This is a genomic window from Nonomuraea sp. NPDC051941 (genome assembly GCF_044593615.1).
This window is the reverse complement of the sequence record NZ_JBIUCF010000017.1, coordinates 56597-171939: the sequence shown is the minus strand read 5'-3', so window position 1 is coordinate 171939 and position 115343 is coordinate 56597. Positions and strand designations below refer to the sequence as shown.

The following is a 115343-nucleotide window of genomic DNA, read 5'->3' as shown; positions in this document are numbered from 1 at the left end:
GCCGACGGGCCGCGGCGGGCCCACGAGCGGTAGGGGATCAGGGCCACGGTGCGGTCCTCGCCGGACCGGTGGTGCCGGGCGGTGGCCACGACGGATCCGTGCTCCGCGGTGACGGTGTCCGGCAGCAGCGTCGCGTCCTCCAGCGCCCACGACGGCGGCAGGTCGATCGACTCCATGGCGAGCACCTCCGGCCCGCGCCGGACGGCCACGCAGCCGCGGATCGCGTCGACGCGGTGGTCCGGGCGGACGACCCGGGGCCGCAGGTCGAGGGTCAGCTCCAGCCGGTCGCCCGGCTGCCAGGTCCTGGTCAGCGTCATGCCGGCGGGCTCCGCGGGTGCGCCGTTGAGGCTGAGGCGGGTGTCCTGGGACCACTCCGGGTCGCGCAGGGTGATCGACGCCGGCCGGGCCGGCGCCCGCCGTACGGTGATCGTCACCACGCCGCCGTGCGGGTAGTCCGTCGTGACGTCCAGCTCGAACGGCTCGCCGGCTACGACGGCGTCGAGGGTGGAGGACACGTACTGGTGGATCTGGATGCCGTCGGACGTGGCCGTGGCGAGATAGCCGCCCAGGCTCGCGAGGGTGCGGGCGAGGTTGGGCGGGCAGCAGGAGACCTCGTACCAGGCCTGGCGCCGGCCGGCTCCGCCGCGGATGCACACGCCGTCGTCGTTGAGCGGGACGTCGCCGCTCGGGTGGCGCTGGTGCAGGGTGTTGGCGTAGAAGAACGAGCGGCCGTCCTCGCCGAGCGAGGTCGCGACGATGTTGTAGAGGGTGCGCTCGATCAGGTCGGCGTGGCGCGGGTCGCCGGTGGCCAGCAGCAGCCGCCAGCTGAACATGATCGACGCGACGCCCGCGCAGGTCTCGCAGTACGAGCGGTCCGGCGGCAGCACGTGGTCCTCGCCGAAGGCCTCGTCCATGTGGTGCGAGCCCATCCCGCCGGTGATGTACGTCCTGCGCTCGACGGTGTTGTCCCACTGGGTCCTCAGCGCGTCCAGCAGCTCCCGGTCGCCGGTCTCCACCGCGACGTCGGCCGCCCCGGCGGCCAGGTAGAGCGCGCGTACGGCGTGCCCGCGCAGCACGTCGGCCTTGCGGACAGGGAGGTCGTCCTGCGCGAAGGCCCGCCCGAACTCGATCAGCGGCAACGTGCCCGTGCCGCGCCGCTCGACGAACAGCGCCGCCTGGTCGAGGTAGCGACGCTCCCCGGTGGTGCGGAACAGCTCCACGAGCGCGACCTCGATCCCGGCGTGCCCGCACACCCGGTTCAGCCCGCCCGGCCCGAACATGACGCACACGTGGTCGGCGAGCCGGACCGCCACGTCGAGCAGCGACCTGGTGCCGTACGCCCGGTGGTGCGCGACCGCCGCCTGGATCAGGTGGCCGGAGCAGTACAGCTCGTGGCCCCAGGTGAAGTCGCTGTAGCGGGGGGCCTGCCAGGGGCGGCCGAAGAGCGTGTGCAGGTAGCCGTCGGGCTCCTGTGCCGCGGCGACCCGCCGGATCAGGTCGTCGGCGATCGTGTCGAGCGCGCTCGGACCCGCGTGCGCGCGCTCCCAGGAGATCGCCTCGATGATCTTGTAGATCTCCGAGTCGGCGAACTCGCGGCCCCGGTGCTCGTACCGGGCGCCGCTCGCGGCCCGGTCGAAGTTGGCCACCCAGCCGAGGCGCTCCATCCACTCGACCGCGTGCGGGATGACCGCCGAGCGGCTCACGCTCTGGAGCCGTCCCCAGAATCCCTCCGCCGGCCGGGCCCGGTCGAGGGGCAGCGGCCGGAGCAGGGCGTGCGAGGGCTGGACGGGTGGCGCTGACATGGCACTCCTGGCTGGTTCTTCAGAGGTGGGGGCGGGCGGAGGACTCGCGGACGACGAGCGCGGGCCTGACGACGAGATCGGGTGGCTGTGACTGCCCGTCGCGCAGGTGCAGCAGCTGCCGGAACGCCAGCCAGCCCAGGCGCTGGAAGTCCTGCTCCACCGTGGTCAGGGCAGGGGAGAGGAACCGGCTGAAGGGCTGGTCGTCGAACCCCGCCACCGACTTGCCGCCGGGGAGCGCCACACCGGCGTCGCGGAAGGCGCGCAGCACGGCGGCGGCGACGACGTCGGTCGCGCAGAAGACGGCGGTGACGTCGTCGCGGTGCGCCAGCTCCAGCCCGAGCTCGTAGCCGCTGCGCGGGTCGAAGGTGGCGGCCCAGGTCGGCGGCGGTTCGATCCCGCGGGCCTCCAGGGCCGCGCGCCAGCCCGCCGTACGGCCGGACGGCCGGCCGAACGGCGGCTCGGTGACGTGGTGCACCGTGCCGTGTCCCAGGTCGAGCAGGTGCTCGGTGACCAGGCGCCCGCCGGAGTGCTCGTCCATCACCGCGTACGGCACGTGCCCCGGGCGGCCGTCGAACCCGGTGACGCCGATCATCGGCACCGAGCTCGGCATCCGGCCGATGACCCGCTCGCCCTGGGTGTCGAAGTCGATCACGATGACCCCCGCGATCTCCTGGCTGAGCGCGCGCCGGATCGACCCCTCCACGTCGCCGTCCACGGAGTCGATCACGCAGACGGTGACCGCGTAGTCGTTGTCCCGCGCCGCCTGCTCGATGCCGGCCAGCACCTCCGCGTACCCGTAGCGGTTGAGGTGCGACGCCATGACGGCGATCATCGACCGCGACCCCGAGATCAGCGTCCTGGCCACGCCCTTGGGGCGGTAGTCCAGCTCCTTGACGGCCCGCATGACGCGTGCCACGGTCTCCGGCCGCACCCCGGAGGAGCCGTTGAGCACCCGCGACACGGTCGGGACGGAGACCTCCGCCAGCCGCGCGACATCCGCGATCCTCGCTCCTCGTGACATGTCGCAAATATATACATGAGCCCTGAAAAAATCATCATAGAGCCGGGGCAGGGCCGACCGATTGGCCCGGCACCAGCGTGCAGGGGATGAGGATGTTCGGAGGGGCGTCCGGCACCCCTTCGAGCTGGTCGATCAGCGCGTTCACACCGAGGCGGCCCAGCTCGGTGGCCGGCGCCGTCATGACGGTCAGGGACGGCTCGATCATCTCGCCGAGCTCGGCGGTGGTGGCCGCGGAGATGATCGACAGGTCGTCCGGCACGCTGCGGCCGAGCGCCCGCGTCTCCTTGACCAGCCCCGCCGAGGCGCCCTCGTTCACCACGACGACGCCCGTCACCTCTGGGAAGTCCTCGCTGAGCCGGCGCGCCGCCTTCCGCCCTCCGGCCGACGTGCCCTCCACGGTGATGACGGTGGGCGGCTCGCCGGCGGCCGCCATCGCGTCGAGGTACGCGGACTTCACCCGCATGATCCAGCCGGGCTCGTTCCCGGTCGAGGCCCTCATCCGCAGGGTGACGAGCGCGATGCGCCGGTGGCCGAAGGAACGGAGATGCCCGACGGCCTGGTCGATCGTGGTGGTGAAGTCCATGTCGACGAACGGCAGGTCTTCGTCCTCGGTCCGGCCGATCAGCGCGAAGGGCAGCCCGGACGCGATCAGCCGGTCCACGCGGGGGTCGCGGAGCTGGACCTCCATGAGCAGCGCGCCGTCCACGAGGCCGCCGGCGAGCAGGTGGGACATCTGCTCGTCGTCGTTCACGGGCCACAGCACGAGGTCGTAGCCGCGCTCGCGGGCGCCGTGGGCGGCGCTCATGAGGAACTGGTTGGCCGTGGCGATCGGCCGCGCTTCGAGGTAGGGGTGCAGCAGCGCGAGGATGCGCGTGCGCGAGCTGGCCAGCGCGCGGGCCACGACGTTACGCCGGTAGCCGAGCTCCCGGATGGCCGCCTCGATGCGGGCCCGGGTCTCCGGAGCGACCCGCTTGGTGCCGTTGATGACGAAGGAGACCGTGGCGATGGAGACGCTGGCTCGCTCGGCGACATCGCGCATCGTGACCATGGATTGTCCCGCCTCCCACCTTGTGAGGACGCGCGAGCAACTCTATCGCGGCGTCGTCGGTAAATCGCTTAACTAGTTATTGACATCACAGTGCGATGAGCGCAACATACTTCACAAGCAAGCGCGGTTAAGCGCTTTACCGACAGATGTCCATGTTTCGAGAGCGAGGCCTCACGCATGAAGTGGGCGGTGTTCACGATCCCCACGCGGCTGGCGTCGCAGACCACGGTCGCGCCGCTCGGCGGTGAGGCCTACACGGTGCCGCGGACCGGTGACAAGGCCAAGATGGGCAAGGCCGGGGAGTTCGTGAAGTGCCTCATCTCGCCGGACAAGCAGCTCGAGTCGGCGAAGATCGAGCAGACCATTCCGTCGACGCTGAGCGTCGCCGCGGAGTTCGGCAAGACCAGCGAGGTGATCGCGCCGTTCGTCACGGCGGTGAAGACCGCACGCGCGCGCACCGCGATTCTCGGGCCGGACTGGCCGAAGGCGGCGACGAAGATCTACACCGCCGTGCAGGCCGCCCTGACGGGCAAGGCCGCTCCCGCGGAAGCGCTGCAGCAGGCGCAGAACCAGCAGTAGGGGTGGCTCGTGAGCTCGGCCAACCTTCGTCTCGCCGCAACCGGAGAGCCCCTCGAAAGGGATCGCCGGAGAACGGCCCGCCTGATCCGGCACGGCGCGCAGTGGTTTTTCTCGCTGCCGGCCGTCGTCTTCGTGGCGGTGTTCTTCGGGTATCCCATCGTGCAGAACGTCGTCATGAGTTTCCAGGAGTACACGACCTCGACCTTCTACACGGGAGAGGCGCCATGGGTCGGCCTGGCCAACTATGCGAAGTCCCTGTCGAGCGGCCTTTTCACGACCACCCTGGTGAACACGGCCCTGTTCACGGTCGGGTCGATCTCCTTCCAATTCGCGATCGGGCTCGCCCTGGCGCTGTTCTTCAAACGCAATTTCCCGCTGAGCGGTTTCCTGCGCTCGTTGTTGCTGCTTCCGTGGCTGCTGCCGCTGATCGCCTCCAGCGCGGTCTGGAAATGGATCCTCGACCAGGAGAGCGGGGCTCTGAACCAGTTTCTCGGCCTGTTCGGCGTCGATCCGATCCCCTGGCTGGTCAGCCCGGGCCTCGCGCTCGTCGGCGTCATCGGCGTGAACATCTGGCTCGGGATCCCGTTCAACGTCGCGATCCTTTACAGCGGCCTGCAGGGAGTCCCCCGGGAGCTCTACGAGGCGGGCTCGCTGGACGGCGCGGTCGGCTGGAAGGCGTTCCGGCACATCACCTGGCCGAGCATCCGTCCGGTGGTCAGCGTCGTCCTCGTGCTCGGCGTCGTCTACACGCTCAAGGTCGTCGACATCATCCTCGGCCTGACCGGCGGCGGCCCGGCCAACTCTACCCAGACGCTGGCCACGAACGCCTACAACAAGTCCTTCGTCGAGTTCGACTTCGGACAGGGCGCCGCGCTCAGCAACATCCTCATCGTGGTGTCGCTCGTCTTCGCCATGGTCTACCTCTACCTCTCACGCCGGGAGCCCGACGAGTGAACACCTCATCGACCGCGCGCCGGCTGCCCATGACCGTGCTGGGCATCGTCTTCCTGGCAGTGATGATCTTCCCGGTCTACTGGATGGTCAACAGGAGCCTCCAGGCCAGCTCCGGAGCCGCGACCACGGACTTCTTCCCGATCCACCTGACGTTCTCCGGCTATGCGACGGCGATCTCCGAGCAGGGCCCGAACTTCGTCACGAGCCTGACCATCGCCCTCGGGGCGGTGGTGCTGACGCTGCTCGTCGCCACCCCCGCCGCCTACGGCCTGTCCCGCTTCCGGAGCCGCGGCGCCAACGCGTTCGTGCTGGTGCTGCTGGTCACGCAGATGATCCCCGCCATGGTCATCGCGAACGCGCTCTATCCCCTGTTCAACTCGCTCAACCTGCTCAACAACGTGTTCGGCCTGATCCTCGCCAACACCGCCGGCGACATCCCGTTCGCGGTGCTGCTCATCCGCGCGTTCTTGGGGTCCATCCCCAGGGCGCTCGTGGAGGCGGCGCTGGTGGACGGCGCGGGCAACTTCCGGGCGTTCGTCTCGATCGTGGTGCCGATCAGCAAGAACGCGATCGTGACCGCCGCGCTCTTCACCTTCCTCAGGGCGTGGAGCGACTTCCTGTTCGCGCTCACCCTGACCAGCACCCCCGAAGTCCGGCCCATCACGCTCGGCATCTACGACTACATCAACGCCAACAGCGAGGACTGGTCGGCCGTCATGGCCACCTCGGTGCTCGCCTCCATCCCGGCGGGCCTGCTGCTGATCTTCGCTCAGCGCTACATCGCATCCGGCGCCATCAACGGCGCGATCAAATGAGAAAGGAACCTGTGTGAAGACCCACGTCACCGTATGGGGCGAGAACCGCCACGAGCAGCTCGAACCCCGGGTCGCCGAGATCTACCCGGACGGCATGCACAACGCCATCCGCCGGGGGATCGAGGGCTGGCTGGGTGACAGCGCGACCGTCGCCACGGCCACGCTGGACGACCCCGAGCACGGCCTGACCGAGGAGGTGCTCGCGAACACCGACGTGCTCATCTGGTGGGGTCACGCCGCCCACGCGGAGGTGGCCGACGAGGTGGTGGAGCGGGTGCACCGGCACGTCCTGTCGGGCATGGGGCTGGTGGTGCTGCACTCCGGCCACTGGTCGAAGATCTTCATCAAGCTCATGGGCACCACGTGCACGCTGCGCTGGCGCAGCGAGAACGACCGCGAGCTGGTCTGGACGGTGAACCCGACCCACCCCATCGCCCGCGGCATCCCGCACCCCATCGAGATCCCCGCCCAGGAGATGTACGGCGAGCAGTTCGACATCCCCACGCCCGACGAGCTGATCTTCATCAGCTCCTTCAGCGGCGGCGAGGTCTTCCGCAGCGGCTGCACCTTCCGGCGCGGCAACGGCAAGATCTTCTACTTCAGCCCCGGCGACCAGGACTACCCCGTCTACCACCACCCGGACGTGCTGCACGTCATCGCCAACGGCGCCGAGTGGGCGGCCGGCGACCGGTCCCGGCGCGAGCTGCCGATCCTGCTCCGCTACGAGACGGGCGACTTCTTCAACGGGCACGGCTACCGCGGCGCCCTGCACAACAAGGAGGACGCCGAGTGAACCGTTCGGGCACGCGCCCGCTCCGTATCGTGCAGGTCGGGGCGGGCGCGATGGGCGTCGCCTGGCTGCGGACCCTGGCGGAGTCCGGCGACGTCGAGCTGGTCGGGGTGGCCGACCTCGACACGGACCGGGCGGCACAGGCCGTACGGGCCGTCGGCGTGGACGCCGAGGTCGGCGCCTCGCTCAGCGAGCTCCTGGCGACCGGGCCGGATGCGGTCGTGAACGTCACGATCCCGGCGGCCCACACCGCGGTGAACGTCGAGGCGCTGTTCGCCGGGCTGCCGGTGCTGTGCGAGAAGCCGGCCGCGCCGACCCTCGCCGAGGCGCTCGTCCAGGCCGCCGCCGCCGAGGCGACCGGGCGGTTGCTGATGATCAGCCAGTCGCGCCGGTACTTCGCCGCCCTGGAGGCGTACCGGAGCCGGATCGCCGGGCTCGGCCCGATCGGGCTGCTCACCACCGGGTTCTTCCGCGCCCCGCGCTTCGGCGGCTTCCGCGACGAGATGGAGCAGCCGCTGCTGGTCGACATGGCCATCCACGCCTTCGACGCCGCCCGCCACCTGCTCGGCGCGGAGCCGGTCTCGGTCGGCTGCGAGAGCTGGAACCCGCCCTGGAGCTGGTACCGGGGCGACGCGGCGGCGACGGCGACCTTCCTGTTCGAGGAGGGCACCCGCTACGTGTTCACCGGCAGCTGGTGCGCAGAGGGAGCGGAGACGTCCTGGAACGGGGAGTGGCTGGCCAGCGGCGCCGAGGGCACCGCCACCTGGGACGGCGAGGACCGCGTCACGTCCAGCGCCGGCGGCGGCGTGGACGTGCCGCGGGGTGACCGGGAGCAGATCGCCGGGGCGCTCGCGGAGTTCGTGGCGGCGCTGCGCGCGGGGGTGGAGCCGCCGGGGGCGATCGCGGGCAACGTCCGCAGCCTCGCGATGGTCGAGGCGGCGGTCCGCTCCGCGGAGACCGGTCAGCGCGTGGAGATCGACGCGCTGCTGGACCGCGCCTACCACGACGCGCTGTCGCACCCCGTACGCGAGGAGATCCGTACGCGGCTCGAGTCCTGGGGAACGGCGACGGCGGCGCTGCCGAGACAGCGGGCCGTCACGACCTGACGCCGACGAGCTCCTCCAGCGCGGCGGCAGCAGCGGCGAGGCCCGCGCGGATCGTCTCCGCGCACGGCATCAGGTCGGGCTGCCGGCCGAGGAGCGCGACGGAGGCGCGGATCCGGCCGCCGCCGTCGCGGACGGGGACGGCGTACTCGGTGACGCCGTGTTCGAACTCGCCGTGGGCGGCGACCATGCCGTCCGGCCGGTCGCGGTCGTTGGCCGCGACCAGCTCCTCGGCGGAGTGGGCGGCGTTCGGGCCGCCCACCCCGATCAGCTCGTAGTCGGCGAGCAGGGTCGCGATCTCGTCGCGCGTGTGGTCGAGGAGCAGGGCGCGCCCGGCGCCGGTGCACCAGCAGGGGGCGACCAGGCTGGTCCGGGCGGGCCACTGCTCCGGCGTCGACTCCGCGCGCAGCAGCCGGACGAGCACGCCGTCGCGCACGGACAGGCGGGCGCTCGCGCCGTGCTCGATCGCCAGCCGGCGCAGGATCGGGCGGCTCCCGCCGAGCAGCCCGTGGTCGAGGGCCCCGGCCAGGGCGAAGAACTCGGCCGCGACGCGCAGCGTGGCGTCCTCGCGGCGTTCGAGCAGGCCCCGGTCGCACAGCTCCTGGGTGACCCGGGAGGCCTTGCTGGGGTCGATGCCGACCTCGTGGGCGAGCCGGGCGACGTTGAACCCGGCCCGGCCGGAGGTCTCCCGCTCCAGGACCGCGTTGACGATCCGCAGAGCCGTGCGCAGCGAGGAGGCCTGCGGCGGGTTCGCTGTCACATCCGCACTATAGCGAGATGATCGCGACCGGAAGCACCGCGCTCAGCCGGTCGGGCACAGGGCGAAGACGCGGGCCGGGAAGCCGGATCCGCCCTGGGGCTTGGGCCAGGTCGCCACGATCAGCGCGCCCGTCTCGGGCACCTGGTCGAGGTTGGCCATCAGCTCGATCTGCCACCGGTCCCGCGCCAGGACGTACAGCTCCAGGCTGAAGTCGCCCGTGGACGTGGCCGACCCGGGATCGGTGTCGGTCTGCTCATGGCCGATCGCGGTGACGCCGGCCTGCTCGAACAGGTAGCGCAGCACGTCGGCCGACCAGCCGGGGGTGTGGCTGACCCCCGCCGCGTCCTTGTTGGCCATCGTGTCCCGGTCCGGCCAGCGCCGGCCCCAACCGGTCCGCAGCGCCACGAACGCCCCGGCGGGGATCCTCCCGTTGCGCCGCTCCCAGGCCGCGACGTCCTCCATCGTCGGGGTGGCGTCCGGATCGGCCTGCACGCGCTGGGTGATGTCGAGCACCACCAGCGGCCGGATCATCTCCTCCACCGGGATCTCGTCGACGGTCCGCGCGCCGGCCACGAAGTGCACGGGCGGGTCCACGTGCGTGCCCCACTGCCCGACGAGCGTGTACAGGTGGACGTTGAAGCCGTCCCCGCGATCCATGTCGAAGACCTTCTCGCGCCGCTCGTCCGGGAACGCGGCGAAGTGCGGCTGCCCCGGGAGGAAGGCGTGGGTGAGGTCCACGCAGGTCGTCTTAGCGGTGAGCTCGCGGTAGGCCGACCACAGAGGGGGTTCCATGAGCTTAGTTCTCCTTCGTCTGGACAAGGGCGGGACGCATACGGCGTCCGTGGCGCAGGTGGTAATACAAGTAGCAGATCGCCACGAACGGGACACTGAAGTACAAGGCGGCGACCTGGGCCGGGTCCAGGGCCACGCCGACCAGGGAGACCACGCACAGCCCGAACGCCAGGACCGGCACGACCGGATAGAAGGGCGTGCGACCCGATGACGAGGAGGTCGAACCCGGCCTCTACTCGGTCGCGGCCCCGGTCCGCGACTTCCGCGGCGAGGTGGCGGCGGCGGTCCAGGTCGTCGGGCCGCGCGTCCGCCTGGCCCCCCGGACGGCCGAACTCGCGGCCACCGCGCTGCGCTGGGCCCGCCGGCTCGAGAACGCCCTGCGGGGAACCTCGGACCAGCCCCGGTAACCGCGTCATGCGCTCGGATGAGCCGCCGGGCCCCCGGGCGGCTCGTGCGCCGTACGGCCCGCGCGTCGTGCAGCCCCTCCGGCCGGACGGGGTCGTGCGGCGCGTACAGTCCTGCGGGTGGAGGTGCGGTGATGCCGGAATGGCTGGAGGCGGGGCTGTGGGGGTCGGTGGCCGGCGGGGCCCTGGTCGTGGGAGCCGCGGTCGCCTGGTCGGTGAAGGTCCCGGCGCGCTGGATCGCCATGATCATGGCCTTCGGGGCCGGTGTGCTGATCTCGGCGCTGTCGTTCGAGCTGATGGACGAGGCCGAGCGCGCCGGCGGGCTCTTACCGGCCGCCGTCGGCTTCCTCGCCGGCGCCTGCGCCTACGTGGCGGCCAACGCGCTGCTGGCCCGGTACGGCGCGCGGCACCGCAAGCGTTCGGGCGATCAGCAGCCGAGCGAGGCCGACGTCCAGGGGAGCGGCGCGGCGATCGCGATCGGCGCGCTGCTCGACGGCGTCCCCGAGTCCGTGGTGCTCGGCCTGTCCCTGGTGGGCGGGGGGAAGATCGGGCTCGCCGTGCTCGCCGCGGTCTTCATCTCGAACGTCCCCGAAGGGCTCTCCAGCGCCGCCGGGATGAAGCGCGCGGGCCGCGGCCCCGGCTACGTCTTCGGCATCTGGGGCGGGATCGCGCTGGCCAGCGGCCTGGCGGCACTGCTCGGCAACCTGACCATGCAGTCCGCCTCGCCCGCGTTCACCGCGGTGATCATGGGGGTGGCGGCGGGCGCGATCCTCGCCATGGTGGCCGACACGATGATCCCCGAAGCCTTCGAGCGCGCGCACACCCTCACGGGGCTCATCACCACGATCGGATTCCTGGCGGCCTTCGCCATCGAGCGGCTGGCCGAGTGAGCCCTCACCGGCTGAGCCACCGCCGGGAGACGCGAATCCGCAGCCGGCCGTAGGGGAGCGTCCCGGTGACCAGGACGTGCGGAGCGCCAGGACGTGGACGGCCCGGCGCCTCGCAGGTCACGCGGCCCCAGTCGGTGCGCACCCCGTCGGTGTTCGCGGTCGCGCCGCGCGGCAGGACGATCGTGGCGGATCCGTAGTCGAGCCGGAGGCCGATCTCGATCTCGGCATGCGGGATGACGGCCCGGGACAGGTCCAGCCGTACCTGGCCGTACTCGGACTCGATCCGCAACCGGCGCGGGACCTGCCAGTCGCCCGCCCGCCTGATGCGGCCGCCGGTGGAGCTCAGCTCCACCGTCTCGTCCGGGAGCTCCGGCAGGTCGGCGGTGACCGCCACCAGGTCGCCGTGGGAGGTGGCGGTGAGCGCCCGTTCGAGCCGTTCCTCCATCTCGGCGGAGCCGAGCCGGCCGTCGGCGAAGGCCTGCTGAAGTCGTTGGACGACCATGTCGCGGTCGCCGTCGGAGACTCGCGTCCGGAGTTCCATGGTTGCCTTCCTGTTCGGTCGTGGCGGCTCGCCCGGTCAGAGGTCGAGGTCCTCGACGACGGGGCGTTCGGCGATCCCGGCGATCCGGTCGTAGAACTCGGCGGGGATCCTGCCGCGCAGCTCCTCGATCGTGCCGACGATCTCCACGACGGCATCGCCCGGCACGAAGCCCCAGCTCGTCTCGCCCAGGCCGAGGTAGCCGAGCCAGTCGTCGGACTCCGACCCGCTCACCCAGTCCGGCGAGCGATCGACGTGCAGGACGAACGTGCCCTTGCCCGAGCGGTACACCCGGAACGTCTCCACCCGCCCGCTGCGGCTGGTGCGGCCCCACTCGCCGAGCAGCACCCCCGAGAAGCGCCGCTCGTCCCCGGCGACCTGGATGACGATCTCGTCGTATCCCTGCCGGCGGCCCTCCTCCGCCTCGACGTAGCGCCGCAGCGCCTCGCTGATCGCCGCCGCCGGCGTGCCGCCCGCCAGGCCCTGCGCCCGCTCCAGCAGCGGAAGGTCCTCGTCCGGGATCTCGATCGTCGTGCCGCGCACCATGGCCGCCCTCCTCGTGTATACGTATAAGCCTACGTATAAGGGAGGGCGATGGCAACAGGATCAGAACAGGCCCGGCTGCTCGCTCGGCCGGTGCGGCGGCCGTTTGGGTGCGAGGCCGCCGATGGCGTCGAGGTCGTACAGGGACCGCCAGCGCGTGCGGCCCCCCTCGGCCAGCAGCCGCCGCAGCAGCCGCGCCGTCACCTCGGCGTCCGGCAGGGCCCGGTGGCGACCGGCCGGGCGGGGGATGCCCAGGTGTGCGAGCAGGGTGTCCAGGCTGTGGGAGGGCAGCCGCGGATACAGGTGGCGGGCCAGCCGTACGGTGTCGAGCAGCGGGACGGCGGCCAGCCGCGGGCACCACGACCGCAGCCCGGCGATCAGGGCCGCCTCGGTCGCGGCGTGATGGGCGACGAGCCGGTACGGCGGCGCCGTCAGGCGGTCGTCGAGGGCGGCCATGACCTGCTCGGCCGGTGGGGCGGTGGCGAGCATGGCCTCGGTGATGCCGGTCTGCCGCACGTCCCACGGGGTGACGGCCACGCCCGCCGGCGGGGCCATCAGCGACTCGAACCGCCACACCTCGGCCAGGTCGCCGCCGCTCGCCTTGACGGCGCACACTCCCACCTCGACCGGCACCAGGGGACGCCCCTGCGGCGTCAGCCCTTCGAAGTCGATGACGACCAGAGTGTGGCGGGTGAAAACGGCGTCGTCGTACAAGGCGATCCATGCTGCGGGCGCGTCCACGCGGTGACGGTACCCCGTCGCCCGTCCGCACACCCGCGATGTGGAAGGTCGACTACCGCGCCTAGGAGGTCGCGCCGGCGCGAGTGACGAGGGTGACGAAGGTGAGGCGGGCCGAGCCCACCCGGCCGGACGAAATCGGCGCCGGCCTCGATGACGCCGTCCGGCTCCAGCCCGCCCACCCAAAGGCTCCCGGCGCCGTGGGAGCTCTCCCTGCCGAAGAACGGCCCGGGCGTGCCGTTCGAGGAGGTCGGGGCGGGGCTGGGCAGCGTCACCGGACAGTCGCCGGGGCCGGCTCCGGACTAGCAGGCCGGGCAGGACAGGACGGCGGCGAGGGTGAGGACGACCGGCAATCTCATGCCCGGCATACACCGGAGAGGGCCGGACGGTTCCGGGGCCGCGGGCTCAGAAGGTGAGGAGGGAATGGCAGTGGTGAGCCACGAACGAGGCGAAGCCGGGCACCAGCGCCACCGCCGCCGGCCCGCTCAGCAGCAGGGCCACGCTCGCCACCCCGGCCAGGCGCTCCACGCGCCTGAGCGGGGAGGCGGGGTTGAGCATGCGGCGTACGCGCAGGAGCGCGGTGTCGCCGCCGGCGCCGAGCGCGAACGCGGGGGCCCGCCCGGTGGCCAGGCCGACGAGCGCGGCGGCGATCTGCACCCGGGGATGGCGCCGCGCCGCGACATCGTCCGCCAGCAGCTCGATCAGCCGGACGATCTCCGCCTCGGCCGCCCCGAACACGGGCACCTTCGGAAACGCCCTGGCGAGAGTGTGTGCCGCGGCGAGCGCCAGGTGATGCCTGCCGCGCAGGTGGGCGCGCTCATGCGCCAGGACGGCGGCGACCTGCTCGGGGGTGAGGCTGCGCAGGGCCCCGGTGGTGATGACGGTCTGGGCGCGCCTGCCGGGCAGGCAGTAGGCCAGCCGCTCGTCGTGGTCGAGCACGATCGCGTCGAGGTCGCGGTCGCGCCGGCCGAGCAGGCCGAGCATGGCCGCGTGCGCACGTCGTTCCATGCTCGTCCTGACCAGGACGGCCGCGCCGCACGAGAGCAGGCGCGCCAGCACCGCGCCCGCGGCCAGGAGCGCGCCCGCGCCGGCCACGGTCAGGCCGTCGCCGTCCGACAACATCGCCGCGCAGATCTCGAACAGCCCGGCCAGCCCGTGCCCCACGACGTCGGCGGGCACGGCGAAGGCGAACGCGGCCAGGACGGCCGAGGCGACCACGGACGCGCCGGCCGCCTGCCACATCGCGATCGCCAGCCGGGGCGCCCGGTCGGCCCAGCGCGCGGTCCGCATCAGCCGCGGCAGCCAGATCGCGGCGACCACCGTGTAGAGCGCCAGGACGGCGGCTGCGATCACGCCTGCCCGCCCTTGGGCGGGAACACCTGCAGGGCCGCCTCCAGGGCGGTCGCCTCCTCGGGGGTGAGCCGTTCGAGGAAGTGCACCAGCGTGGCGGCCTGGTTGCCGCTGCCGGCCAGCGCGGCCCGCATCAGGTCGGCCGTGTAGGCCTCCTTGGAGGCGACCGGCTCGTAGATGTAGGCGCGGCGGACGGGCTCGCGCTTGAGCAGGCCCTTGGTGTGCAGCTTGTCCATCACGGTCATGACCGTCGTGTAGGCGATGGTGCGCTCCTGCCGCAGTTCTTCCAGCACGTCCCGGACGGAGGCAGGCTGCCGCCGGGCCCACATCCGCTCCATGATGGTGGATTCGAGCTCTCCTAGGCCGCGCGTCATGACGCGAATGCTATCCGCGGTCGTAGTTCCGGAACAGCGCTCATACGGAGGAGGGGTATAGTCGACCCGGTAAGCCGTACATGGATGTACGAGTTAGAGGGGTTTTCGGATGCCATCCATACAGGTGCGGTTGTCGGTGAACGGCCGCCGGCACGAGCTGGAGCTCGACACCCGCGTCAGCCTGCTCGACTGTCTGCGCGAACACCTCGCCCTGACCGGGACGAAGAAGGGATGCGACCAGGGCGCCTGCGGCGCCTGCACGGTGCTGGTGGACGGCGAGCGGGTCAACTCCTGCCTCGTGCTCGCCGCCCAGTGCCAGGACGCGGAGATCACGACCATCGAAGGGCTCGGCGAGCCGGGGCGGGCGCTGCGGGAGGCGTTCGTACGTCACGACGGCCTGCAGTGCGGCTACTGCACGCCGGGGCAGATCTGCTCGGCGGTGGCCATGCTCGCCGAGCACGACGCGGGGGTGCCGAGCTCCGTCGGAGCGGCGAGCCTGACGGACGCCGAGATCAGGGAGCGGCTGGCCGGGAACCTGTGCCGGTGCGGCGCGTACAACGGGATCCTCGCGGCCGTGAGAGAGGTCGCCCGATGAACCCGTTCTCCTACGTCACCGCCACCGACCCGGCCGCGGCTCGCGCCCTCGCCGCCGAGGGAGCGAAATACCTGGCGGGCGGCACCAACCTCGTCGACCTGATGCGCGAGGGCATCGAGACACCGGAACGGCTGGTGGACATCGGCCGGCTGCCGCTGGCCGGGATCGAGGACCTGCCCGGCGGCGGGCTGCGGATCGGCGCCCTGGCCCGCAACACGCGCGTGGCCGCCGACCACCGGGTCCGCGACCGCTACCCGCTGCTGTCCCAGGCCATCGTGAACGGCGCCTCGCCCCAGCTGCGCAACCGGGCGACGGTGGGCGGCAACCTCCTGCAGCGCACCCGCTGCGGCTACTTCTACGACCGCCACGCGGCCTGCGGCAAGCGGGAGCCGGGTGTCGGCTGCGACGCCCTCGACGGGTTCAACCGCATGCACGCCGTCCTCGGCGCGGGGGAGAGCTGCATCGCCGTGCACCCGTCGGACATGTGCGTGGCCCTGGCCGCCCTCGACGCCGTGGTCAACATCGCCGGCCGCGACCCCGTGCCGCTGGTGGACTTCCACCTCCTCCCTGGGAACACCCCGCACGTGGAGACCGTGCTCCGGCCGGGCGAGCTGGTCACGTCGATAGACCTGCCACCCGTCCCTCCCGGTCACTCGGTCTATCTGAAGGTCCGCGATCGGGCCAGTTACGCCTTCGCGCTGGTGAGCGTGGCCGTGTTCACCCACCTGGAGGACGGGCGGGCGAGCCGGGTGCGCATCGCGCTGGGCGGGGTCGCGCCCAAGCCGTGGCGCGCGTACGAGGCCGAACGGCTCCTCACCGGCACCTCGCTCGACGACCACCTCATCGACCAGGCCGCCGAGCGGGCCCTGGCGGACGCGCGGCCGCGCGAGCACAACGCGTTCAAGCCCGAGCTGGCCAGGCGGCTGATCCGCCGAGCCCTGAAGGGAGCCCACTCATGACCCTCGCATCGCGCGGCTTCACTCTCGCCGGCAAGGCGATGGCCAGGCTGGCCAGGCTCCTCCCTGACGGCAGGCCCGACCCCCTTGCCCACCAGCGCGCCGAACTGGGCCGCCCCGCCGACCGGCTGGACGGCCCCGCCAAGGCCGCGGGCGCCGTCCGCTACACGGCCGAGCACCGGCTCCCCGGCCTCGTCCACGCCGTCGTGGTGGGCAGCACCATCGCCAGGGGCCGCCTCACCGCCATCCACGTGCCTTCCGCGCCCGGCGTGCTGCTCGTGATGACCCACCACAACGCGCCCGCGATGAAGCGCACCGCCGCCTACGCCACCCTCCGCGGCCCGCTGGGCGCCGCCGCGATGAGCCTGCCCGTGCTCAACACCGACGAGATCTTCTGGTACGGCCAGCCCATCGCGGTGGTCGTCGCCGAGTCCCCGGAACAGGCCAGGCACGCGGCCTCGCTGATCCACGCCGACTACCAGCGGTGGCCCGCCGCGCTGTCGATGACCGGGCAGCGGCCCTTCACGCCCGCGCACGCCGTACTGGAGGAGCCGGTGACCAGGACCGGCGACCCCCGCACCGCCCCGGCGGCGGTCACCGTGGAGGCCGAGTACGCCACGCCGCTCGAATACCACAACGCGATGGAGCCGCACGCCACCGTGGCCCACTGGGAGGGCGACCGGCTCACCGTCCACGACACCTCGCAATACCCCTACGGGGTCAAGGAGATGCTGGCCAGGAAGTTCTCGCTGGCCGAGGAGAACGTCCGCGTGCTCGCGCCGTTCATCGGCGGCGGCTTCGGCGGCAAGACCGTCGCCTGGCCGCACGTCTGGCTCGCCGTGGCCGCGGCCAGGCTCTCCGGCCGGCCGGTCAAGCTCGTCCTGTCGCGCGCCGACCTGTTCGCCATGACCGGCGGGCGGGCCCCGACCCGCAGCCGCGTCTCGCTCGGCGCCGACGCCTCCGGGCGGCTCACCGCGCTGGAGCACCACGCCGTGTCGTCGTGCAGCGCCGACGAGTTCGCCGAGGCCGCGGTCATCGCCTCCCGGCATCTGTACGCCTGCCCCAACCTGCACAGTGCCCAGCAGGTGGTGCGCCTGGACCGCATCCAGAACGCCTTCTTCCGCGGCCCCGGCGTCGCGCCGGGCTCCTTCGCCGTGGAGTCGGCCATGGACGAACTGGCCTGGCGGCTCGGCCTGGACCCGCTCGAACTGCGCCTGCGCAACGAGCCGGACCGCGACCCGGCCGCGGGCAACCGGTTCACCAGCCGCCACCTGCGCGAGGCGTACCTGCTCGGCGCGGACGCGTTCGGCTGGTCCCGGCGTCCGCCCGTGCCCCGCGCGACCCGCGACGGCCGCTGGCTCATCGGGTACGGCATGGCCGCCGCGATCAACCCCGACGCCGTGCTCATCGCCGGGGTCAGGCTCCGCCTGTCCGCCGACGGCACGGTCACCGTCCGCAGCAGCACCAACGAACTGGGCGCCGGCACCTCGACCGCGCAGAGCCAGGCCACCGCCGACCGGCTCGGCCTGCCCCTCGACCGGGTCCGCTTCGAACAGGGCGACTCCGACGTGGCCAGGACCCGCATCCCCGGCGCCTCGGCCGCCACCACGACGCTCGCCTCGGCCATCTGGTCGGCCCGCGACAACCTCGTCCGCGAGCTGCTGAAACTGGCGCGCGGCACCGGTTCGCCGCTGGCCGGACTGTCGCCCGGCGAGGCGGAGACCCGCGACGGCGGCCTGTTCGGCCCCCGGGGTGGAGAGACCTACGAGCGCATCCTGGCCAGGGCCGGGGTGGACGGGGTGGAGGTGGAGGGCAGGTCGGCGCTGCCGTACCAGACGATCAAGCGCGGCACCTACTCCTACGGCGCGCACTTCTGCGAGGTGCGGGTGGACGAGGACACCGGCGAGACGCGCGTCACGCGCTGGGCCGGGGCGTTCGACGGCGGTCGGATCGTCAACCCCAAGCAGGCCGCCGGCCAGATGCGCGGCGGGATCATCATGGGCATCGGCATGGCGCTGACCGAGGAGGCGCTGCTCGACGAGCGCACGGGCCTGATCGTCAACCACAGCCTGGCCGACTATCACGTGCCCACGCACGCCGACGTGCCCGACATCGACGTCCGCTTCGTCGACCGGCCGGACCCGCAGACCCCGCTGGGCGCCAAGGGCATCGGCGAGCTCGGCATCGTGGGCGTGGCGGCCGCCGTCGCCAACGCCGTCCATCACGCGACCGGCAAGCGCGTCCGATCCCTGCCCATCACCCCGGACAAGCTCATGTTTTGAATACGGTAGGGGGGTATGGTACGTTCAAGGTAGTGCAGTCGGTCGCGATCTCCCTGCTGGAGGATCACCTGGCGCACTGTGTCGCCGAGGCCGCCGCTCAGGGCGGGCCGGAGGCTCAGGCGAAGGTCAAAGAGGCTTCCGACGCCATCGCGCGGCTCGTTCGTTCCTGACAGACATCACTGGAGAGGGTTGATCGATATGGCTACCGCTACCTACACCGTCACAGGCATGACCTGCGGGCACTGCGTGAGTTCGGTGAAGGAGGAGGTCGGTGAGGTGTCCGGGGTCACTTCGGTGGAGGTTGACCTGGCGAGCGGCCTGCTGACCGTGGAGAGTGACAGCCCTGTGGACGCGGCGGACATCGTGGCCGCGGTCGAGGAAGCGGGGTATGAGGTGGCGAATCGGTCATGAACGCGGCGAAGAGTGATACCCCCGGGAGGCTCCAAGCGTCCGGGAACGACCACACGTGACCTGAGGAGAGATCACATGCGACGGCTCGCCGCGCTCGACCCCGCCGAAGCCCCGGAGAAGTCCCGGGAGTTGCTGAACGACATCATCGGCCGCACAGGCTCGGCCGGTGAGATGATCTCCACCATGGCGCACTCGCCGGCGATGCTCCAGGGCTACCTTGACCTGTCGCGGGCCATGAAGCGCAGCAAGCTGCCCCGCGCCCTCAGCGAGAAGATCTCGCTCGCCCTGCAGGAGTGGATCGGCTGCGGGCTCTGCCTCGACGCGCACGCGGCGGGCGCCCGGGCGGCGGGGCTGAGCGAGACGGACATCGCCCTCGCCCGCCAGGGCACCTCCACCGACGCCCGGGAGGCGGCGCTCATCGCGGTGGCCACCCGCGTGCTGGCCGAGCCGTCGTCGCTGACGGACGAGGACGTGGCCGAGTTGAGGGCTCATGGCTGGAGCGAGCGGATCATCGCGGAGATCCCCGGCCTGGTCGCCCTCAACCTGCTCACCGGCTCCTTCAACCTGCTGGCCGGCCTGAAGCCGGCCGAGAAGGCTACGTGAGCGGGCAGAAGCGGGTCTCGAAGAGCGTGCTGAAGGTTTTGAGGAAGTCGTTCCAGTCGCCGTTCAGGTTGGCGACCAGCGTGTGGGTGCCCTCGCGGTCGCCCATCGCGTACGTCACCGAGCCCTGGATGAAGCCGCCCCCGCCCCAGAGCGTGACCCCGCACGGGAGCTTCTGGGAGTAGACGCCGAGGCCGTACCTGGTGTTCGGGACCCAGTCCGCGCCCTCCGTCGAGACGGTGGTGAACATCTCCTTCTGCTGCGCGGGCGCGAGCAGGCGGCCGCGCAGCAGGGCCCGCAGGAACCGCTGCAGGTCGGAGGTGGTCGAGACCATCCCGCCGGCGGCCCCGGCCCAGCTCAGGTCCGCGTGGGTCACGTCGTGGACCTCCGTGGGCCGGCCGGCCTCGTCGAACTTCGAGTAGTGCCGGGCGTGCGGGTCGCGGATCGTGTTGTCGGCGCCGGGCAGGTACGTGCCCGTCAGGTGCAGCGGGCGGGCGATGCGGCGGTCGATCTCGTCGGCGATGGTCGAACCCGTCGCCCGCTCGACGATCATCCCCGCGAGGTTGTAGTTGACCTTGGAGTAGATGAAGCGCTTGCCGGGCTCCTCGGGGCGCGGGGTCTCCTGGCCGGGGACGGCGTCGGGGAGCCCGCTGGTGTGGTTGAGCAGCTGCCTGATCGTGATCTTGGTGCCGTCCCCGCCGAGGTGCTCCTCCACCACGCCGGGCAGCCACTTCGCCACCGTGTCGTCCAGGCTCAGCTTGCCGTCGGCCGCCACCTGCAGGACCACCGTGCCCACGAACGCCTTGGTGAAGCTGCCGATGCGGAAGTGCTCGCCCGGCCGGCGGTGGCGTCCGGTCTCGAGGTCGGCCACCCCCGCCGTCCCGAACCACGGTGCCGCGTCGCCGTCCCTGAGCTCGGCGACGATGCCGGGGCCACCGCCGTCGGCCACGGCCTGGTCGAGCGCGCGCTGGAGCTTGGCGTGGCCCCGGTCGGCCGCGGCGGCGGGCATCGTCATCGTGGTGGCCGTCGCGGTCAGGGCGGCGACGAGCAGGCCGGTACGGAGCATGGACATGGAGCCTCCAGGGAGGTCGGAAAGGGCGTGGTCATCCACCGGGCAGAGGTGCCGGCGATGACAAGCAACGCTAGTTGACTAATCCGGTCTTAGTCAACATGGGTTGCTTGGAAGCCCTCTCCGATCCCCGGGCTCACGAAGGGCCGCTGACGTAACGGAGGGTCAGCTCGTCGAGGTTGAGCCAGTTCGCGCTGCCCTTGGACGCGTTGAAGATGACGGAGACGGTGTTGGCCCCTTCCTGGAGCGCGACGTTCGGCACGGTCACCGTGTTCCACGTGCTCCACGAGCCCGTGGAGGGGAACCGGAGGGCGTCCACGGCTCCGGCGCCGTTGACGAAGACGTGGCGGACGGCGTCGCCCGCGGCGGCCGCGTAGCGGAAGGTGAGCTCGTACGTGCCGGCCCGGCTGACGTCGGGCCGCAGGTCCACCCACTGGCCGTCGGCGTTCCAGCCGGCCACGTAGCCGGTGCCGGTGAAGCCCGGGTTGGTGGACTCGGTGCCGACGCCGTGCAGGGTGCCCGACTCGGCCTGGAGCTGGGCGGAGACGTCGAGCCGGTCGAGGTTGAGGTAGTTTCCCGAGCCCAGCTCGACCCGGATGGTGTTGTGACCCCGGGCCAGCGTGACGCCGTTGAGCACGGCGGTGTTCCAGGTGCCCCAGCCGCCGGTGGACGGGAACGACTGGTCGGACTGGGCGCCGTTCACGATGATCCGGCGGGAGGCGTCCCCGGCGCCGGCGGCGTACCGGAAGCGCAGTTCGTGCGCCCCGGCGGAGGGCACGTTGACGTGGAAGGTCAGGGTCTGGCCGGAGGTGTTCCAGCCGGCGAGGTAGCCCCGGCCGCTGAAGCCGGGCTGGGTGCTCTCGGCGCCGATGCCCGACGACAGCGCGTTCTCGGCCTCGTACCGGCCGTTCTCCGGCTGGAGCCCGGTGTTGCCGTCGTGCTGGACGATTTGGAGCGCGCTGACGGCGGCGGCTGCGGTGATGCTCTGGAGGTACGTGGCGGGGGCGGGCGCGGACCAGTCGGGGCCGGCGAGGCCGTCGCCGGTGCGGCGGTGGCGCCAGGCCTGGGTGGCGTTGCGCTGGAGGAAGGGCAGGTACTGGGTCTGGCCGTGCTCGGTGACGAGGGTGTTGAGCGAGCGGAACAGCAGCGACTTGAAGCCCCCGGCGTCGTCGGAGCCCTCGTGCATCATGGTGCCGCCGTTGGTGAGGTAGGTCGTGGCCCAGTCCGCCGCCGCGCGGGCGTCGGTCAGGTAGGAGGCGGTGCCGGTCGCGTCGTGGAGCGCGGCGGCGGCACTGATGTAGGTGCCGAAGTTGTAGCTGAAGTCCCATTTCACGAGGGTGCCCGAGCCCTCGATGTGGTCGTATACGTGCCCGGACTGCTGGAGGTTGGCCTTGATCCAGGCGAACAGGCTCTGCGCCCGCGTCAGGTAGGCGGCGTCGCCGGTCGCGGCGTACAGCTTGGTGGCGGTGATCACCGCCGGGGCGTTGGTGGCCACGTTCTTCTGGGTGTGCACGCTCCTGCGCCACCAGATGCCGCCGCCGAACGTGGTGTCCTGCTCGGCCCAGATCTGGTCGAACAGGGCACGCGACCGGTTCAGGTACGTCGCGTCACGCGTGATCTCGTACGCCCGCGCGCACGCCAGCGCCCACCAGCCCAGGTCGTCGTTGAAGTCGTTGGCGAAAGTGGGGTAGTAGGCGACGAAACCGGCGTACACGTCGTCGATCAGCTGCCGGTAGGCGGCGCCGCCGGTGCGCTGGTAGGCGTCCATCACCAGCTCCCACAGCTGGGCCTCCCACCAGAAGTCGGTGTACAGGCCGCCTTCCGGGCCGTGGGCGTGCTCGGCGTGGATCTGGTGGTCGCTGTTGGTGTAGAAGTACTTCTTCGCCGGATCCCAGAAGGCGGCGACGAAGGCCGACATCGCCGCGTCGGCGTCGGCGGGCACGGTGGCGTGCGCGGGAGCGGGGGCGAGGGCGAGGGCCGCGGTCAGCACGAGGCCGGCGGCCGCCGCGCGCGCCCTCATTGGTTGTTCTCCGTCAGCACCCGGTCACCCTGCTCCTGGGCCTTGGCCAGGGCCTGCTGGGCGGTGGTCTTGCCCTCCATGAGGAGCTGGAGGTTGGGGATGAGGGACTCCTCCTCCATCGGCGCGTAGCCCGCGCAGGCGGGGCGGATCTTGGCGTACTGCAGCGTGTCCAGGATCGGCTTCCAGAACGGGTCGCCGGAGAAGAAGGGATCCTGCGCCGCCTGCACGTTGCCGGGGATGTTCAGGCTCGTCCTGGCCCACAGCAGCGCGTTGTCCTTCTCGGCCGTCCACCACTTGACGAACTCCCAGGCCGCGTCCTTGTGCTTGGCCGCCTGCGGGATCACCAGGCCGAAGCCGCCCATGAGGCTGGCGCTGCCGCCCTGCGGCCCGGTCGGCGGCGGCACGATGCCGAAGTCGAGGTCCTTGCCGTACTTCTGGTACGTGGTGATGTTCCAGGGCCCCGTCAGGATCATGGAGACCTTGCCGGTCGCGAATGCGTCGGTGCCCTCGCCGAGCCCTTTCTCGAAGCCGCTCTGGTAGACGCCCGCCTTGATCAGGCGGCTCCACAGGTCGAGGACCTGCAGGCCCTGGGGGCCGTTGAAGGTCGTGCGCGAGCAGTCGTCGCTGACCATCTGGCCGCCGGCCTGGCGCAGGTACATGCTGAACAGGCCGGTGTCGTCCATCGACAGGCCGGCGCGCACGAGCTTGCCGCCCTCGCGCCTGGTCAGCTTGACCGCCGCCTGCTCCAGCTCGGCCCAGGTGCGCGGCGGCTCGACCCCGGCCTCCTTCAGGTGGGCCTTGTTGTAGAACAGGGCCCGCGCGTCGACCGTGAGCGGCAGCCCGTACAGCTTGCCGCCGTGGGTGAGCTCGCGCAGCGCCTCGCCGTAGAAGCGCTCCCGCTCGATGCCGTCCTTCTTCAGCAGGTCGTCGATCGGGGTGAGGACGCCCTTCGGCGCGTAGCTCGCCGTCCGCCAGCGGTCCCAGAACATGACGTCGGGGGCCTGCCCGGAGGTCGAGGCGGTGAGGAACTTGGTGAGCATGTCCTCCTGGACGACATAGTCGACCTGGATCTTGGGGTGCGTCTTGTTGAAGGCGGCGGTCATGGTCTTGAACTGCTGTTCGCCCTCGCCCGACCAGTCGCCCCAGAACTTCAGCCGCACCACCCCTCCCGCAGAGGAGGAGGGGGTGTCGGACGAGGCGCAACCGGTCGTGATCGTCGAGAGTACGGCGAGGGCGGTGGCGGCGAGCCGCTTGACCAGGGTCGAGTGCATCGGCGGCGCGCTCCTTTCTGGGAGGGGGGTGTCACTGGAGGCCGGAGCCGGTGAAGGCCAGGCCGCGAGTCAGGTAGCGCTGCCCGAAGGCGAACAGCAGCAGAGTGGGCAGCATGGCGACGATCGATCCGGCCATGAGCGGCCCGTAGTCGGTCTGCCGGTTGAAGGAGAAGGCGGCCAGGCTCATCTGGATCGTGCTCATGTCCGGGTCGTTGAGCACGATCAGCGGCCAGAGGAAGCCGTTCCAGCCCGCCACGAAGGTGAAGACCGCCAGGGTGGCCAGGGCGGGACGGCACAGCGGCAGATAGATCCGCCAGAAGATGCGGAACTCGGGGCAGCCGTCGACGCGGGCGGCCTCGCCCAGTTCCCTGGGCAGCGCGAGGAAGAACTGCCGCATCATGAACACCGCGAAGGCCCCGACGGCCCCCGGCAGGATGACCGCCCAGTACGTGTTGAGCAGGCCGAAGCCGCCCTGGCCGGCGAGATCGTTGCCCCCGGCCAGCGGGAAGTTCTTGACGATGAGGAACGACGGCACCAGGGTCACCACGGACGGCACCATCATCGACGCGAGCAGCAGCCGGAACAGCACCCGGCTGCCGCGGAACGGCAGCCGCGCGAACGCGTAGCCGGCCAGCGACCCGAGCAGCAGGTTGGTGACGACGCCGGCCACGGCGAGCAGCAGCGAGTTGGCGAAGTGCCGGGCGAAGGGGACGGTGGTGAACGCCGCCGCGTAGTGCTCGAAGGTGATCGTGCCGGGCAGCCACGTGATGGGCAGGGAGATGATCTCGTCGTCCGGCTTGAGCGACGTGCTCAGCGACCACAGGAACGGCAGCAGCATGAACAGCCCGACGACGGTGAGCACGGCGTAGAACAGGGTGATTCTGATCGTCCGGATCATGTCTCGTCGCTCCGGTTGAGCCGCATGTTGAGCACGGTGACCGCCACGATGACGAGGAAGAGCGTGAACGCCTGCGCCGAGGCGTAGCCCATGTGCAGCCGGTTGAAGCCGGTCTCGTAGATCTGGTAGACGGGCGTCAGGGTCGAGTTGCCCGGACCGCCCTTGGTCATCACGTACGCCTGGTCGAAGAGCTGGAACGCGCCGATCAGCGACAGCGTCGTGACGAACATCGTCGTGGTGCGCAGCTGCGGCCACGTGATGTGGGCGAACGCCGCCCAGCGGCCCGCCCCGTCCAGGGCGGCGGCCTCGTACAGGTGGCCGGGGATGTTCTGCAGCCCGGCGAGGTAGATCAGCATGTTGGAGCCGACCCCCTGCCACAGGGTGACCAGCACGATGGAGAGCATGGCGGTGCTGCTGTCGCCCACCCACGGCGGGCCGGGGATGCCCAGGAAGCCGAGGATCTCGTTGACCGGCCCGTAGTGGCTGTTGAGCATCCAGGTCCACACGGTCGCTGCGGCCACGGGGGAGGTGACCACGGGGATGTAGTAGACGGTGCGGAAGACGCCCATCGCCGGGAGCCTGCTGTTGAGCGCCACCGCGAGCAGCAGCGAGACCGCGATCATCGCGGGCACGAACATCGCGCAGTACAGCAGGATGTTCTTCAGCGTGAGGGCGAAGGTGGCGTCCTTCAGCAGCCTGGCGTAGTTCGCGAGGCCGGCCCACGTCGGCGGGGTCAGCACGTCGTACGAGGTGAAGCTGAGGCCGAGGGCGCCGATGACGGGCAGCACGGTGAAGACGAGGAACAGCACCATCGGCGGCGCGGCGAACAGCGCCCCGGCCCGCGCCTGGTGCCGGCTCAGCAGGGAGTCCCCGGGCCGGGCGCGGCCCGGGGATGCGCGGCCGGCCGCGGACCGGCCGGCGAGCGTCTGGGTCATGTCTGTGCCACCTCCATGGCGAACTGCGCGAACAGGCTGTTGGCCCAGCCGAACCAGGGGCGGGTGAAGACGCCGGGATCGTCGGGGTCGAAGCTCTCGTGGACGTATCCGGTGCCGGCCGTCGTCGCCGCGAGCACGGCCAGCAGCTCGTCCCGCTCCGAGGCGTCGGTGGACGTCAGGCCCTGCATGATCAGCGATAACGGCCAGACATGTCCGGACTTGGTGTGCGGGCTGCCCACGCCCCGCGCGTACCTGCCCTCGGCGTAGTGCGGGTTGCCGGGGCCGAGCACGAAGGCGCGCGTGTTGCGGTACGTCGGGTCGGACGCCGGCCGGTATCCCAGGTAGGGGATGGAGAGCAGGCTGGGGATGTTGGCGTCGTCCATCAGCAGGTGGTTGCCGAGGCCGTCGCTCTCGTAGGCGTAGATCTCGCCGTGGACGGGGTGGCGGACGACGGCGTGCCGCCGGATGCCTTCGTCGATCTCCTCACGCAGTCGTACGGCGTCCTCGGCCAGGCTGGAGTCCGCGTAGATCTCCCGCGCGAACTTCGCCAACTGGCCCAGCACGACGACGGCGAACATGTTGGCCGGGACGAGGAAGCCGTACGTGCACGCGTCGTCGCTCGGCCGGAACGCGGAGCGGACCATGCCCGTGTATCCGCAGGCCGGGCCGCTCCCCTCGTTGACCAGCGTGTCGGTGGGCAGCCCCGGATCCGGCCGGACGAAGCGGTACGGCGAGCGCTCGGGCCGCTGCTCGGCTCGCATCGTGCCGACGACGGCGACCAGCATGCGGTATACGGACTCGTCGAACACCGAGACGTCGCCGGTCGCCTTCCAGTAGAGGTGCAGCAGCCGGATCGGATGGCACAGGGAGTCCAGCTCCCACTTGCGCTCCCAGACCCACGGCCCCGCGCGCGGCACGTCGTCGTGGCCCTGGCCGTCGGGGCTCTCGTTGAACGCGTTGGCGTACGGGTCGATCGCGACGTACCTGGCCTGCCGGTGGATCACCCCGCGCACCATGCGGCGGACCTCGTCGTCGGCGGCCGCGTGCCGCACGTACGGCTCGACCTGGGCCGCGGAGTCGCGCAGCCACATCGCCGGGATGTCACCGGTGAGCACGAACGTCGTCCCGTCCGGCAGTGGCCTGACCGTGCTCTCCAGCGTGTTGAGCAGGCACTGCCGGAACATCGCGGCGGCCTCGGGGTGACGCCGCGCGAGCCGGGGCTCGACCTTGTCGGCGAGGTCATGTACGGCTTTCACACGGTTCCCTTCGACGTCGCTTGAGGGAAACGTAAGAATCAAGTTGTCATAAGTCAATATGTTTGAAACATCGAGATATAAGATGATATATATCTGGATGGGTTGACATACCAACTGAATGGGCGAGGGGAAGAGTGGCTGAGAGAGGCCCGCTGCTGTACGAGCGGATCGTCGACTACCTGCTGGACGAGGTCAGGCGAGGCGCCCTGGCCCCGGGCGACCGCGTGCCCTCGGAGATGGAGCTGGCCGAGCGGTTCGAGGTCAGCCGCATCACCTCCAAGAAGGCGCTCGAGCTCCTCCGGGAGGCCGGCGTCGTCCATCGGATCCGCGGCAAGGGCTCGTTCGTGGCCACGGACCTCCCCGACCTCGACCGGCTCACGCCCGCCGCGCGCCCCGCCGAGGGGGAGCGCGTCCCCGGGGCCATCGCGATGATCTATCCGGACGCGTCGGAGGCGTACGGGCTGGAGCTGCTGTGCGCGGTGGAGGAGCGCTGCGCCGAGCGGGGCATCCCCCTGGTGATCAAGCGCACCCGCGGCAGCCAGGAAGAGGAGGAGAAGGCGATCGAGTCGATGGTGGACTCGGGGCTGGCCGACGGCCTGATCGTGTTCCCCGTCCACGGCGAGTACTACAACGCCGGCCTGCTGCGGACCATCCTCGACGGCCACCCGCTGGTCCTCGTCGACCGCTACCTGGCCGGGATCCAGGTGTGCGCCGTGCACACGGACAACGTGGCCGCCGCCCGCGCGCTGACCGAGCGCCTGCTCGACCAGGGGCACCGGCACGTCGCCTTCGCCTCGCCCCCGCCGGAGAACACCTCCAGCATCGAGGAGCGGCTGGAGGGCTTCCGCGCCGCCTGCGCCGCCCGCGGCCTGCCGCTCGACCGGCAGCATCATCTGACCGAGCTGTCCAGCACCCTGCCCGGCGCCTTCACCCCGGAGAACGTGCGGGCCGACATCGAGCGGATCCGCGCCTTCCAGGCCCGCGAACCCCAGGTCACCGCGTTCGTGGTCTGCGAGTACAACCTGGCGCGGGTGCTGGACCGGGCGATCGACGGCCCGGTCATCGCGTGCTTCGACTCGCCGCTCGACCCCGTCGCCGGGCCTGCCTTCCTCCACGTACGGCAGGACCAGCGCGAGATGGGCAGGCGCGCGGTGGACCTGCTGCTCGCCCAGACGCGCGGCGAGCCCGTCCCCGCCCGCTCCATCGTGCCCTTCACCATCGTCGAACCCGTGTGATGAACGGAGAATCCTTGTCCGATGTGTTGAAGTCCGATGTGTCGAAGTCCGACGTGTGGAACCACCGCGCCGACCTGGCCCAGCGCAGCATCGACCACTACTTCGCCGCCCCCGGGGAGCAGCTGTTCAACAACTGGCATCCGCTGGAGCCCGGTGACAACGACGTCTTCAACTACTGGTGGCTCGCCCACGCCGTCGACGTCCGGATCGACGCGTATCTGCGGACCTCGGACCCGGCCCGTCTGGCGCAGGCCAGGCACATCCACGACGGGATCCTGCGGCGCAACGGGGGAGCGCTGTTCAACGACTACTTCGACGACATGCTCTGGCTCGCCCTGGCGACCCTGCGCCTGGCCGAGGCGACCGGGGAGAGTGAGCTGTACGGGGAGGCCGTCGAGCTCTGGGAGCACGTCCTCGACCAGGGCTGGAACGACCACGAGGGCGGCGGCATCGCCTGGCGCGTCTCCCAGCCGTACTACAAGAACACCCCCGCCAACGCCCCGTTCGTCATCCTCTCGGCGCGGCTGCACCGGCACACGGGCGAGCGGCGCTACCTGGAGCAGGCGCGGCTCGTCATGGACTGGCTGGAGCGCACGCTCGTACGGCCGGACGGGTTCGTGCACGACGGCCTCAACCGCCAGGAGGACCACGCGGTCGACGAGGACTGGCGCTTCACGTACAACCAGGGTCTGTACGTCGGCGCGTGCGTCGAGCTCGCCCGAGCCCTTGGCCTCGGCCTCGGCGAGGAGCCTGACCTCTACCTCTCCCGCGCTGCCAGAACCGCGCGGACGGCCATCGCCGAGCTGGGCGTGGACGGCGTGTTCGCCGCCGAGGGGGAGGGCGGCGACGAGGGACTGTTCAAGGGCATCTATTACCGCTACGCCCGCGAGCTCGTCGAGGCCGCCGAGGTGCCCGAGGTCAGGGCCTTCGTGCTGGGCAGCACCGAACACCTGTGGCGGTCGTGCGGCCGTGACGGCCTCGTCCTAGCGAGCGAGCAGTGGGACCGCCCGCCCCGGGCGAAGGTCCCCCTGTCGGCCCAGCTCAGCGCGGCCATGGCCACGGAGGTGTGCGCCGCCCTGACGTCGCCGCGCGTCCATCCGCCCGGGCAGCCTGACCGCATCGCCTAGCATTACCCCGGTTTCGCGTCCGAGTCGGCTCGCCACTGAGGGGAGTGCGCCATGCAGGTCGTGGTCATCGGGGCGGGTCTGGGCGGCCTGTGCCTGGCTCAGGGACTCAAGGCGACGGGGGTCGCCGTGACGGTCCACGAACGCGATCCCTCCGTCGGCCACCGGCCGCAGGGCTACCGCATTCACCTCGATTCCAGGGCCGCCCGCGCGCTGAACGAGTGCCTGCCGCCGCGTCTCTACGAGCTCTTCACCGCCACGTCCGGGCAGCCGAGCAGGCGGGTCACGATCGTCGACGAGCACCTGCGCGAGCTGCATGCCGTCCGCTTCGGCGACGGCGCGTCCGGCGAGGCCCCGGAGACGTTCAACGCCGCGGTGGACCGGATGACGCTGCGCACGATCCTGCTCGCCGGGCTCGACGAGGTTCGCTTCGGTGCCGAGTTCGTCCGCTACGAGCAGGACGGCGGGCGGGTACGCGCCTTCTTCGCCGACGGCTCGACCGCCGCGGGCGATCTGCTGGTCGGCGCCGACGGCATCGGCTCGCGCGTACGCGGCCAGCGCCTGCCCCAGGCCCGGGTCAAGGACCTCGGGGTTCGCTGCCTCTACGGCCGGACGACCCTCGACGACCGGGTGGCGGAGCTGCTGCCGCCCGCGCTGGCGGAGGGCTTCATGTCGGTCAGGTCGTCCCGTGCCGGACTGGCGCTCGGCCTGGTACGGCCCCGCGAGAACCCCGCCGAGGCGGCGGCGCGGCTCTGGCCCGGCCTGCGGCTGGACTGGGCCGGCGACTACGTGATGTGGGCGCTGGCCGTGCCCGCCGCGGCGCTCCCCGGCACCGACCGCGAGCTGGCCGCCGCCGACGGCGCCCACTTGCACGAGCTGGCCGCCGGACACGTCGCCGGCTGGCACCCCGACCTCGTCGAGCTGGTCGCCTCCGCCCGGGCCGACCAGACCTTCTACGTCCCGGTCAGGAGCTCGGTCCCGCTCAAACCGTGGGGGCCGGACAACGTCACCCTGCTCGGCGACGCCGTACACGCGATGAGCCCGGCCCAGGGATCGGGGGCCAACTGCGCGCTCCTGGACGCCGCCCTCCTGTGCCGCGCCGTCGGCGCGGGCGGGCCGCTGGTCGAGGCGGTGGGTGGCTACGAGCGCAAGATGACCGAGCTCGGCTTCGCCGCCGTCCGCGCCTCCGAGCGGGCGGCGGCCGGCGGCGGGCTCCTGGCAAAAGTCCTGGCCCGGCTCGCGAGCCTCCGGCCGAACCAGGAGTAGGCCGTCACGCCGGCTCGACGATCGGACCCTCCGCGTGGTCACCCGAGCCCGTGGTAGGCCAGGTTCACGGCCAGAGCGGCCACCGCCAGCGAGAAGAACACGGCCCACGGGCCGAAGTGATAGTCGCGGGCCCGCAGGTGGGCGGCGAACGCCCCGAGGAAGTACAGCACGAGGCCGGCGGCGGCGAGCGTGCCCAATGCCGGCACGGCGAACCCGGCCGGCAGCCCCAGCGCGCCCGCCCCCAGCAGCAGCCCCAACGGGAGCATCCAGGACCGGGGGACGCGCATGATGTCCGCCTGGCGCTTCGGATAGTCGTGGCCGATGAGGTTGGCGACGGCGGCCAAGCCGATGATCGCCGAGGCGAGGAGGGTGATGACGAGGTAGGCGGCGAACACGAAGGTCTCCTTCTCCATGAGGACGTCGGCAGGTCGATCGCCTCACGGACGGGGCAGCGCCCCAGAGAGTGACAACGTGCTCATGTGACTTAGGTCATGCCGCCACGCCCGCGAGCTTCTCCGGGTTGCTGACCACGTGCACCGTCTTGATCGCCCCGTCCAGCAGGTGCAACGTGATCGCCAGGACCGGCGTGCGTCCCGAGCGGACGACGATGCCCGGGCCGCCGTTGACCTGGAGCACCTGAGCGCGCGAGTCGCCGGGCATGCGCTTGGAGAGGATGACGATCGCGCGGGCCACGTACTCGTGTCCATGGATCGCCTTGCGGGGTGCGCCGGTGAGGCCGCCGCCGTCGCTCACCATCGTCACGTCCGGTGCCAGCACCTCCAGCAGGGCTTCCAGGTCGCCGCCGAGGCAGGCGGCCAGGAACCGCTCGGTGGCCTGCTGCCTGGTCGCCGGGTCGGCGTCGTAGCGGTGGCGCCGTTCCTCGACGGCCTTCCTGGCGCGGTGCGCGATCTGCCGCACCGCCGCGTGGTTGCGCCCGACGAAGTGCGCTATCTCGGCGTGGTTGTAGCCGAAGGCCTCGCTCAGCACGAACACAGCACGCTCCGTCGGCGACAGGACCTCCAGCACGAGCAGCATCGCGGTCGACACCGAGTCGGAGAGCACCACGTCCTCGGCGACATCCGGGAGGGTGAGCATCGGCTCGGGCAGCCACGGCCCGACGTAGGACTCGCGCCGTACGCGTGCGCTGCGCAGCCGGTCGATCGCCAGCCGGGTGGCCACCCGCACCAGATAGCCTTCGGCGTCCGCGACGGTGGCCACGTCGACGCGGCTCCAGCGCAGCCAGGCGTCCTGCACCACGTCCTCGGCCTCGGTGACGCTGCCCAGCACCCGGTACGCCACGGCGTGCAGCAGACCCCGGTGCTCCGTGAACTTCCGCTCGGCCTCAGGCATTCGCGTCATGAGAACGGCTTACCAGGGCCACAAGCGGTCCGCATCACTTGTCAAGGTTCGGTGTCAGGGCTACGATCACACCGACCTTTAGGAAACTTTCCTAAATAAGGAGTGGGGTCCGTGGTCCGTCCCCGTCGTCGCGGGATCCTGTCGTCGCTCGCCATCGCCCTGGCGATCCCCCTGATCACCGCCGTCCTGTCCCCGCCCGCCGCCGTGGCCCGGACGGCGCCGGCCGCCTTCGCGCATCCCGGCGTGCTCGTCAGCAAGGCCCAGCTCGACTTCGTCCGCACCAAGGTCAACGCCGGGGCCCAGCCGTGGAAGGGCGCCTACGACCAGATGATCGCGAGTCCGCTCGCGTCGTTGTCGCGGACCCCGAAGCCGCGGGCCGTCGTGGAGTGCGGCCCGTACTCCAACCCCAACAACGGCTGCACGGACGAGCGCCAGGACGCGCTGGCCGCCTACACCGACGCGCTGGCCTGGTACATCTCCGGGGACAGCCGGTACGCGCAGAAGGCGATCCAGATCATGGACGCCTGGTCGGCCGTGATCACCGACCACACCAACAGCAACGCGCCGCTCCAGACCGGTTGGGCGGGATCGTCCTGGCCCAGGGCGGCCGAGATCATCCGCTACACCTACACCGGGTGGTCCGCCACGGGCGTCAACCGCTTCACGACCATGCTCCGTGACGTCTACCTCCCCGAGATCATCAACGGCAGCGCCCGCACGAACGGCAACTGGGAGCTGACGATGATGGACGCGACGATCGGGATCGCGGTGTTCCTGCAGGACAAGGCCGCCTACGACAAGGCCGTGAGCACGTTCCGGGCCCGCGTGCCCGCCTACATCTACCTCACCACCGACGGCGCCTTCCCCAAGGGCCCGGCGGGCAGCGGCATCGACACCCGGGCCGAGGTCGTCGACTACTGGCAGGGCCAGGACGCCTTCGTCGACGGGCTCTCCCAGGAGACGTGCCGCGACTTCACCCACACCGGGTACGGCCTGGCGTCGATCGCGCACATCGCCGAGACGGCCCGGATCCAGGGTCAGGACCTCTACCCCGAGATCGCCGACCGGCTGCGGCACGCGCTCGGCCTGCACGCCAAGTACCAGCTCGGCACGGCCGTGCCGGCGTGGCTGTGCGGCGGAAGCCTCACCCTGGGCCTCGGGCCGGTCACCGAGGTCGGCTTCAACGCCCTGCACAACCGCATGGGCATCGCGATGAGCAACACGCAGGCCCTCACCGAGCAGCAGCGCCCGGCGGGCACCAACAACCTCTTCGTCGCCTGGGAGACGCTCACCCACGCCGGCAATCCGAACTAGGCCAGACATAAATCCGCTACACACGTCTTTCGCAGCGCCATGAAACTGTGGCAAGTTGAGTACCTGTGAGCGTACGGGGCATGACCGCATCCAGCGCGTCTGAGCCCCGCGCCCAGGAGCTCGCCACAGGAGGACTGCGATGACCCAGACGTTGCCGAAGCGGTGCGGGGTGGTGGGCGGCGGGCGCATGGGCGCCGGCATCGCCCACGCCCTGCTCCTCGCGGGCTGCCACGTCACGCTGGTGGAGCGCGACGGCGAGGCCGCGGCCGCCGCGCGGGACCGGGTGGCGCGGGCGGTCGAGGGCAGCGCGAAGCGCGGCCTGATCGAGGACACCGGCGCGCCGATGGCCCGCCTCACCACGGTGACGGACCCCGCCGGGCTGGCCGCGGCCGGGCTGGTGATCGAGGCGGTGCCCGAGGACGTCGACCTCAAGCTCGTCACGCTGCGCACCGCCGAGGACGCGGTCGGGCCGGAGACCGTGATCGCCTCCAACACCAGCAGCATCTCGCTCGACACGCTCGCCCAGGCGCTCGCCCGCCCCGAGCGCTTCCTCGGGCTGCACTTCTTCAACCCCGTCCCGGCCAGCAGGCTCGTCGAGGTGGTCATCGCGACCGCCACCGACCCTGCCCTGCGGGAGCGGGCCGTGGCGTGGGTCGAGGCCATCGGCAAGACGGCCGTGGTCGTCCGCGACTCGCCCGGCTTCGCCAGCAGCAGGCTCGGCGTCGCCCTCGGGCTGGAGGCGATCCGCATGGTCGAGTCCGGCGTCGCCTCGGCCGAGGACATCGACGCCGCGATGACGCTCGGCTACGGACATCCGACCGGGCCGCTGCGCCTGACCGACCTCGTCGGCCTGGACGTCCGGCTGGGCATCGCCCGCTACCTCGAACGCGAGCTGGGCCCCCGCTTCACCCCGCCCGACCTGCTCGTCCGGCTCGTCGAGCAGGGCCACCTGGGGCGCAAGACCGGTAAGGGCTTCTACGACTGGAGCGAGTCGTGAGCACGCTGGAGAGCTACCTCGAAGGGGCCTGGCGCGCCGGAGGAGGAGAAGGCGTCCCGGTCGCCGACGCCGTGACCGGTGAGATCGTCACCCGGGTCAGCGGCGAAGGGCTCGACCTCGCCGCCGCGGTGGCGTACGCCCGACGCACCGGCCTGGCCGCGCTCGGCGAGCTGACCTTCCCTCAGCGGGCCGCCGCGCTCAAGGCCGCGGCCCTGGCGCTGCAGGAGCGCAGGCAGGAGCTGTACGAGCTGTCCGCGCGGGCCGGGGCCACCCGGCGGGACGCGCAGGTGGACGTGGACGGCGGCATCGGCACGGCCCTCGTGTACGCGAGCCTGGCCCGCAAGGGCCTGCCCGACCACACGCTCATCGTCGAGGACGACCCGATCCCGCTGGGCAAGAACGGCACGTTCGCGGGCCGCCACGTCCTCACCACCCCGCGCGGCCTCTCCCTGCAGATCAACGCGTTCAACTTCCCGGTCTGGGGCATGCTGGAGAAGCTCGCGCCCGCGCTGCTCGCCGGGCTGCCCACGATCGTCAAGCCCGCCACCCCGACCGCCTACATCGCCGCGCACGCCGTGCGGATCGTCGCGGACGCGCTGCCGCCGGGGGCGATCCAGCTCGTGGCGGGGAGCGTGCCCGGGCTCTTCGACCTGCTCGGCGGGCAGGACCACATCGGCTTCACCGGCTCGGCGGCCACGGCCGCCCTGCTGCGGTCCGACCCGGCCGTCACCCGCCGCTCGGCCCGCTTCAACGCCGAGGCCGACTCGCTGAACTGCTCGGTGCTCGGCCCGGACGCGGTGCCGGGGGAGCCGGAGTTCGACCTGTTCGCCGACGCCCTGGTGACCGAGATGACGGTCAAGGCGGGGCAGAAGTGTACGGCGATCCGGCGCGCGTTCGTCCCCGCCCAGCTCATCGACGCGGTGGCGGAGGCGATCGCGGCCAGGCTGGCGAAGGTCGTCGTGGGCGCCCCCGGCGCCGAAGGCGTGACCATGGGTGCCCTGGTCGGGCAGGCCCAGCGCAGGGACGTCCGGGCCGCGGTCGCGCGGCTCGCGTCGGCCGGCACGGTGGTCTTCGGTGATGCGCAGACGGTTGAGGTGGTCGGCGCGGACGCCGAGCGCGGCGCGTTCCTGTCGCCGCTGCTCCTGCGCGTGGACGACACCGTCCATCCGGAGCCGCACGAGATCGAGGCCTTCGGGCCGGTGAGCACGCTCATGCCCTACAGCGGGGTCGCCGAGCTGAACGCGCTGATCGCCCGCGGCGAGGGATCGCTGGCCGGCTCGGTGGTGTCGTACGACGCGGACTTCGTCCGGAAGGTCGTGCTCGGCGCCGCCGCCCACCACGGCCGCCTGCTGGTGCTCGACCGCGACAGCGCGGGCGAGTCCACCGGGCACGGCACGCCCATGCCCCAGCTCGTCCACGGCGGCCCCGGCCGGGCGGGCGGCGGCGAGGAGGAGGGCGGCCTGCGCGCCGTCCACGCCCACCTCCGGCGCACCGCCCTCCAGGGCAGCCCGGCGACACTCGACTCAATCCTGAAGTAACGACAAACAAGCGTAGAGAGAGCAGCGATGAGCACCGACTCCCGTACCGGCGCCGCCCCCCTGCCCAGCGGCCCGCTCAGCCGCGTGGACTACAGCGAGCGCATCCCCAACAACGTCGACCTCGCGGGCGACCGCCGCCTGCAGCGGGCGCTGGAGGGCTGGCAGCCGAAGTTCCTGGACTGGTGGAAGCAGCTCGGCCCGGCCCTGCCGACCAAGGACGTCTACCTGCGCACGGCGGTGGCCGTCGGCCGCGACGGCTGGGCGCACTTCGACCACGTCCCCATGGAGGAGTACCGCTGGGGGATCTTCCTGGCCGAGCGCGACCCCGACCGCAAGGTCAACTTCGGCAAGCACAAGGGCGAGCCCGCCTGGCAGGAGGTGCCCGGCGAGCACCGGGCCGACCTGATGCGGCTCATCGTCGTGCAGGGCGACACCGAGCCCGCCAGCGTCGAGCAGCAGCGCGTCCTCGGCAACACCGCGCCCAGCATCTACGACCTGCGCAACCTCTTCCAGGTCAACGTGGAGGAGGGCCGCCACCTGTGGGCCATGGTCTACCTGCTGCACGCCTACTTCGGCAGGGAGGGCCGCGAGGAGGCCGAGCAGCTGCTCAAGCGCAACTCCGGCGACCTGGACTCGCCGCGCATCCTGGGCGCGTTCAACGAGGAGACCACCGACTGGCTGCAGTTCTTCATGTTCACGTACTTCACCGACCGCGACGGCAAGTACCAGCTCGGCACGCTCAAGGAGTCGGCGTTCGACCCGCTGGCGCGCACGTGTGAGTTCATGCTCAAGGAGGAGGCCCACCACATGTTCGTGGGCACCACGGGTGTGCAGCGGGTCCTGGAGCGCACGGCCGAGCTGATGAAGGAGCACGGCACGGCCGACGTCCTGCCGTACGGCGGCATCCCGCTGGACGTCATCCAGAAGTACCTGAACTTCCAGTTCTCGGTCTCGATGGACCTGTTCGGCTCCGAGCAGTCGACCAACGCCGGCAACTACTTCACCTCCGGGCTGAAGGGCCGCTGGATGGAGACCCGGCGCAAGGACGACCACGTGCTGCTGGAGGACGCCCGCGAGCTGCGCCACGTCGAGGACGGCCAGATCAAGGTCAGGACGGTGCCGATGCTCAGCGCGCTCAACCTCGACCTGCGCGACGAGTACGTGGCCGACTGCGCCAACGGCGTGCGCCGCTGGAACCAGGCCCTGGAGGACGCCGGCCTGGACGAGCGGCTGTACCTGCCGCACGAGGGCTTCAACCGCAAGGTCGGCGTCTACGCCGGCCACCACGTGACCCCGCACGGCGAGGTCCTCGACGAGCCCGCCTGGCAGGCCCGCGCCCACGGGTGGCTGCCCACCCCCGAGGACCGCGAGCAGGTCGCCGCCCTCATGGTCCCCGAGTACGAGTACGGCAAGTTCGCCGGCTGGATCGCCCCGCCGAAGACCGGCATCAACGACCAGCCGGTCGAGTTCGACTACGTGCACCTGGCCGACGAAGGGCTCCTCTAGTGCCGGGCGGCGGCCTCTTCGTCCATGAGGTCCCATTCGGCCTGCGCGCGCCGGTGCCAGCGGTTGTGCAGGTCGTGGAAGACGGCCGCCGCCCGGGGCCCCGGCCAGGCGTGGTCGAGCAGCTCGGCCGGCAGGTCGGGGTCGAGGAACGGGAACCGGCGCCACTCCTGGATGAGCAGCACCTGGTTGACGAACGCCTCCCGGCCGGAGACGACCGCGCGGCCCTCGAACTGCTCGATGAAGCTCACGTAGCGCTTCTCCACGTCGTCGAGGTCCCACGCGGCCGAGATCAGCTTGGCGGTGTCGCCGATGCCCGCCGACGGCCCGGTCCAGGCATAGGCCCGGTCGGTCAGGTCCAGCTCGCGGATGACCTCGCGTACCGCGGCCTCCTTGGAGGCGTCGGGGATCACCCAGAGCGCGGGGGAGGGGGAGCCGAGCCCGAGCCAGGTCAGCTTGGTACGCAGCCGGTGGCGGAGCTGGCGCTGGGTCTCGGGCACGCCCGCGGTGAGCACGAGCCAGCGGCCGTCCCACTGGTGGGGGGCGCGCATGAAGCCGTAGATGCGCTCGGTGCCCTCGCGCAGCAGCCGGTCGCCGGCCTCGGTCAGCCTCCAGCGCACCTTGCGGCCGTGCCGCTCGGACTCCAGCAGCTCCTCGGCCGCGGTGCGGGCCAGGGCCTGGCGCGCGGACTTCTCCTCCACGCCGAGCGCGCCGAGCGCGGCCACCAGCGTGCCCGTCCACACCTCGCCCCCGCGCGGCAGGACGAACTCGCCCAGGACCGTCAGCAGCGTCGACCGCGCGCTGGCGGACGCCTTCTCGCGCGGGCGCTCCGCGGACTCGGCCGGCACGCTTGCCCTCCCGTCGTTCGACACGCTCGTGACGCGCATTCTGCCAGGTCGGGCACCCTCGCGGATGCGCATCCAGGCAGAAGCACTACAAACACTTGACGCTACTCATGATAGACGTCGAATATTAGGACCAAGGTCCCACGCCCTCCCGGAGCACGCATTGACTGTCACCTTCGCGACCTCCCCAGACCGCTACCGCCACTGGACTCTCGCGGTGGACGGGGCGGTGGCCACCGTCACGCTGCGCGTGGACGAGCACGGCGGCCTCGTCCCCGGCTACGAGCTGAAGATGAACTCCTACGACCTCGGCGTCGACATCGAGCTGTACGACGTCGTCCAGCGCCTGCGCTTCGAGCACCCCGAGGTCGGGGCGGTCGTGCTCACCGGCGGCCTGGACCGGATGTTCTGCGCCGGAGCCAACATCCGGATGCTGGCGCAGTCCACGCACGCGTGGAAGGTCAACTTCTGCAAGTTCACCAACGAGACCCGCAACGGCATCGAGGACGCCACCGAGCACTCCGGCCAGACCTGGATCGCCGCGCTCAACGGCACCGCCGCCGGCGGCGGCTACGAGCTCGCGCTGGCCTGCGACCAGATCGTCCTGGTCGACGACGGCTCCTCGGCCGTCTCCCTGCCCGAGGTGCCGCTGCTCGGCGTGCTGCCGGGCACCGGCGGCCTGACCCGCGTGGTGGACAAGCGGCACGTGCGCAAGGACCGGGCCGACCTGTTCGCCACCAGATCCGAGGGCTTCCGGGGCCGCACGGCCATGGAGTGGGGCCTGGTGGACGCCGCCGTGCCGCGCCACTCGTTCGAGGAGGAGGTGACCAGGCGGACGGACGCGGCGGTGGCGGCCTCCGCCCGGCCCTCGGACGCCACGGGCGTGGCCCTGACGCCGCTCGACCGCAAGGACGACGGCGACGCCATCACGTACCCGTACGTGACCGCCCGGATCGACCGGGCCGGCCGCCGGGTCGAGATCACCGTGGACGGCCCGAGCGACACCCCGCCCGCGGAACCCGCGGACCAGGGCGCCGGCTACTGGCCGCTCGCCGTGACCCGCGCGCTGGACGACCTGATCCTGCACCTGCGCACCAACGAGCCCGAGCTCGGCATCTGGGTGCTGCGCGCGGCCGGCGACTCCGACCGGGTGCTGGCCTACGACGCCCAGCTCCGCGAGCGGGCCGGGCACTGGTTCGTCAACGAGGTGCGCCACTACTACAAACGCACGCTCAAACGCCTCGACGTCACCAGCCGCAGCCTCATCGCCGTCATCGAGCCGGGCACGGCCTTCGCGGGCCTGCTCGCCGAGCTGGCCCTGGCCGCCGACCGGCAGTACATGCTGGAGGGCGTCTACGAGGACCGCGACGAGGCCGCCGTCCCCGCCACCCTCATCCTCACCCCGTCCAACGACGGCCTCCTCCCGATGGGCAACGGCCTGTCCCGCCTGCGCTCCCGCTTCTGGGGCCACGACCGGGACCTGGAAGCCGCCCGCGCCCGGTTCGGCGAGCCGCTGGAGGCGGCCGCCGCGATGGAGCTCGGCCTGGTCACCCTCGCTCTGGACGACATCGACTTCGAGGACGAGCTGCGCATCGTGCTGGAGGAACGCGCCTCGCTCTCGCCCGACGCGCTGACCGGCATGGAGGCCAACCACCGCTTCGCCGGCCCGGAGACGCTGGAGACGAAGATCTTCGGCCGCCTCACCGCCTGGCAGAACTGGATCTTCGTCCGGCCCAACGCCTCCGGCCCCGACGGCGCGCTGCGCCGCTACGGCACCGGCCGCAAGGGCGACTACGACCTCAAGAGGGTCTGACATGACCATGTTCAACGCCGGGGACTGGCTCGTCCACCGCCATGTCCGCGAGGGGCGCGGGGACCGGGTGGCGGTCCGCGGCGGCGTCACGCTCACGTACGCGCAGCTGTCGGACCTCGTGGCGACCGCCACCGCCGCCCTGCGGGCACTCGGCCTGCGGCGCGACGACCGCGTGGTCTTCGTCACCAGCGACGGCGTCCCCATGTTCGCGGGGATCCTGGCGGCGTTCTGCGGCGGGTTCGTGGCCGTGCCGGTCTCGACCATGCTGGGCGCCAAGGAGCTCGGCGCGATCATCGCCGACTCCGGCGCCGCCGTCGTCGTCGCCGGAGCCGAGTACGCCCCCCAGGTCCAGGAGGCGCTCGCCGCGGCGCCCGAGGTGCGGCACGTGGTGTGGGAGGGGGACCCGCCGCCCGGGAGCACGTCCCTGACGTGGGAGGAGCTGCTCCGCGCGGGCGGGGGAGAGCGGCGCGAGCCCGCTCCCACGCTGGAGGACTCCTGGGCCCTGTGGCTCTACACCTCCGGCACCACCGGCGTCCCCAAGGGCGCCATGCACCGGCACGCCAACGTCAGGCACGTCTGCCAGACCTACGGCGACCAGGTGCTCGGCATCCGGCCCGACGACGTCTGCTTCTCCGTCGCCAAGCTGTTCTTCGCCTACGGCATCGGCAACTCGATGTTCTTCCCGCTCTCGGCCGGAGCCGCGACCGTGCTGGAGCCGCGCCGCCCCGCCCCCGCCGTGACCGCCGAACGGATGGCCGCCGACCGCCCGACCCTGTTCTTCGCCGTCCCCACCTTCTACGCCGCGCTGCTGGCCGCCGACCTGCCCGCCGGCACGTTCGCCTCCGTACGGCTGGGCGCCTCGGCCGGGGAGGCGCTGCCCGCGCCGCTCCAGGAGCGGTTCACCGGCCGCTTCGGCGTCGAGATCATCGACGGCATCGGCTCCACCGAGGCGCTGCACATCTTCCTGTCCAACCGGCCCGGCGACGTGCGCCCCGGCACCACCGGCCGTCCCGTGCCCGGGTACGACATCGAGCTGCGCGACCCCGACGGCCGGCTCGTCGCCGACGGCGAGCCGGGCGCGCTGCACGTACGCGGCGAGTCCATCGCCCTGGGCTACTGGCGGCGCACCGACGCCAGCCGCGCCGTGTTCGCGGGTCAGTGGCTCAACACCGGCGACACCTACACGCGCTCTGCCGAGGGCTACTACACCTGCCTGGGCCGCAGCAACGACCTGCTCAAGGCGGGCGGCATCTGGGTCTCGCCCGCCGAGGTCGAGAGCCGGCTGCTGGAGCACCCGGCGGTCCTGGAGGCGGCCGTGGTGGGCGTGGCCGACGAGCACGGGCTGGACAAACCGGTCGCCTGCGTCGTCGCCCAGGGGCAGGTCACCGCCGAGGAGCTCGTCCAGTGGTGCCGCGACGGCCTGGCCGCCTTCAAACGGCCCCGACGGGTGGTCTTCCTCGACCGGCTGCCCAAGACCGCGACCGGCAAGATCCAGCGCTTCCGGGTCCGCGAGCTCCTCGCCGAGGAGGCCCGCGCGTGAACGTCGATGTGCTGATCATCGGCGCCGGTCCCGTGGGCCTGTACGGCGCCTACTACGCCGGGGTCCGCGGCCTGAGCACGGCGGTGGTCGACTCGCTCGGCCAGGTCGGCGGCCAGGTGAGCGCCATGTACCCGGAGAAGCAGATCTACGACATCGCCGGGTTCCCGGCCGTCTCCGGCCGCCGCCTCATCGCCAATCTGGTCGAGCAGGCCGCCCCGTACGAACCGGCGTACGTGCTCGGTGAGGAGGCCCAGCGGCTCGAACGCGCCCCGAGCGGCCGGCTCGTGGTCAAGACCGGCGCGGGCACCGAGATCACCGCCGGGGCCGTCATCGTGACCGGCGGCATCGGCACCTTCACGCCCCGCCCGCTCCCGGCCGGGGAGGAGTTCCTCGGCCGGGGCCTGGCGTACTTCGTGCCCGAGTCCGCGGACTACGCGGGCCGGGACGTCGTCATCGTCGGCGGCGGCGACAGCGCCGTGGACTGGGCCCTCATGCTCCACCCCGTCGCGCGCAGCGTCACGCTGGTCCACCGCCGCGCCGCCTTCCGCGCCCACCACGGCTCCGTGGAACGGCTCACCGCGTCGCCGGTCGAGGTCGTCGTCAACGCCCAGGTCACCGCCGCCCTCGGCGGCGACCGGCTGGAACGCGTCGAGCTCAGCACCGGGCGGGCCCTCCCGTGCCAGCGGCTGGTCGCCGCCCTCGGCTTCACCGCCAACCTCGGCCCGCTGCGCGAGTGGGGCCTCGACCTGCACGACAACCGCCACCTGGTCGTCGACTCCGCGATGCGCACCAACGTGCCCGGCATCTTCGCCGCCGGCGACATCGCCGACCACGACGGCAAGGTACGGCTGATCGCGGTCGGCTTCGGCGAGGTGGCCACGGCCGTCAACAACGCCGCCGTGCACCTCGACCCCGCCGCCCAGCTCTTCCCGGGGCACTCCACCGACAACCCCGCCCCGGGTCCGTAACCAGGAGATTCACCATGCCGTACGTCATCGCCGAACCCTGCATCGACGTCATGGACAAGTCGTGCGTCGAGGAGTGCCCGGTCGACTGCATCTACGAGGGGGACCGCAAGCTCTACATCAACCCCAAGGAGTGCATCGACTGCGGCGCCTGCGAACCCGTCTGCCCCGTCGAGGCGATCAGCCAGGACCGGCGGGTGGCCGACGAGCACGCGGAGTTCGTCGAGGACAACCGCCGCTTCTTCATCGAGGTGCTGGACGGGCGCGACGCGCCGCTCGGCGCGCCCGGCGGTTCGGGCAGAACCGGCCGGATCGGGGTGGACACCCCCATGGTCGCGGGCAGGTAAGGAGCATGATCGACGGCATCCCCCTCATCGACGCGCACGTCCACGTGCCGCTGCTCGGCACCCTCAAGCCCGCCTGGCTGCGCTGGGCCCGCGACTTCGGCGAGCACGGCGTGCTGGAGGACGTCTGGGACTCCGCGGGCAGGCCGCGCCCCGACCGCCTGGACGAGCTCTTCGCCGCCCAGGGCGTGGACGTCGCGCTGCTGTTCTGCGAGTACAGCCCCAAGGCCACCGGCACGCAGGCGTTCGAGGACCTGCTGCCGATCGTCGAGCACAACCCGGTGCGCTTCCGGCCGGTCGCCAACGTCAACCCGCACCTGCACTTCCCGCTCGCCGACGAGCTGCGCCGCCAGCTCGCCCTCGGCGCCGCCGCGCTCAAGCTGCACCCCGTGCACGGCGGGTTCCGCTGCGACGACGCCGCCCTCTACCCCGCCTACCACGTGCTGGAGGAGCGCGGCGTCCCGCTCGTCGTCCACTGCGGCACCAGCTCCTTCCCGGGCGCGGCCAACGAGAACGCCGACCCGGGCTTCCTCATCCCGGTCATCCGCGACTTCCCCGGCCTCAACGTGGTGCTCGCGCACGGCGGACGCGGCTGGTGGTACGACGCCGCCGCCTTCCTCGCCCTGTCCCACGACACCGTGTGGCTGGAGCTGTCCGGCCTGCCGCCCAAGCGGCTGCCCGAGTACTACGCCAAGTACGACCTCACGCGGCTCGGCCGCAAATGGATCTTCGGCACCGACTGGCCCGGCGTCCCCGGCACCGCCGCCAACGCCCGGGCCGTCGCGGGCCTCCTGCCCGACGAGGTGGCCAGGGCCGTGCTCGCCGGGAACGCGACGAAGGTGTACGCCGGCCTGCACACGGGGGAGTGACCATGCCTGTCTACGCCCTCGGCGACCAGGTGCCGCGGATCCACCCGGACGCCTACGTCCACCCCGACGCCGTCGTCATCGGCAGCGTCGTCATCGGCGCCGAGTCGTCGGTCTGGCCGTCCGCCGTGCTGCGCGCCGACTTCGGCCGCATCGAGATCGGCGAGCGCACCTCCATCCAGGACGGCACCATCCTGCACACCACCGAGCAGTGGCGCACCGTGATCGGCAGCGACTGCGTCGTCGGGCACAACGCCCACCTCGAAGGCTGCACGGTCGAGGACCGCTGCCTCATCGGCTCCGGCTCGGTGGTGCTCAACCGCGCCGTGGTGCGTACGGGGTCGGTGGTGGGCGCCCAGGCCCTCGTATCCGAAGGGCTGGAGGTGCCGCCCGGCCACATGGCGCTCGGCGTGCCCGCTCGCCCCAGGCCGATGGAAGGGGCCGCGCAGAGCGAGTGGATCGGCTTCGGCGTGGACGAGTATCGTGCCAACGCCAAGCGCTACCGCCACGAGCTGCGCCGGCTCGACCCCTGACCTTCTCCCACGTCAGCGGCGCCGCTCCAGGAACGCGGTCATGCGCTCGTGCTTCTCCTCCGTCTCGAACAGCACGGCCTGCGCCACGTCGTCGAAGCGCGGGTGCGCGCCGGGCGGGGCCGCCAGCGCGAGCTTGGTCAGGCGCAGCGCCAGCGGCGCGTTCTTCGCGATCCGGGCGGCCAGCCGGTCCGCCGCGGCCGGCAGCTCGTCCTGCGGCACCAGCTCGTTGACCAGCCGGACGGCCAGCGCCTCCTCGGCCGAGAGCACCCTCCCGGCGAGCAGGATCTCCTTGGCGAGCGGCTCGCCGACCAGCTCGCGCAGCCGCCAGCAGGCCCCGGCGGCGGCCATGATGCCGAGCCCCGCCTCCGGGTTGCCGAAGCGGGCCCGCGGGGTGGCGAGGCGGAAGTCGCAGGCGTAGGCCAGCTCCGCGCCGCCGCCCAGGGCGGGGCCGTCGACGGCGGCGATCGTGGGCATCGGCAGCCGGGCGATCCGGTCGAACAGGCCGCTGTTGATGCCAGCCAGCGCGTCCTCGCGGCGGCGCTCGCGCAGCTCGCGGATGTCCGCGCCGGCGGCGAAGATCCCGTCGGAGCCGGTGAGCACGAGGATGCGCGGCCGCCGCTCCAGCTCGGCGCAGACCGCGTGCAGGTCCGTCACCATCGCCGCGTCGATCGCGTTGCGCACCTGCGGCCGGTCCAGCCGGACCAGCATCCGGTCGGTCCCGTCCTCGATCTTCACGGTGTCGTTCAGCGGCAGCACCGCGACCTCTTTCCTCGTCGTCATGTCTCAGCGGTGGATCACGGGCAGGATCAGGCGGCTCGGGTGCCCGGGACCGTGGAGCACGCTGTTGGTCGCGACGACGACCTGGCCGGCGGTGTCCTCGGCGATGGTCCCGCCGGTGTTGGTGTTGCGGTCGTAGCGGGGGAAGTCGCTGGAGGAGACCTCGAGGCGGATCCGGTGCCCGGGCAGGAACACGTTGGAGGTCACCGACAGGTCCAGCGTGACCTCGTACACCTGGCCGGAGGTGAGCGGCTCCGGCTCGGCCAGGGAGTCGCGGTAGCGGGCGCGCAGGATGCCGTCGGTGAGGTAGATCGCCCGTCCGTCGGGGAAGACGTCGACGAGCTTGCCCGTGAAGTCGGTGTCGCGGGCCGACGAGGTGACGTGGAGGACGAGCGAGACGTGGCCGGTGACCTCGACCGGCTCCTCCAGCGCGGGGGTGGTGAAGCAGAGCACGTCGTCGCGGGCCTCGACCGGGCGCTGGTCGACCGGGCCGGCCCCGTTGACGGCGGCGGGCATCATGATCCGGCCGCCGCGGGTGGGCACCGGGTCGGCCGGGTCGTAGGTGTAGGTGTCGGTCGCCTCCGCCGTGGGCGGCCGAGGGCTGAGGACGCCGTCGCCGCCGGCGGTGTTGGCCCGGCCGGCGCCGTCGAGGAAGTAGTCGGTGTACGCGGTATCGGGCAGCGGCCAGTCCTGCTCGTCGCGCCACTGGTCGATGCCCATGACGAAGATCCGTACGGGCGCGGTGCCGTCCAGGGCGTCGGTGCGGCCGCGCAGCCAGCGGTCGAAGAAGCGGATGTGCGCCCCGGTCAGGTCGGCCGCCATGCCGCCGGCGCTCATCCCGAACCGCCGGTCGTGGTAGGCCCCGTCCTGGTACAGATGGTCCCAGGGGCCGATGATCAGCCGCTGCCCGTCGCGGGCCTCGGCGCTGCCGCCCTCGGCGCGCATGCGGGTGTAGGTACGGACGGTGCTGTCGACGAACAGGTCGAACCAGCCGCCCACGTTGAGCGCGGGCACGGTCACCTGGTCGAACCGCTCGGCGACGGCGAGGTCCTGCCAGAACCGGTCCCGGGCCGGGTGCCGCAGCCACTCGGCCCACCAGGGCGACCGCTTGTTGAGCAGCGGCTGGTCGCCGATCGGCAGGGTGGCCAGATGCGGCTGCGGATCGGCCGCCATGCCGGCCGCCTCCATGAGAGCGCCGAAGTCGCCCGCGGTCTGCGCCGCCGTCAGCGTCATCATCGTGGTCCACGTCCAGGTCGTGTGCCACGAGAGCGCCCCTCCCGCGGAGTACCAGGGCGCGTGGTAGAAGTCGGTGCTGGTCACCGTCGGGGCGATCGCCTTGAGCCCGGCGGGGGCCTGCGAGGCACCGGCCCACTGCACGAAGCCGAGGTAGGAGGCGCCGTAGCTACCGATGTTGCCGTCGCACCACGGCTGCTCCAGGAGCCAGGCGACGGTGTCGGCGCCGTCGTGCGGGTCGTCCGCGTGGGGGGTGAACTCGCCGTTGGAGCGGAACCTGCCGCGCGTGTCCTGCCAGACGACCGCGTACCCGGCTTCGAGCAGGGCCTGCAGGTTGGGGGTGATGGGAGATCCGCCGAGGCCCGGCAGGGCGTCCTTGCCGTAGGGGACGCGCACCAGCAGCGTGGGCGCGGGTGGTCCTTCGGGGATCCAGAGGTCGGTGGCGAGGGTCACCCCGTCGCGCATCGGCACCATGACGTCCTTCTCGACCGAGAAACGCATCCTAATCTCCTACGCCAGCACGCATCGCCGTCAGGATTTTGTAGCATTTTGCGTCCGCCTCTTTCTAGCGCACATCCTGACCGATCGGAAGGCCCGGCGCGAACGCCCGTGCGTCAGGGGCGCTCGTCGGATCGGGGCCAGCGGGCCTTCAGCTCGAGTTCGGCCTTGGCCATGGCGGCCTGCAGCTGGTCGGGGCTGCCGGCCTCGAGGACGGTGCAGCGGAGGGGGTCGCGGCATTCGAAGGCGGTGTAGGCCTGCCGCCAGGCCCCCCAGGTGATGACCCAGCCCGGCCACCGCGCCTGCAGGGCGTTCAGGTCGCGATCGATGGCGGCCGAGGAGCCGGAGGCGCCGGCGTCCTGCCGCGGGGGCGGTTGGGCGGGTCCACCGCGCGAGCGGCGATGGCGGGGTCGCTGCGATCTCTCCGTGAGGTCTTCCCGGGTGGGCTCTTCCCGGTCGGGCGGCATGGGTGCTGGCATCAAGATCTCCATCGAGGGGGTAGATCGTGGTGCGTGCGGACGCTTATCCTTCCCACTCGGCATTCCCCGATGCAAGTACGTCTGCACATGCATTCCAAGAAAATTGCATATGCACGTGCACCGGCTGCGCATTGAAAGGGGGAAAGGGATAGAGAGTCCCATTTACAAGGGCATGTCGTCTTCTGTGTTGTATGGGGTGAAGTGCGCCGCGCGAATATCGATGCATGGTCAGAAAGAGCATGAAACAGTAGGTAACGTAAGGAGCAATGTGTGCCTCGCCCGGCAAAAGGATCAATGATGATCGTTGCAGAGCCTGACGGAGACGGCGTCCCCACCGGCGTCGTACGTGGTGCCCGGAGCGGGCCGACCGCGTTGCGGATCATGGTGGGTACCCAGCTGCGCCGGCTGCGCGAGGCCAAGGGCATCACCGGCGAGAAAGCCGCGGACACCATCCGCGCCAGCCACTCCAAGATCAGCCGGATGGAGCTGGGCCGCAGCCCCTTCAAGCAGCGTGACGTGGCCGATCTGCTCACCTTGTACGGCATCACCGCCCCCGACGAGCGGGAGAAGGTGCTGGAGCTGGCCCGCCAGGCCAGCGCCCCGGGGTGGTGGCACCAGTACAGCGACGTGCTCCCCGGCTGGCTCGAGCCCTACCTCGGGCTGGAGCAGGCGGCACGCACGATCCGCAACTACGAGGCGCAGTTCGTGCACGGCCTGCTGCAGTGCGAGCCGTACGCGCGGGCCGTCATCGGCATCCGGCACGGCGACGCGGACCCCGACGACCTCGATCGCCGGGTGGCGATGCGGATGCGCCGCCAGGACCTGCTCACCGACAGCGACGCGCCCATCCTGTGGGCGATCATGGACGAGGCGGTGCTGACCCGGCCGATCGGCGGCCGCGACGTCCAGCGGGCCCAGCTCGAGCACCTGCTCGCGGCCTGTGACCTGCCGAACGTCACCCTGCAGATCGTGCCCTTCCACATCGGCGGGCACGCGGCGGTGGGCGGCCCGTTCACGCTCTTACGCTTCGACGCCCCCGACCTGCCCGACGTGGTCTATCTGGAGCATCTCACCAGCGCGATGTACCTGGACAAGCCCACCGACATCGACGACTACAGCAAGGTGATGAACACCTTGACCATCCAGGCCGCTCCGAAGGAGGCGACTCCGTCGCTGCTCAAGGGCATGCTCGAAGAGCTCTGAGCGGCTAGCGTGCCACGTCCCGGGCGGCCGTGTGCCAGCTCGTCGCCCTGCGCGCCAGAGCGCCGAAGCCGAGGAAGACGGCCAGCCCGAGCAGGGACGCCAGCGCGACCGCCGCGAACAGCTGCTCGGACTGCAGCCGGGACCGGTACAGGTCGATGAGCGTGCCGATGCCCGGCTCGCCCTGCCGGAAGAAGAAGTCCCCGACCACCGCGCCGATGACCGACAGACCGGCGGAGACGCGCAGGCCGGTGAGGATGTGGGGCAGCGCCGCCGGCAGCTGGAGCTTCCACAGCCGGGCCGCCCACCCGGCCCGCGCCAGCGTGAACAGGTCGTGGTGGGTCTCCTCCACCGACCGCAGCCCGAACAGCGTGTTGGTCACGATCGGGAACAGCGCGATCAGCGCGCAGACCAGGACGCGGGTGAAGAACCCGAACCCGAACCAGAACCCGAACAGCGGCACCAGCGCCAGGATCGGGATCGTCTGCAGGATCACGAGGTACGGATGCAGCGACCGCTCCAGCCAGCTCGCCTGCGCCATGGCGATCGCGCACACGACGCCGATCACGGCCGCGATCGTCAGGCCCAGCAGCGCGACCTGGCCGGACAGCAGCAGGCCGGCGAACAGCTCGGCGCGGTTGACGGGGTCGAAAAGCCCCACCCGCACCACGGCGTCCGGCGGGGGCAGCAGGAACCGCCGGTCCGGGGTCAGCAGCACGTACGTGACCGCGTACCACAGGGCGATCACCAGGGCGAAGACGATCAGCGGCGGAACCCACCGCAGCCACCTCATGCGGCCGCCCCCCGCAGCCAGGCCGACACCTGGCCCGCGATCCGCGCGAAGTCGGGGCTGAAGCGCAGCTCGGGCGGGCGCGGGTAGGGGAACGGCACGTCGCAGGCGCCGACGATCCGCCCCGGCCGTTCCGACAGCACGATGATCCTCGTGGCCAGGAAGACGGCCTCGCCGACGGAGTGGGTGACGAACACCGCGGCGAAGCGGCGTAAGCCGAACAGCCGCAGCAGCTCCGACTGCAGCCGCTCGCGCGTGATCTCGTCCAGCGTGCCGAACGGCTCGTCGAGCAGGAGCAGGTCGGGCTCGACGGTGAGCGCGCGGGCCAGCGACACCCTCATCCGCATCCCGCCCGACAGGGTCCGGGGACGGTGGTGCGCGAAGCCGGCCAGCCCCACCAGGTCGATCGCCTCGTCCGCGCGCCGCCGCCGCTCCGCCCTGGACAGCCCGCGCAGCTCGCCGAGCAGCTCCACGTTGGCGCGGACGGTGCGCCACGGCAGCAGGGCATGGTCCTGGAAGACGTAGCCCACGGACGTGGTGTCCCGGCGCACCGAGCCCTCGGTGGCGTCGGTCAGCCCCGCGGCCAGGCGCAGGAGAGTGCTCTTGCCGCACCCGGAAGGGCCGACCACCGCGACGAACTGGCCGGGGGCGACGGTCAGATCGACCTGGTCCAGCGCCTGCGTGCCGTCGTCGTAGCGCTTGCCCGCGCCGGAGAAGGACAGCGCGGAGGGGGCGGCCTCACCGAGCACCGGGCCACTAGACCACATCGGACAGGACACGGGCAACACGCCGATCGGTCAGCCGGCGCCGTAGCCGATCTTCGGGTCGACGAAGTCGTTGGTGACCACGTCGGAGGGCTGCAGACCGTCCTTCACCGGCTTGTTCTGCTTGGCGAAGATCGGCCTGGTGATGTCGATCAGCCGCTGCACGCGGGCGGTGTCGAAGTTGCCGACGGTGTCGTCGGGGCCGTTGCCGGCCAGCTTGAGGGCCTTCATCTGCTGGACCGAGAACTCCGAGCTCGGCTTGGTGTACTGGGTGGCGACCTTGTACGCCTGGTTGAGCCGCAGGGTGAGATCGATCGTGGGGCCGGGCTCGGCCAGCACGTCGACCTGCGCCTGCTGGAAGATGGGAATGAGCTTGCGCAGGCACGGCGCGAGCTTCTGTTTGTCGGCCGGGCGGATCACCAGCGGCGGGCCGTAGTTGGGGTAGCCGGCGTCGTACACCAGCTGATACTTCACCGGCTTGCGCCACTGCGGCACGTCTTTTTCGTAGATGTACGGCTCGGCGTTGGCATAGCCGGCCACCGCCGCCTTGCCCCCGGCGGCCACGAAATGGGACGGGGACCCGTCGTAGGATCCGTCCACCTGGCTGCGCTTCAGCAGCCCCGCCCCCACCAGATACTCCATGTAGGTGTTGCCGCCGAAGTAGAGCACCTTCGTGTCCGTCCGGCCGATGTCCTTGATGGTGTTGAAGGTGGGGTACGTGGCCGGGTCCCACAGGATGATCTGCGGGTGGATCTCCAGCAACGCCATGACCGCGAGGGTCGGCTGGGTGGCCGACATCTGGATGCCCTCGTCCATGCCGCCCAGCACGCCGAGGGTGATGCCGGGGTCGGTGTACATCTGCGCCGACGACTGGGTGAAGCCGATCGCCGGCCCGCCCGCCCGAAGCTCCAGCGTGACCCCGGTGTCCTTGCCCCGGACGACCAGCGGCGCGCTCACCCGCTTTCTGCCGGCGTCAATGGCCGGATTGGCGCCCAGGAGGTGGTACATCCCGCCCTCGACGGTGATGTGCGGCGTCCATTGGGTCTGCACCACGATGGTGGCCGGGCAGACGCCGCGCAGGTCGGTGGGGTCGTTGGCATTCCCCGACGCCGCCGGTTTGGGCTGGGGCGCCTGTTGCGTGCCGGTGCACGCCGCGAGCAGGAGGAACAGCCCGAGAATCGCTGTGGTCCTCGCCGTGTTACGTCCCGCATGCCGTGGCCGGCGCACGCGCATGGTGCCATCCTTCCGATGTGCGGCGATTGAATATTCGCGGCAGAAACCATGTCAAGCGCTGATCCGATATTGCTGGTCCTGCGCGCGCGGAAGACAATTCCCGGAACTTACCATGCTTTGTCGAGCGCCCGGCATTTCGGGTGAGCGCCTTTGGATGAAAGGCCCTTCGTGGGTGTTTTGTCCAGTCGTGTGAGATTCAGATTCGGGAGAAGTGCACTAACCGCCTCTTCGTTGCAAATGGGTATGATCACCTCGCGGGTGGGACCTTATGCTCAAGCCTGGAGACCTCTGAATGACAGCAGACAACTCGACCACGGACCGGTGGCCGCCGGAGATCGACACGACCGTGGCACACTCGGCGCGGGTCTGGAACTACTGGCTGGGCGGCAAGGACCACTACGCGGTGGACCGGGAAGTCGGCGACCGGTTGAGCCGGATAAATCCGGACATCGCCTTCACGGCCCGTGCCGACCGCGCCTTCCTCCACCGCTCCGTGCGCCATCTGGTGGCCGAGGCGGGGGTACGGCAGTTCCTGGACATCGGCACCGGGCTGCCCACGGCCGGCAACACGCACGAGATCGCCCAGAGCCTGGCTCCGGAGACGCGCGTGGTCTACGTCGACAACGACCCCGTCGTCCTCGCCCACGCCAAGGCCCTGCTCGTGGGCACGCCGGAAGGCAGGACCAACTACATCCAGGCCGACCTCCACGACCCGGACACCATCCTGAGAGCGGCCGCCGAGACGCTCGACTTCACCCAGCCGATCGCGATCATGCTGCTGGGGATCGTGCACTTCATCAACGACGACGACGAGGCGTACGCGATCATCAACCGCCTGCTGGACGCCGTCCCCTCCGGCAGCCACCTGGCGCTCGTCCACATCACCGCGTTCTTCAACCCGGAGGCGAAGCGCGAGGAAGTGCGCCACTGGAACGAGCACGGCACGCCCAAGCTGACCATCCGCTCGCCCGAGCAGATCGGGCGCTTCTTCGACGGTCTGGAGATCCTGCCCCCCGGCATCGTCTCCACCACGCGCTGGCGGCCCGACATCGACGACGTCCCGGAAGTGGATGGATTCTGCGGGGTCGGCAGGAAATAGGGGGTCGGTGCCGCTCGCCCACACGTCATCCTTGCCGAACGCGGTCAAGTGGTGCAGGGAACCCTTCCACGGCGCAGGCGGCCAGCAAACTCAGGCGGGCCGTCGCCGCCGCGAGACCTCGCATGATCTTCATCGTGCGCACTATGCCGTTGAAACTTTCACGAACAGGAATCTGCGCCCCGGGCCCCGCGGCCACCCCAAAACCGCCGGTGAAGGGAGAGACCGGCCCCCTTATCAGCCGGGCGTTCGGCCAGGTTAGCGCGCGCCCGATTCCGGCCCGACGAATCCTCTAGTGGACGGCTCGACGGCCTCCAGCGCAGGGTGATGCCGACGCCACGTCAGACAGAAGGGGGCGGGAATTGTTACCCGACATCCTGCGACGCCGCACGACCAGGCTCCTGACCGTCGTTCTCACGCTGCTGGCCGCGGTCGCCGTGCCGGTCGTGCCGGCCCACTCGGCCACCGCCCAGGTCCCGATCTTCCTGGAAGTACGCGGGGACAACAGCCGGAAGCTGGCCGGCATCTACGGCTGGATCGAGTTCAACGACAGCACGACGTACACCTACCAGTTCTACCTGTGCCGCGAGTCGAGCTACAGCGCCGCCGGCGGGTACGTCCTGATCAACGACCGCGCCACCCTCCGCGCCTCGTACAGCTTGAACTGGGGGGACACGACCATACCCGAGTGCCTGTATCCGGCCCAGCTGTACGGCACGACGGATTCCGTCGGCGGCACCGTCAGGAACGTCACGGTCGAGGTGGAGGGCGTCAACTTCAACGGCCAGAACCAGGCCACCTGGAAGAGGAAGTCGTTCACCTACGACAACCCCTTCAACTGACGATCCTCTCGCCCACCGATCCGCGCACCACGATGTGCGTGCCCAGGATGACGTGCTGCGGCTGGCCGGGGTCCAAGGCCAGCCGTACGGCGGTGCGGCCCAGCTCCTCGGTGGGAATGTGCACCGTGGTGAGCCCGGGGACGAGGTCGGCGGCGAGCGGGATGTCGTCGTAGCCGGCGACCGACACGTCCTCGGGCACGCGCAGGCCCGCCTCGCGCAGCGCGGCCAGCACGCCGGCGGCGACCATATCGGTGCCCGCGAAGATCGCGGTGAACTCCGTCCCCGCCGCCAGCAGCCGCCTGGTCCCCTCGTAACCGGCGCCGCGGGAGAAGTCGCCGGGCAGCACGAGGTCCGGATCGCACTGGACTCCGTAGTCCTCGTGCGCGCGGCGGAAGCCGGCCACGCGGTCGATCTTGGTGGTGCTCTGGTCGTCGGCGGTGGCGGCGCCGAGGTAGACGATCCGGCGGTGGCCGCGCGAGAGCAGGTGGCCGGTCATGGCGTATGCGCCGGCCTCGTTGTCGTACTCGACGACGGTGGTCGGCACGTCGTCGCCGAGCGGCGGGCGCCCGCACAGCACGAGCCGGGAGCCCGCCTTGTCCAGAGCGTGCGCGAAATGCGACATCCGAGCGCGGTAGGCGTCGTCGGCCGAGCCGCCGCCGACCAGGATCACCGCGTCGGCGCGCTGCTCGCGCATGGCCTCGACGACCGCGAGCTCGCGCGCCGGGTCGCCGTGCGTGGCGCACACCAGGCACAGCCGGCCCTCCTCCGTGGCCTGCTGTTCGACGCCCTTGGCGACGTAGGCGAAGGAGGGCCCGGTGACGTCGTCGAGCACGAAGGCGACCATCTTGGTGCCGGCTCCGGACAGGGCGCGGGCGTGCACGTTGAGGACGTAGTCCAGCTCGCGCATGGCCCGCAGCACGCGGGCGCGGGTGGCCTGCGCGACCGGATAGTCCCCTTTGAGCACCCGGGAGACCGTGGACGCGGAGACCCCGGCGCGGGCGGCGACGTCCCGGATGGTGGCCCGCTCCAGATCATCCACGGGAGCGGCCCTCCGCGCCGCCGCCTCCCGCGCGTCGGCGGCCTCCTGTGCGGGCTTCGGCTGTGCGGCCTTCCGCACGTCGGGCTTTGGCGGTGCTGCCTCCCGCGCGGCGGAGTCCGGCTTCGGTGGTGTCAGCTTTCGTGGCAAGGCGCACCTTTCGTCAGGCGGAGCAGCGCCGCGGAGTACGGCTCGGGCAGCACGACGCCGATCGTGCCCGCCTGCCAGCCGGCCTCGGTCGCCGACGGGAAGAGCGGGGTCACCTCACAACCGGAGGGCCAGGGCAGCTCGATCGTCGCGGACGGCGCGCCCCTGCGCCACACGGCGAGGTAGGCGGTGTCCCCGCAGTCCACGGCCAGGGCGAGGCGGTCGTCCTGCCAGCCGGGCAGCCCGAGCGGCCAGCGCGGCAGGCCGTGCGCCAGCTCGCCGCGGTAGGACTTGTAGACGCCGATCGCCTCGGCGACCTCGGCCAGCTGGTCCGGGGCCAGCAGGTCGAGCCGGCCGCTGAGGTGGATGCGGCCGAGCATCGCGGTGACCATGGACCAGGCGACCCGCTCGGCGGGGTAGGCCCACATCGCGCCCTGTTCCGGCGGCACCGCGGCGGGCGCGGCGGCGGCGATGGCGGGCAGCAGCAGCTCGTCCTGCTGGTCGGTGAGCGAGGCGATGGAGTGCCTGGCCAGGGTGGCGCCGTCCAGCCGCATGCCGCCGGCCGCGCAGGACTCGACCACCAGGCCGGGGTGGCGCTCCAGCAGGCGTTCGACCCAGGCCAGGTAGGCGCGGTTGTGTTCGAGCAGCCGATCGGCCGGGCCGATGTCGATGTTGTAGTCGAACTTGAAGTAGCCGATGCCGTGCTCCCGGACCAGCCGGTCGATCACGGCGTCGAGGTGGGCGACGGCGGCGGGGTGGCTGAGGTCGAGCTGGTGGCGGCCCCACTCGGTCAGTCTGGTTCCGGCCCGTCGCAGGAACGCCTCCTCGGGGAGGGCGACCCCGCTGCGTACGCCGATGACCTCGGGCTCCAGCCACAGCCCCGGGACCATGCCGTGGCCCTTGATCGCGTCGATGACCTCGCCGATTCCCCCGGGGAAGCGCACGGTGGACGGCTCCCACGCGCCGACCGTGTCCCACCAGCCCGGCACGCCGCCGTCGCCGGGCCCGGCCAGCGAGTCGTCGTACCAGCCGGCGTCGACGCAGAAGTACTCCGCGCCGACCCGGGCGGCGGCCTCGACCAGCGGCAGCAGGCGCTCGGTCGAGGGGTCGCCCATCAGGCAGTTCATGAAGTCGTTGAACACCACCGGCAGCTCGGCGTTGTCGCGGTGCGGCCGGCGCACGGCCCGGCGGTAGGCGGTCAGGGCGGCGACGGGGTCGCCGGCCACGGTGAACGCGGCGGTCGCGGTGGTGAAGCTCTCGCCCGGCGCCAGCCGCGCCGACCAGCCGTGCTCGCGCTGGGACGGTCCCGACAGCGCCAGGTAGACGTCGTCGAAGCGGTCGGCCAGCTCGGCGTGCCAGGGGCCGTTGTGCTCGATCTGCCAGGCGAGCGTGCCGCCGGCGCACTCCAGCCACCCTGTCGGCAGGTGTTCGGAGGACGGCCACGAGCCGGTGCTGGTGAGCGCGACACGGTTCTTGGTCCCGGTCTGGCCGAAACGCGTCATGCCGACGTCGTGCAGCTCCAGCGGCCGGCCCGACCAGCGGAACTCGCCGCTCCACGGGTTGCGCGCGCTCCACACCGTCAGATCCCAGGGCAGCCCGGCGAACGCGAAGCTCGACACGTGCTCCAGGACCAGCTCGTCCGTCGCGGTCACCGTCGACCAGCAGCGGACGACCTGTCCAATCACCTGTCCAATCACCTGTCCAATCACTGGGCCGACCGCCTGGAAGACGGTCGTCACGGAGACGCCGTCGCCGCCGGAGCGGATCGTCAGGCGCTCGTCCTCGGCGCGGTGGCTCTCGTAGCGCAGCTTCAGCCCGTCCAGGTGCCGCTTGCCCGACGTGCCGCTCCTGCCCCGGCCGGTCACCTCGATCTGCACCACCGGCAGCGCCGAGCGGCCGTTGCCCCGGAACGGGCCGATCGCCAGCAGCCGGGGAGGAGCGCCGGCGGTCAGGTCGAGGACGAGGTCGCGCCAGGTCACCTCCATCAGGCCACCCGGTCCAGGTCCTCGTGCGTCACCTGGTGCGCCAGCGGCAGCCCGGCGATGAGCCGTTCCAGCTCGTCCAGGGCGACGGCGCCCATCCGGGCCAGCTCGTTGCCGTGCGAGCCGGCGATGTGCGGGGTGAGGAAGGCGTTGGGCAGGTCGAACAGGGGAGAGTCGGGCTGCAGCGGTTCGGGCTCGGTGACGTCGAGGATCGCCGACAGCCGCCCGCACTTCAGCTCGCCGATCAGCGCGTCGGTGTCGACCAGCGACCCGCGGGCGGTGTTGATCAGGACCGCGCCGTCCGGCATCAGCGCCAGCCGCGCCCGGTCGAGCATGTGCTCGGTCTCGGGGGTGGCGGGGGCGTGCAGGCTGACGATGTCGCTGCGGCGCAGCAGCTCCTCCAGCGACTCCTGCCGTACGCCGGGAACCCGGGTGTAGGGGTCGTACAGGCACAGGTCCAGGTCGTACGGCGCCAGCAGTTCGAGCACCTTGCGGCCGATGCGGGAGGCGCCCACGATGCCGACCGTGCGGCCGTTGTTGCCGATGCCGGGCTCGATCTTGGCCAGGGTGAAGGAGCGGTCGCGCCGGTAGCGCTGGTTGAGGGCGAAGACCCCCTTCCCGGCCAGCAGGATCGCGCCGACGGTGTACTCGGCCACCGGGACGGCGTTGGCCTCGGCGGCCGAGGAGACCAGCAGGCCGCGTTCCCACCAGGCGGGGCTGATCATGCCCTTCACCGAGCCGGCCGCGTGCAGGACGGCGCGCAGGCGGGGGGCGGCGGCCAGCAGCGCCTCGTCGATCGGCGGGCAGCCCCAGCCGGTGATGAGGATCTCGACGTCGGCCAGGGCCACGCGCGGGTCGTCGAACCGCTCGGCGACCACGGCGACGTCGATGTCGGCCAGCGTGTCCAGCCGCCGCAGCAAGGGCGCGGGGAAGAGCAGAGCGAGATGTTCCTCGCGCATGGCGAACAGCGCCTTCGGGCGTGGGGACACGGGGGAAGCCCTCCATTCGATAGAGACCGGTTTCTAAACTAGGAGCGCAGCCCCCTGTGGTCAACGGGCAATCCCCGATTAACTCGAAGGCGCGTCTTACCAGGATCTCCCGGCTGGCCTGCGCTGATCTGTAACGTCTCTGTAACGCAGCCTTGAACGTGCTGGCCGGTCGGACGTAGCGTTCGCAGCGACCGGTTTCTATCAACCTAGAGAACCACCTGCTGCCGCCTCAGACGGGACTTCGGTGATGAGCACGCTACAGACGAGGCCAGAGCCTCAGACGAGACCGCCTTCCGGGCCGCCGGACAGGCGCCGCGTCCGACGCAAGGCGGTCCGTACGAACTGGACGATCGGGCTGCTCGCCCTGCCGGCGGTCGCCTTCTTCCTTGTCTTCAGCTACCTGCCGATGTCCGGCCTGGTGGTGGCGTTCAAGGAGTTCGACGTCAGCCTGGGGATCTTCGGCAGCCCGTGGAACGGGCTGGAGAACTTCAGCTACTTCCTGGAGTCCGGGGACGCGGCGAGGATCCTGTTCAACACCCTCTTCCTCAACATCCTGTTCCTGGTCGCGACGCTGGCCGCCGGGATGGTTCTGGCGATCATGCTGAACGAGATCCGCAGCACCTTCTTCAAGCGGGTCTCCCAGTCCGTCGTCTTCTTCCCCTACTTCGTCTCCCCGGTCGTGATCAGCATCATCCTGCAGGTGCTGCTGGCCGGTGCCTCCGGCGGGGGCGGGGCGGTCAATGACGCCCTCGGGGGCCTCGGGTTCCCCTCGGTCGACTGGTACACGGAGCCGGGGCCGTGGCCGTGGATCCTCACCGTGGTGAAGATCTGGCAGCTCGGGGGCTACCTGAGCGTCATCTTCCTGGCCGCGATCACCGGCATCCCCGAGGAGGTCTACGAGGCCGGGATGATCGACGGAGCCTCGCGGGCCCAGATGGCCTGGCGCATCACCCTCCCGCTGCTGAAGCCCACCGCGGCGGTCCTGCTGGTGCTGGGTGTCGGCCGGATCTTCTACGGCGACTTCGGCACCATTTACGCGATCGTCGGGGACAACGGCACCCTGTTCGACAGCACGGACGTCATCGACACCTACGTCTTCCGCGCCCTGCGCCAGCTCGGCGACTTCGGCACCACCGCCGCGATCGGCCTGTTCCAGTCGGTGGTCGGTTTCGTCCTCGTGGTGATCGCGGTGCTGATCCAGCGCAAGTACTCGAAGGAGACCAGCATCCTATGAGCGGCAAGAAGCTGGAACCGTTCACGATCGTCAGCGTCATCGGCGTCTCCTTTGCCATGCTGGCCTGCGCGATCCCGTTCTGGATGATCATCTCGGGGTCTCTGACCAGCGAGTCCGAGCTGGCCACGACGGGCTACAGCCTGTTCCCCGCGGCCTTCGACCTCACCGCGTACAAGATGATCTTCACGGGTCCGGCGGTGCTGAACGCCTACTTCGCCAGCGTCTTCATCACGGTCGTGGGCACGGCCCTGTCCCTGGCGGTGACCTCGGGGCTGAGCTGGGTGATCGCCCGGCGGCTGCCCGGCCTCAGCCGGCCGCTGACCGTCTTCTCCTACCTGCCGATGCTGTTCTCCGGCGGCCTGGTGCCCCTCTACCTGCTGGTCACGCAGTACCTGAAGCTGCAGAACAGCTACTTCTCGGTGATCCTGCCGCTGCTGGTCATGCCGTTCCTGGTCTTCGTCCAGGTCAGCGCCTTCCGCCAGCTGCCGGAGTCGATCTTCGAGTCGGCCAAGATCGACGGCGCGGGGGAGCTGCGCATCTTCTTCACGATCGCGATCCCGCTGTCCAAGCCGATCCTCGCCGTCGTCGGCCTCTTCTACGCCGTGCACTACTGGAACGACTGGTTCATGGCGCTGCTGTTCATCGACGACGTGCACAAGTTCCCGCTGCCCCTCGTGCTGCAGAACCTCATCTCCAACATCTCGTTCACGCAGATGCTGCCGCAGCTGGCCGAGGCGGCCACCCCCGTCTACCAGCTCCGGCTGGCGCTCACCACCGTCGCCATCGGCCCGATCCTGCTCGCCTACCCCTTCGCCCAGCGCTACTTCGTCAAGGGCATCACCCTCGGTGCCACCAAGGGCTGATCCCGCTCCCCCCACCTCAGGAGTTACCGTGTCCCACCACCTCATGTCGCGGCGCCGCCTGCTGGCCACCGGCGGCGGCCTGTCCCTGGCAGCCCTCCTCGCCGCCTGCTCGGACGACTCCCAGAAGCCGCAGGCGACCGGCGGCGCCCAGAGCGCCGGCGCGCTCGCGCTGAGCCTGCTGCTCCCCGGCGACGTCCCGGCCGGCTGGGACGCCGTCCTGGCCGAGGTCAACAAGAAGCTCCAGGCGGACCTGGGCTTCACCATCAAGCCGCAGTTCATCCCGTGGACCAGCTACGGCCAGCAGGCGCTGCTCAAGTTCACCGCGGGGGAGAAGTTCGACACCGCGCTGCAGGCGCGCTGGCTCAACATGACCCAGCTCGCGGCCAGCGGCTCGATCGTCGAGCTGAGCAGCCTGCTGTCCAGCGGCAAGTACCCCAACCTGACCGCCACGATCGACCCGAAGATCATCGAGCTGAACCGGTGGAGCGGCAAGCTCTACGGCCTGCCCCAGATCAACTCGGTCGCCCGCTTCCACCACTTCAGCATCCGCCAGGACCTGGCGGAGAAGCTCGGCATGAGCGACATCACGGACTTCGCCGGGCTGGAGAAGTTCTGGTACGACGTCAAGCAGAAGAACAAGGACATCATCCCGATCGGGGTCAGCTCCCGGATGCCCAAGCTGCTGGTTGCGTGGAACCCGGTCGGCTGGCTCAACCCCTACATGTGGGACAACCCCACCATGAGCATCGCCTCCTTCACCGGTGACTCGCTCAACTTCGTCCTGGCCGCCGACGGCAAGCAGACCGGCTCGTCCAACCCGATCCCGTGGTGGGAGGCCCCGGGCATGGTGGACGCGCTGCGCAAGATCCGCAAGTACTACCAGGACGGGCTGATCAACAAGAACGCGCTCACCCTGGACTCGAAGGCGCTGGACTCCCAGTTCAAGGCCGGCCGCGTCGCCACCGGCTGGGCCATGACCGACGGCCTGTCCTCCACGGGGCTGTCCGAGCTGACCAAGAACGTGCCGGGCGCGATGATCGCGAACGTGATGCCGCTCAAGGGCGGCGAGAGCGCCAAGCCGTACCAGACGTTCCAAAGCGACAACTTCGTCGTGCTCAACGCCAAGGGCGAGAGCAACGAGAAGGCCATGCAGCTGCAGGACTGGGTGTCGATCAAGGAGAACCACGACCTGATCAACTACGGCCTCCCCGGCAAGGACTGGAACCCCGTCGGCGACGACAAGTACGAGCAGCTGTCCACCTACACCTTCCCCGGCTTCGCCCTCGCCTGGCGGGCCAAGCTGGAGCGCCGGGTCAAGGGCATGACGGAGTCCGAGGCCAAGTGGTTCGACTGGGCGCAGGACATCGACAACTTCACCGTCGACCCCTACGCCAGCTTCGTCCCCGACCCGGAGCCGATCAAGCGGGAGAACACCCAGGTCACCGCGGCCATGACGCAGTTCGCGAACCCGCTGTTCATCGGCGCCGTCGACGTCGACCAGGGGCTGGACAAGCTGAAGAAGGCGCTGGAGCGGGCGGGCCTGGCCAAGGTCCAGGCCGAGATGGCCAAGCAGGCCGACGCCTACCTGAAGGGCCAGTGACGATGGCGCTCCCCATCAGCCGGAGGACCGTGCTGGCGTCCTCCGGCGCGCTGGCCGCCGCCACGTGGTTATGGAACGGCGAGGCCGCCGCCGCCACGACGGGCCGTGAGGCCCCGCTGGACGTGGTGGTCTTCGGCGACGAGGCCTCCGAGAGCGCGCACGCCACCACCGCCGACCGGTCGGCGGTGGTGGCCGGGGCGCTCGGCCGCTCCGCGCGCGTGCTCAACCCGCAGGAACCCGCCGGGGTCTGGGGCGGCACGGTCTCCTTCACCGTCAAGTGCGCGCCGCGCGGCACCACGTACGTCACGATCAAGCTGTGGGGCGGCGACCGGGCCGCGAGCGAGGCCGACCAGTCCCGGCTCCAGCTCTTCTGCGCGGGCGCGCAGGTCGGCCACTACCACCTGGGAGCGGTCGACCCGCTGGACATCCTCAGCCAGGACGCCCACTCGCCGGGCCGCTTCCACTTCCACACGCTGCCGCTGCCCGAGGCGATGACCCGCGACCGCGAGCAGGTCACGCTGGAGATCCGGTCGATGGGCCGGATCTGGGGCTACGGGCAGAACGCGGCCGAGTTCTACCGCTCGATGGACAAGCCCAGCCGCCCCTTCTATCGGATCTACACCCATACCGAGCCGTACTTCCCCGGCGACGGCATCCAGGGGCCGGCGCCCGACGCGCCCGTCCGGCCCGCGCCCGGCCCCGAGGTGCTGGCCGACATCAAGGCCAGGGTGCTGCGCGAGCACCGCAACTGGCTCGACGGCAACCCCGCCTCGCTCGACTCCTGGGCCTTCCAGGGGCTGGCCGAGGGCTACTTCTGGCCCGAGAGCCCCGCCCACCGGTCTGCGGACGCGATCGACCAGGTGCTGGCCGCCATCGACGCCCGCTACACCAAGTGGCTCACCGACCCGACCGTGCTGACCGCCTCCGACCAGCAGTGGGAGGGCTTCGCCAAGGTCGGCACGGCGCTCCTGCTGCTCCGCGACGTCCTGGGCGACCGGCTGGAACGCCCGGTCGGCGGGCGGCCGGTGGGCGCGCCCAACCCGGGCTTCGAGCGCGGCGGCACGGCCCCCGCCTCCTGGAACACCGCCCGGTGGGCCGGCACGGCCACCTGGCTCTGGGACGACACGGTCAAGCGCGGCGGCTCGCGTTCGGTCAAGGTCACCGTCGCCGCCGGGGCCGCCGCGGGCTGGAACACCGCCCAGAACCGCACCCTCATCGGCCAGGGCCGGCACCGCTACGGCGTCTGGGTCAGGACCGAGGACGTCGTGGCCCCGGGCGCCTACCTCGACGTGCTCTTCTACGACGCCGCCGGGAAGATCGTCGGCACCGACAACAAGTTCTACGCCCCGGCCGGCACCCGGGACTGGACGCAGATCACCGCCGAGCTGACCACCCCGGCCACCGCGGTCGAGCTCCGGCTGGACGTCCGCGTCGAGGGCGGCGGCACCGCCTGGTTCGACGACGTCGAGGTCACGCCGCTGGACGGGGCCACCCCGCCGGTCCAGGGCGATCTTCCGGTACGGCGGGACGCGTACACCAGGATGCTGGCCGAGTCGATCTCGTACTGGCGTCAGCACATGCCGCACTACAGCAACCAGACGATGATCTGCGCGCTCGGCATCTACCGCTGCAACCGCGCCCTGATGCTGATAAATCCGGAAAAGGCGCCGCTCGCCGAGGAGAAGGCCCGCGACTACATCCACCAGTCCGTCGGCCTGAAGCCCTTCTTGGGCCGCGAGGACGCCTCCGGCACCCCCAGCAAGATCCTCGGCGAGCACTTCCACCAGGTCACCCGCAAGGGCCTGACCAGGGAGCTGGGCTACGTCGGCAACTACGGCGAGGTGACCGACTGGCTGGTCCTGCTCTACGAGGCCGTCACCCGCTTCGACGGCGTCGAGGACGCCGAGCTGAAGGCGCACCTGATCAAGATGATCAACGCGCGGGCCGTCTTCCGCTACCCCGAGGTCGACAACGACGGCTACCGCACCATGCGCATGGAGGCCGCCGTCGGCTGGCGCGACGACCACTATCCCGGCGACGTCGTCTACGCCCAGCGCCTGGCCTGGGACGGCCACCCCGCCATGGCCGCCGCCGTGCTCGGCGACCCCGCGATCGCCGGGCACGCCCAGCGCATGATCGCCGACAACCAGTTCTTCGGCCACCTCGACCTGCTCCTCACCAACACCTGGCCGCGCGTGGGGCTCAACGCCCTGCGCCTCGTGCAGCGCGACTGGCCCGCCTTCCAGGCGCTGCCGGCGAGCGGCACGCGGTTCCCCATGGACTGGGACGCCCCTGCCTTCGTCTTCTCCGACGAGGAGAACGGCGTCGTCGCGATCAAGAACGGCAAGGAGATCCTCTACGCCTCCCTCTACTGGCGCGCCCGGCAGGCCGTCAACGACCTGGCCCGGGTCCACCACATCACCCCGGACACCCACCGGGTCGCCACCGTCCGGCAGCAGTGCCAGGTCACGCCCACCGGCGACACCTGGACGGAGGCCGACTGGGTCTGCTTCTCCTTCGCCATCAACGACCCCGCCGCCTCCCACATCCCGCCCGGCGGCTTCCCGCCCCCCGGTCCGCAGGTCCACCAGGCCTTCGCGGGCGAGGTGCTCAAGGTCGGGCCGCATCCTGCGGACGTCCCGGACCCCGCGCTCGGGGTGGACTTCCCGGGTGTGGAGAAGCTCTTCGTCGGGAAGGCCCAGTTCTACCGCTGTTCCTATGGCCGCTACCTCATCGGCATGAACACCTCCGAGGACCGGCCCCGCCGCCTGCACACCACCGGCCCCGGCCACGCCCGTGACCTCGTGACCGGCCGCCGCGTCCGCCTGGGAACCCCGATCGAGGTCGCGCCCCTCAGCACCGTGGTGCTCTTCCTGGAGGACTGATGCGCTCCTTGCCCGGCCCGTCGCGCCCCCTGGGGCGACGGCGTCCGGGCCGGGATCATCTCGCTGATCGACCAGACCGTTACCGTTGTTCACCGTGCCTCGGGCCTGCGCCGAGAAGTTGAGCTTCCTGCTGGAAAGAGTGTGGAGATCGTATGATCCGCAATCCCGTCCTGCCCGGTTTCGACCCCGACCCCTCGATCGTGCGGGTGGGAGAGGATTACTACCTGGCCACCTCGACCTTCGAGTGGTATCCGGGCGTCCGGGTGCACCACTCCCGTGACCTGGTCAACTGGCGCCCGCTGGGCGGCGTCCTGGCCGGGCGCGAGCTGCTCGACCTGTCCGGCGTGCCCGACTCAGGGGGCGTCTGGGCGCCCGACCTGACCTATCACGACGGGCTGTTCCACCTGGTCTACGGCGTGATGGACAACTACGCCCTCGGCTACAAGGACATCGCCAACCACCTGATCACCGCGCCCTCGATCGAGGGGCCGTGGTCCGACCCGGTCCGGCTGCCGGGCCGCGGCTTCGACGCCTCCCTCTACCACGAGGACGGCCGGAGCTGGCTGCTCAACATGGTCTTCGACTCCCGGCCGGGCCGCGGGTTCGCCGGGATCGAGCTGCAGTCCCTCGGCGGCGGCAAACCCGAGCTGATCCTGCCCAACCGCAAGGTCACCGAGGGCCCGCACCTCTACAAGATCGACGGCTGGTACTACCTGATGGTGGCCGAGGGCGGCACCGGCTACGAGCACGGGGTCACGGTGCTGCGCTCCCGCTCGATGTCGGGGCCGTACGAGGAGGACCCGGCGGGGCCCATGCTCACCTCGCGTCACGACCGGAGCCTGGAGCTGCAGAAGGCCGGGCACGGCTGCCTGGTGGAGACGCAGACGGGGGAGTGGTACCTGTCCCACCTGATGGCCCGGCCGTACCACAACGGCAGGTGCGTGCTCGGGCGCGAGACCGCGCTGCAGCGCGTGACCTGGGAGGACGGCTGGCCGCGCGTGGCGGGCGGCGTGCCCGCCGTCGAGGTGGCCGCCCCCGAACTGCCCGCGCACCCCTGGCCGGCGAACGAGGGCTGGAACGGCGGCTCGCCGTCCCCCGGCGGGCTCGGGCCGGACTGGAGCACGCTGCGGCGGCCCGCCTCGCCCGACTGGCTGACCGCGGACCAGGGCGGGCTCACCGTCCAGGGCGGTCAGTCCCCGTACGGCCTGCGCACCCCGAGCCTGGTCGCCCACCGGGTCACGGACCGGAAGTGCTCCCTGGAAACGGTCATGCGGTTCGAGCCGGACAGCGTCCACCAGTGGGCGGGCATCGTCGCCTACTACAACTCGCGCAACTGGCATTACCTGGCCGTGACCGCCGACGGCCTGGTGCTGACCAGCAGCGACCAGGGGACCCGCACCGAGCGCCTGCTCGGCCCCGTGGGAGGCGAGGTCGAGCTGCGCGTGGAGTTCGACGGGCCGGTCGTGCGCTTCAACCACGGCCCGGACCTGGACGCCACGATCCTGTCGGACGAGCACGCCGACGAGTTCATCGACGGGAAGGTGCGGGCCTTCGGCTTCACCGGCGCGTTCGTGGGGTTCTGGGTGCAGGACCTGGCGGGAGAGGGCTGCTCGGCGCGCTTCGAGCAGATCAGCTACCGCACATGAGCAATACCGGTCTCTTCAACACCTCGGGCACCTCATGAGGGTGCACGTCGAGACCTGGGGCCAGGTCGGCCCGCCGCTGCTCCTGGTGCACGGCTGGGGCGGCGACCACCGGCTGTGGCGCGGCCTGGACTTCGGGGGCCGCCGGGTCATCGCCCCCGACCTGCGCGGCCACGGCCGCTCCCCGGTCCCGGCGACCGGGTACCGGCCCGTCGACCTGGCTCGCGACCTGGTGCCGCTGCTCGACGAGCCGGTGCTGGCCGTCGGGCACTCCATGGGCGCCCAGGTGGTCACCGCGCTGGCGGTCGAGCACCCGGAGCTGGTCAGCGGGCTGGTCGTGGTCGCCCCCGCCTACGGCGCCGACGAGGAGGAGGAACGGCTCATTCCCGGGCGCCTGGCGGGGTTGCGCGCCGACGGCGTGGCCGCGGCGCTGCGGCAGCTCGGGCCGCTGCCCGCGCCGATCACCGGGCAGCTGCTGGCCACGCCCGGTCATGTGCTGGCCGAGTGCTACGCCGGGATGTACACCGTGCCGGGTGCGTTCGGGGTGCGGCGGGAATCCGAGCGATATCTGGCCAGACGGGCCTGTCCGGTGCTCGCCGTGCACAATGTGCCGGAGGCCGCGCGGTGGGAGGCGGGTCTCCCCGGACACCCGCGATCCAGGACCGTGGTGTGGCCGGATGCCGGGCATTTCCTGCACGTGGAGCATCCGGCGACGTTCGTGGAACTGGTGGCCGGCTGGGACCACTGAGTCTCCTGGGGTTCGCGCCGTCGCCGTGATGACGGTCTCACAACTCGGGTTCGGCAAACGTGAAGACCATCACATACACTCTGACCAGCGGTTACGTGGTGGCCGTTCGTGCCGCCGCCCGGCCTCAGCGCAGCGGCCGGGCGGTCACGGGTGCGTGTGGAGCGCGCTCGCCGCCCGCGTCGGTGCCCTTTCGCAGCGGGGCTGAAGCCCAACGAGAAGATATGATCATGCGAAGTCTCGCGTTCGTCATTGCCGGGGTCGCGCTGGGCGCGGCCGCCTGCGGCGTGCCCGCCAACGGCGACGACACGGAGGGGCTCACCATCGGCCTGTCGGTCTCGACGATGAACAATCCGTACTTCGTCCAGTTCCGTGACGGGGCGGAGGCGGCCGCGCAGCGCTTCGGGGCCAAGCTGGCCGTCGCCGACGCCCAGAACAACGCCTCCCGGCAGGCGACGCAGATCCAGGGCTTCACCAGCCGCAAGCTCAAAGCGGTCATCATCAACCCGGTCGACTCCAACGCGCTCGCCACGGAGGTCAGAGCGGCGAACCTGGCCGGCATCCCGGTGATCGCGGCCGATCGCGCCATCAACCACGCCTCGGTGGCGCAGACCCTGACCTCGGACAACCTGGCCGGAGGCAAGCTCGGTGCGCAGGAGCTGGCCAAGCAGATCGGCAGGAAGGGCGAGGTGATCGTGCTCCGCGGCACGGCCGGCACCTCCGCCTCCCGGGACCGCAGCAAGGGCTTCACCGACGGCATCGCCGCGTACCCGAAGATCAAGGTCGTGGCCGCGCAGCGGGCCGACTTCGACCGGGCCAAGGGCCTGAACGTCATGACGGGCCTCATCCGGTCCCACCCTGGCCTCGACGGGGTGTTCGCGGAGAACGACGAGATGGCGCTGGGCGCGATCCAGGCCCTGGGGCCGAAGGCGGGCCACGTCAAGGTCGTCGGCTTCGACGGCACGCCTGACGGGATCAAGGCGGTGCGGGCGGGCAGCATGGCCGCCACGGTCACCCAGCAGCCGCGCCTGATCGGCTGGCAGGCGGTGCAGGACGCCATCAAGGTGGCCAAGGGCCAGACGGTCGCCAAGACGGTGGCGGTCCCGGTCAAGCTGGCGACCAAGGAGAACGCGAACGAGTTCTGGACCTTCTGAGCCAGCGAGCGTAGTTAACGGTACCTATCAGAGTGCGCTCAGCGTAAACGCGGCCCCGTCGGGTCGGCAAGAGGGGAAAGCGCATTCCTGGATTTCCGGCCGTCCATCATGCCCTTGACCTGGTAAAACGTCGGGCTTGAACTGATCGCTTATGTAACGCCTGGGTAACGGGTTCTTGTCGGGCATCTCACTGCGGCCTAATCTCCGGGGAGAACGTTTTCTATCGGGAGATCCGCCATGCTCATACGGCACCGGTTAGGCGGCCCGCTCGCCGCGATCCTGCTGCTGCCCTTCCTCGCCGCGCCCCCCGCGATGGCCGCCCCTCTGCCCGCCGGACACGTGGACGTGGTCACGTTCGGCGACACCGAGTCCGAGAGCGCGCACGCGCTGCAGGCGGCCTCCACCGCGGTGGTCGAAGGGGCGCTGGGGGAGCCCGCCCGCGTCGCCAAGCCGACCTCGCCGCCCACCGTCAAGGGCGGTGAGCTGCGGTTCAGGGTCGCGGTCGATCCGGTCGCGCAGAACTACTTCACGCTGAAGTTCTGGGGGAGCGACGTCTCGCCCTACAAGACGATCGCCTACGTCAACGGCGAGCAGATCGGCTACCGGCGCTCGGGCGACTACGAGGCGATCAACCTCGGGTCGAGCAAGGCGCTGCCGGGCCGGTTCTACTACAACACGATCATGCTGCCGCTCGGCCACACCCTGGGCCGGCGGGTCGTGGAGATGACCGTTCGGACGTACGACGCCGGGTTCGCCCAGCCCGTGACCGCCGACTCGCGCGGCTACTACCGGGCCTACACGCACACCACCGCGTACCTGGACGTCTCCGGCGAGAAGCAGGGGACGGTCACCCCGGACACCACGCCCGCTCCCGGGCCGGCCGACGCCGAGAAGCAGGCGATGGTCGACCGCTACCGGAAGAGCCAGATCGACCTGTTCAACCAGTACAGCGGGCAGCTCGACGCCTCGCCGACGGCGAAGCTGTCGATCGTCCGCTACCAGGACGACCTGCGCTTCTACGCCTCGGCGCTGCTGGAGCCGTGGACGCCGGCGAATACGCCCGAGCTGAAGAAGGCGGCGCTGGGACGGCTGTTCAAGGCGATCGACAACCACGTCAAGGACTACTACGCCGACACCCGGCTGCTGCTGCGGGGCGGCCACCAGGGCGACTGGGGCGGCTACTACGGGGCCCTGGGCGAGGCGCTGTACATCGTGGAGAACCTGATCCCCGAGGTGTACGGCACGAAGGAGTTCGAGGCGTTCCTGGACGAGCCCTTCGTCACCGGCACGCAGGACGGGCCGTCCTCGCTCAAGGGCGTGGACTGGGACGGCGGGGAACTGTCCCGGCGCGAGGCGTACGAGCGGGTGCTGAAGGCCAACTTCGACTTCGCCCGCGCGCGCCTGTCCTACATCTACAACCAGGTGATGTACACCTACGAGGGCGCGTGGGAGGCGCACGAGGGCCTGCGGGTGATCGGGTCGCGCTTCTACGAGGGCAAGGCCAGGAGCCACCGGATCCTGCTGGAGGCGCTCGGCGTCGAGCCCTTCCTCGGCGAAGAGGTGCTGGTGGGGCCCGACGGCAAGGACCTGGACCTCTACCACTCGCTCTTCTACCACGACACCACCGCCCGCTTCACCGACGACTTCGCGCAGATCGTGGGCAAGGGCCTGGCCAGGAGCAAGCTCGGTCCCGACGGGGGCGTGGTGCGCCGCCTGCCGTACGGCGAGCACTACACCGGCATCACCAAGGCCGGCCTGACCAGGGAGAACACCTTCGTCGCCAACTACGGCGAGGCCACCAACTACCTGCCGGAGTACTTCTTCCGCACCTGGGGCCACCAGGGCGACGAGAAGCTCAACGACGAGATCCTCAAGCTGGCGCTGAAGAACCTGCACGCCCGCGGCTTCACCCGCTACACCGGCACGGACGACAACGGCAAGCGGGTGGCCCTGGCGGAGATGGTCGTGGACGAGCGCAACACGAGCTACCCGGGCTGGCCCGCCTACGCCCTGCGCAACACCGAGGGCCGCACGATGGAGTACGTCACGCTGGACAAGCACATGTCCGAGCACGCCGAGCGCTACGCGGGCGCGGAGTGGGAGCCGTACCGGCGCTACGCGAACGAGGCGGCCGGGTTCGTCCAGCAGCAGATCGCCGACAACCAGTACTTCAACACCTTCTCCTCCGTGGAGGCGAAGCGGAAGTACGACATGTGGCTGCCCGAGACCTACGCCTACCTGCGTGCCCGTCCGGCGGCCGGGGCCGTGCTCCCGCAGACGGACTTCGCCGCGTACACGCCCGCGGAGCTCGCCGCCCTGGGCGTCGACCCGGCCCGCTACGAGCGGTTCGCGTTCGCGGACGTGGACGACATGTTCGTCTCCGTACGCGACGGCGACACCCGGATCTTCGGCTCGCTGTTCGAACGGCAGCGCGGCGTCGCCGGCAACGGGCGGCTGCACGTCCTGGACAAGGACCACCACAACGTCGTGCAGATCGCCACGGACACGCAGTTCGCCTACCGCGACTACAACCTGCGGATGGACAACATCGACGTCGACTTCATGGAGGACCAGCAGAAGGGCGACGGCGGCCTGCCGCAGGCGCTGGCCGGTGAGATCCTGCCCGCGGCCTACCAGCCGGGCGTCGGCACCGTGCGGCGGGAGAACTACGAGTTCGACACCCCCTACTCCGGATACGCGGACTTCCTGACCGCCCGCTACGGGAACTACGTGTTCGCCTTCAACACCACCCGGGACGACCACGGCAACAAGCGCTCGTTCTCGCTGGACGTGCCCGGCGACGCGGTGGACCTGGTCTCGGGCAGGAGGGTGGCCGGGGGCGCAGTGAGCGTGCCGCCCGAGACCGCGATGGTGCTGAGGCTGGACGGCGCAGTGGCCGAGCGGCCGAAGCCGCACCACGTGGACTTCGTCCAGGCGCTGCGCGACCGCGACGGCGTCACCCTCACCTGGAAGCCCGCCGCCGGCGCCGAGTCGTACACGATCAGGCGCGACGGCAAGGTGGTCGCCACCGGGGTCCGCGGCACGACGTACGAGGCCGGCAGGCAGTCCGGCGCCTACACCGTGACCGGCGTGAACCGCCACGGCTCCGGCTGGGCCTCGCAGGCCGTCCAGGCGCCCGCCGCGCCGGTGGACCGCGTCGGCGAGGTCGCGGGCCGCGTCAAGGCGGACGGGCACCGCGTCGAGCTCACCGGAGGCGACGGCAAGGGCCTCGGCGACGGCGACGACTACTACGTGGACAAGCGTGACATCAAGGACACCCTGCTGTTCTCGAACGAGGTGCTCACCGGCAGCGGGTCGGTCAGCGCCCGGATCGAGCAGGCGCGGGGCCCGGCCAGTGGCGTGCTGCTCCGGGCCGACGCCCGCTACATCTACTTCGGCGCGGACGCCTCGGGCCGGCTCGTCCTGCGCAATCGCACCCGCGACTCCCGGCATGACTGGCAGGACGACCGGCGCAGCCCGATCGACGCCGGCATCCAGGGATACACCGCGGCCGAGTACCCGTTCGTCAAGCTCGTACGCGATGCCGACGCCCAGATCGTGCGGGCGTGGGCGAGCAAGGACGGCCTGTCGTGGTCGTACGTGGCGGAGCTGTTCACGCCCTTCCCCGAAGGCGTGTACGCCGGGGTCGCGGCGGCCACGGCGGCCACGTTCACCCACGTCACGGTGTCGCCCGACCGCGAGGGGACGCTGTACGCCCGGGTGGAGCGGGCCCGGGACCGGGTGACGCTGCGCTGGAGCAAGCCGGACGCCGCCACCCGGTTCACCGTCTACCGCAAGGACGGCGCGAGCGCCGCCTGGCGCCCGGTGCTGTCCAGCGCGCTGACCTTCGACTTCACCGACGAACCGCTGCGGCACGGCACCCGCTTCTACCGGATCGCGGCGATCGGCGCGGACGGCGCCGAACGGCCGGGCTCGGGCCTGCTGATGGCGACGGCCGAACCGCTCGCCACCGTGATCGTCGAGACGGAGAAGCTGCCCGCCGCCGACTACACCAAGGGCAGCTACTACGTGCTGACCCGGGCGATCGCCGAGGCGCGGGCGGGCGGCGACGAGGACGAGCTGATCGACCGGATCTACGCCGCCGTCGAGCAGCTCGTGCCGGTCGGCACGCTGCTGAAGAAGGTGACCGTCGAGCCGTCCATGGTGGAGGCGTCCACCGAACCGTGGGGAGGCGGCGGCACCAAGGCCCAGAACGGCTGGCGCGCCTTCGACGGCGACCTGGCCACCGCCACCGACACCACCACCTCGGCGGGCTGGATCGACGTGCGCCTGCCGGCGGCGGTGGCGCTGGACGCGGTCCGCTACCACCCGCGCTCCACGCACGTCACGCGGCTGAACGGCGCCGTGTTCAGGGGATCCGCCGACGGCGGCGCCACCTGGACCGACCTGCACACGGTCAGCGGGGTCGACGCGGCGCAGTGGTACTCCGTCCCGCTCCCGCGGACCGCGGCCTACCCGTGGCTGCGCGTCGCCTTCCCGTCGGGCAACGCCAACGTGGCGGAGATCGAGTTCCTGTCCATGAGCGACGACCGTACCCTGCTCGACCTGCTCATCGAGGAGGCCGAGGCCGTCGATCCGAGCCGCCGCACCCCCGAGCTGACCGCCGCGCTGGAGCATGCCCGCTCCGAGCTGACCGGTCAGGAGCAGATCGACGCCGCGGCCGAGCGGCTGCGCGTCGCCCTCGCGAGCCTGTGACCCCGTACCCTCCAACCCCCTAAGGAGAGGTCATGTCCGCACGCGCCCCCCACGTCACCCGTCGCGGAGCCCTCAAGACAGCGCTCAACACCGTGCTCGCCGCCGGCGCCGGGGGGGGGCGGGGGGGGGGGGGCCGCCCCCCCCCCCCCGGCCCCCCCCCCCCCCCGCCCGCCCCCCCCGCCCCCCCCACCGACCAGGCGGGAGGTTGTGAAGCCCGGGGCCGCCCCCCACCCACCCCCCCCAAACCCCGCGGCCCCCCCCGCCCCGGCCCCCCGCCGGGCGGGGCCCCCCCCGAGCCCGCCGCCGCGGCAAGCCACCCCGGCCTGCTGCACACGCAGGCCGACTTCGACCGCATGCGTTCGATGGTCAACGCCGGAGCCCAGCCGTGGAAGGCGGGCTGGGACCGGCTCGTGGCCAACTCCCACTCCCAGAGCACCTGGACGCCCAACCCGCAGGCGACGATCGTCCGCGGCGGCGACGGACAGAACTACGGGATCCTCTACAACGACATCCACGCCGCCTACCAGAACGCGCTGCGCTGGAAGGTCAGCGGCAGCACCGCGCACGGCGACAAGGCGCGCGACATCCTCAACGCCTGGTCGGGCACGCTCACCACGGTCACCGGCAACGCCGACCGGTTCCTGGCCGCGGGCATCTACGGCTACCAGTTCGCCAACGTCGCCGAGATCATGCGCGGTTACGGCGGCTTCGACCTGGCCCGCTTCCAGCGGATGATGCTCAACGTCTTCCACCCGCTCAACGAGAGCTTCCTGACCAACCACAACGACGCCTGCATCACCAACTACTGGGCCAACTGGGATCTGTGCTCCATGAACTCGATCCTGGCCATCGGCGTGCTCTGCGACCGGCAGGACCTCATCGACCGGGCCGTCACGTACTTCAAGACGGGCGCGGGCAACGGCTCCATCGCGCACGCCATCCCGTTCCTGCACAGCGGCGGGCTCGCGCAGTGGCAGGAGAGCGGGCGCGACCAGGGCCACACCATGATGGGCGTCGGTCAGATGGGCGCCTTCTGCGAGATGGCCTGGAACCAGGGCATCGACCTGTACGGCTACGACGGCAACCGGTTCGCCAAGGCGTGCGAGTACATCGCCAAGTACAACCTGGGCGAGGACGTCCCGTTCACCGCCTACACCTGGGGCACCGGCCAGAACTGCGCCCAGCAGACGCACACCGCGATCTCCTCGGCGAGCCGCGGCGAGGTGCGGCCCGTCTGGGAGACCGTCTACCACCACTACGCCGTCAGGCGCGGCCTGGCCATGCCGTACTCGGCCGCGTTCGTCGCCAAGGTGCGGCCGGAGGGCGGCGGCGGCGACTACGGGCCCAACAGCGGCGGCTTCGACCAGCTCGGGTTCGGCACGCTCACGCACGCCAGGGTCCCCGGCGCCGCCACCCTCCCGACGGGGACGACCAGGTCGCTGCGCTCGGTCAACTATCCCGCCCGCTACGCCAGGCACCAGAACGACCTCGGCTACCTGCACGAGGTGAGCGCCTCCAGCGACGCCCAGACCCGCCAGGACGCCACCTTCACGATCGTGACGGGGCTCGCCGCGCCGAACGGCTACTCCCTGCGCGCCGCCGACGGCCGCTACCTGCGCCACTCCGGCTGGCGGGCGCGCCTGGGCGGCGACGACGGCACCGCCGTGTTCAGGGCCGATGCCACCTTCTACGCCGTCCCCGGCGCCGCGAGCGGCTCGGTACGCCTCGAATCGAGCAACTACCCCGGCCGCTTCCTGCGCCACCGCGGCTTCGAGCTCTGGGTGGACGCCTACGACGGCACGACCGGGTTCCGCGACGACAGCTCCTTCACGGCCGTCACGGCCTGGGCCTGACCCCGTCACAGGCGGGCGGCGCCACCGACTGGGTGCCGCCCGCTAGGGGCTACTGAAGGTGATCACGTCCTTCCTTTCTGGTTGTTTCCGGGAGATCGGCGGATCTTCACCGCTACGATCCGGCTTTTCCGGCAGTAAACCCGAGAGAAAGAGAGCGGGCCCCTATGTGGATCGCATTGGGTGTGATCGTCGCCCTGGTCGCGGGCGTGGCTCTGTGGTGGAAGTTCCGGGATCCGCTCAGAGGCGAGGACTTCTACAAGTTCCACGTCGAACGCAAGTGGGCCTGGGAGCTCATCCTCGACGACGAGCAGGAGCGGGCCTTCATGGCCGGGCTCGAGGCGTACGACGAGGAGAGCACGGTCTTCCCGCACCGCGAGGCCGGCGCGCTGCGCGTCTACGACCCATCCATGATGCTCTCGCTGTTCCTGCTCACCGAGCAGTTCGCCGCGATGGGCCCGCAGGCCCTGGCCGACCCGGCGGGCGCCGTACGCCACCTGATCGACCGCGCCGCGCAGAGCGAGACCGGCGGCGTGCTGCACCTCGACGACGACTGGATGGCCCAGCCGGTCGACGGCATGGACAAGTACGACTTCACCAGCGCGATGATGAGCGCCACGCACGCCCAGGGCGTGGACGGCGGCGTCGGCGGCTACGGCGACGAGGACGGCGGCTACGGCATGCTCACCGTGCTCGTGGAGATGCCGCAGCACGTGGCGCGCATGTACGACGACGCCCACAGCCACGCCGCCCCCGGCGAGATCCGCAACCGGCTCGACGTCTACAAGGCCGTGATCGAGGAGCCGGAGCCCGAGTTCGTGGCGGGGCTGGAGAGCGCCGACGCCGAGCGCAGCCGCTTCACGAACACGCTGATGTACGACTACGGCCGGGTGCTCGCCGGATACCGGTCGATGCGCCCGCAGATGCCGCAGGCGCAGCCGTCCGACGTCATGTCCATGGTCATGGCGCGCATGCTGTCGGACAGCCTGCCCGGCATGACCTGGACCCGGCAGCCGTCGACCGAGCAGTACCAGCGCGCCCTGGAGCTGATCTCAACGAGAGGCTGACCCGCCGCGGGCGAACCGGCCCGCGAAGGTCCGCACGTCCGCCGACCTGCCCGCCAGGTCGGCCGCCCACTTGACCGCCGTTCTCAGCGACGGCTCCGGGGCGTGGTAGGACCTGTCGACCGACCACCACCAGGCCCGCTCCCGGGGCGGCTCGGCGGCCAGCTCGGCCGCCGCCAGCCCCGCCGGGTGGCCCGCCCGCTCCCAGAGCTCCTCCCACTGCGCGCGGCGCAGGCGCAGGTAGAGCAGGTTCTTGAGGTCGGCGAGCACGCCGAGGTCGTTGACGGTGGCCTCGGACAGGTCCAGCCCGTACAGGCGCGGGCACGACACGAGCGGCGCCAGGTCCACGGGGTTCGCGGTACGCAGCGTCAGCAGGCGCAGCGTGGCGTGGCCCGCCAGCGGCCACAGGTCGATCGCGTCCATGGCCAGGTCGAGCAGCTCCACCGGCGTGTCGCGGAGCGGGCCCAGGTCCGCTCCGGGCACGTTCTCCACGGTGATCTGCCACAGCGTCGGCGTCCCGCGCAGGGGCCGGAAGTCGGCCCAGGGAGCGTTCAGCACCGTCAGGCGTTCGATCCCCGCGCGCATGCCGCGCATGGAGGCCGCGTCGGCGCCGGCGACGACCAGCGCGCGAGGCTCCTCCTCCGGCTCCTCGGCGTCGATCCACAGCTCGCCCTGCTCGATCCGGTACGCGCCCGCCCGCAGCGCGGCGACGTGCCGATGCAGCAGGCCGGTCACCGAGTCGGCGACGTAGACCGGGCCGTCGTCGTGGTGCACACCCATGCGGATGACCTGGCCGGAGCGCCCGCCGGGCCCCGGCGCGAGATCCACGGCCAGGAAGTCGCCGCCGGTGCTGGTGGCGAACGGGATCCAGCCCGGGTGGTCCGACGCCCGGCGCACCGCCAGCCGTGGGCCGGTGCTCGTGATCAACGGGGTGCGCAGGTGGTCACGCCAGGCGCGGCCCGCGGCCCACCAGCGGTTCTCCGGGCGGCTCTGGCTCACCAGCCTCTCCAGGCCGAACCAGGGGTGCCGGTCCAGCAGTCCCTCGCCGCCGTCGCCGTCGATGTGCGCGTACAGGGCACGGAGGTCGTCGGGGAGCCCCATCGCGAGCTCGGCCCGGCGCGCCTCCGGCAGAGCGGGCGGTGGCGCGTACGTGTCCCGCCCCAGGATCCGGTCCCGCTCCCGTAAATAGGCGCCGAGCAGGGCGACCGCCTCCCGCGGGTCTCCCGCCTGCGTGGACTCCACCGGGCCCTTCTGGAACGCCGCCGGCTCGGCCGGGAGCGCGTGCCGGTCGAGCACGTACAGGAACCCGCCGCCGTGGGCACGCTCCAGCGACTCGCTGACCACCGCCTCGAACCGCCCCTTGGCCTCCACCACCAGCTCGACGGTCAGATGATCGCCGGCCGGCCCGGCCAGCGTGTGCACGGCGCACAGCTCGGCGTGCAGGTCCACGTCACCGCCGCCGGCGCCGGGCTCGTACGTCAGGCCGCTGTACCCGGACCCGCCGCCGCCGGTCGCGAACCCCCGCAATTCGGCCCGGCGCCACTTCGGGGGCGCCGCGGCCGCGATCTTCTCGGCCATGGAACGGAGTACGTCGTCGATCACGCGGCCTTTCCCCACCCGACTCGATCTTGTGAACGGCCGGATCCGCACCCGGTCGCTTTGTCGGTGATGATCTCTAATCTCCCGCCCATGACACAAGTGATCCCGTCACCCGCCTGGCAGGAGCTACGCGGCCTCGTCGCCGACGAACGGGCCGAACCGGTGTCCTCCCCCGTGGGTGTCCCGGATGCGGAAGCTCCTGGCGTCCGGGCATCGGCCCCGGACAGCGAGGGAGCGGCGGGAGTGGTGACATATTTGCCTCCTGACGGCCGTTACTGAACCGGATAAGCTTGGGCGGTGATCCTTGATCAAATCCTGATTTATCCGCTGAAATCGGGTCAGGGTTGGGCGCGGTCCGAGGCGGTCGTTCACCCCTGGGGCCTGGACGGGGACCGGCGGTGGGCGGTCGTCGACGAGAACGGCGACAACCTGTGGCTGGGCGAGTTCCCGCGCCTGGCGTCCGTCGCCGCGCACCCCACCGCCGAGGACGGCCTGCGGCTCGCGGCGCGCGGGATGGAACCCCTGACCGTGCCGCCCGCCACCGGTGCGGCCACTCGGGTCGGTTTCACCGGCCTGGACAAGGCGGTGCTCGCCGACGACGCCGCGCACGCCTGGTTCAGCGAGTTGCTGGGACGCCCGGCCCGGCTGGTGTGGCTGGACGACCCCACGCGGCGGTCGATCGACCCGGCGCACGGCGGGTTGCCGGGTGAGGTGGTGAGCTTCGCGTGGGACGCGCCGCTCCTGCTCATCTCGGAGTCGTCCGCGCTCGCCCTGGACGGGTGGCTGGCCGAGGAGGCCGCCAGGCACGGCGAGGATCCGCCCGGCCGGTTGTCACGGGTACGGTTCCGTCCCAGCGTGATCATCGAGGGCGCGGAGGCCTTCGCGGAGGAAGGCTGGCGCGAGGTGCGGATCGGCGACGTCCCCTTCCGGGTCTCGGAGATCTGCGACCGTTGCGCGGTGACGACGATCGACCCGGAGACCCAGGTGAAGGGCAAGGAGCCGCTGCGGACGCTGGCCCGGTACCACAAGTGGGACGGCAAGACCTGGTTCGGCATCCGCCTCGTCACCCTCGAACCGGGCACGATCCGGGTGGGCGATCCGGTCAGCGCCCGCTGACCGGATCGATCGCGCACCGTGGCCGGCGAGGTGCCGGTCTCAGCAGTCGAGGTTCGGGCAGTTCAGGGCGAGTACGAGGCGGTCGCTGTCGTAGATGGCGTCGTAATCGCCGCGGAACTCGTTGACCAGCCATATCTCTCCGCTGGCCGGCCAGTAGGCGACGTTCTGCGCGTTGCCCGGAGCGGTGGTCATGTAGTGGACGTCGAGCGTGGCGCGGTCGGCGGAGATCGTGACGCGGTGCAGGCAGGACTTGCGGTAATCCCCTGAGATGTTCGCCGTGCCGCCCGGCATGTAGGTGACGGCGGGCGCGCCGTCGGGGCACAGCCCGACGAGGACGCCCTTGTCGCCGGTGAACACGCCGCCCTGCAGCTCCCAGACCGGGCTGGTCCATCCCTCGGTGGGGTGGACGAGCCCGTCGGAGCCGGTCTTGAGCAGGGCGGTGGACGGGTCGAGGGGCCAGCGCAGGATCTTCCCGCCGGAGGCGCCCCTCTTGTACTCGACGGTGGTCAGGTGGTCGGCGCCGCTCCGGTCGAGCGAGACGCCGTTCAGGCAGGGCCTGGTCAGGTCGAGGCTGGCGCACACCGCCGGGGAGTTGAGCCGGTAGTAGCCGATCTGCGGCAGGGCGAAGCCGGAGTACGCCGCCGAGCAGACGCCGCTCACGCAGCCGACGTTCCCCGACGTGGTGGAGTTCATTTTCCAGAAGTGGGTGAGGTCGAAGACGCGGACCAGCCGGTCGCCGCCGGACACGTCCGGGTCGCCGCCGGTGACGAGGAAGAGCTTGTTGCCGTACCACGAGATGCCGTCGGCGTGGGTGGCGATCTCGTGGAAACCTTCGGCGGTGCCGTCGGGTTCGACCAGGACGACGTGGCGGTAGGGGGCTCCCGACATTCCGGCGGTGACGTCGGCGAAGGTGACCCTGGCGAGCCGGTTGGCTCCGTACTCGTGGGAGGCGCCGCTGCGCCAGCTCACCGCGACGATCTTCCGGCCGGCGCAGCCGTCGCAAGGCGGGTAGAGCACCGAGCCGTTCATGCCGTCGCCGCTGCCCGTGATCCCCTGCGGGAACCAGTTCGCGGTCGTGTCGTCGGTGGCGTTCCAGCAGAATCCGCTGACCGGAACGGAGACGTGGAGGTCGGTGGGGTGGCAGATCGCGCGGGTGGTGTAACCGCCGGCGATGACGGTGTCCATCCGCACCTTGGTCACCGGCAGCGTGGAGACCACCGCGTCACGCGCCGACATGGTCGAGGTGAACGCCAGCGGCCTGACCTGAGCCAGTTGCGCGGCCGTCAACGCGTAGCCGGTGGCCGCCTCGGCGGGCAGGGGGACGGCCAGCAGGGCGGTGAGGAGCAGGACCAGTGCGGCTAATCGCGTGACCACAGGTGGCCTCCGTCGTTATGAAGGTTTCCTGCATTACTAACATCAACTTAGGAGGCGGTCAACGACATAGGGGAGAAATCGGGGGGTACTTAGTGAGGGCTCCTCCTAATGTGTTCCTGTAGGTCGGCATCGTGGTTCGGGGCCGGTGGGCCGGCGATGGCGGTGAGGCGGAGCTTGGTCTCGTCCTCGCTGCCGGGCACGGCGGTCATGATGACGATCTTGAGCTCGGAGTCGCCGTCGGTCAGGATGTCGCAATCCACCGTGACGGGGCCCACCGACGGGTGGTAGATCGTCTTGTGGTCCTCGCGGTGCGCGGCCACCTCTCCGGTCACCCATAGCTCGGCGAACCTCCTGTTGCCCGCGTTCAGCTCGCGGATCAGCGTGGCCAGGCGGCCGTCCTGGGGGAAGCGGCCGGTGGCGCGGCGCAGGTCGGAGACCACGGCGGCGTCCGTGGCGTCGCGGTCCGCCTCGGTCACCGGCCACAGGGCGAGGTGCGCTGGGCCGGCGTCCACCGGAAACCTGTCGCGGGCGAAGTTGCGCAGCCGCGGCGGCGCGGCGGAGGGATCGCCCAGCAGGGCGGCCCACCCGCGGTTCCACCACACCAGTTGCCAGTCCGCCGCGAACACGGCGACCGCCACATCCCCGAGGCGGGCGAGCACCCGCTGCACGCCGGGCGGAAGATGGTCGGAGATCGCGCCGCCCGCCGGCGGTACGAGCTGGGCCAACCGGTACAGGTGGTCCCGCTCGGCGGTGGACAGCTGTAGAGCCCGCGCCAGTGACGCCACCACCGACGCCGAGGGTGTCGTGGCCCGCCCCTGCTCCAGGCGCACGACGTAGTCGACCGATACGCCGGCCAGGTCAGCCAGCTCTTCGCGCCGCAGCCCGGCCGCCCGGCGCCCTCGGGACACCGGCAGCCCGGCGGCCGACGGGGGCAGCCGATCCCGCCACGTGCGGATCATCGCGCCCAGTCCGGTCCCGGGTGTCGTCGACATGACCTCCATCCTCATGCATCCCGGTCGTGCGGGTGGGCGCGAGGGTGGTACCGGTCTTCCTACCGTCGAAGCGTCCCTGGTCCGCCTCCTTCGCCAAGACCAGTATCGAACGAATGACGATCACCTTCATCACCGGAGCCAACAAGGGCCTCGGCCGCGAGACCGCCCGCCGCCTGATCGAGTACGGCCACACCGTGCTCGTCGGAGCCCGCGACCGCGAGCAGGGCGAGGAGGCCGCCGCCGCGCTCGGCGCACGCTACGTCCCCATCGACGTGACCGACGACGCGTCCGTGGCCGCCGCGGCCGCGAACGTCGCCGAACACGAAGGCAGGATCGACGTCCTGATCAACAACGCCGGCGTCCACGGCCCCGTCGGCGACCCCGGCGACCTCACCGCCGCCGACGCCCGCGCCGTCCTCGACGTCAACGTCATCGGCGTCGTCCGCACCACCACCGCGTTCCTGCCGCTGCTGCGCCGCTCGGACGCCCCTGCGATCATCAACGTCAGCAGCGGCATGGGCTCCCTCGCTTTCACCCACGACCCCGGCCGGCCCGAGTCGCACGTCATCGCGCCGCTGTACACCTCCTCGAAGGCGGCGCTGACGATGTTGACCACGCAATACGCGAAGGGGCTCAAGGGCATCCGCGTCAACGCCGCCGACCCCGGCTACACCGCGACCGACCTCAACGGTCACAGCGGCCCCCAAACCGTTGCCGAGGGCACGGACGCGATCGTCGCCCTCGCCACCGAAGGGCCCGGCGCCGGCACCGGACGCTTCGTCTCCCGCCATGGCGAGATCGCCTGGTCCTGAAGCCGGGCCGTGCCGGGGTCGCCGCCAGCCGGCACCTGGTGCTCACTTATAGGGGCTCACTCGGGCTTGTTGCCGGCCGAGCCGCCGACCGTGAACCGGGTGGTGACTCCCTCGTACATCAGATGGGCCGTGAGCCCTTCGGAGGCGTGGGGCAGGTTGTGGCAGTGGTCCATCCAGACGCCGGGGTTGTCGGCGACGAACGCGATCTCGTACGTCTGGCCGATCCCGACCTCGAGGGAGTCCACCCACCAGGGGCTGCCGGTGGCGGCCACGCCGTCGCGCGTAAGCACCACCGCGTGGTGGCCGTGCAGGTGCATGGGGTGCGCCTCGCCGCTGTTGTTGGAGATGCGCATCCGCACCACGTCGCCCTCGGTCACGTGGAACATGGGCACGTCGGGGTAGAGGTGGCCGTTGATCGTCCACCACACTCCGGGGACCCCGTCGAGGAAGCCGGGGCGGCGGCCCACGTCGTACTCGAAGCGCCGGTCGGGCTTGGCGGGGTCGAACCCGAGCGGCGCCCGGGTGCCGTACGTGAGCGGGTCGAGCGTCGCCGCCGGCCGTGGGACCGGGGGCGCGTCGTACGACGTCGAGCCGAGCACGACGCCGGCGGGACCGCCGAGGTGGATCCGCACGGGGGAGCCGTCGGCGGGCATGGTGACCTCGAGATCGGCGCGTCCGCCGGCGGCCACCGCGACCGCCTGGTCCCGCACCGGCGCCGGCCCGCTGACCTCGGTGCCGTCCACGGCCACGAGCCGGTACGGCGCGCCGCTCACCCAGGCCGGCATGACGCCGTACTCGGTGTTGATCACCCGTACCCGGGTCCGCGCGCCGGGCGCCGCCCTGACCTGGACGTCGCCCTCGCGCCCGTTGACGGTGCGGATGCCGCCGTACAGGTGCACCAGCGCCACGACGTCTTTCACGCCGGCGGTTCTGGCCGGCGCGACGACCAGCGCGCCGAGCAGGCCGCCGCGGACCTGTTCGTGTGACATCTGGTGCGAGTGGTACCAGAAGGTGCCCGCGCGGTCGGCGACGAACCGGTAGGTGAACTCCTTGCCGATGCCAACCGCGTCCTGGGTGACGCCCGCGACGCCGTCCGCGGCGTTGGGGACGTCGACGCCGTGCCAGTGCAGCGTGATGCCACCAGGCACCGACTCGTTGACCAGCCGGACCTGGACCAGCTGGCCCTGAACGGCCTTGATGACCGGGCCGGGCGACTGCCCGTTGAGCGTGTAGCCGTCGAAGTCGCGGCCGGAGGCCAGCCGGAACCGCTGCTTGCGGGCCACCACGGTCATCGTGACGTCGGCCGGGCGGTCCGCGTCGGCGATCAGTTCCGTCACGTCGCGCCCGCCATGTTGAGCAGGAGCGTGGGTTGCCGCGCCTCCCATCGCATGCGCCCCGTGGTTCTGGGCGCCTCGCGGCCCGCCGCCGTAGTCCGCGTACCCCATGTCCATGACGGAGTACGCGGACGGCAGCAGGCTGGCCTGCCAGAGCCAGATCAGCGGCCCGAGCACGGCCGCCGTCGCGGCGCACGCGACGGCGGTGCGGACCCGGCCGCGACCCGGGCGGTTGCGACGCATGGGACGCGCCGTCAGCCGCGGGCCGCGTGCTGCGACCCCGGCACGGCGGCCGAGGTCACGGCCGCGCCCCGGCGCGCCGCGTAGAGCGCCACGGTGAACAGCAGCAGCGCGTTGAGGCCGTGCACGAGGCCGACCATCGGGATGCTGTGGCCGACGAGGCCGAAGGTGATCTGCAGGACGACCAGCAGCAGCACCAGCCCGGCCGCCTTCACGGCCCCGGGGAGCTTCGCCCAGAACGAGGAGATCAGCAGGAGCAGCGCGAGGACCGGGATGACGAAGATCCCGTTCATGCCGTGGATCATGAGCCCGAGGGCCTCGGCGAACGGCGTCTCGCCGCTCTCCATGAGCGTCTTGTCGACCACGCCGCCCCCTTCGACCCACAGGCCGAGCCCGGCGTCCGCCCAGACCACCATCGACGCCTGCACGGCGACCTCGATCGCCACCAGGTAGGCCAAGACCTTGTAGACGTTTTTCATCGCATCCTCCCTGTCCGGTGTTGTCGCGAGTCACGTTAGGGAGGGTGACTTGGGGCGGAATGGTGGCAGACTTGGGACGGACTGAGAAGAGGTCAGACCGGTCGTGCCAGTCGATACTGGGTCGGCGTGACGCCGTACGAGCGGGTGAACCAGCGGGTGAGATGGGCCTGGTCGGTGAACCCGGCCTCGACGGCCACCCGGGCCGCCGGATGGCCCTGGGCGAGCAGGCGGCGGGCGGCGCGCAGCCGCAGCTGGCGCTGGTAGTCGCTGGGCGCGAGCCCGTAGGCCGTGCGGAAGGCCCGGTAGACGGCGTACCGGCTGGAGCCGGTCCAGGCCGCGAGGTCGTCGGCGCTGATCGCCTCGGCGTGGCGGTCGTGGATCAGCTCGCGCGCCTTGACGGCCAGCCGCGTGACGGCGGGGGCGCTGAGGGCGGCGGGCGGTCCGGGCGGCGTGCGCGCGGCCAGGTGCACGAGGGCGGCGACGGTGGAGGAGAGCAGCTCGTCGCGTTCGAGCGGGCCGGCGCCGTGCTGCAGCGCGGTGTGCAGCCGGCGCAGCCGCTCCGCGAGCACGGGCGAGCCGAGGACCGGCGCGGCGAACAGGGGCCGCCCGGCGGGGCGCCCGGTCAGGTCCCGGAGCACGTCGATGATCAGGTCCTCGCCGATGTGCACGATCCGGTACGTGAAGCCCAGCTCGTGGGCCGCGTGCCCGTCGTGCACCTCGTCGGGGTTGAACGCCATCACCATCCCGGCCGCGCTCGTGTGCCCGGCGCCACGGCAGGTGAAGGTCTGCGCGCCGTGCTCGGTGACGCCGAAGGAGTAGGTCTCGTGGCTGTGCCGGTGGTAGCGGTGGCGCAGGAAGCTCGCGTACATGGCCTCCAGCGGCATCCCGTCCGCGCGCCAGTAGCTGGTCCACTCCCGGGGCCGACGGCGTTCGCCGGTCATGGCGTCACCATCCGGTCATCGCCGCGCACGAGCGTACAAGACCGGCATGGCGCCCCGGGCGCAGGCTGGATCGCTGCCGCCGCGCCCGTCTCCTCTGTCCCCTGGCGCGGACCGGCGTGTCGCGGAGGTGAACCCATGGCAAGCACTGTAACGAGCGGCACCAAACCGTACCTTCTGCTGGTCACGACGATGCTGCTGTGGGGGAGTGGCTTCGGCGCCTCCAAGGTGATCGTCGACCACCTGCCCCACTCGGTGGTCGCGACCCTGCGCTTCGGCGGCGGAGCCCTGGCGCTGCTGGTCGCCCTGCGGCTCTCCCGGCAGCCCGGTGGCCGGCGGCGGCCGCCGGTGCGCGACTGGGCGCGGGCGGCCGGCGCGGGCGTGCTGGGCGTCTTCGTCTACAACGTGCTGTTCTTCTGGGGGCTGTCCCTGGCTCCCGCGATCGACGGGAGCACCATCGTCCCGGTCATGAGTCCGGTGCTGACCACGTCCTTCCTGCTGGTCATGGGCCGGGAGCGGGCGTCGGCGGCGCGGGTGGCGGGGCTGGCGATCGGCGCGGCCGGCGCCGTGGTCTTCTTCGTGGGCTCGGGCGGGGAGGCGGGCGCGGGCCAGGGCCGGCTCGCCGGGGACCTGCTCTTCCTGCTGAGCGCCGGCTGCTGGGCGGCGTTCACGCTGATGGGCCGCCGCGTGCTCGCCGGCATCGACCCGCTCAAGGCGACGACGTACGCGACGGTGAGCGGGGCGGTACTCCTGGCGATCTACAGCGCGCCGTCGGCCGCCGAGGTCGCCTGGCACGACGTGCCCGCCTACGTCTGGCTGAACGTGGCCTTCGTGGCGCTCGGCCCGACCGCGGTGGCGAACCTGCTGTACTACCGGGGCATCCGCGACGTGGGGCCCGCGTCGGCGTCGATCATGATGTTCGTCGTGCCCGTCGTCGGGACCGCGTGCTCCGCCCTGTTCCTGGGAGAGTCGTTCGGCACCGTGCAGGCGGTGGGCGCCGCCGTGCTGCTCATCGGCGCTGTCCTCGCCGTTACCCAGGGTAGGCTCCCGGCAAGGCGGCGCCGGACTTCGGCGAGTACGCCCGGCATGATGGAGAGTGCATGACGATTTACCGGTTGCCCGCCAACACACCGCGCTCGTTCTACCGAGGCGAAGGGCGCATTGGCACGTTCCGCGGCGTCCGTCCCGCCGATGACCCGTACTTTCCGGAGGACTGGATCGCCTCGACCACGAGCCGGCACGGCGCGGCTCCCGCGGGGCTGACCACGCTGCCCGACGGCCGGTCGCTGGCCGAGGCGATCGCCGCCGATCCCGTGTGGTGGCTGGGGGAGCGGCACGTCGCGGAGCACGGCGCCGACCCGGCGATCCTGGTGAAGCTGCTCGACGCGGGCGAGCGCCTGCCGCTGCACGTGCACCCCGACCGTCGTTTCGCCGCCGCCCACCTGGCCTCGCCGTACGGGAAGACCGAGGCGTGGGTGATCGTCTCGGCCGAGCCGGGGGCTGCGGTGCACCTCGGCTTCGCCAGGGACGTCGAGCCGGGCGAGCTGGCCGGCTGGGTCGCGGACCAGCGGATCGACCGGATGCTCGACGCCACCAACCGGGTGCCGGTGCGGGCCGGCGACGCCATCCTCTGCCCCGCGGGCCTGCCGCACGCCATCGGGGCCGGGGTCCTCATGGTCGAGGTGCAGGAGCCGACCGACTTCTCCGTGCTGCTGGAGTGGGCGGGCTTCGACATTGACGGCCCGGCCGCCGGGCACCTGGGGCTCGGCTACGATCAGGCGCTCGCCTGCGTCGACAGGAGCGGCTGGGGTGAGGAAGGGCTCGCCGAGCTGAGCCGCGCCCGCCGCCCGCCGGCCGACGCCAGGCCCGGGGTCCAGCGGCTCTTCACCGAGCTCGCCGACGAGTTCTTCGCGGCCGAGCGGCTGCGGCCCGATCCGGTCAGCGTGCTGGAGCCGGCGTACTCGGTCGTCGTGATCACGGCCGGTGCCGGCTCCGTCGAGTGCGAGCACGGCGCGCCGCTCCAGGTCGTCGCCGGGGACACGCTGCTCGTCCCGTACGCGGCCGGGAAGTGCGCGCTGCGCGGCGACGTCACGGCGGTGCGCTGCAAACCGGTGTGAACCGACGGGAGTCAGGCGATCCGCGGCAGGTCGGCGAGATGGACCTGCCCGTGCAGCGGCCGTCCCGTGACGAGCCGTTCGACCTCGCCCACCGCGTACTCTCCCAGCGCGCGCAGTTCCTTGCCCCGGGCGCCGCTGACGTGCGGGGTCACCCAGACCCCGGGCGCGGACAGCAGGGGATGGCCCGCCGGCAGGGGCTCGGGGTCGGTGACGTCGAGGATCGCGTTGAGCCTGCCGGACACGCACTCGCCGGTGAGCGCTTCGGTGTCGACGAGCGTGCCGCGGGCGGTGTTGATCAGCGTGGCGCCGTCCGGCAGCAGGCCGAGGCGGCGCTTGTCGAGCAGCCGGTACGTCTCGGGCAGGGCGGGCGCGTGCACCGTCACCAGGTCGGCGCGGCGGCACAGGTCGTCGAGCCCGACCGGCTCGCAGCCGAGCTCGCGTGCCTGCCGGTCGTCCAGGTAGGGGTCGTTGAGCAGCGGCGTCACCCCGAACGGTCTGAGCCGCTCGATCACCAGCCGGCCGACGCGTGAGGCGCCGATGACGCCCACGGTGAAGGCGCCGAGCCCCGCGCGCTCGCCGGGAGCCGGGACGCCGCCGGGGTGGGGGCCGTCCGGCCAGCCGCCCGTGGCGTAGGCGTGGACCCGGCGCGGCACCGACTTGGCGGCCAGGACCAGCATCGAGATCGTGTAGTCGGCGACCGGCACCGCGTTCGCCGCGGCGGCCGACGACACCACGATGCCCCGCCGGAACACCTCGGCGGTGACGTGCTCCTTGACGCTGCCGGCGGCGTGCGCGATGGCCCGCAGCCTGGGCGCGCGCTCCAGCACGGCCGCGTCGATGCGGGGGCACCCCCAGCCGGTGATCAGCACCTCCACGTCGGCGAGCGTCCCCCCGAGGTGGGGGAGCACGGCGTCGGGGGCGTCGACCAGCCCGGCCAGCCGTTCGCGCACGTCATCGGGGAAGAGCTCGCCGAACAACGCGCCGTGCATCGCGAAGGCGGCTCTCACCGCACGCTCCGCAGGCGCCCCACCGAGCTCCTGACCACGATGTGCGTGCCGAGCGTGATCGGCGGCTCGGCCAGCGGGTCCTTGCCGGACAGCGCGAGGCGTACGGCCGCCCGGCCCAGCTCGGCGTGCGGCAGGTGGACGGTCGTCAGCCCGATGTCCTCGGCCGGGGGCACGTCGTCGTAGCCGACGATGGAGACGTCCTCGGGGACGCGCAGGCCGTGCTCGTGGATCGCCTGTACGGCCCCGGCGGCGATCACGTCGGTGGCGGCGAAGACCGCGGTGAAGTCGTCGTGCCCGGCGGCGAGCCGCCGCTTCATGGCCGCGTACCCGCTGGCCCGGTCGAAGTCGCAGGGCACCTCGAGCACCGGGTCGTGGTCGAGCCGGTGGTCGGCGAGGGCCGCCCGGTAACCCGCCACGCGGCTGTCGGACGTGGTGTGGCCGGGGCGCAGCCCCAGGTAGAGGATGCGCCGGTGCCCGGCAGACAGCAGGTGGGCGGTGACCGCGTGGGCTCCTCCCGTGTTGTCGAACCCGACGGTGAGCGCCGGGACCCCCTCGCCGAGCGGCGGCCGGCCGCACAGCACCAGGCGCGAGCCCGAGGAGGCCAGCCCGTGGGCGTAGTGCGTCATGCGTTCGCGGTAGTCGTCGTCCAGGATCACGCTGCCCACCAGGATCACCGCCTCGGCGCGCTGCTCGCGCATCATCCGGACGATGCTGAGCTCGCGCTCCATGTCGCCGCCGGTGGTGCAGATGAGCGACAGGCGACCCTCGGCGGCGGCCTGCTCCTCCACGCCCTGGGCGATGTAGGCGTAGTAGGGCACGGACACCGAGTTGACGACGATCGCCACGGCTCCGGGCGAGGCCACGGACAGGGCCCTGGCCTGGGCGTTCGGCACGTAGTCCAGCTCGCGCACCGCGCGCAGCACCTTGTGCCTGGTGCTCGGCTGCACCGGGTAGTCGCCCGCCAGGGTGCGCGAGACGGTCGCCACCGAGACCCCGGCCTGCTTGGCGACGTCGCGGATGGTGACGCGTTTAGCCGGTCCAGACAACGCGCTCCCCCACGGGTCCGTTGCGGGTGTAGCCGGGCTCGCGGCCGAGCGCGACCGTGACCCTTGATCCAGCGGCATCATTCCACGAGACCTCGTCGCCCTTCACCCGGATATCCGGCGCCTGCGCGGGGGAGTCGCGGCCCAGCCGCACCGCCGAGACGTAGACCGCGGCGCCACCCGGGTGGGCGCCGACCAGGTACGGCGTGGCGGAGTGCGGGCCGATCGCGTTCTCGTCCTGGCGCAGCGCCGCCTGGGCGGTGCGCCAGCCGTGCAGCCCGGCGATCTCGCTCACCAGGCCGCTCACGGGCCCGCTTACAGGGCCGCTCCCTGGGCCACCCGCTGGGCCGCTCACTGGGCCGGTCGCCACTGACGCGGTGAGCCCGGCCAGGGTGACCGCGCACGGCTCGCCGGAGGCGAGGGCGTGACCGCCGTCGCGGACCACGCTGCCCGCCGGGGCGGTGACGCGGTGCACGCGCACCTCCCACGGGCCGTCGAGCACGGAGGCGGTCTCCACGACGACCTCGCCGTCGGCGTAGCGGGAGGCGGCGAAGCCGTGGGCGATGCCGATGCGCTCGATGCGGCGGCGGCGGGTGGCGCGCCCGTCGGGGAGCAGCACGGCGAGATGGTTGTCGACGTTCTCGGCCCGGCCGCCGGGGCCGGTCTCGGGCGCGGTGTGCGTGGAGTAGCCGAGCTTGGCGTAGTGCGGGTCGTCCTTGGCGCTGTCGGGGTCGTTGCCGTCGCTGCCGTGGTTGACCAGGCGGGTGACGCCGTCGGTGCGGTGCAGGAGCCAGCCGGGCGCGGGCAGGGCCAGGGCGAGGTCGCCCTCGCCGGGCGCGGTGGCCGGGGCCGTCCAGACGGGGTGGTCCGGGCCGAGCAGCAGTCCCAGGAAGCCTTTGCTCGCCCAGTACGGCGACGCGGGACCCGAATATCCCTGCGTCGTCGGCAGGTGCGGCCGGTGCCACCCCAGGGTGAGCAGGCCGCGCTCGTCGGGCACGCCGTGGGCGGCGAAGTGGTCGAGCGTGCGGCCCGCCATCAGGCGCGTGGTCCCCGGCCCGACGGGGGAGGCGTCGAAGATCGCGCCGAGCCAGAGCGGGGCCAGGCTCGCCATCCGGTACGTGAGCGACCGGCCCTGGTGCATCGGCGCGCCGTCGGGGGCGAAGAAGTGCCGGTAGCCGTCCAGGAACGTGCGCAGCCGCTCCTTGTGGACCGTGGCGTCGGCGCCTGACATCCTGGCCCACCACAGTGTGTAGAGGTGGATCGCCCAGCCGCAGTAGTAGTCGTAGTTCTGCCCGGCGCCGTCGGTGTACCAGCCGTCGCCGACGTACCAGCGCTCCACGTCGGCGAGGTGCCCGTCGATCTCGCCCTGGTCGTACGGCCCGCCGACCCCGGCCAGGAACTGCTCGACGATCACCTTGAACAGCACCCAGTTGCACGGCCAGGCGCGCTTGCCCACGATCCCGCCCAGCCAGGACACCACCCGCTCCTGGACGCCGGGGTCGAGCCGGTCGAACAGCAGCGGCCGGGTCTCGTGCAGCGCGATCGCGATCGAGGCGGCCTCCACGATCGTCTGGTTCAGATCGGTGATGGCCGGCCAGGCATATTCGTGGCCGGGGTCGGTGCCGTGCGCGAGCCCGTCGGCGTAGCGTTCCAGCAGGCCCGCGGGCGCGCCGGCCGGGTCGCCCGCGAGGCGGAACGCGGCGAGCAGGAAGGTGCGCGCGAACCCTTCGAGCCCGTCGGAGCCGGGCCCCGACCAGCTCGTCCGGCCCGGCAGCCGGTACTGCGCGAAGCCGGGGGAGGCGTACGGCAGCACGGCGTCGAGCAGCCCGTCCGCCGTCTTCACCCAGTGCTCGCGAGGGCGGTCAGCGCGCACGACTACCTCCAGGTAACCGGTTACTCGTCGGCTCGGGCCGAACATACGCACGCGCCACAAGCGCCGTCAAGGGCGGTTCTGTCCGAAGGTAACGAGATGCTAACAACTCCGCCCAGCCGCACGGTGAACCCGCTGCTAAGTCCGGAATTTCGGGAATCTTCGCCGCGCGGACGGGTCTTGACGACCGTGTCAACGGCTTTTAACGTTCAGCGCAACTTGTCGAGTAACCGGTTACCAAGCCATCCGCCCCCAGCCGTTCTTGGAGTCTCGACATGGCCTATCGACCCGATCCCTCCAGCCTCAGCCGTCGCGACCTGATCAGGCTCGGCGGCGGCGCCCTCCTCGTCACCACGTCGCTGTCGGCGTGCACCGCCACCGGATCGCAGGGCGGATCGCAGCCGTCGAAGAGCGCACCTCCGGCCGATCGCCCGCTGGAGGCCCCGATGCTCGCCGACCGGATCAAGGCGGGCAAGCTGCCCCCGCTCGCCGAACGGCTGCCCGAGATGGCCGACCGCCTGGTCGTGGACGGGCCCCAGGGCCTGGGCGGCTACGGCGGCACCTACCACGGCGCCTGCCTCGGCGAGGGCGACGACCCGTGGCTGGAGCGCCTGATCGGCTACGAGCCGATGCTGCGCATGGACCCGGGCGGCAAGACGACGCTCCCCGGCACCCTCAAGGAGGTCGCCGCCAACGCCGACGGCACCGAGTACACCCTGCACATGCGCAAGGGCATGCGCTGGTCGGACGGCGAGCCGTTCACCGCGGACGACGTGATGTTCGCGATCGAGGACGTCTACTTCAACGAGCAGGTCACCCCCACGGGGGTGCCGCCGCTGCTGCACGTGAACGGCGAGCGCGCCAAGGTGGAGAAGGTCGACGACCACACGGTGAAGCTCACCTTCGCCAAGCCCAAGGGCGACTTCGTCGACGGCTGCCGCACCGCCACCTGGACGGGGGCCAACTTCGGCTTCTATCCCAAGCACTACCTGAAGGACTTCCACCCGACGTACAACAAGAACGTCGACAAGGACATGGAGAAGAAGGGGTTCGGCGAGTTCGCGGCCTACTGGGAGGACCGGATCAAGTGGTGGAACAACCCCGAACGCCCGACCCTGCACGCGTGGGTGGTGACCGACCCGCTCAACACCGGCGACCGGGCGGTGGCCGAGCGTAACCCGTACTACTGGAAGGTCGACTCCGGCGGCGCGCAGCTCCCCTACATCGACAAGCTGGAGTTCGCGATCATCCAGGAGGCCGAGGTGATGCTGCTCCAGGGCGTGGACGGCAAGCTCGACTTCCACGCCCGGCACATCAACTCCGACGTGAACAAGCCGGTGCTGGCCGAGGGACGTCAGAAGGGCGGCTACCACTTCATCAAGGTCGAGCCGACCACGATGAACCGGATGATCATTTCCCTGAACCTGTGCCACAAGAACAAGGAGCTGCGCGAGGTCTTCAGGAACAAGGACTTCCGCGTCGGCCTGTCCCACGCCATCGACCGGCAGAACATCATCAACACCGCCTACCAGCGCCAGGGCGAGCCCTGGCAGGCGGCGCCGCACCGCAACTCGGAGTTCTTCGACGAGCAGATGGCCAAGCAGTACACGCAGTACGACGTGAACCTGGCCAACCAGCACCTCGACAAGGCGGGGCTGAGCAAGAAGGACGGCGAGGGCTTCCGCCTGCTGCCGGGCGGCGACCGGCTGCGCTTCTCGCTCGACCTGATCACGCTGTTCCCCGAGTGGGCCAACGCCGCCGAGCTGGTCCGCCAGAACTGGGCGGCGGTCGGTGTCGAGATGAAGGTCAACCCGATCGAGCGCACCCTGTTCTACGACCGCAAGGCGGCCAAGGCCAACGACCACGACGCGAACGTCTGGGCCGGGGACGGCGGCCTGCGCATCGAGATCGACGAGCCGCGCTGGTGGTTCCCCAACGGGGAGGAGTCCAACTACGCCACCCGCTGGGGCATGTACTTCCAGACCCGTGGCAAGAGCGCGGACGGGGAGAAGCCGCCCGCGCAGACGCTGCGCCAGATGGAGCTCTACTGGCAGATGCGGACCGAGCCCGACCAGGCCAAGCGCAAGGAGCTGTTCCGGCAGGTCCTCGCGATCGCCAAGGAGCAGTTCTACGCCATCGGGATCGTCCTGCCCACCGACGGCTACGCGATCGTCAGCAACAAGCTGAAGAACGTGCCGGCCGGCTATCCCGACGCCTTCCAGTTCCTCTCGCCCGGGCTCGTCAACGTGCCGACCTGGTACTTCGGGGCCTGAGACGATGCTGCGCTACCTCGGCAGGCGCGTCCTCGTCCTCATCCCGACGCTGGTCGCCATCTCCGTCATCACGTTCGTGGTGATCCAGCTCCCGCCGGGCGACTACCTGACCACGCTGACCGCGCAGCGGGCCGCCCAGGGCGACGCCGTGCCCACGGGCGAGGTGGCCCGGCTGACCGAGCGCTACGGGCTGGACCAGCCGGTCGTCGTGCAGTACTGGCAGTGGATCTCCAACATCCTGTTCCACGGCGACTTCGGCGAGTCCTTCGACTACGCCCGGCCGGTCACCGCGCTGCTCGCCGAACGGCTGCCGCTGACGATCACGCTGTCGCTGGTCACGCTGATCTTCATCTGGGCGGTGTCGTTCCCTATCGGCGTCTACTCCGCGATCCGGCAGTACTCCGCGGGCGACTACACCTTCACCTTCCTCGGCTATCTCGGGCTCGCCGTGCCGAACTTCCTGATCGCGCTGGTGCTGATGTGGGTCGGGCTCAAGTTCTTCGGCCTGAACGCGGGCGGGATCCTGTCGCCGGAGTACCGAGACGCCCCGTGGAGCCTGGCCAAGGCAGGCGATCTGGTGGCCCATCTGTGGATCCCGATCGTCATCTGGGGCACGGCCGGCACCGCGGGCAACATCCGCGTCCTCCGCGCCAACCTGCTGGACGAGCTGCGCAAGCCGTACGTGGTCGCGGCCAGGGCGCGCGGCATGCCCGAACGGAAGATGACGATCATGTATCCGGTGCGGGTGGCGATGAACCCGTTCTTCTCCACCATCGGCTGGGTCCTGCCCGGCCTGATCGCGGCGGACGCGATCACCTCCAAGGTGCTCAACCTGCAGACCACCGGGCCGCTGATGCTGCGCGCGCTGCTCGCCCAGGACATGTACCTGGCCGGGGCGATCCTGCTGATCAGCGCCGTGCTGGTGGTGGTCGGCACGCTGGTCTCCGACCTCGCTCTCGGCTGGCTGGACCCGCGCGTCCGGCTCAGGTACTAGGAGGGCCCGATCGTGAAGGATGAGACCCTCGCCGTCGCGTCGCAGTGGAAGCTCGTCTGGTGGGGCTTCAAGCGCCACCGGGTCGCGCTGGTCTGCGGCTTCGTCACGGTCGCCATCTACCTGGTGGCGGTCTTCGCGCCGTTCCTCGCTCCCGGCTCCGGCCAGAAGACCAACGCCGACTACACCTACGCGCCGCCGCAGGCGCTGCGCTTCGACACCGATACCGGGCTGTACGTCCACCCGTACACCTTCAAGCAGGACCCGGAGACGCTGGCGCTGTCGTTCGAGGCCGACGAGGGTAAGAAGGTGCCGGTCGGGTTCTTCGTCAGGGGCGAGCCGTACGAGCTGCTCGGGTTCATCCCCTGGGACCGGCACCTGATCGGCCCTTCGAGCGGGGGGCACATGTACCTGCTGGGCACCGACTCCGTGGGCCGTGACCTGCTGTCCAGGATCATCCAGGGCACCACGGTCTCCATGTCGATCGGGCTGGTCGGCGTGCTGCTCTCGCTGGTGCTGGGCATCGTGCTCGGCGGCGTGTCCGGATACGTGGGCGGCCGGACCGACACGGTGATCCAGCGTGTCATCGAGATCATCATGTCGATCCCGACGATCCCGCTGTGGATGGCGCTGTTCGCGGCCGTGCCGGCCTCGTGGAGCCAGCTCGAACGCTACTTCGCGCTCACCGTCGTCATCTCGCTGGTCGGCTGGACCGGCATGGCCAGGGAGGTGCGGGGCAAGTTCTTCGCCGTACGCGGCGAGGAGTACGTGATGGCCGCGACCGCCGACGGCGCCGGGCGCCTGCGCATCATGTTCCGGCACATGCTGCCGTCGTTCACCAGCCACATCATCGCCAACCTGTCGCTGTCGATCCCGTCGGTGATCCTGGCCGAGACCGCGCTGTCGTTCATCGGGCTCGGCCTGCAGACCCCGATGATCAGCTGGGGCGTGCTGCTGCAGGAGGCGCAGAACATCCGGGCCGTGTCCACCGCGCCCTGGATGCTGATCCCCGGCATCGCGGTCGTGGTGACCGTGCTGGCCATGAACTTCTTCGGCGACGGCCTCCGTGACGCGGCCGACCCGTACAAGCACTGACGCGGGAGGACCTCGTGGAAGAGCCGCTGCTCAGGATCGAAGGGCTGCGCACCCACTTCTTCACCTCGGAAGGCGTGCTCAAGGCCGTGGACGGGGTGGACCTGCCGGTGCCGGCGGGCAGGACCGTCTGCCTGGTCGGCGAGTCGGGATGCGGCAAGTCCGTCACCGCGCGCTCGATCCTGCAGCTCGTGGACCGGCCGGGCCGGATCGTCGAGGGCTCGATCCGCTGGAAGGGCGCGACCGACCTGGCCGGGCTCGACCCGGCAGGGGAGGAGCTGCGGCGGGTGCGCGGCGGCGAGATCGGCATGATCTTCCAGGAGCCGATGGCGTCCCTGTCTCCCATGTACACCGTGGGCGCGCAGCTCTCCCAGGCCCTGCGGCTGCATCGCGACCTGACCAGGCAGGAGGCCCGGCAGGAAGGCGTCGCGCTGCTGCGCAAGGTCGGCATCCCCGACGCCGAGCGGCGCTTCGACGCCTACCCGTTCCAGCTGTCGGGCGGCATGTGCCAGCGCGTGATGATCGCGATCGCGCTGTGCTGCGACCCGGCGCTGCTGATCGCCGACGAGCCGACCACCGCGCTCGACGTCACCACCCAGGCGCGCATCCTCGACCTGATGATGGACCTGCGCGCGCAGAACGACATGGCGATCCTGTTCATCACCCACGACCTCGGCGTGGTCGCGGAGATCGCCGACGAGGTCGCCGTGATGTACCTCGGCAAGATCGTCGAGCACGGCACCGTGGCGGAGATCTTCTCCGACCCCCGCCACCCGTACACGCGCGCTCTGCTCCGCTCGATCCCGGAGCTGCGGGGCAGCGGGGCCCGCCGGCGGCTGACCGCGATCCGCGGCATGGTGCCGTCGCTGCACCGGGTGCCGGACGGGTGCCCGTTCCACACCCGCTGCGACCACGCGATCGACGGGCTCTGCGACACCACACCACCCCCGATCAGGAGGTACGGCGAGGCGCACGTGGCCTCCTGCCACCTCGACGAGGTGCCGGCCGAGCCCCTGGCCGCTGTGCTCCAGGTCGCCGAGCGGGCCGCCCCCGCCCCCGAGGCGGCCGGACCCCTGCTCAAGGTCGAGGGGCTGGCCAAGCACTACCCGATCGGCGGCGGCCTGTTCCGCAGGCCGACGGGGGTCGTCCGCGCCGTGGACGGGGTCGATCTGACGATCCTGCCCGGCCGGACGCTCGGCCTGGTGGGGGAGTCGGGCTGCGGGAAGACCACGCTCGGCCGCTGCGTCGCGCGGCTGGCCGACCCGACCGCGGGCCGGATCCTCTACCGGACGGAGTCGGAGGACGAGGTCGATCTCGCCACGGTGACCGGGGCCCGGCTGAAGGAGTTCAGGAGGCAGATCCGGGTGATCTTCCAGGACCCGTTCTCCTCGCTCAACCCCCGGATGACGCTCCAGCAGATCGTCGGCGAACCCCTCAGGACCCACGGCATCGCCTCCGGCGGCGAGCTGACGGACCGGGTGGCGGACATGCTGGCCCACGTCGGGCTCCGACCGGAGTACATGCGGCGCTATCCGCACGCGTTCTCCGGCGGCCAGCGGCAGCGCATCAACATCGCGCGGGCCCTGATCACCGGGCCCCGGCTCGTGGTGGCCGACGAACCGGTCTCCGCGCTGGACGTGTCCGTCCGCGCCCAGATCCTGAACCTGCTCACCGACCTGCAGGAGGAGCTGGGGCTGACGTACCTGTTCATCTCGCACGACCTGTCGGTGGTGGAGCACATCAGCGACCGGGTCACCGTCATGTACCTGGGCAAGGTCGTGGAGGACGCCGGCACGGCCGACCTCTACCGGCAGCCGCGCCACCCGTACACCGAGGCGCTGCTGCACGCCGTGCCGGTGCCCGACCCGGGCCGGCGGCGGGAGCGGCACGCGTACGAGATCGCCGACGACCTGCCCGACCCGGCCGCGCCGCCGCCCGGGTGCCGCTTCCACACCCGGTGCGCGCACGTCCGCGCCGAGCTGTGCCGCACCGACGTGCCCGACCTGCGCGCGTACGGCGAGCGGCGGGCGGCCTGCCACCACGCGGCCGAGCTCACCCTCGCCGGGGTGGGGTCAATGGCACGTGAAGCGGAGGTCGACGGCCGGATGGCCGGGCGGGACGTGTAGCCGCAGGCGGTGGACGGTGTCGGGGCGGCCGTGGTGGTCGCGGGTGGCGAGCGTCTCGACCGTCGCCGCGAACCCGGGATGGTCGAGGGTGACCAGGCCGTCCCAGCTCACCCGGTCGCCGCGCGCCTCGGGGCGGATCCGGCTGATGAACACCTCCTCGACCGGGACGTCGCCGGTGAACTCGTCACGCAGGTCGAGCCGGCCGTCCCGGTGCCAGCGGAAGCGGCGGACCACGGGCGACGGGTAGGCGGAGCTGAGGTCGAGCGCGAAGGTCAGGCCGTCGGGCGTCTCGGCGTACTCCAGCGCCTCGGCGCGCCCGCCGCGCTGGGGGACGCCGCCGACGACCGGGAGCGAGTGGCCCTCCGCCGAGGGGTGCAGGAAGGTGTGGCGCCGGTCGCCGAAGTAGTCCCGCGTGTACTCGCCGGCCCCGAGGTCGTCCAGCACGTTGCGGCCGCCGGCCCTGAGGACGAAGTGGCCGAGGTCGTCGTGGTTGTGCGGCTCGTCGTTGTGCCCGCCCTTGGCCGCGAAGCCGTGGCCGTGCTCCCCCCGGTCCACCACCCAGGCCAGGTCGGGCAGGTAGCTGGTGGTCTCCACCGGCCGTGACGGCACCGGGCGGTACCAGGCGAGCGTCCTGGACAGGTGGCCCCACCGGTAGCAGTGGTCGGCGTGGAAGGAGGGGACGGCGTCCGGCCCGGGGGTGCCGAAACGCTCGGCCAGCCTGGTGAGCAGGCCGGCCGGGAGGAACGGGTCGTCCGTGGTGTCCGAGAACGGCACGTGCCCGCCGTCGGCGAAGCGCACCCGGTGCGGGAACGCGGCCATCGCGGCCACCTTGGGATGGTCGAGCAGATCCTCCCCGGTGCGCTCGCGCAGCGCCTCGGCGAAGTAGACGAAGTAGCCGAACCCGTAGACCCAGTACGCGACGCCTTCAACACAGCCGCCGTCGTCCCCGTACCCGTCCAGGAACCGCCGCATCGCGGCCCGGCACCGCTCAAGCACCGGCTCGGGGTCGTCCAGCACGGCGAGCGCCGCCATCCCGGCGGCGCCCCCGCACACCGCCTCCCAGTTGTTGCCGAACCCCTCCCACTCCATGGGACGCGGGTCCAGGAACCGGTCGAGGACGCGTTTCCGGACCTCGGCGCGGGCCCGCTCGCCGACCACCGGGTCCACCCGACCGGCGAGCTCGGCCAGCGTGTGGGCGGTCTCGCAGGCGAACAGGTCGACGGGCATCGACCGGTGGGCGGGCAGCACCCACGTGTACTCGTCGCAGGTCGCCCACACCACGTCGTCGAGCGCATCCCCAAAGGGATCGAGCAGGGCCAGGGCCGCCAGCCTGGCGCGGCGGCCGAAGTAGCGCCGCTCGTAGCCCAGCCGCTCTCCCGTGCGCCCGTACTCGCGGAAGGCCGTGTACGGCAGGCCGGGCAGCGGCTCGTCGCTCGCCGCGACCTCGCGGATCTCGCGTTCCAGAGCGGACAGCACGGTCCGATCATAAGGAACGGGCGGCCCGCGGCATCCCGCCGGGGCCGCCCGCTTCGCCGGGTCAGCCGCTGGTGAGCGTGAAGCCCTGCTCGGTGCCGAAGGCGGTGATGCGGTCCTGCCACGCCTTCAGCGCGCCGGCCAGGTCGCCGCCGCCGTCGATGGCCTGGCCAACGGTGTCCTTGAAGACGCTGTTGGCGTACACCTGGAACGGCAGGTACTGCCAGCCGGGGTTGACGGCGGCCGAGGCGTCGCCCAGGACCTGGTTGATCTTCTGCCCGCCGAAGAAGTCCTGCGGCGCGTCACGGAAGGCCGGGTCGTCGAGCAGCGCCTTCGTGGCGGGGAACAGCCCGGCCTCGGAGTTCAGCGACTTGACGGCCTCCGGGTCGGAGTTGAGCCACTCGGCGAAGGCGACGGCGGCCGGGATGTTCTTGCTCTGCGGGATGACCGCGACCGACGAGCCGCCGTTCTCGGAGTTCATCGGCTTGGCCGCGTCGAACTGCGGCATCGGGGCGACCGCCCACTTGCCCTTCGTCTTGGGGATGGAGTTGATGATGCCGTTCGGGGCCCAGGCGCCGGTCAGCCAGGCCGCGTACTTGCCGGAGCCCATGCCCTTCCACCACTCGTCCGTCCAGCCGGGCTGCGGGTCCACCAGCTTCTCGCCGAGCAGGGTGGTCCAGGTGCTGACCCACTGCTTGGCGCCGGGGTCGGAGGACAGCGTGACGCCGACCGAGCTCTCGCCCGAGGTCTTGAACGGCGCGCCGCCCGCCTGCCAGATCATGCTGTCCACGCCGCCGGCGTCACCGGGGTCGATGGTGGTGAGGAAGTTGTCCGGGTTGTCGGCCTTGATCTTCTTGGCCGCGTCCACGAACTCGGCCCAGGTGGTCGGGGGCTTGATCTTCAGCTTGTCGAAGATGTCCTTGCGGTAGAACATCGCCATCGGGCCGGTGTCCTGCGGGATGCCGTAGACGCCGCCGTTGATCGCCACCTGGCCCCACGCCGCGGGGGCGAACTTGTCCTTCAACGAGGCGGCGCCGTAGTCCGCCAGGTTGACGACCTGCTTGGCCAGCGCGAACTGCGGGAGCGCGAAGTACTCGACCTGCGCCACGTCGGGCGCGCCGGAGCCGGCCTTGATCGCGGTCTGCAACTTGGTGTACTGGTCGGCGGACTGCCCCGCGTTCACCACGTTGACCTTGATGTTCGGATATTTCGCCTGGAAGCGGGCGACGGTCTTCTCGACCCCCGTGACCCAGGTCCAGAACGTCAGCTCGGCCGGCTTGCTCAGCGCGTCCTGGACGGCCGCCGTCGCGCTCGGGGCGGCGGCCGGTGCGGTGGCGCCCCCTCCAGAACCGCCACCGCACGCGGCCAGCGCCAGCGACAGGGCCGCGGCGACACCGGCGGTCATCGCATGTCTTCTCATGATGTTTCCTCACTCACGGGGGGTTACTGCTTGACGCTTCCGGTGGCCAGGCCCGACTGCCAGTACCGCTGGAGCACCAGGAAGGCGACGATCAACGGCACGATGGACAGCAGGCTGCCGGTCAGGATGAGCTGGTAGCTGGCGTCGCCGGCGCCCGAGGTGCCGCTGTTGGCCTGGGCGTTCCACTGGTTCAGCCCGACGGTGAGCGGGAACCAGTCCGGCGAGTTCAGCACGATCAGCGGCAGGAAGTAGTTGTTCCAGGTCGCGACCAGCGCGAAGAGCAGCACCGTGACGAACCCGGGGGCCAGCAGCCGCAGGGCGATGGTGCGGAAGATCCTGAACTCTCCCGCGCCGTCGATGCGGGCCGACTCCAGGATCGAGTCGGGCACGGCGTCGGCCGCGTAGACCCGCATCAGATAGAGGCCGAACGGGCTGCACAGCGCCGGGATGAGCACCGCCCACGGGGTGTCGACGAGCCCGACCTGGCTGAAGAGCAGGTACGTCGGCACCGCCAGGGCCGTGCCCGGGATGGAGATCGCGCCGAGCACCATCGCGAACAGCAGCTTGCGGCCCGGGAAGTCGTACTTCGCCAGGGCGTACCCGCCGAGGGTGGCCAGCAGGGCGGCGCCGCCCGCGCCCACCACGGCGTAGAGCACGGTGTTGCCGAACCAGCGCAGGAAGATGCCGTTCTGGTAGCTCAGGGTGTCGCCGATGTTGGCGAACAGGTGGAAGTCCCCGCCGAACCAGAGCCCGAAGGTCGAGAACAGGTCGCCGCTGCTCTTGCTGGCGTTGGCCAGCAGCCAGAACAGCGGGAGCACGGCGTACCCGAACATCACCAGCATGAGCACGGTGAGGGTGGCGCTCTTCCTGCGGCGCTTGGCGGCGGGGGATCGGTGCGCGCCTGACCGGCGCGTGGCGACCGCGGTCACAGGGTCTGCTCCCTTCTCGCCGTGATGAGCTGCACGGCGTACGCGACCACGACGGTGACGAGGCCGAGGACCACGGCGACGGCGGCCGAGTAGTTGATCTGCTGGCCGTTGAAGGCGAGGTTGTAGGCGTACATGTTGGGCGTGTAGCTGGTCGAGATCACCGCGGGCGCGAGCTTCTGCAGGATGTTCGGCTCGTTGAAGAGCTGGAAGCTGCCGATGATCGAGAAGATCGTCGCCACGAGCAGCGCGGGGCGCAGGGCGGGCAGCTTGATGCTCCAGGCAATGCGGATGGCGCCCGCCCCGTCCATCTCGGCGGCCTCGTAGAGCTCCTCGGGGATGGCCCGCAGCGCGGCGTACAGGATGATCATGTTGTAGCCGACGTACTCCCAGGTCACCATGTTGCCGATGGAGGTCAGCATCCAGGGCCGCGACAGCAGGTCGGGGGCCGTGACGCCGAGCGCGTCGCCGATCTGGCCCACCAGGCCGAACTGGTCGCCGTACATGTAGCCCCACAAGAGGGCCGCCACCACGGCCGGCACCGCGTACGGCATGAAGATCGAGATGCGGAACAGCGACGGCCAGCGCAGCCGGCCGCTGTCGATGGCGAGCGCGCACCCCAGGGCGATGAGCAGCATGACGGGCACCTGCACGACCAGGAAGAGCGCCACGCGGAGCAGGCCCGCCCCGAACAGCGCGTCGCCCAGGGCGCGGGTGTAGTTGGCCACGCCGGAGAAGACCGTGCCGCCGATGAGGCGGTCCTGGAAGAAGCTGAGGTAGATCGCGTACGCCAGCGGCGCGACCACCGCGACCAGGAAGACCACGAAGAACGGCAGGAAGAAGGCGTAGCCGGCGACCCGCAGGCGCAGGAGCGGCCGGCCGAGGCCGGGCCGCGCGGCCCGCGCGGTCATGTCGCGCTCCTCTGCGATGTTCGCGCTGCCACGAATACTGGCACTGAGCTCTCCTTGTCGGGGGCCATCTGCGGCGGATGAGCCGCGCTGCTACCTGCGCCACCGTGGGCCTGCCCGCTGCGGTGGCTGCGATGATCGTGTGTTTACGTAAACATGAAGAAGGTGTCCCGTAGTCTGGAGCCGCCGCAGGATCATGTCAATAGGTAACCGTCAGTTAACATACGTGGCGATTTGGTGGTTTTTTATGTCGATCTCTCGCGGCCATTGACGGCTGGGGCATGTTTACGTAAACATCTGGCGAGAGCATCGGACGATCAGAGGTGGCAGTTGGACGGGACGACCCAGGAATCACCGGCGGGACGACGCTCGCGCAGGCGGCCGTCCATGGCCGACGTCGCCGCGATGGCCGGGGTCTCCAGCCAGACGGTCTCCCGGGTGGTCAACAACCGCAGCAACGTCGAGGAGGAGACCCGCCAGCGCGTGCTGTCGGCCATGCGGGTCCTCGGCTACCGGCCCAACACCGCTGCGCGCGCCCTGGTCACCGGCCAGTTCCGCACCCTGGGCCTGATCAGCTTCGGGCTGTCCAGCTTCGGCAACGCCCGCACCGTCGACGCCGTCACCCGGGCGGCGCAGCGCGCCGGATACACCGTGAACATGATCGCCGTCGAGTCGCAGACCGAGCAGGCCGTGCACGAGGCGTTCGATCAGCTCACGGTGCAGGCGGTCGACGGCATCGTGCTCATCGAGGCGCAGATCCTCGACACCCCGTCGCTCCGGCTGCCGCCGGGCGTCCCGGTCGTGATGGCCGACGGCGACGTCAGCCACCGCCACCCCATGGTGGACACCGACCAGGCCCTCGGCGCCCGGCTCATCACCCGCCACCTGCTCGACCTCGGTCACGAGACCGTCTGGCACGTCGCCGGGCCCGAAGACTCCTACGCCGCGCGGCGCCGGGCCGAGTCCTGGCACGCCACCCTCAAGGAGGCGGGGGCCGCCACTCCCCAGTTACTCTTCGGAGACTGGAGCGCGGCCAGCGGCTACAAGGCGGGCCGCGAGCTGGCGCGGCGGCCCGGCGTGACGGCCGTCTTCGCCGCCAACGACCAGATGGCCCTCGGCGTGATGCGCGCGATGATCGAGGCGGGTCACCGCGTCCCCGAGGACGTCAGCATCGCCGGCTTCGACGACCTCGACGAGTCGGCCTACCTCTCCCCGCCGCTCACCACCGTCCGCCAGGACTTCGACGTGGTGGCCGAGAAGATCGTGGCGCTCATGATCGGCCAGATCGAGACCGGGGCGGCCCCGTCCGCCACCGCTTTCGTCGCCCCCGAGCTGGTCGTCCGGCAGAGCACCGGCGCGCCGCCCCGTACGTGACCCAGAAAGAAGGGAGGAGCGGCGGACCTCGCCCCGACGAGGCCGCCGCGCCGACGATGAACGCCGTTCCTCGCGATGTCAGCCCGGTCCCCGGGACCGCCGGCGCCCCGTCACCGGCCGACCGGCTCCGGCGCCGGCTCGGCGGCGTGGCCTTCGGCGGCGACTACAACCCCGAGCAGTGGCCGGCCGAGACCAGGGCGGAGGACCTGCGCCTCATGGCCGAGGCCCGGGTGAACCTCGTCACCGTCGGCGTGTTCGGCTGGGCCCGCGTGGAGCCGGCGCGCGGCGCGTACGACTTCTCCCTCTTCGACCAGGTCCTGGATGACCTGCACGCGCACGGGATCACCGCCGACCTGGCCACCATGACGGCCTCGCCGCCGCCCTGGCTGGTTCACGAGCATCCCGAGATCCTGCCGGTCACCGCCGACGGGACCGTGCTCGGCCCCGGCGGGCGGCAGCACTTCTGCCCGTCCAGCCCGGTCTACCGCGAACGCGCCGCGCTGCTGGCGGAGCGGCTGGCCGAGCACTATCGCGGCCACCCGGCCCTCGGCCTCTGGCACGTCGGCAACGAGTACGGCTGCCACATCCCCGCCTGCTACTGCGAGGTGTCGGCGGACGACTTCCGCCGCTGGCTGCGCGAGCGGTACGGCGACGACATCGAGGCGCTGAACGACGCCTGGTCGACGGATTTCTGGGCGCAGCGCTACGCCACCTTCGACCACATCCGGCCGCCCCGCGTGGCTCCGACGTACCCCAACCCGGCCCAGCAGCTCGACTACCTGCGCTTCAGTAACGAGGCGCTGCGCGCCTGCTACGACCTGGAGGCGGGCATCCTGCGGCGCGTCACCCCCGACGTGCCGATCACCACGAACTTCCTGGCCGGCCTGAAGGCCGTGGACGTCTTCGACTGGGCGCCCGGGCTGGACGTCGTCGCGGTCGACTCCTACCCCGACCCCCACGACGAGCGGCCGCACCTCGGCCCCGGCCTGGTGTACGACACGATGCGCGGCGCCGGCGGCGGGGACCCGTGGATCCTCATGGAGCAGGCGCCGAGCGCGGTGAACTGGCGGGCCAGGAACGCCGTCAAGCAGCCGGGCCAGATGCGGCTGTGGAGCTGGCAGGCGGTCGCGCACGGCGCCGACGCGGTCCTCTACTTCCAGTGGCGGCAGTCACGGGGCGGCGCCGAGAAGTTCCACTCCGGCATGGTGCCGCACGCGGGCGCCGACAGCAGGGTCTACCGCGAGATCGTGGCGCTCGGCAGGGAGCTGGCCTCGGTGCCCGACCTGGCCGGCACGCGGGTGCGCAACCAGGTGGCGATCCTGCTCGACTGGAACAGCTGGTGGGCGCTCGAGCTCGACTCCCACCCCTCCGACGGCGTGCGTCAGCAGGACCGCCTGATCGACCACTACGGACCCCTGTTCGAGCTCGGCGCGGGCGTGGACGTGGTGCCGCCGTCGGCAGACCTGACCGGCTACCGGCTCGTCGTCGTGCCCAACCTGTACCTGTTGGCGGGCGAGGACGCGCGGCGCGTCTCGGCGTACGTCGCCGGTGGCGGCGCGCTGGTCGTCTCGTTCTTCAGCGGCATCGTGGACGAGCACGACCGGGTCCACCTGGGTGGCTATCCCGCGCCGCTGCGTGAGGTCCTCGGGGTGCGGATCGAGGAGTTCTGGCCGGCGGCCGAGCACGAGACGTTCCCCGTACAGGGCTGCGGTGCGCTGGCGCACCTCGAGGGGACGGCCGACCTGTGGCGCGAGGACCTGCGTCTCACCGGGGCCGAGCCCGAGGTCGTCTTCGACGGTCCCGACGGCCGCCCGGCCGTGACCAGGCACGACTTCGGCGAGGGAACCGCCCGCTACCTGTCGACCCGCCTCGACGAGCCCGCCATGCGGGCGGTCCTCGCGCGGGCGCTCGCCGAGGCGGGCGTCACGCCCGCGGTCGAAGGGCTGCCTCCGGGGGTCCAGGCGAGCGTGCGCGCCGGCGCCGGCCGCCGCTTCCTGATCCTGCTGAACCACACCGGCGAGAAGCACGACGTCACCCCCGGCGGGGAGTGGACCGACGCCCTCTCGGGCGAGGACGTCGAGTCCGTCACGCTGCCGCCCTCGGGCGTCGCCGTGCTCCGGTCCGTGGCGGGTCAGTAGACGAAGGGCCAGCCCGCGCTGTCGTACCCGAGGAGGTTGATCCCCAGCAGGGGCGCGCCGTTGTCGGCGTAGTAGTGGTAGTAGAGCACCTCGGCGTCGCTGTCGGGGACCACCGCCTGGTGGCCCGGCCCGTGCACGCTCCCGTGCCCGGCCAGGACCTGGGTGCCGCCGCCCGAGGTCATGGCGACGCCGTTGCGGTCCACGTACGGGCCGGTGACGCTGGTCGAACGGCCGACCATGATCCGGTAGGTGCTGCTCGCCCCCTGGCAGCAGGCGTCGAACGACACCCACAGGTAGTAGTACGAGCCGTGGCGGAAGATGAACGGCGCCTCGATCGCGGTCGTGCCGGTGCGCTGGGCCAGGCCGGTGATCGAGGTGCCGAGGCGCTTGCCGGTGGCGGGGTCGAGCTGGATGAGCTTGATCCCGGTCCAGAACGACCCGAAGGAGAGCCACCAGCGGCCCTGGGCGTCCACGACGAGGTTCGGGTCGATGGCGTTGTAGTTGCTCGACGAGGTGGTCGAGATGATCATGCCCTGGTTCGCCCAGGAGCCTGACGCGCCCGTGGTGCTGGTGGCCAGGAAGATCGCCGAATTGCGCGAGCCGAACGTCGAGGCCGAGTAGTAGAGGTAGTAGCGCCCGTTGCGGTAGGAGATGTCGGGCGCCCACAGGCTGGCGCTGCCGCCGGTGTACGACGTGGTCCACGGCGCGCCGCCGGGGAAGACCACGCCGGCGTTGCGCCAGGCGGTCCGGTCGGTCGAGGTCTTGATCGTGAGGTTGTCGCCGGTGTGCACCAGCAGGTAGGAGCCGTCGGGCCGCTTGACCACGCTCGGGTCGTGCACGCCGATGTCGCCCGTCACCCGTCCGGGGTTGGGATAGGCCGCCGGGGGAGTGGTCGGCGTGGCCAGGGGCACGGGCTCGGGCCGCACCGCGGCGGCACCGAGCAGGAGGGCGACGAGAGCTCGTTTCCACATGACGTGACCTCGGCGGTGGGGGGCTTGACTGCGACAGTCAGGGTTACCGGTCACATGAGTGGTGTCAAGCACGCCTGCCGCCCTCGCAGGTCGGGCGCCTGAAACTTTCACACCCGACCTGCGCACCGCTCATGACGAGGGCGGCTCGGTCAGCTCGCGCAGGCGGCGCAGCAGCGCGGCCTGGCGGGCATGCGCGCGTACGACCAGCACCAGCGCCCCCGCGACGAACAGCCCTCCGACCGCCAGCGGCAGCCCGAGCCCGGTGCCGCGCTGGACGGCGAAGGCGGCCAGCACACCAGTGGTGGTGAGCGAGGCGGCCAGGCCGAGCCAGGCGGCGATCACCCGGTCGGCGGCGAACAACGGCACCCGGCGCGTCACCAGCCAGCCGCCGTAGCAGGCCCAGGCCAGGCAGAACACGGTGAGCGTCGCGAAGGCCAGGTGCGTGCGTCCCGGCAGCGGCCCGGGCTCGCTCCACCACAGCGCGCCCGCGAACAGCGCCCCGGCCGACCCGGCGGCCAGCGCCACCACCGCCCGGAGCCGCCGCTTCGGCGACAGCGCAGGCTCGAGCCGCTCGATCATCTCTCGCGCCGACAGGCGCGGTTCGTCCTCGGTCATGCCCGGGATCCCTTCTCCTCGAGGTGTTCACGCAGCAGGCGACGGGCACGGTTGAGCCGGGACTTGACCGTGCCGGCGGGGATCCGGCAGATCTGCGCGCAGTCCTCCACCGACAGGTCCTCCAGGTAGAACAGGACGAGGATCTCCCGCTCCAGCACCGGCAGCTCCGACAGCGCGCTCACCAGCTCGGCCCGATCCACCACAGCCTCCACCGGGTCCTCGGCGACCACGGCGCGGCCGGCGAGCTCCTCCCGGGCGTACTGGCTGCGCAGGCGGTCGGTCACCGACCGGCGGGCGATCGTGAACAGCCAGGGCGCGAACCGGGCGGGCTCCCTCAGCCGCGGCAGGCCCCGGATCACGGCCAGCCACACCTCCTGGCTCACGTCGTCGGCCCGCTCGGCGTCCAGCATGCGCCGTACGTACGTCCACACCGGCACCTGCCAGCGCTCCACCAGCTCGGCCAGTGCCGCCCGCTCACCCAACTGGGCGCGGACCACCAGCAGCTCATCGGTCATGTCGTCCTCCCGTCACCCAGCACAGTCGGACGAGAAGCCGGCCAGGTTCACCCTTCGGCCGAAAGTACTACGCTGCCGGCGGCCGAAAGGCGGAACGAGCACGAGCCCTTCCGCCGATGAACCGGCCCCGCCCCCGTTGCCACCATCGAGCCATGACCCCTACGAAGGCGGGCCGCCTCATCCCGGCCGGACTGCCCGTACTCAGCGCCGTCCCCGTGCTCGCGGGCGCCGCCCGCGCGGCCGAGCTGGCCGGCGGCGCCGCCATCCTCCCGGACGGCGCCCGCTTCCACGCCGACCCCGTGCCCGTGATGCTGCACATCGTCGGCGTCACCGTTTACAGCGTCCTGGGCGCCTTCCAATTCGCGCCCGGCTTCCGCCGCCGCAGGCCCGCCTGGCATCGGGCGGCCGGGCGGGTGCTGGTGCCGTGCGGCCTGCTCGCGGCGCTCACCGGCCTGTGGATGACCCTGTTCTCCGACCTTCCCGCCGACGACACCGGACTCCTGACCGTCTTCCGCCTGGCGGCCGGTACGGCTATGGCCGGCTCCCTCGCCCTCGGCTTCGCCGCGATCCTGCGGCGCGACGTAGCCCGGCACCGCGCCTGGATGATCCGCGCCTACGCGCTCGGCATGGGCGCGGGCACGCAGGCGGTGCTCTTCGCCGTCTGGTACGCGGCTACGGGCGGCGATGCCCATACCGTCGCCAGGGCACTGCTCCACGGCCTGGCCTGGGGCATCAATCTCGCCGTGGCCGAATGGGCCATCCGCAGGACAGCTCCCGGTCAGCCGGTCGGTGGGGCGGATCAGCCGTTCGGCGGGGTGAAGGGCTCAGCCGCCGATTCATGACATGGACGGATGTGTGGCTCGCTGCCGGATTGAGAGGCTGACGGCCCCTAGCCAGTCGGAAGGAGCGAGAACACATGCCAGAAGCGAGCGAGGGAAGTACGGGCGCGGCGGTGAGCCGTCGTGGGGTGCTCGCCGGTGCGGGCGCCGCGGCGGTCACCCTGCTGGGCACGGGCGACGCCGAGGCCCAGGCCGCGCCGGAGGCGTACGGGCCGGTGACCGTACGTCCGGGCGACATCCGCTACGACCAGCTGCTGCGCGGCAACAACTTCCGCTTCGTCGGCCGCCCGGACGAGATCCGCGTGGCCGGGTCGACCGAGCAGGTGGTGCGCGCGGTGCAGGAGGCGGTGCGGTCCGGCCGGCGGGTCGCGGTACGCAGCGGCGGTCACTGCTTCGAGAACTTCACCGCCGACTCGGCGGTGCGGATGCTGCTGGACCTGTCCCCGATGGACGCGGTCGGCTACGACGCCGGCCGGCGGGCGTTCTCCGTGCAACCCGGCGCCACCCTCGGTCACGTGTACCGGACGCTGCTCACCGGCTGGGGCGTGACGATCCCCGGCGGCAGCTGCCCCGAGGTGGGCGCCGGCGGGCACTTCGCGGGCGGCGGGTACGGGGCGCTGTCCCGGCGGTACGGCTCGGTGGTGGATCACCTGTACGGCGTGGAGGTCGTGGTGGTCGACCGCGACGGCACCGCCCGCGCGGTCGTCGCCACCCGCGACCCGGACGACCCGAACCACGACCTGTGGTGGGCCCACACCGGCGGGGGCGGCGGCAACTTCGGCGTGGTCACCCGGTACTGGCTGCGCTCGCCCGGCGTCACCGGCACCGACCCGTCGCGGCTGCTGCCCCCGGCGCCGGGGCGGATGGTGCAGCACGTGGTCATCTGGTCCTGGGAGCACATGACCGAGCAGGCGCTCACCGGGCTGATGCGTAACTTCGGGACCTGGCACGAGCGCAACAGCGCGCCCGGCTCCCCTTGCGCCGGGCTGTACGGGCTCCTCCAGCCCTCGCACCGCTCCGGCGGGACCGTCATGCTGGTCGCGCAGATCGACGCGGACCTGCCCGGCGCCGACGACATGGTGACCGGCTTCGTGTCGGCGGTGACGGACGGGGTCGACCTCACCCCGGTGTACGACCAGCGGCGGACGATGCCGTGGCTGCACCGGATGACCTGGCCGGGCAGCGGCGAGCCGGGCGACGTGATCACCCGGCGGTACAAGATCAAGGCCGGCTACCTGCGCCGCTCGTTCACCGAGACCCAGCTGGCGGCCGTCTACCGCAACCTGGAGAACGAGACCGGCGGGCCGGGCGCCGGCATGCTGCTGGTCGGCTACGGCGGGCAGGTCCGCGCGGTGGCGCCCGGGGCCACCGCGATCGCCCAGCGGGACGTGGTCATGAAGGCGGTCTACCAGACCGTCTGGGACGAGGAGAAGAAGGACGGGGCCAACCTCGCCTGGGTCCGCGAGTTCTACCGCGACGTGTACGCCGGCACCGGTGGCGTGCCCGTGCCCGGCGAGGTCAATGACGGCTCCTACATCAACTACCCGGACGCCGACCTGGCCGACCCGGCGTGGAACACCTCGGGCGTGCCCGCGCAGACGCTCTACTACAAGGACAACTACCCGCGCCTGCAGCGGGTGAAGGCCCGGTGGGACCCGCGCAACGTCTTCCGGCACGCGCTGGCCGTCGAACCTCCCCAGGCCGGTTGACCGGCATCCGGGCTAGATTGTCCGCCGGGGGCAGGCGCCGGGGAGGAGGACGCGGATGAGCGATCCGCCGGCACGGTGGTCCGTGGCGTTGACCGTCGGGCCGTACGCGCTGCTGGCGATGCTGACCGGCGTCACCGTGGCCATCAAGGGCTCGGCGGGCGAGTCCCTGATCGTCGACCTGGTGCTGTGCGCGCTGATGGCGGCGTGGATGCTGGGCGTCTTCACGCTCCGTCCCGCCTGGCGCGAGCGGGCGCCGGTGATGGCGGTGTTCTGCGCGGTGCTGATCCTGCTCATGGCGATCCTGGCGATCAGGGACCCGTGGTTCGGGGCCTTCACCCCCGCCGGGTACGTCTACGCCTTCCGGCTCCTGCGCTGGCCGTGGCAGCCGGTCGGCGTCGGCGCGGTGGCGGTGGTGGCGGGCACGGCGCAGGCGTACGGCGTGGACAAGACCACGGTCGCCGGCCTGGCCACCTACGGCGCCGTCGTGGCCGCGAACGCCCTCCCCATGTGCGCCTTCGCCTGGTTCGCCCGGCGCGGCGCCCGGCAGAACGAGGAGCGGGAGCGCGCGCTTCAGGAAGCCCGCGAGGCGAACCGCAGGCTGGCGGCGTCGCTGGCGGAGAACGCGGCCCTGCACGAACGCCTGCTGGCGCAGGCGCGCGACGCCGGCGTGCAGGACGAGCGGCAGCGCATGGCGCGGGAGATCCACGACACCCTGGCGCAGGGGCTGACCGGCATCGTCAGCCAGCTGCGCGCGGCCGAGCACGCCGGCGACGATCCGGCGGCCTGGCGCGGGCACGTCGCCGCCGCGACCAAGCTGGCCAGGGAGAGCCTGTCGGAGGCGCGGCGGTCGGTGCACGCGCTGCGTCCCGAGCCGCTGCGATCGGCCATGCTGAGCGAGGCGCTGGCAGGCGTCGCCGAGCGCTGGTCGGCGCTGCACGAGATCCCGGTCCAGGTCACGACGACCGGTACGGCGCGGCCGATCCGGCCGGAGGCGGAGGCCGCGTTGCTCAGGATCGCGCAGGAAGCCCTGGCCAACGTGGCCAAGCACGCGCGGGCGACCAGGGTGGGGGTGACGTTGTCGTACCTGGAGCACGAGACGGCCCTGGACGTCCGCGACGACGGCGGCGGCTTCGACCCGGCCCAACTCGACAACGCGCTGGACGCCGCCGCCGACGGCTTCCGGGCCGATCGCGGCGGGTTCGGCCTGATCGCGATGCGGCAGCGGATGGAGAGCCTGTCCGGCACGCTGCAGGTCGAGTCGGAGCCGGGCGCCGGCACGGGCATCTCGGCCCGCGTCCCCGCCGAGCGGGCGGAGGTGAGCGCGTGAGCCGCCCAGCCGGCCCGATCGGGCTGCTGATCGTGGACGATCATCCGGTGGTCAGGGACGGGCTCGCCGGCATGTTCGCCCGCGACCCGGAGTTCGAGGTGCTCGGCGAGGCCGCCGACGGGGCCGAGGCGGTCCGGCTGGCCCAGGCCCTGCGTCCGGACGTGATCCTCATGGACCTGCGGATGCCCGGCATGGACGGGGTGAGCGCGACCAGGGAGCTCGCCGAGCGGGGCAGCGAGGCTCGCGTGCTGGTGCTGACCACGTACGACACCGACAGCCACGTGCTCCCCGCGATCGAGGCCGGCGCCACCGGATACCTCCTCAAGGACGCTCCCCGCGACGAGCTGCTGCGCGCGGTCCGGGCGGCGGCGCGGGGCGAGGCGGTGCTCGCGCCGTCGGTGGCGGCCCTGCTGATGAGCCGGGTACGCCGGCCCGCCCCGGGGCCGCTCAGCCCGCGCGAGGTCGAAGTGCTGCAACTGGTGGCGGCCGGAGCCACGAACCGGGAGGCGGCGGCCAAGCTGTTCCTCACCGAGGCCACCGTCAAGTCCCACATGCTGAACATCTACGCCAAACTCGGGGTGAACGACCGCGCCGCCGCCGTCACCGAGGCGTTCAACCGGGGGCTGCTCGTCCCACGAAATCCCGGGTCCTGACGGGTCATCGCCGGATACGGTCTGATCATGCGCGTTCATCGACCTGGATTCGTGGCACTCGCCGTACTGGCCGCGTTGTCCGGTGGGTGCGGTGGCGCCGCGCCGGCCCCTGGTGGGGCGGGCCTCCCGGCGCCGCCGGGCACGGGCAAGGGGCCGCTGGCAGGCAAGGTCGTGGTGCTCGACCCCGGGCACAACGGCGGGAACGCCGCGCACCCCGAGCAGGTCGACCGCCAGGTCGACATCATCACCAAGAGCAAGGCCTGCAACGCCGTCGGCTTCAAGACCGCCGACGGGTACGAGGAGAACGCCTTCGCCTGGAGCGTCACCCAGCACCTCAGGCCGCTCCTGGAGACGATGGGAGCCCGGGTCGTGCTCACCCGGAGCAACGACGAGGGCATCGGCCCCTGCGTCACCGAGCGGGCGGCCATCGGGAACGAGGCCAGGGCGGACGCGGTGGTGTCCATCCACGGCGACAGCGGCAAGCCGAGCGGGCACGGGTTCCACGTGATCACCCCCGGGCTGATCGCCGGGCGCAACGACGAGGTCATCGAGCCGTCCCGCAAGCTCGGGCTGGCGATCCGCGACGCGTACCGGGACGGCACCGGCATGCCGTACGCGAACTACCGAGGCGAGGACGGCCTGCGGTCCCGCACCGACCTGGGCGGGCTCAACCTGTCGACGCGGCCGGTCGTGTTCATCGAGTGCGGCAACATGCGCAACGCGGGCGACGCCGCCAAGATGACCGACGTCGCCTTCCGCAAGCGCATCGCCGACTCGCTGGCGAACGGGATCAAGAACTATCTCACCGGCGCCTGACCGAGTCGCGGCGCCGGTCAGTACGTGGCGGGCAGCTGGGTGGTCAGGCCGGCGGTCACGGCGAACGAGACGGACGTGACGCTCGCGGTGGCGGCGGTCAGGCCGGTGGCGGTGGCGCGCAGGGTGATGGTGCCCGGCGTGCGGGAGGCCCGGATGAAGACCCGGTTCACCCCGGCCTCGGTGTCGAGGTAGGGCTTGTGGACGCTGCCAGGTATGCCCGGGTTGAAGCCGCCCAGGAAGGCGGCCGGGCCGGTGAGCGTGAAGTCGACCCGGGCCTGGTGGGTGGGCATCCGGCGGCCCTGCGCGTCCACGGCCTCGACGTCGAAGAAGGCGATGTCGCTGCCGTCCGCGCGTAATCCGCCGGGCGCGGTGCGCGGCGTCAGCCGGAGCGAGGTGGCCGCGCCGGTGGTCGTCTTGGAGGTGCGGACGATCTCCTGACCGGCCGCGTCGTAGCCGACGGCGGTGATCGTGCCGGACTGCCAGCCGACCCCGGCGAAGGAGTACAGGAAGTCCTGGGTCGCGGAGGTGTCGTCGCCCACCTGGGCGCCGTTGACGAGCAGCCGCACGCGGCGGACGTGGGAGGAGGCCATGACGTACACGGTTTTGGCGGTGCCGGCGGGGTAGGTCCAGTGCCCGATGATGTGGATGTCCGGGGTGGGGCTCTGCATGACGCGGAAGGTGTGCAGCGACTCCTTGGGGATGCGGACCGCGTCGACCCGGCCGGACAGCCGGGCGCACTCCCAGTTGTACTGGCGGCCGTGCTGGTTGGAGTCGGCCCAGACGAGGGCGGCGGCCCCGGAGTAGCGGCGATCGCCGGGCCCCTGGATGCGCTGCCCCCAGAACTCGTAGCGGGTGGCGGCGGCGTGCGGGCCGGCGAAGTCCTCGGAGGTCAGGTGGTAGGTGACGTCCGGGCCGGTCACGTAGCCGAAGTCCGGGGGAGAGTAGTTGTCCCAGACGCGCCGCGGCGCCTCGTCCCGGGTGTACTCGCACTCGATGATGGGCTTGCGGTCACGGGCGTAGGCCGAATAGTGCCGGTTGAGCATGGTGCCGACGTATTCGGCGGCGTCCACCGCCGCGGTCCCGCCGTACGCGGAGTCGTCGGAGATGGCGCGGCAGCCCATCGCCCGGCCGCCGTTCGGGTCCCAGGTCTTGCGCAGATCGGTCATCTGGCGCATGTGATCGGCGGTGATCCAGTTGTTGCCGGCCTCCCAGAACAGGATGCTGGGGCTGTTGCGGAAGTAGATGAGCACGTCGCGCATGAGCTCGACCCGCTGCTCCCACTGCCGGCCGGTGGCGTCGGACTCCTTGTCGCCCGCGGGCTGGACGGAGACGATGCCGTACCGGTCGGTCATGCGGATGTTCGCGGGGGTGGTGGCGACGTGCATCCAGCGGATCAGGTTGGCGTTGCTGTCGCGGATCATCTCGCCGTCGAGGTGCGTCATCCATTCCGGCACGGCCCCGCCGATGGCGGCCCACTCGTTGGTGGCGCGGACGGCGTAGCCGGTGAGGAAGACGTGCTTGTCGTTGATGTGGACGCCGCCGCCGCTGGTCCCGCCCTTGAACTCCGCCTTCCGGAATCCGGTGACGATCGGGTACGCGTCCAGCACGGTACCGCCCTCCGAGAGGACCACCTCCACGGTGTAGAGGTACGGCCGGCCGGGCTCCCAGAAACGCAGCTGGCTGATCCGCTGCGACAGCTTGACGATCTGCGTCTGCCCGGCGGCCAGCGTGACCGGCGATCCGGTGATGGTGGCGCGGACCTGGCCGTCGGCCTGGACGACGTTCGCGGAGACCGTGACGGTGCGGGCGGAGGTCTGCTCGTTGCGGACCTGGGCCTCGACGTTGACGGTCGCCGTCGCGCCGGAGACGTTCACGACGCTCGGGTAGACGTACGTGCCGACGGTCCGCAGGTTGGTGTAGAGCGGCAGCGTGAAGTACGTCCTGGGCAGCACGTACATGCGCACGCTGCGGGTCAGCCCGCCGTAGGTGGGGTTGAAGTCGCGGGTGTCCCACTGGAAGGCCGTGCCGGTGGACTGCTCGGGCCGCCATTTGGTGTTGTCGGCCTTGACCGCGATCACGTTCTCGGCGCCGAAGAGCACCTGGCCGGTGATGTCGAAGCCGAACGGCGTGACGCCGTACTCGTACAGGCCCACCTGGGTGCCGTTGACGTAGACCGTGGCCGCCTGCCGGACGCCCTCGAACTCCAGCAGCACCTTCTGCCCGGCGTGCGCGGCCGGGAGGGTGAACCGTTTGCGGTACCAGACCGGCTGCATCGCGACGGCGGACTCGCCGGAGCTGGTGATGTAGTTGTCGAAGGAGTCGACGTCGTTGAAGGTGTGCGGGACGCTCACGGCCGCCCATGCCGAGTCGTCGAATGAGGGCGCCTGCGCGTTCGCCACGTCCTGCTTGATGAACCGCCAGTCCGGGTTGAGGTTGTAGACCACGCGGCCGCTCGCCGTCGCGGCGGTCGCCTCGTCGGCGCGGGTGAGCCCGGCGGCGCCCAGCGCCAGGGCGCCGGCGGCGGCCAGCACCGTCCTCCTGCGCACGCCGGAGGCGGGTTCGATCGCTTGTCCCATGGGGCTTCTCCTGCCGGGTCAGACGTTGAGGAATCCGTCCATGGCGGCGGTGGGCCGCAGGGTGGCGGGGTCCCACGCCCCGCTGCCGTAGGTCGCGAACGGCGAGTAGACCTCGGGCTCCCAGTAGAACGTGCCGAGGCCGCCGAAGCTCTTCAGGCCGGTGATGAAGGCGCGGAGCGAGTCGCGTACCTGAGTGGGCTTGTTCAGCGGCCCGCCGTACTCGACGTGCATGACCGGTTTGCCGTACGTGCTCTGGATGGTGTGCATGTTGTCCAGCACCGGGGCCACGTTGCCGCCCTGGGCGTAGGAGGACAGGCCGGTGATGTCCCACCGGCCGCCGTTGTCCCGGTAGGCGTTGAGGAAGTTCTGGACGCTGCCGAGGTTCTGCGGCTGGGCCAGGTGCACCAGCACGGGCGTGGCCGGGAAGACGTGCTTGACCATGTCGTAGGCGGCGTTGAGCAGGCCGGTCATCTGGGCGGGGCGGCTGATGCTCCCGACCGGCTTGCAGATGCCGGAGTTGGTCTCGTTGCCGATCTGCACCCATGCGGGCGTGACGTTGTTGTACTTGATCACGTTCATGGTGTGGTAGACGTAGTCGTACATCGCGTCCAGCATCTGGCTGTAGCTCATCGAGGCCCAGGCGGCGGGCGGGTTCTGCACCCCGACCGAGTTCCAGGTGTCGCCGAAGTGATAGTCGACGAGCACGGACAGCCCCGCGTTCTTGCAGCGTACGGCCATCGCGGCGGTCTCCTCGACGGCACAGTGGCCGTGCACCGGGTCGCCGGAGGGGTTGACCCAGGTCCGCAGGCGGATCGCGGTGATGC

General features: G+C 71.4%; 100 protein-coding genes and 2 pseudogenes (2 of these 102 running past the window's edge). 55 read left to right on the top strand and 47 right to left on the bottom strand.

The window, feature by feature from the left end; genetic code table 11:
• The 3 genes in view from ACIHFD_RS28175 to ACIHFD_RS28165 are tightly spaced (at most 34 nt apart) and all read right to left on the bottom strand, a layout consistent with a single transcriptional unit that may run on beyond the window.
• Positions 1–1802, bottom strand: partial view of a glycoside hydrolase family 127 protein gene (locus ACIHFD_RS28175; protein WP_397369394.1) — the 5' portion only. It extends 34 nt beyond the left edge of the window; only the first 1802 of its 1836 coding nucleotides appear in the window; its start codon is at positions 1800–1802; its stop codon lies off the left edge, out of view.
• Positions 1803–1821: 19 nt separating this feature from the next.
• Positions 1822–2823 carry a LacI family DNA-binding transcriptional regulator gene (locus ACIHFD_RS28170; protein ID WP_397369393.1) on the bottom strand — a complete coding sequence of 334 codons (1002 nt, stop codon included), beginning with the start codon at positions 2821–2823 and terminating at the stop codon, positions 1822–1824.
• 34 nt (positions 2824–2857) lie between these two features.
• A complete protein-coding gene (locus ACIHFD_RS28165) occupies positions 2858–3871 on the bottom strand; it encodes a LacI family DNA-binding transcriptional regulator (protein ID WP_397369392.1) in 1014 nt (337 codons plus the stop codon).
• Between the two features lie 126 nt (positions 3872–3997).
• Between ACIHFD_RS28165 and ACIHFD_RS28160 the strand changes: the two are divergent.
• From ACIHFD_RS28160 to ACIHFD_RS28140, 5 genes and pseudogenes are all read left to right on the top strand, one after another.
• Positions 3998–4450: pseudogene (locus ACIHFD_RS28160) on the top strand (extracellular solute-binding protein); the annotation flags it as partial.
• 9 nt (positions 4451–4459) lie between these two features.
• Positions 4460–5404, top strand: a complete 945-nt coding sequence (locus ACIHFD_RS28155; RefSeq protein ID WP_397369391.1) for a carbohydrate ABC transporter permease — start codon at positions 4460–4462, stop codon at positions 5402–5404.
• Positions 5401–6219 carry a carbohydrate ABC transporter permease gene (locus ACIHFD_RS28150; protein ID WP_397369390.1) on the top strand — a complete coding sequence of 273 codons (819 nt, stop codon included), beginning with the start codon at positions 5401–5403 and terminating at the stop codon, positions 6217–6219. The genes ACIHFD_RS28155 and ACIHFD_RS28150 overlap by 4 nt, the downstream gene beginning before the upstream one ends.
• Before the next feature lie 13 nt (positions 6220–6232).
• Positions 6233–7012, top strand: coding sequence for a ThuA domain-containing protein (locus tag ACIHFD_RS28145; RefSeq protein ID WP_397369389.1), 780 nt, complete (start codon positions 6233–6235; stop codon positions 7010–7012).
• Positions 7009–8115, top strand: a complete 1107-nt coding sequence (locus ACIHFD_RS28140; protein ID WP_397369388.1) for a Gfo/Idh/MocA family protein — start codon at positions 7009–7011, stop codon at positions 8113–8115. The genes ACIHFD_RS28145 and ACIHFD_RS28140 overlap by 4 nt, the downstream gene beginning before the upstream one ends.
• Here the strand turns inward: ACIHFD_RS28140 and ACIHFD_RS28135 are convergent.
• From ACIHFD_RS28135 to ACIHFD_RS28125, 3 genes are read right to left on the bottom strand one after another with little or no spacing between them, the layout of a single operon-like run.
• Complete coding sequence (locus ACIHFD_RS28135) at positions 8105–8872, bottom strand: hypothetical protein (RefSeq protein ID WP_397369387.1); 768 nt, start codon at positions 8870–8872, stop codon at positions 8105–8107. The two genes, ACIHFD_RS28140 and ACIHFD_RS28135, sit on opposite strands and share 11 nt — an antisense overlap.
• Positions 8873–8914: 42 nt before the next feature.
• Positions 8915–9664, bottom strand: coding sequence for a cyclase family protein (locus ACIHFD_RS28130; RefSeq protein WP_397369386.1), 750 nt, complete (start codon positions 9662–9664; stop codon positions 8915–8917).
• Positions 9665–9668: 4 nt separating this feature from the next.
• The gene (locus tag ACIHFD_RS28125) at positions 9669–9845 is read right to left on the bottom strand and encodes a hypothetical protein (protein WP_397369384.1); all 177 of its coding nucleotides are present in this window, start codon (positions 9843–9845) and stop codon (positions 9669–9671) included.
• Between the two features lie 16 nt (positions 9846–9861).
• On the opposite strand from ACIHFD_RS28125, the gene ACIHFD_RS28120 reads away from it, so the two are divergent.
• Together ACIHFD_RS28120 and ACIHFD_RS28115 are read left to right on the top strand one after the other, a co-directional pair.
• Complete coding sequence (locus ACIHFD_RS28120; RefSeq protein WP_397369383.1) at positions 9862–10071, top strand: IclR family transcriptional regulator C-terminal domain-containing protein; 210 nt, start codon at positions 9862–9864, stop codon at positions 10069–10071.
• Positions 10072–10202: 131 nt separating this feature from the next.
• The gene (locus tag ACIHFD_RS28115) at positions 10203–10958 is read left to right on the top strand and encodes a ZIP family zinc transporter (protein WP_350735119.1); all 756 of its coding nucleotides are present in this window, start codon (positions 10203–10205) and stop codon (positions 10956–10958) included.
• Positions 10959–10962: 4 nt separating this feature from the next.
• Here the strand turns inward: ACIHFD_RS28115 and ACIHFD_RS28110 are convergent, their stop codons facing one another.
• Genes ACIHFD_RS28110 through ACIHFD_RS28100 form a run of 3 tightly spaced genes read right to left on the bottom strand, consistent with a single transcriptional unit; the run spans position 10963 to position 12780 of the window.
• The gene (locus tag ACIHFD_RS28110; protein ID WP_397369382.1) at positions 10963–11499 is read right to left on the bottom strand and encodes a DUF1707 domain-containing protein; all 537 of its coding nucleotides are present in this window, start codon (positions 11497–11499) and stop codon (positions 10963–10965) included.
• Between the two features lie 36 nt (positions 11500–11535).
• A complete protein-coding gene (locus ACIHFD_RS28105; protein ID WP_397369381.1) occupies positions 11536–12042 on the bottom strand; it encodes an EXLDI protein in 507 nt (168 codons plus the stop codon).
• Between the two features lie 60 nt (positions 12043–12102).
• Entirely contained in the window at positions 12103–12780 is a 678-nt protein-coding gene (locus ACIHFD_RS28100; protein WP_397369380.1) for a PolC-type DNA polymerase III, read from the bottom strand.
• A gap of 150 nt (positions 12781–12930) precedes the next feature.
• Between ACIHFD_RS28100 and ACIHFD_RS28095 the strand changes: the two genes are divergently transcribed.
• Positions 12931–13083, top strand: a complete 153-nt coding sequence (locus tag ACIHFD_RS28095; protein WP_397369379.1) for a hypothetical protein — start codon at positions 12931–12933, stop codon at positions 13081–13083.
• Between the two features lie 99 nt (positions 13084–13182).
• Here the strand turns inward: ACIHFD_RS28095 and ACIHFD_RS28090 are convergent, their stop codons facing one another.
• Both ACIHFD_RS28090 and ACIHFD_RS28085 read right to left on the bottom strand, forming a co-directional pair.
• Positions 13183–14130: a M56 family metallopeptidase gene (locus ACIHFD_RS28090; protein WP_355195306.1), complete on the bottom strand. Its 948-nt coding sequence runs from the start codon at positions 14128–14130 to the stop codon at positions 13183–13185.
• Positions 14127–14501 (bottom strand): BlaI/MecI/CopY family transcriptional regulator, encoded by a 375-nt coding sequence (locus ACIHFD_RS28085; RefSeq protein ID WP_350735128.1) that lies wholly within the window; start codon positions 14499–14501, stop codon positions 14127–14129. Before ACIHFD_RS28085 ends, ACIHFD_RS28090 begins: the two co-directional genes overlap by 4 nt.
• A gap of 109 nt (positions 14502–14610) precedes the next feature.
• Here ACIHFD_RS28085 and ACIHFD_RS28080 point away from each other — a divergent pair, with 109 nt between their 5' ends.
• The 6 genes and pseudogenes from ACIHFD_RS28080 to ACIHFD_RS28055 all read left to right on the top strand — a co-directional run bounded on the left by ACIHFD_RS28080 (position 14611) and on the right by ACIHFD_RS28055 (position 19348).
• Complete coding sequence (locus ACIHFD_RS28080) at positions 14611–15096, top strand: 2Fe-2S iron-sulfur cluster-binding protein (protein WP_355195308.1); 486 nt, start codon at positions 14611–14613, stop codon at positions 15094–15096.
• Positions 15093–16055, top strand: coding sequence for an FAD binding domain-containing protein (locus ACIHFD_RS28075; protein ID WP_397369378.1), 963 nt, complete (start codon positions 15093–15095; stop codon positions 16053–16055). Before ACIHFD_RS28080 ends, ACIHFD_RS28075 begins: the two co-directional genes overlap by 4 nt.
• Complete coding sequence (locus tag ACIHFD_RS28070) at positions 16052–18334, top strand: xanthine dehydrogenase family protein molybdopterin-binding subunit (protein ID WP_397369377.1); 2283 nt, start codon at positions 16052–16054, stop codon at positions 18332–18334. Before ACIHFD_RS28075 ends, ACIHFD_RS28070 begins: the two co-directional genes overlap by 4 nt.
• A gap of 26 nt (positions 18335–18360) precedes the next feature.
• Positions 18361–18504, top strand: a pseudogene (locus ACIHFD_RS28065) (metal-sensing transcriptional repressor); the annotation flags it as partial.
• A 28-nt stretch (positions 18505–18532) separates the two neighbouring features.
• A complete protein-coding gene (locus ACIHFD_RS28060; RefSeq protein ID WP_397369376.1) occupies positions 18533–18745 on the top strand; it encodes a heavy-metal-associated domain-containing protein in 213 nt (70 codons plus the stop codon).
• A 75-nt stretch (positions 18746–18820) separates the two neighbouring features.
• A complete protein-coding gene (locus ACIHFD_RS28055) occupies positions 18821–19348 on the top strand; it encodes a carboxymuconolactone decarboxylase family protein (RefSeq protein WP_397369375.1) in 528 nt (175 codons plus the stop codon).
• Here the strand turns inward: ACIHFD_RS28055 and ACIHFD_RS28050 are convergent.
• The 6 genes from ACIHFD_RS28050 to ACIHFD_RS28025 form a co-directional block, all read right to left on the bottom strand.
• Positions 19341–20417, bottom strand: coding sequence for a serine hydrolase domain-containing protein (locus ACIHFD_RS28050; RefSeq protein ID WP_397369374.1), 1077 nt, complete (start codon positions 20415–20417; stop codon positions 19341–19343). The two genes, ACIHFD_RS28055 and ACIHFD_RS28050, sit on opposite strands and share 8 nt — an antisense overlap.
• A 133-nt stretch (positions 20418–20550) precedes the next feature.
• Positions 20551–22434, bottom strand: a complete 1884-nt coding sequence (locus tag ACIHFD_RS28045) for a glycoside hydrolase family 76 protein (protein WP_397369373.1) — start codon at positions 22432–22434, stop codon at positions 20551–20553.
• Positions 22431–23705 carry an ABC transporter substrate-binding protein gene (locus ACIHFD_RS28040; protein ID WP_397369372.1) on the bottom strand — a complete coding sequence of 425 codons (1275 nt, stop codon included), beginning with the start codon at positions 23703–23705 and terminating at the stop codon, positions 22431–22433. Before ACIHFD_RS28040 ends, ACIHFD_RS28045 begins: the two co-directional genes overlap by 4 nt.
• Positions 23706–23736: 31 nt before the next feature.
• Positions 23737–24603 (bottom strand): carbohydrate ABC transporter permease, encoded by an 867-nt coding sequence (locus tag ACIHFD_RS28035; RefSeq protein WP_397369371.1) that lies wholly within the window; start codon positions 24601–24603, stop codon positions 23737–23739.
• A complete protein-coding gene (locus ACIHFD_RS28030) occupies positions 24600–25538 on the bottom strand; it encodes a carbohydrate ABC transporter permease (protein WP_397369370.1) in 939 nt (312 codons plus the stop codon). The genes ACIHFD_RS28035 and ACIHFD_RS28030 overlap by 4 nt, the downstream gene beginning before the upstream one ends.
• The gene (locus ACIHFD_RS28025; protein WP_397369369.1) at positions 25535–26794 is read right to left on the bottom strand and encodes a glycoside hydrolase family 125 protein; all 1260 of its coding nucleotides are present in this window, start codon (positions 26792–26794) and stop codon (positions 25535–25537) included. The genes ACIHFD_RS28030 and ACIHFD_RS28025 overlap by 4 nt, the downstream gene beginning before the upstream one ends.
• A gap of 134 nt (positions 26795–26928) precedes the next feature.
• Here ACIHFD_RS28025 and ACIHFD_RS28020 point away from each other — a divergent pair, with 134 nt between their 5' ends.
• From ACIHFD_RS28020 to ACIHFD_RS28010, 3 genes are read left to right on the top strand one after another with little or no spacing between them, the layout of a single operon-like run.
• Complete coding sequence (locus ACIHFD_RS28020; protein ID WP_397369368.1) at positions 26929–28029, top strand: GntR family transcriptional regulator; 1101 nt, start codon at positions 26929–26931, stop codon at positions 28027–28029.
• 23 nt (positions 28030–28052) lie between these two features.
• Positions 28053–29156 (top strand): glycoside hydrolase family 76 protein, encoded by a 1104-nt coding sequence (locus ACIHFD_RS28015; protein ID WP_397369464.1) that lies wholly within the window; start codon positions 28053–28055, stop codon positions 29154–29156.
• Between the two features lie 51 nt (positions 29157–29207).
• Positions 29208–30419 carry an FAD-dependent oxidoreductase gene (locus tag ACIHFD_RS28010; RefSeq protein WP_397369367.1) on the top strand — a complete coding sequence of 404 codons (1212 nt, stop codon included), beginning with the start codon at positions 29208–29210 and terminating at the stop codon, positions 30417–30419.
• Between the two features lie 38 nt (positions 30420–30457).
• Here ACIHFD_RS28010 and ACIHFD_RS28005 read toward each other — a convergent pair whose 3' ends face one another.
• Positions 30458–30832 (bottom strand): DoxX family protein, encoded by a 375-nt coding sequence (locus ACIHFD_RS28005; RefSeq protein ID WP_397369366.1) that lies wholly within the window; start codon positions 30830–30832, stop codon positions 30458–30460.
• 76 nt (positions 30833–30908) lie between these two features.
• Complete coding sequence (locus tag ACIHFD_RS28000) at positions 30909–31778, bottom strand: RNA polymerase sigma-70 factor (protein ID WP_397369365.1); 870 nt, start codon at positions 31776–31778, stop codon at positions 30909–30911.
• Between the two features lie 111 nt (positions 31779–31889).
• Between ACIHFD_RS28000 and ACIHFD_RS27995 the strand changes: the two genes are divergently transcribed.
• From ACIHFD_RS27995 to boxB, 4 genes are all read left to right on the top strand, one after another.
• Positions 31890–33092: an alginate lyase family protein gene (locus tag ACIHFD_RS27995; RefSeq protein WP_397369364.1), complete on the top strand. Its 1203-nt coding sequence runs from the start codon at positions 31890–31892 to the stop codon at positions 33090–33092.
• A gap of 139 nt (positions 33093–33231) precedes the next feature.
• A complete protein-coding gene (locus ACIHFD_RS27990) occupies positions 33232–34089 on the top strand; it encodes a 3-hydroxyacyl-CoA dehydrogenase family protein (protein ID WP_397369363.1) in 858 nt (285 codons plus the stop codon).
• On the top strand, positions 34086–35627 hold the full coding sequence (gene paaZ / locus ACIHFD_RS27985) for a phenylacetic acid degradation bifunctional protein PaaZ (RefSeq protein WP_397369362.1): 1542 nt from the start codon (positions 34086–34088) through the stop codon (positions 35625–35627). The genes ACIHFD_RS27990 and paaZ overlap by 4 nt, the downstream gene beginning before the upstream one ends.
• Positions 35628–35654: 27 nt before the next feature.
• Positions 35655–37133 (top strand): benzoyl-CoA 2,3-epoxidase subunit BoxB, encoded by a 1479-nt coding sequence (boxB, locus tag ACIHFD_RS27980; protein ID WP_397369361.1) that lies wholly within the window; start codon positions 35655–35657, stop codon positions 37131–37133.
• On the opposite strand, the gene ACIHFD_RS27975 is transcribed toward boxB, so the two are convergent.
• Complete coding sequence (locus ACIHFD_RS27975; protein ID WP_397369360.1) at positions 37130–37978, bottom strand: PaaX family transcriptional regulator C-terminal domain-containing protein; 849 nt, start codon at positions 37976–37978, stop codon at positions 37130–37132. The genes boxB and ACIHFD_RS27975 overlap by 4 nt on opposite strands.
• Positions 37979–38138: 160 nt before the next feature.
• Between ACIHFD_RS27975 and boxC the strand changes: the two genes are divergently transcribed.
• The 6 genes from boxC to ACIHFD_RS27945 are packed head-to-tail and all read left to right on the top strand — an operon-like array spanning position 38139 to position 44036.
• Positions 38139–39788, top strand: coding sequence for a 2,3-epoxybenzoyl-CoA dihydrolase (gene boxC, locus ACIHFD_RS27970; protein WP_397369359.1), 1650 nt, complete (start codon positions 38139–38141; stop codon positions 39786–39788).
• Position 39789: 1 nt separating this feature from the next.
• Positions 39790–41328, top strand: coding sequence for a benzoate-CoA ligase family protein (locus ACIHFD_RS27965; protein WP_397369358.1), 1539 nt, complete (start codon positions 39790–39792; stop codon positions 41326–41328).
• On the top strand, positions 41325–42296 hold the full coding sequence (locus ACIHFD_RS27960; RefSeq protein WP_397369357.1) for an NAD(P)/FAD-dependent oxidoreductase: 972 nt from the start codon (positions 41325–41327) through the stop codon (positions 42294–42296). Before ACIHFD_RS27965 ends, ACIHFD_RS27960 begins: the two co-directional genes overlap by 4 nt.
• Before the next feature lie 14 nt (positions 42297–42310).
• Positions 42311–42640 carry a ferredoxin gene (gene fdxA / locus ACIHFD_RS27955; protein WP_350738204.1) on the top strand — a complete coding sequence of 110 codons (330 nt, stop codon included), beginning with the start codon at positions 42311–42313 and terminating at the stop codon, positions 42638–42640.
• A 5-nt stretch (positions 42641–42645) separates the two neighbouring features.
• Positions 42646–43506: an amidohydrolase family protein gene (locus tag ACIHFD_RS27950; protein WP_397369356.1), complete on the top strand. Its 861-nt coding sequence runs from the start codon at positions 42646–42648 to the stop codon at positions 43504–43506.
• A gap of 2 nt (positions 43507–43508) precedes the next feature.
• Positions 43509–44036 (top strand): gamma carbonic anhydrase family protein, encoded by a 528-nt coding sequence (locus ACIHFD_RS27945; protein ID WP_397369355.1) that lies wholly within the window; start codon positions 43509–43511, stop codon positions 44034–44036.
• A gap of 12 nt (positions 44037–44048) precedes the next feature.
• On the opposite strand, the gene ACIHFD_RS27940 is transcribed toward ACIHFD_RS27945, so the two are convergent.
• The 3 genes from ACIHFD_RS27940 to ACIHFD_RS27930 form a co-directional block, all read right to left on the bottom strand.
• Positions 44049–44816 (bottom strand): enoyl-CoA hydratase/isomerase family protein, encoded by a 768-nt coding sequence (locus ACIHFD_RS27940; protein WP_397369354.1) that lies wholly within the window; start codon positions 44814–44816, stop codon positions 44049–44051.
• Between the two features lie 3 nt (positions 44817–44819).
• Complete coding sequence (locus ACIHFD_RS27935) at positions 44820–46547, bottom strand: CocE/NonD family hydrolase (RefSeq protein WP_397369353.1); 1728 nt, start codon at positions 46545–46547, stop codon at positions 44820–44822.
• A 113-nt stretch (positions 46548–46660) separates the two neighbouring features.
• On the bottom strand, positions 46661–47023 hold the full coding sequence (locus tag ACIHFD_RS27930; RefSeq protein ID WP_350738190.1) for a hypothetical protein: 363 nt from the start codon (positions 47021–47023) through the stop codon (positions 46661–46663).
• Between the two features lie 294 nt (positions 47024–47317).
• Here ACIHFD_RS27930 and ACIHFD_RS27925 point away from each other — a divergent pair, with 294 nt between their 5' ends.
• Entirely contained in the window at positions 47318–48226 is a 909-nt protein-coding gene (locus ACIHFD_RS27925) for a helix-turn-helix domain-containing protein (protein WP_397369352.1), read from the top strand.
• 4 nt (positions 48227–48230) lie between these two features.
• On the opposite strand, the gene ACIHFD_RS27920 is transcribed toward ACIHFD_RS27925, so the two are convergent.
• The 3 genes from ACIHFD_RS27920 to ACIHFD_RS27910 are packed head-to-tail and all read right to left on the bottom strand — an operon-like array spanning position 48231 to position 51010.
• The gene (locus tag ACIHFD_RS27920; RefSeq protein WP_397369351.1) at positions 48231–49016 is read right to left on the bottom strand and encodes an ABC transporter permease; all 786 of its coding nucleotides are present in this window, start codon (positions 49014–49016) and stop codon (positions 48231–48233) included.
• Positions 49013–49762: an ABC transporter ATP-binding protein gene (locus tag ACIHFD_RS27915; RefSeq protein WP_397369350.1), complete on the bottom strand. Its 750-nt coding sequence runs from the start codon at positions 49760–49762 to the stop codon at positions 49013–49015. The genes ACIHFD_RS27920 and ACIHFD_RS27915 overlap by 4 nt, the downstream gene beginning before the upstream one ends.
• Positions 49763–49810: 48 nt before the next feature.
• A complete protein-coding gene (locus ACIHFD_RS27910; RefSeq protein ID WP_397369349.1) occupies positions 49811–51010 on the bottom strand; it encodes a nitrate ABC transporter substrate-binding protein in 1200 nt (399 codons plus the stop codon).
• Between the two features lie 292 nt (positions 51011–51302).
• Between ACIHFD_RS27910 and ACIHFD_RS27905 the strand changes: the two genes are divergently transcribed.
• Positions 51303–52109 carry an SAM-dependent methyltransferase gene (locus tag ACIHFD_RS27905; protein WP_363964814.1) on the top strand — a complete coding sequence of 269 codons (807 nt, stop codon included), beginning with the start codon at positions 51303–51305 and terminating at the stop codon, positions 52107–52109.
• Positions 52110–52468: 359 nt separating this feature from the next.
• On the top strand, positions 52469–52948 hold the full coding sequence (locus ACIHFD_RS27900; protein ID WP_397369348.1) for a hypothetical protein: 480 nt from the start codon (positions 52469–52471) through the stop codon (positions 52946–52948).
• Here ACIHFD_RS27900 and ACIHFD_RS27895 read toward each other — a convergent pair.
• The 3 genes from ACIHFD_RS27895 to ACIHFD_RS27885 are packed head-to-tail and all read right to left on the bottom strand — an operon-like array spanning position 52941 to position 57102.
• A complete protein-coding gene (locus ACIHFD_RS27895; RefSeq protein ID WP_397369346.1) occupies positions 52941–54134 on the bottom strand; it encodes a LacI family DNA-binding transcriptional regulator in 1194 nt (397 codons plus the stop codon). The genes ACIHFD_RS27900 and ACIHFD_RS27895 overlap by 8 nt on opposite strands.
• A complete protein-coding gene (locus ACIHFD_RS27890) occupies positions 54119–56116 on the bottom strand; it encodes a glycoside hydrolase family 36 protein (protein ID WP_397369345.1) in 1998 nt (665 codons plus the stop codon). The genes ACIHFD_RS27895 and ACIHFD_RS27890 overlap by 16 nt, the downstream gene beginning before the upstream one ends.
• Positions 56116–57102 (bottom strand): hydroxyacid dehydrogenase, encoded by a 987-nt coding sequence (locus ACIHFD_RS27885; RefSeq protein ID WP_397369344.1) that lies wholly within the window; start codon positions 57100–57102, stop codon positions 56116–56118. The genes ACIHFD_RS27890 and ACIHFD_RS27885 overlap by 1 nt, the downstream gene beginning before the upstream one ends.
• A gap of 247 nt (positions 57103–57349) precedes the next feature.
• Here ACIHFD_RS27885 and ACIHFD_RS27880 point away from each other — a divergent pair, with 247 nt between their 5' ends.
• The 10 genes from ACIHFD_RS27880 to ACIHFD_RS27835 all read left to right on the top strand — a co-directional run bounded on the left by ACIHFD_RS27880 (position 57350) and on the right by ACIHFD_RS27835 (position 74859).
• Positions 57350–58336, top strand: a complete 987-nt coding sequence (locus tag ACIHFD_RS27880; protein WP_364248922.1) for an ABC transporter permease subunit — start codon at positions 57350–57352, stop codon at positions 58334–58336.
• A complete protein-coding gene (locus ACIHFD_RS27875; RefSeq protein WP_357737024.1) occupies positions 58333–59199 on the top strand; it encodes a carbohydrate ABC transporter permease in 867 nt (288 codons plus the stop codon). The genes ACIHFD_RS27880 and ACIHFD_RS27875 overlap by 4 nt, the downstream gene beginning before the upstream one ends.
• Before the next feature lie 28 nt (positions 59200–59227).
• Positions 59228–60799, top strand: a complete 1572-nt coding sequence (locus tag ACIHFD_RS27870) for a DUF3502 domain-containing protein (protein ID WP_397369343.1) — start codon at positions 59228–59230, stop codon at positions 60797–60799.
• A 2-nt stretch (positions 60800–60801) separates the two neighbouring features.
• Positions 60802–63684: a hypothetical protein gene (locus tag ACIHFD_RS27865; RefSeq protein ID WP_397369341.1), complete on the top strand. Its 2883-nt coding sequence runs from the start codon at positions 60802–60804 to the stop codon at positions 63682–63684.
• A gap of 152 nt (positions 63685–63836) precedes the next feature.
• Positions 63837–65330, top strand: a complete 1494-nt coding sequence (locus ACIHFD_RS27860; protein ID WP_397369340.1) for a glycoside hydrolase family 43 protein — start codon at positions 63837–63839, stop codon at positions 65328–65330.
• A 34-nt stretch (positions 65331–65364) separates the two neighbouring features.
• Positions 65365–66075 (top strand): alpha/beta fold hydrolase, encoded by a 711-nt coding sequence (locus ACIHFD_RS27855; RefSeq protein ID WP_397369339.1) that lies wholly within the window; start codon positions 65365–65367, stop codon positions 66073–66075.
• Between the two features lie 227 nt (positions 66076–66302).
• Positions 66303–67226, top strand: a complete 924-nt coding sequence (locus ACIHFD_RS27850) for a substrate-binding domain-containing protein (protein ID WP_397369338.1) — start codon at positions 66303–66305, stop codon at positions 67224–67226.
• 237 nt (positions 67227–67463) lie between these two features.
• On the top strand, positions 67464–71942 hold the full coding sequence (locus ACIHFD_RS27845; protein ID WP_397369337.1) for a hypothetical protein: 4479 nt from the start codon (positions 67464–67466) through the stop codon (positions 71940–71942).
• Between the two features lie 353 nt (positions 71943–72295).
• Positions 72296–73795: an AbfB domain-containing protein gene (locus ACIHFD_RS27840; protein ID WP_397369336.1), complete on the top strand. Its 1500-nt coding sequence runs from the start codon at positions 72296–72298 to the stop codon at positions 73793–73795.
• 164 nt (positions 73796–73959) lie between these two features.
• Complete coding sequence (locus tag ACIHFD_RS27835; protein WP_397369335.1) at positions 73960–74859, top strand: hypothetical protein; 900 nt, start codon at positions 73960–73962, stop codon at positions 74857–74859.
• On the opposite strand, the gene ACIHFD_RS27830 is transcribed toward ACIHFD_RS27835, so the two are convergent.
• Entirely contained in the window at positions 74845–76458 is a 1614-nt protein-coding gene (locus ACIHFD_RS27830) for an SMI1/KNR4 family protein (protein ID WP_397369334.1), read from the bottom strand. The genes ACIHFD_RS27835 and ACIHFD_RS27830 overlap by 15 nt on opposite strands.
• A 294-nt stretch (positions 76459–76752) precedes the next feature.
• On the opposite strand from ACIHFD_RS27830, the gene ACIHFD_RS27825 reads away from it, so the two are divergent.
• Entirely contained in the window at positions 76753–77571 is an 819-nt protein-coding gene (locus tag ACIHFD_RS27825; protein ID WP_397369333.1) for an MOSC domain-containing protein, read from the top strand.
• A 39-nt stretch (positions 77572–77610) separates the two neighbouring features.
• On the opposite strand, the gene ACIHFD_RS27820 is transcribed toward ACIHFD_RS27825, so the two are convergent.
• Positions 77611–78945 (bottom strand): hypothetical protein, encoded by a 1335-nt coding sequence (locus ACIHFD_RS27820; protein ID WP_397369332.1) that lies wholly within the window; start codon positions 78943–78945, stop codon positions 77611–77613.
• A gap of 89 nt (positions 78946–79034) precedes the next feature.
• The gene (locus tag ACIHFD_RS27815) at positions 79035–79937 is read right to left on the bottom strand and encodes a helix-turn-helix transcriptional regulator (RefSeq protein WP_397369331.1); all 903 of its coding nucleotides are present in this window, start codon (positions 79935–79937) and stop codon (positions 79035–79037) included.
• 113 nt (positions 79938–80050) lie between these two features.
• On the opposite strand from ACIHFD_RS27815, the gene ACIHFD_RS27810 reads away from it, so the two are divergent.
• The gene (locus ACIHFD_RS27810; protein WP_397369330.1) at positions 80051–80749 is read left to right on the top strand and encodes an SDR family NAD(P)-dependent oxidoreductase; all 699 of its coding nucleotides are present in this window, start codon (positions 80051–80053) and stop codon (positions 80747–80749) included.
• 56 nt (positions 80750–80805) lie between these two features.
• Here the strand turns inward: ACIHFD_RS27810 and ACIHFD_RS27805 are convergent, their stop codons facing one another.
• The 3 genes from ACIHFD_RS27805 to ACIHFD_RS27795 all read right to left on the bottom strand — a co-directional run bounded on the left by ACIHFD_RS27805 (position 80806) and on the right by ACIHFD_RS27795 (position 83743).
• Positions 80806–82326: a multicopper oxidase family protein gene (locus ACIHFD_RS27805; protein ID WP_397369329.1), complete on the bottom strand. Its 1521-nt coding sequence runs from the start codon at positions 82324–82326 to the stop codon at positions 80806–80808.
• A gap of 11 nt (positions 82327–82337) precedes the next feature.
• Positions 82338–82802 carry a hypothetical protein gene (locus ACIHFD_RS27800; RefSeq protein ID WP_350738118.1) on the bottom strand — a complete coding sequence of 155 codons (465 nt, stop codon included), beginning with the start codon at positions 82800–82802 and terminating at the stop codon, positions 82338–82340.
• A gap of 92 nt (positions 82803–82894) precedes the next feature.
• Positions 82895–83743, bottom strand: coding sequence for an AraC family transcriptional regulator (locus tag ACIHFD_RS27795; protein ID WP_397369328.1), 849 nt, complete (start codon positions 83741–83743; stop codon positions 82895–82897).
• Positions 83744–83878: 135 nt separating this feature from the next.
• Between ACIHFD_RS27795 and ACIHFD_RS27790 the strand changes: the two genes are divergently transcribed.
• A complete protein-coding gene (locus tag ACIHFD_RS27790) occupies positions 83879–84844 on the top strand; it encodes a DMT family transporter (protein ID WP_397369327.1) in 966 nt (321 codons plus the stop codon).
• Positions 84841–85857 (top strand): class I mannose-6-phosphate isomerase, encoded by a 1017-nt coding sequence (locus ACIHFD_RS27785; RefSeq protein WP_397369326.1) that lies wholly within the window; start codon positions 84841–84843, stop codon positions 85855–85857. The genes ACIHFD_RS27790 and ACIHFD_RS27785 overlap by 4 nt, the downstream gene beginning before the upstream one ends.
• Before the next feature lie 11 nt (positions 85858–85868).
• Here the strand turns inward: ACIHFD_RS27785 and ACIHFD_RS27780 are convergent, their stop codons facing one another.
• The 3 genes from ACIHFD_RS27780 to ACIHFD_RS27770 are packed head-to-tail and all read right to left on the bottom strand — an operon-like array spanning position 85869 to position 89780.
• On the bottom strand, positions 85869–86864 hold the full coding sequence (locus ACIHFD_RS27780; RefSeq protein ID WP_397369325.1) for a hydroxyacid dehydrogenase: 996 nt from the start codon (positions 86862–86864) through the stop codon (positions 85869–85871).
• Complete coding sequence (locus ACIHFD_RS27775; RefSeq protein ID WP_397369324.1) at positions 86861–87910, bottom strand: LacI family DNA-binding transcriptional regulator; 1050 nt, start codon at positions 87908–87910, stop codon at positions 86861–86863. The genes ACIHFD_RS27780 and ACIHFD_RS27775 overlap by 4 nt, the downstream gene beginning before the upstream one ends.
• A complete protein-coding gene (locus ACIHFD_RS27770; RefSeq protein ID WP_397369323.1) occupies positions 87894–89780 on the bottom strand; it encodes a DUF2264 domain-containing protein in 1887 nt (628 codons plus the stop codon). Before ACIHFD_RS27770 ends, ACIHFD_RS27775 begins: the two co-directional genes overlap by 17 nt.
• Positions 89781–90052: 272 nt before the next feature.
• On the opposite strand from ACIHFD_RS27770, the gene ACIHFD_RS27765 reads away from it, so the two are divergent.
• Genes ACIHFD_RS27765 through ACIHFD_RS27750 form a run of 4 tightly spaced genes read left to right on the top strand, consistent with a single transcriptional unit; the run spans position 90053 to position 96259 of the window.
• The gene (locus tag ACIHFD_RS27765; protein ID WP_397369322.1) at positions 90053–92050 is read left to right on the top strand and encodes an ABC transporter substrate-binding protein; all 1998 of its coding nucleotides are present in this window, start codon (positions 90053–90055) and stop codon (positions 92048–92050) included.
• Positions 92051–92054: 4 nt separating this feature from the next.
• Positions 92055–93044 (top strand): ABC transporter permease, encoded by a 990-nt coding sequence (locus tag ACIHFD_RS27760; RefSeq protein ID WP_397369321.1) that lies wholly within the window; start codon positions 92055–92057, stop codon positions 93042–93044.
• Between the two features lie 12 nt (positions 93045–93056).
• A complete protein-coding gene (locus ACIHFD_RS27755) occupies positions 93057–94136 on the top strand; it encodes an ABC transporter permease (protein ID WP_355195422.1) in 1080 nt (359 codons plus the stop codon).
• A 14-nt stretch (positions 94137–94150) separates the two neighbouring features.
• Positions 94151–96259, top strand: coding sequence for a dipeptide ABC transporter ATP-binding protein (locus ACIHFD_RS27750; protein WP_397369320.1), 2109 nt, complete (start codon positions 94151–94153; stop codon positions 96257–96259).
• On the opposite strand, the gene ACIHFD_RS27745 is transcribed toward ACIHFD_RS27750, so the two are convergent.
• From ACIHFD_RS27745 to ACIHFD_RS27730, 4 genes are all read right to left on the bottom strand, one after another.
• Positions 96206–97735 carry a hypothetical protein gene (locus ACIHFD_RS27745; RefSeq protein ID WP_397369319.1) on the bottom strand — a complete coding sequence of 510 codons (1530 nt, stop codon included), beginning with the start codon at positions 97733–97735 and terminating at the stop codon, positions 96206–96208. The two genes, ACIHFD_RS27750 and ACIHFD_RS27745, sit on opposite strands and share 54 nt — an antisense overlap.
• Before the next feature lie 61 nt (positions 97736–97796).
• Positions 97797–99152 carry an ABC transporter substrate-binding protein gene (locus tag ACIHFD_RS27740; protein WP_397369318.1) on the bottom strand — a complete coding sequence of 452 codons (1356 nt, stop codon included), beginning with the start codon at positions 99150–99152 and terminating at the stop codon, positions 97797–97799.
• 23 nt (positions 99153–99175) lie between these two features.
• On the bottom strand, positions 99176–100081 hold the full coding sequence (locus tag ACIHFD_RS27735; protein WP_397369317.1) for a carbohydrate ABC transporter permease: 906 nt from the start codon (positions 100079–100081) through the stop codon (positions 99176–99178).
• Positions 100078–100989, bottom strand: coding sequence for a carbohydrate ABC transporter permease (locus ACIHFD_RS27730; protein WP_397369316.1), 912 nt, complete (start codon positions 100987–100989; stop codon positions 100078–100080). Before ACIHFD_RS27730 ends, ACIHFD_RS27735 begins: the two co-directional genes overlap by 4 nt.
• 384 nt (positions 100990–101373) lie before the next feature.
• Here ACIHFD_RS27730 and ACIHFD_RS27725 point away from each other — a divergent pair, with 384 nt between their 5' ends.
• Positions 101374–102360, top strand: coding sequence for a LacI family DNA-binding transcriptional regulator (locus tag ACIHFD_RS27725; protein WP_364248968.1), 987 nt, complete (start codon positions 101374–101376; stop codon positions 102358–102360).
• Between the two features lie 56 nt (positions 102361–102416).
• Positions 102417–104498, top strand: coding sequence for a beta-galactosidase (locus ACIHFD_RS27720; protein WP_397369315.1), 2082 nt, complete (start codon positions 102417–102419; stop codon positions 104496–104498).
• Here ACIHFD_RS27720 and ACIHFD_RS27715 read toward each other — a convergent pair.
• From ACIHFD_RS27715 to ACIHFD_RS27705, 3 genes are all read right to left on the bottom strand, one after another.
• Positions 104492–105469 carry an arabinan endo-1,5-alpha-L-arabinosidase gene (locus ACIHFD_RS27715; protein WP_397369314.1) on the bottom strand — a complete coding sequence of 326 codons (978 nt, stop codon included), beginning with the start codon at positions 105467–105469 and terminating at the stop codon, positions 104492–104494. The two genes, ACIHFD_RS27720 and ACIHFD_RS27715, sit on opposite strands and share 7 nt — an antisense overlap.
• A gap of 129 nt (positions 105470–105598) precedes the next feature.
• Positions 105599–106084, bottom strand: a complete 486-nt coding sequence (locus ACIHFD_RS27710; RefSeq protein WP_397369313.1) for a hypothetical protein — start codon at positions 106082–106084, stop codon at positions 105599–105601.
• Entirely contained in the window at positions 106081–106599 is a 519-nt protein-coding gene (locus ACIHFD_RS27705; RefSeq protein ID WP_397369312.1) for an RNA polymerase sigma factor, read from the bottom strand. The genes ACIHFD_RS27710 and ACIHFD_RS27705 overlap by 4 nt, the downstream gene beginning before the upstream one ends.
• Positions 106600–106751: 152 nt before the next feature.
• Here ACIHFD_RS27705 and ACIHFD_RS27700 point away from each other — a divergent pair, with 152 nt between their 5' ends.
• The 5 genes from ACIHFD_RS27700 to ACIHFD_RS27680 all read left to right on the top strand — a co-directional run bounded on the left by ACIHFD_RS27700 (position 106752) and on the right by ACIHFD_RS27680 (position 111943).
• Entirely contained in the window at positions 106752–107441 is a 690-nt protein-coding gene (locus tag ACIHFD_RS27700) for a DUF2306 domain-containing protein (RefSeq protein ID WP_397369311.1), read from the top strand.
• Between the two features lie 74 nt (positions 107442–107515).
• Positions 107516–109147, top strand: coding sequence for an FAD-dependent oxidoreductase (locus ACIHFD_RS27695; RefSeq protein ID WP_397369310.1), 1632 nt, complete (start codon positions 107516–107518; stop codon positions 109145–109147).
• 55 nt (positions 109148–109202) lie between these two features.
• Entirely contained in the window at positions 109203–110474 is a 1272-nt protein-coding gene (locus ACIHFD_RS27690; RefSeq protein ID WP_397369309.1) for a sensor histidine kinase, read from the top strand.
• Positions 110471–111127 carry a response regulator gene (locus ACIHFD_RS27685; RefSeq protein ID WP_397369308.1) on the top strand — a complete coding sequence of 219 codons (657 nt, stop codon included), beginning with the start codon at positions 110471–110473 and terminating at the stop codon, positions 111125–111127. The genes ACIHFD_RS27690 and ACIHFD_RS27685 overlap by 4 nt, the downstream gene beginning before the upstream one ends.
• A 27-nt stretch (positions 111128–111154) precedes the next feature.
• Positions 111155–111943 carry an N-acetylmuramoyl-L-alanine amidase gene (locus ACIHFD_RS27680; protein ID WP_397369307.1) on the top strand — a complete coding sequence of 263 codons (789 nt, stop codon included), beginning with the start codon at positions 111155–111157 and terminating at the stop codon, positions 111941–111943.
• Between the two features lie 17 nt (positions 111944–111960).
• On the opposite strand, the gene ACIHFD_RS27675 is transcribed toward ACIHFD_RS27680, so the two are convergent.
• On the bottom strand, positions 111961–114519 hold the full coding sequence (locus tag ACIHFD_RS27675; RefSeq protein WP_397369306.1) for a sugar-binding domain-containing protein: 2559 nt from the start codon (positions 114517–114519) through the stop codon (positions 111961–111963).
• A gap of 18 nt (positions 114520–114537) precedes the next feature.
• Positions 114538–115343, bottom strand: partial view of a glycosyl hydrolase 53 family protein gene (locus ACIHFD_RS27670; RefSeq protein WP_397369305.1) — the 3' portion only. It continues 229 nt past the right edge of the window; 806 of the gene's 1035 nt are visible here — the last part of the coding sequence; its start codon lies beyond the right edge, outside the window; it ends in the stop codon at positions 114538–114540.

Coding starts and splice junctions, on each gene's coding strand:
- ACIHFD_RS28080 (WP_355195308.1), top strand. CDS start 14,611: ATGCCATCCATACAGGTGCGGTTGTCGGTGAACGGCCGCCGGCACGAG.
- ACIHFD_RS28035 (WP_397369371.1), bottom strand. CDS start 24,603: ATGATCCGGACGATCAGAATCACCCTGTTCTACGCCGTGCTCACCGTC.
- ACIHFD_RS27695 (WP_397369310.1), top strand. CDS start 107,516: ATGCCAGAAGCGAGCGAGGGAAGTACGGGCGCGGCGGTGAGCCGTCGT.
- ACIHFD_RS28070 (WP_397369377.1), top strand. CDS start 16,052: ATGACCCTCGCATCGCGCGGCTTCACTCTCGCCGGCAAGGCGATGGCC.
- ACIHFD_RS27965 (WP_397369358.1), top strand. CDS start 39,790: ATGACCATGTTCAACGCCGGGGACTGGCTCGTCCACCGCCATGTCCGC.
- ACIHFD_RS28010 (WP_397369367.1), top strand. CDS start 29,208: ATGCAGGTCGTGGTCATCGGGGCGGGTCTGGGCGGCCTGTGCCTGGCT.
- ACIHFD_RS28110 (WP_397369382.1), bottom strand. CDS start 11,499: ATGGAACTCCGGACGCGAGTCTCCGACGGCGACCGCGACATGGTCGTC.
- ACIHFD_RS27905 (WP_363964814.1), top strand. CDS start 51,303: ATGACAGCAGACAACTCGACCACGGACCGGTGGCCGCCGGAGATCGAC.
- ACIHFD_RS28165 (WP_397369392.1), bottom strand. CDS start 3,871: ATGGTCACGATGCGCGATGTCGCCGAGCGAGCCAGCGTCTCCATCGCC.
- ACIHFD_RS27680 (WP_397369307.1), top strand. CDS start 111,155: ATGCGCGTTCATCGACCTGGATTCGTGGCACTCGCCGTACTGGCCGCG.
- ACIHFD_RS27910 (WP_397369349.1), bottom strand. CDS start 51,010: ATGCGCGTGCGCCGGCCACGGCATGCGGGACGTAACACGGCGAGGACC.
- ACIHFD_RS27945 (WP_397369355.1), top strand. CDS start 43,509: ATGCCTGTCTACGCCCTCGGCGACCAGGTGCCGCGGATCCACCCGGAC.
- ACIHFD_RS27800 (WP_350738118.1), bottom strand. CDS start 82,802: ATGAAAAACGTCTACAAGGTCTTGGCCTACCTGGTGGCGATCGAGGTC.
- ACIHFD_RS28105 (WP_397369381.1), bottom strand. CDS start 12,042: ATGGTGCGCGGCACGACGATCGAGATCCCGGACGAGGACCTTCCGCTG.
- ACIHFD_RS27795 (WP_397369328.1), bottom strand. CDS start 83,743: ATGACCGGCGAACGCCGTCGGCCCCGGGAGTGGACCAGCTACTGGCGC.
- ACIHFD_RS27815 (WP_397369331.1), bottom strand. CDS start 79,937: ATGTCGACGACACCCGGGACCGGACTGGGCGCGATGATCCGCACGTGG.
- fdxA (WP_350738204.1), top strand. CDS start 42,311: ATGCCGTACGTCATCGCCGAACCCTGCATCGACGTCATGGACAAGTCG.
- ACIHFD_RS27990 (WP_397369363.1), top strand. CDS start 33,232: ATGACCCAGACGTTGCCGAAGCGGTGCGGGGTGGTGGGCGGCGGGCGC.
- ACIHFD_RS27930 (WP_350738190.1), bottom strand. CDS start 47,023: ATGCCAGCACCCATGCCGCCCGACCGGGAAGAGCCCACCCGGGAAGAC.
- ACIHFD_RS27935 (WP_397369353.1), bottom strand. CDS start 46,547: ATGCGTTTCTCGGTCGAGAAGGACGTCATGGTGCCGATGCGCGACGGG.
- ACIHFD_RS27715 (WP_397369314.1), bottom strand. CDS start 105,469: ATGTGGAAACGAGCTCTCGTCGCCCTCCTGCTCGGTGCCGCCGCGGTG.
- ACIHFD_RS27790 (WP_397369327.1), top strand. CDS start 83,879: ATGGCAAGCACTGTAACGAGCGGCACCAAACCGTACCTTCTGCTGGTC.
- ACIHFD_RS27840 (WP_397369336.1), top strand. CDS start 72,296: ATGCGTTCGATGGTCAACGCCGGAGCCCAGCCGTGGAAGGCGGGCTGG.
- ACIHFD_RS27920 (WP_397369351.1), bottom strand. CDS start 49,016: ATGAGGTGGCTGCGGTGGGTTCCGCCGCTGATCGTCTTCGCCCTGGTG.
- ACIHFD_RS27765 (WP_397369322.1), top strand. CDS start 90,053: ATGGCCTATCGACCCGATCCCTCCAGCCTCAGCCGTCGCGACCTGATC.
- ACIHFD_RS27805 (WP_397369329.1), bottom strand. CDS start 82,326: ATGCGTCGCAACCGCCCGGGTCGCGGCCGGGTCCGCACCGCCGTCGCG.
- ACIHFD_RS27855 (WP_397369339.1), top strand. CDS start 65,365: ATGAGGGTGCACGTCGAGACCTGGGGCCAGGTCGGCCCGCCGCTGCTC.
- ACIHFD_RS27785 (WP_397369326.1), top strand. CDS start 84,841: ATGACGATTTACCGGTTGCCCGCCAACACACCGCGCTCGTTCTACCGA.
- ACIHFD_RS28030 (WP_397369370.1), bottom strand. CDS start 25,538: ATGACCCAGACGCTCGCCGGCCGGTCCGCGGCCGGCCGCGCATCCCCG.
- ACIHFD_RS28005 (WP_397369366.1), bottom strand. CDS start 30,832: ATGGAGAAGGAGACCTTCGTGTTCGCCGCCTACCTCGTCATCACCCTC.
- ACIHFD_RS28055 (WP_397369375.1), top strand. CDS start 18,821: ATGCGACGGCTCGCCGCGCTCGACCCCGCCGAAGCCCCGGAGAAGTCC.
- ACIHFD_RS27850 (WP_397369338.1), top strand. CDS start 66,303: ATGCGAAGTCTCGCGTTCGTCATTGCCGGGGTCGCGCTGGGCGCGGCC.
- ACIHFD_RS28115 (WP_350735119.1), top strand. CDS start 10,203: ATGCCGGAATGGCTGGAGGCGGGGCTGTGGGGGTCGGTGGCCGGCGGG.
- ACIHFD_RS27925 (WP_397369352.1), top strand. CDS start 47,318: ATGATGATCGTTGCAGAGCCTGACGGAGACGGCGTCCCCACCGGCGTC.
- ACIHFD_RS27760 (WP_397369321.1), top strand. CDS start 92,055: ATGCTGCGCTACCTCGGCAGGCGCGTCCTCGTCCTCATCCCGACGCTG.
- ACIHFD_RS28045 (WP_397369373.1), bottom strand. CDS start 22,434: ATGAGGGCGCGCGCGGCGGCCGCCGGCCTCGTGCTGACCGCGGCCCTC.
- ACIHFD_RS28095 (WP_397369379.1), top strand. CDS start 12,931: ATGACGCCGTCCGGCTCCAGCCCGCCCACCCAAAGGCTCCCGGCGCCG.
- ACIHFD_RS27875 (WP_357737024.1), top strand. CDS start 58,333: ATGAGCGGCAAGAAGCTGGAACCGTTCACGATCGTCAGCGTCATCGGC.
- ACIHFD_RS28040 (WP_397369372.1), bottom strand. CDS start 23,705: ATGCACTCGACCCTGGTCAAGCGGCTCGCCGCCACCGCCCTCGCCGTA.
- ACIHFD_RS28170 (WP_397369393.1), bottom strand. CDS start 2,823: ATGTCACGAGGAGCGAGGATCGCGGATGTCGCGCGGCTGGCGGAGGTC.
- ACIHFD_RS27690 (WP_397369309.1), top strand. CDS start 109,203: ATGAGCGATCCGCCGGCACGGTGGTCCGTGGCGTTGACCGTCGGGCCG.
- ACIHFD_RS27835 (WP_397369335.1), top strand. CDS start 73,960: ATGTGGATCGCATTGGGTGTGATCGTCGCCCTGGTCGCGGGCGTGGCT.
- ACIHFD_RS27880 (WP_364248922.1), top strand. CDS start 57,350: ATGAGCACGCTACAGACGAGGCCAGAGCCTCAGACGAGACCGCCTTCC.
- ACIHFD_RS28130 (WP_397369386.1), bottom strand. CDS start 9,664: ATGGAACCCCCTCTGTGGTCGGCCTACCGCGAGCTCACCGCTAAGACG.
- ACIHFD_RS27860 (WP_397369340.1), top strand. CDS start 63,837: ATGATCCGCAATCCCGTCCTGCCCGGTTTCGACCCCGACCCCTCGATC.
- ACIHFD_RS27865 (WP_397369341.1), top strand. CDS start 60,802: ATGGCGCTCCCCATCAGCCGGAGGACCGTGCTGGCGTCCTCCGGCGCG.
- ACIHFD_RS27710 (WP_397369313.1), bottom strand. CDS start 106,084: ATGACCGAGGACGAACCGCGCCTGTCGGCGCGAGAGATGATCGAGCGG.
- ACIHFD_RS27740 (WP_397369318.1), bottom strand. CDS start 99,152: ATGAGAAGACATGCGATGACCGCCGGTGTCGCCGCGGCCCTGTCGCTG.
- ACIHFD_RS27675 (WP_397369306.1), bottom strand. CDS start 114,519: ATGGGACAAGCGATCGAACCCGCCTCCGGCGTGCGCAGGAGGACGGTG.
- ACIHFD_RS28075 (WP_397369378.1), top strand. CDS start 15,093: ATGAACCCGTTCTCCTACGTCACCGCCACCGACCCGGCCGCGGCTCGC.
- ACIHFD_RS27940 (WP_397369354.1), bottom strand. CDS start 44,816: ATGACGACGAGGAAAGAGGTCGCGGTGCTGCCGCTGAACGACACCGTG.
- ACIHFD_RS28085 (WP_350735128.1), bottom strand. CDS start 14,501: ATGACGCGCGGCCTAGGAGAGCTCGAATCCACCATCATGGAGCGGATG.
- boxB (WP_397369361.1), top strand. CDS start 35,655: ATGAGCACCGACTCCCGTACCGGCGCCGCCCCCCTGCCCAGCGGCCCG.
- ACIHFD_RS27810 (WP_397369330.1), top strand. CDS start 80,051: ATGACGATCACCTTCATCACCGGAGCCAACAAGGGCCTCGGCCGCGAG.
- ACIHFD_RS27890 (WP_397369345.1), bottom strand. CDS start 56,116: ATGGAGGTGACCTGGCGCGACCTCGTCCTCGACCTGACCGCCGGCGCT.
- ACIHFD_RS27705 (WP_397369312.1), bottom strand. CDS start 106,599: ATGACCGATGAGCTGCTGGTGGTCCGCGCCCAGTTGGGTGAGCGGGCG.
- ACIHFD_RS27725 (WP_364248968.1), top strand. CDS start 101,374: ATGGCCGACGTCGCCGCGATGGCCGGGGTCTCCAGCCAGACGGTCTCC.
- ACIHFD_RS28060 (WP_397369376.1), top strand. CDS start 18,533: ATGGCTACCGCTACCTACACCGTCACAGGCATGACCTGCGGGCACTGC.
- ACIHFD_RS27720 (WP_397369315.1), top strand. CDS start 102,417: ATGAACGCCGTTCCTCGCGATGTCAGCCCGGTCCCCGGGACCGCCGGC.
- ACIHFD_RS27845 (WP_397369337.1), top strand. CDS start 67,464: ATGCTCATACGGCACCGGTTAGGCGGCCCGCTCGCCGCGATCCTGCTG.
- ACIHFD_RS27730 (WP_397369316.1), bottom strand. CDS start 100,989: ATGACCGCGCGGGCCGCGCGGCCCGGCCTCGGCCGGCCGCTCCTGCGC.
- ACIHFD_RS28000 (WP_397369365.1), bottom strand. CDS start 31,778: ATGACGCGAATGCCTGAGGCCGAGCGGAAGTTCACGGAGCACCGGGGT.
- ACIHFD_RS27950 (WP_397369356.1), top strand. CDS start 42,646: ATGATCGACGGCATCCCCCTCATCGACGCGCACGTCCACGTGCCGCTG.
- ACIHFD_RS27700 (WP_397369311.1), top strand. CDS start 106,752: ATGACCCCTACGAAGGCGGGCCGCCTCATCCCGGCCGGACTGCCCGTA.
- ACIHFD_RS28050 (WP_397369374.1), bottom strand. CDS start 20,417: ATGTCCATGCTCCGTACCGGCCTGCTCGTCGCCGCCCTGACCGCGACG.